The 80,804-nt window shown below is 67.9% G+C and carries 62 protein-coding genes, 1 other RNA gene and 2 pseudogenes; 26 read left to right on the top strand and 39 right to left on the bottom strand.

Annotated elements, in window-relative coordinates; genetic code table 11:
- Positions 1 to 20 precede the first annotated feature (20 nt).
- On the bottom strand, positions 21 to 1,157 hold the full coding sequence (locus tag SZ55_RS24000; RefSeq protein WP_044412809.1) for an alkane 1-monooxygenase: 1,137 nt from the start codon (positions 1,155 to 1,157) through the stop codon (positions 21 to 23).
- Between the two features lie 259 nt (positions 1,158 to 1,416).
- On the opposite strand from SZ55_RS24000, the gene SZ55_RS23995 reads away from it, so the two are divergent.
- The 4 genes from SZ55_RS23995 (at position 1,417) to ligA (ending at position 9,054) form a co-directional block, all read left to right on the top strand.
- The gene (locus SZ55_RS23995; RefSeq protein WP_044412806.1) at positions 1,417 to 2,076 is read left to right on the top strand and encodes a GntR family transcriptional regulator; all 660 of its coding nucleotides are present in this window, start codon (positions 1,417 to 1,419) and stop codon (positions 2,074 to 2,076) included.
- A gap of 24 nt (positions 2,077 to 2,100) precedes the next feature.
- Entirely contained in the window at positions 2,101 to 5,589 is a 3,489-nt protein-coding gene (smc, locus tag SZ55_RS23990) for a chromosome segregation protein SMC (protein ID WP_044412804.1), read from the top strand.
- Positions 5,590 to 5,801: 212 nt separating this feature from the next.
- A complete protein-coding gene (zipA, locus tag SZ55_RS23985) occupies positions 5,802 to 6,611 on the top strand; it encodes a cell division protein ZipA (protein ID WP_044412801.1) in 810 nt (269 codons plus the stop codon).
- 70 nt (positions 6,612 to 6,681) lie between these two features.
- Entirely contained in the window at positions 6,682 to 9,054 is a 2,373-nt protein-coding gene (gene ligA, locus SZ55_RS23980; RefSeq protein WP_044412798.1) for an NAD-dependent DNA ligase LigA, read from the top strand.
- Between the two features lie 47 nt (positions 9,055 to 9,101).
- On the opposite strand, the gene SZ55_RS23975 is transcribed toward ligA, so the two are convergent.
- Entirely contained in the window at positions 9,102 to 9,383 is a 282-nt protein-coding gene (locus tag SZ55_RS23975; protein ID WP_044412796.1) for an HU family DNA-binding protein, read from the bottom strand.
- A 134-nt stretch (positions 9,384 to 9,517) separates the two neighbouring features.
- On the opposite strand from SZ55_RS23975, the pseudogene SZ55_RS29195 reads away from it, so the two are divergent.
- The 6 genes and pseudogenes from SZ55_RS29195 to recR form a co-directional block, all read left to right on the top strand.
- Positions 9,518 to 10,294, top strand: a pseudogene (locus SZ55_RS29195) (MCP four helix bundle domain-containing protein); the annotation flags it as partial.
- 153 nt (positions 10,295 to 10,447) lie between these two features.
- Positions 10,448 to 11,152, top strand: coding sequence for a methyl-accepting chemotaxis protein (locus SZ55_RS29190; protein ID WP_373870858.1), 705 nt, complete (start codon positions 10,448 to 10,450; stop codon positions 11,150 to 11,152).
- Positions 11,153 to 11,256: 104 nt separating this feature from the next.
- Positions 11,257 to 11,353, top strand: an RNA gene (gene ffs / locus SZ55_RS27745) — signal recognition particle sRNA small type.
- Between the two features lie 205 nt (positions 11,354 to 11,558).
- On the top strand, positions 11,559 to 13,715 hold the full coding sequence (dnaX, locus tag SZ55_RS23965; RefSeq protein ID WP_044412790.1) for a DNA polymerase III subunit gamma/tau: 2,157 nt from the start codon (positions 11,559 to 11,561) through the stop codon (positions 13,713 to 13,715).
- Positions 13,716 to 13,726: 11 nt separating this feature from the next.
- On the top strand, positions 13,727 to 14,053 hold the full coding sequence (locus SZ55_RS23960; protein WP_044412787.1) for a YbaB/EbfC family nucleoid-associated protein: 327 nt from the start codon (positions 13,727 to 13,729) through the stop codon (positions 14,051 to 14,053).
- 183 nt (positions 14,054 to 14,236) lie between these two features.
- Positions 14,237 to 14,836, top strand: a complete 600-nt coding sequence (gene recR / locus SZ55_RS23955) for a recombination mediator RecR (protein ID WP_044412784.1) — start codon at positions 14,237 to 14,239, stop codon at positions 14,834 to 14,836.
- Between the two features lie 61 nt (positions 14,837 to 14,897).
- Here recR and SZ55_RS23950 read toward each other — a convergent pair whose 3' ends face one another.
- Positions 14,898 to 15,383: a GNAT family N-acetyltransferase gene (locus SZ55_RS23950; RefSeq protein WP_044412782.1), complete on the bottom strand. Its 486-nt coding sequence runs from the start codon at positions 15,381 to 15,383 to the stop codon at positions 14,898 to 14,900.
- The gene (locus tag SZ55_RS23945) at positions 15,377 to 15,814 is read right to left on the bottom strand and encodes a rhodanese-like domain-containing protein (protein ID WP_044412779.1); all 438 of its coding nucleotides are present in this window, start codon (positions 15,812 to 15,814) and stop codon (positions 15,377 to 15,379) included. Before SZ55_RS23945 ends, SZ55_RS23950 begins: the two co-directional genes overlap by 7 nt.
- Before the next feature lie 97 nt (positions 15,815 to 15,911).
- On the opposite strand from SZ55_RS23945, the gene ftrA reads away from it, so the two are divergent.
- Together ftrA and SZ55_RS23935 are read left to right on the top strand one after the other, a co-directional pair.
- Entirely contained in the window at positions 15,912 to 16,880 is a 969-nt protein-coding gene (gene ftrA, locus SZ55_RS23940) for a transcriptional regulator FtrA (protein WP_044412777.1), read from the top strand.
- A gap of 77 nt (positions 16,881 to 16,957) precedes the next feature.
- A complete protein-coding gene (locus tag SZ55_RS23935) occupies positions 16,958 to 18,106 on the top strand; it encodes an acyl-CoA dehydrogenase family protein (RefSeq protein ID WP_044412774.1) in 1,149 nt (382 codons plus the stop codon).
- Positions 18,107 to 18,167: 61 nt separating this feature from the next.
- Here SZ55_RS23935 and SZ55_RS23930 read toward each other — a convergent pair whose 3' ends face one another.
- Positions 18,168 to 19,241 (bottom strand): NAD(P)H-dependent flavin oxidoreductase, encoded by a 1,074-nt coding sequence (locus SZ55_RS23930; protein WP_044412771.1) that lies wholly within the window; start codon positions 19,239 to 19,241, stop codon positions 18,168 to 18,170.
- A 237-nt stretch (positions 19,242 to 19,478) separates the two neighbouring features.
- On the opposite strand from SZ55_RS23930, the gene SZ55_RS23925 reads away from it, so the two are divergent.
- The gene (locus SZ55_RS23925) at positions 19,479 to 22,943 is read left to right on the top strand and encodes a response regulator (RefSeq protein WP_044412768.1); all 3,465 of its coding nucleotides are present in this window, start codon (positions 19,479 to 19,481) and stop codon (positions 22,941 to 22,943) included.
- 28 nt (positions 22,944 to 22,971) lie between these two features.
- On the opposite strand, the gene SZ55_RS23920 is transcribed toward SZ55_RS23925, so the two are convergent.
- The 6 genes from SZ55_RS23920 to SZ55_RS23890 all read right to left on the bottom strand — a co-directional run bounded on the left by SZ55_RS23920 (position 22,972) and on the right by SZ55_RS23890 (position 33,363).
- Positions 22,972 to 25,893, bottom strand: a complete 2,922-nt coding sequence (locus tag SZ55_RS23920; protein ID WP_052807655.1) for a bpX6 domain-containing protein — start codon at positions 25,891 to 25,893, stop codon at positions 22,972 to 22,974.
- Positions 25,890 to 27,722, bottom strand: coding sequence for a hypothetical protein (locus SZ55_RS23910; protein WP_052807654.1), 1,833 nt, complete (start codon positions 27,720 to 27,722; stop codon positions 25,890 to 25,892). Before SZ55_RS23910 ends, SZ55_RS23920 begins: the two co-directional genes overlap by 4 nt.
- Positions 27,719 to 28,153 carry a bpX5 domain-containing protein gene (locus SZ55_RS23905; protein WP_044412764.1) on the bottom strand — a complete coding sequence of 145 codons (435 nt, stop codon included), beginning with the start codon at positions 28,151 to 28,153 and terminating at the stop codon, positions 27,719 to 27,721. The genes SZ55_RS23910 and SZ55_RS23905 overlap by 4 nt, the downstream gene beginning before the upstream one ends.
- On the bottom strand, positions 28,150 to 29,259 hold the full coding sequence (locus SZ55_RS23900; RefSeq protein ID WP_044412763.1) for an AAA family ATPase: 1,110 nt from the start codon (positions 29,257 to 29,259) through the stop codon (positions 28,150 to 28,152). Before SZ55_RS23900 ends, SZ55_RS23905 begins: the two co-directional genes overlap by 4 nt.
- Positions 29,260 to 29,373: 114 nt before the next feature.
- Positions 29,374 to 32,022: a patatin-like phospholipase family protein gene (locus SZ55_RS23895; RefSeq protein ID WP_044412760.1), complete on the bottom strand. Its 2,649-nt coding sequence runs from the start codon at positions 32,020 to 32,022 to the stop codon at positions 29,374 to 29,376.
- A gap of 78 nt (positions 32,023 to 32,100) precedes the next feature.
- A complete protein-coding gene (locus SZ55_RS23890) occupies positions 32,101 to 33,363 on the bottom strand; it encodes an MFS transporter (RefSeq protein ID WP_044412758.1) in 1,263 nt (420 codons plus the stop codon).
- A 157-nt stretch (positions 33,364 to 33,520) separates the two neighbouring features.
- Between SZ55_RS23890 and SZ55_RS23885 the strand changes: the two genes are divergently transcribed.
- The 4 genes from SZ55_RS23885 to SZ55_RS23875 all read left to right on the top strand — a co-directional run bounded on the left by SZ55_RS23885 (position 33,521) and on the right by SZ55_RS23875 (position 37,180).
- On the top strand, positions 33,521 to 34,399 hold the full coding sequence (locus SZ55_RS23885) for a LysR family transcriptional regulator (protein WP_044412756.1): 879 nt from the start codon (positions 33,521 to 33,523) through the stop codon (positions 34,397 to 34,399).
- Between the two features lie 151 nt (positions 34,400 to 34,550).
- Positions 34,551 to 34,757 (top strand): hypothetical protein, encoded by a 207-nt coding sequence (locus SZ55_RS27740; protein WP_082078328.1) that lies wholly within the window; start codon positions 34,551 to 34,553, stop codon positions 34,755 to 34,757.
- A gap of 84 nt (positions 34,758 to 34,841) precedes the next feature.
- Positions 34,842 to 35,735 carry an aminotransferase class V-fold PLP-dependent enzyme gene (locus SZ55_RS23880; RefSeq protein ID WP_236692478.1) on the top strand — a complete coding sequence of 298 codons (894 nt, stop codon included), beginning with the start codon at positions 34,842 to 34,844 and terminating at the stop codon, positions 35,733 to 35,735.
- 29 nt (positions 35,736 to 35,764) lie between these two features.
- Positions 35,765 to 37,180: an amino acid permease gene (locus tag SZ55_RS23875; RefSeq protein WP_044412742.1), complete on the top strand. Its 1,416-nt coding sequence runs from the start codon at positions 35,765 to 35,767 to the stop codon at positions 37,178 to 37,180.
- 68 nt (positions 37,181 to 37,248) lie between these two features.
- On the opposite strand, the gene SZ55_RS23870 is transcribed toward SZ55_RS23875, so the two are convergent.
- From SZ55_RS23870 to SZ55_RS23820, 11 genes are all read right to left on the bottom strand, one after another.
- Complete coding sequence (locus SZ55_RS23870; protein ID WP_044412741.1) at positions 37,249 to 38,598, bottom strand: MFS transporter; 1,350 nt, start codon at positions 38,596 to 38,598, stop codon at positions 37,249 to 37,251.
- A gap of 78 nt (positions 38,599 to 38,676) precedes the next feature.
- Positions 38,677 to 39,666, bottom strand: coding sequence for an amidohydrolase family protein (locus SZ55_RS23865; protein WP_044412736.1), 990 nt, complete (start codon positions 39,664 to 39,666; stop codon positions 38,677 to 38,679).
- Complete coding sequence (locus SZ55_RS23860; RefSeq protein WP_044412731.1) at positions 39,663 to 40,235, bottom strand: 3-hydroxyanthranilate 3,4-dioxygenase; 573 nt, start codon at positions 40,233 to 40,235, stop codon at positions 39,663 to 39,665. Before SZ55_RS23860 ends, SZ55_RS23865 begins: the two co-directional genes overlap by 4 nt.
- Positions 40,236 to 40,245: 10 nt before the next feature.
- A complete protein-coding gene (locus SZ55_RS23855; RefSeq protein ID WP_044412729.1) occupies positions 40,246 to 40,674 on the bottom strand; it encodes a RidA family protein in 429 nt (142 codons plus the stop codon).
- 28 nt (positions 40,675 to 40,702) lie between these two features.
- Complete coding sequence (locus SZ55_RS23850; RefSeq protein WP_044412726.1) at positions 40,703 to 41,473, bottom strand: 2-keto-4-pentenoate hydratase; 771 nt, start codon at positions 41,471 to 41,473, stop codon at positions 40,703 to 40,705.
- A complete protein-coding gene (gene dmpG, locus SZ55_RS23845; protein ID WP_044412723.1) occupies positions 41,470 to 42,507 on the bottom strand; it encodes a 4-hydroxy-2-oxovalerate aldolase in 1,038 nt (345 codons plus the stop codon). Before dmpG ends, SZ55_RS23850 begins: the two co-directional genes overlap by 4 nt.
- 11 nt (positions 42,508 to 42,518) lie before the next feature.
- Positions 42,519 to 43,448: an acetaldehyde dehydrogenase (acetylating) gene (locus SZ55_RS23840; RefSeq protein WP_044412720.1), complete on the bottom strand. Its 930-nt coding sequence runs from the start codon at positions 43,446 to 43,448 to the stop codon at positions 42,519 to 42,521.
- A gap of 11 nt (positions 43,449 to 43,459) precedes the next feature.
- The gene (locus tag SZ55_RS23835) at positions 43,460 to 44,272 is read right to left on the bottom strand and encodes a fumarylacetoacetate hydrolase family protein (RefSeq protein ID WP_044412718.1); all 813 of its coding nucleotides are present in this window, start codon (positions 44,270 to 44,272) and stop codon (positions 43,460 to 43,462) included.
- Positions 44,273 to 44,285: 13 nt separating this feature from the next.
- Positions 44,286 to 45,752 (bottom strand): 2-hydroxymuconic semialdehyde dehydrogenase, encoded by a 1,467-nt coding sequence (locus SZ55_RS23830; RefSeq protein ID WP_044412713.1) that lies wholly within the window; start codon positions 45,750 to 45,752, stop codon positions 44,286 to 44,288.
- Between the two features lie 86 nt (positions 45,753 to 45,838).
- A complete protein-coding gene (locus tag SZ55_RS23825; protein WP_044412711.1) occupies positions 45,839 to 46,816 on the bottom strand; it encodes a LysR substrate-binding domain-containing protein in 978 nt (325 codons plus the stop codon).
- A gap of 221 nt (positions 46,817 to 47,037) precedes the next feature.
- The gene (locus SZ55_RS23820) at positions 47,038 to 48,081 is read right to left on the bottom strand and encodes an LLM class flavin-dependent oxidoreductase (protein ID WP_044412709.1); all 1,044 of its coding nucleotides are present in this window, start codon (positions 48,079 to 48,081) and stop codon (positions 47,038 to 47,040) included.
- 182 nt (positions 48,082 to 48,263) lie between these two features.
- Between SZ55_RS23820 and SZ55_RS23815 the strand changes: the two genes are divergently transcribed.
- On the top strand, positions 48,264 to 50,210 hold the full coding sequence (locus SZ55_RS23815; protein ID WP_044412705.1) for a methyl-accepting chemotaxis protein: 1,947 nt from the start codon (positions 48,264 to 48,266) through the stop codon (positions 50,208 to 50,210).
- 202 nt (positions 50,211 to 50,412) lie between these two features.
- Here SZ55_RS23815 and putA read toward each other — a convergent pair whose 3' ends face one another.
- Together putA and SZ55_RS23805 are read right to left on the bottom strand one after the other, a co-directional pair.
- Positions 50,413 to 54,387, bottom strand: a complete 3,975-nt coding sequence (gene putA / locus SZ55_RS23810; protein ID WP_044412702.1) for a trifunctional transcriptional regulator/proline dehydrogenase/L-glutamate gamma-semialdehyde dehydrogenase — start codon at positions 54,385 to 54,387, stop codon at positions 50,413 to 50,415.
- 216 nt (positions 54,388 to 54,603) lie between these two features.
- On the bottom strand, positions 54,604 to 54,852 hold the full coding sequence (locus SZ55_RS23805; RefSeq protein ID WP_044412700.1) for a DUF3820 family protein: 249 nt from the start codon (positions 54,850 to 54,852) through the stop codon (positions 54,604 to 54,606).
- A 147-nt stretch (positions 54,853 to 54,999) separates the two neighbouring features.
- On the opposite strand from SZ55_RS23805, the gene SZ55_RS23800 reads away from it, so the two are divergent.
- Complete coding sequence (locus SZ55_RS23800; RefSeq protein ID WP_044412698.1) at positions 55,000 to 55,878, top strand: DMT family transporter; 879 nt, start codon at positions 55,000 to 55,002, stop codon at positions 55,876 to 55,878.
- Here the strand turns inward: SZ55_RS23800 and SZ55_RS23795 are convergent.
- Positions 55,853 to 56,209 (bottom strand): hypothetical protein, encoded by a 357-nt coding sequence (locus SZ55_RS23795; protein WP_044412697.1) that lies wholly within the window; start codon positions 56,207 to 56,209, stop codon positions 55,853 to 55,855. The two genes, SZ55_RS23800 and SZ55_RS23795, sit on opposite strands and share 26 nt — an antisense overlap.
- Positions 56,210 to 56,517: 308 nt before the next feature.
- On the opposite strand from SZ55_RS23795, the gene SZ55_RS23790 reads away from it, so the two are divergent.
- From SZ55_RS23790 to SZ55_RS23770, 5 genes are all read left to right on the top strand, one after another.
- Complete coding sequence (locus tag SZ55_RS23790) at positions 56,518 to 57,204, top strand: endonuclease (protein WP_044412690.1); 687 nt, start codon at positions 56,518 to 56,520, stop codon at positions 57,202 to 57,204.
- A 415-nt stretch (positions 57,205 to 57,619) separates the two neighbouring features.
- Complete coding sequence (locus tag SZ55_RS23785; protein ID WP_044412688.1) at positions 57,620 to 58,111, top strand: GNAT family N-acetyltransferase; 492 nt, start codon at positions 57,620 to 57,622, stop codon at positions 58,109 to 58,111.
- Between the two features lie 166 nt (positions 58,112 to 58,277).
- Complete coding sequence (locus SZ55_RS23780) at positions 58,278 to 58,643, top strand: c-type cytochrome (protein WP_044412685.1); 366 nt, start codon at positions 58,278 to 58,280, stop codon at positions 58,641 to 58,643.
- 76 nt (positions 58,644 to 58,719) lie between these two features.
- On the top strand, positions 58,720 to 60,051 hold the full coding sequence (locus SZ55_RS23775; RefSeq protein WP_162484945.1) for a D-arabinono-1,4-lactone oxidase: 1,332 nt from the start codon (positions 58,720 to 58,722) through the stop codon (positions 60,049 to 60,051).
- 81 nt (positions 60,052 to 60,132) lie between these two features.
- Positions 60,133 to 61,341 (top strand): DSD1 family PLP-dependent enzyme, encoded by a 1,209-nt coding sequence (locus tag SZ55_RS23770; protein WP_162484944.1) that lies wholly within the window; start codon positions 60,133 to 60,135, stop codon positions 61,339 to 61,341.
- 134 nt (positions 61,342 to 61,475) lie between these two features.
- On the opposite strand, the gene SZ55_RS23765 is transcribed toward SZ55_RS23770, so the two are convergent.
- On the bottom strand, positions 61,476 to 62,420 hold the full coding sequence (locus SZ55_RS23765) for a SphA family protein (protein WP_044412677.1): 945 nt from the start codon (positions 62,418 to 62,420) through the stop codon (positions 61,476 to 61,478).
- 244 nt (positions 62,421 to 62,664) lie between these two features.
- On the opposite strand from SZ55_RS23765, the gene SZ55_RS23760 reads away from it, so the two are divergent.
- Positions 62,665 to 63,705, top strand: a complete 1,041-nt coding sequence (locus tag SZ55_RS23760; protein WP_044412675.1) for an AraC family transcriptional regulator — start codon at positions 62,665 to 62,667, stop codon at positions 63,703 to 63,705.
- A 49-nt stretch (positions 63,706 to 63,754) separates the two neighbouring features.
- On the opposite strand, the gene SZ55_RS23755 is transcribed toward SZ55_RS23760, so the two are convergent.
- Positions 63,755 to 64,279 (bottom strand): glyoxalase superfamily protein, encoded by a 525-nt coding sequence (locus tag SZ55_RS23755; protein WP_044412673.1) that lies wholly within the window; start codon positions 64,277 to 64,279, stop codon positions 63,755 to 63,757.
- 208 nt (positions 64,280 to 64,487) lie between these two features.
- A complete protein-coding gene (locus tag SZ55_RS23750) occupies positions 64,488 to 65,150 on the bottom strand; it encodes a DUF998 domain-containing protein (RefSeq protein WP_044412818.1) in 663 nt (220 codons plus the stop codon).
- 154 nt (positions 65,151 to 65,304) lie between these two features.
- On the opposite strand from SZ55_RS23750, the gene SZ55_RS23745 reads away from it, so the two are divergent.
- On the top strand, positions 65,305 to 66,174 hold the full coding sequence (locus tag SZ55_RS23745; protein ID WP_044412671.1) for a LysR substrate-binding domain-containing protein: 870 nt from the start codon (positions 65,305 to 65,307) through the stop codon (positions 66,172 to 66,174).
- Positions 66,175 to 66,185: 11 nt separating this feature from the next.
- Here SZ55_RS23745 and SZ55_RS23740 read toward each other — a convergent pair whose 3' ends face one another.
- From SZ55_RS23740 to SZ55_RS23690, 11 genes and pseudogenes are all read right to left on the bottom strand, one after another.
- Entirely contained in the window at positions 66,186 to 68,447 is a 2,262-nt protein-coding gene (locus tag SZ55_RS23740; RefSeq protein WP_044412669.1) for an ATP-dependent DNA helicase, read from the bottom strand.
- Positions 68,444 to 70,102 (bottom strand): VRR-NUC domain-containing protein, encoded by a 1,659-nt coding sequence (locus tag SZ55_RS23735; protein ID WP_044412667.1) that lies wholly within the window; start codon positions 70,100 to 70,102, stop codon positions 68,444 to 68,446. The genes SZ55_RS23740 and SZ55_RS23735 overlap by 4 nt, the downstream gene beginning before the upstream one ends.
- Positions 70,103 to 70,208: 106 nt before the next feature.
- Positions 70,209 to 71,156: a hypothetical protein gene (locus tag SZ55_RS23730; protein ID WP_044412665.1), complete on the bottom strand. Its 948-nt coding sequence runs from the start codon at positions 71,154 to 71,156 to the stop codon at positions 70,209 to 70,211.
- A gap of 91 nt (positions 71,157 to 71,247) precedes the next feature.
- The gene (locus SZ55_RS23725; RefSeq protein WP_044412663.1) at positions 71,248 to 72,570 is read right to left on the bottom strand and encodes a sigma-54-dependent transcriptional regulator; all 1,323 of its coding nucleotides are present in this window, start codon (positions 72,568 to 72,570) and stop codon (positions 71,248 to 71,250) included.
- A pseudogene (locus SZ55_RS23720) lies at positions 72,567 to 74,460 on the bottom strand (sensor histidine kinase). Before SZ55_RS23720 ends, SZ55_RS23725 begins: the two are co-directional and overlap by 4 nt.
- Positions 74,461 to 74,520: 60 nt before the next feature.
- Positions 74,521 to 76,194 (bottom strand): gamma-glutamyltransferase, encoded by a 1,674-nt coding sequence (gene ggt, locus SZ55_RS23715; RefSeq protein ID WP_044412661.1) that lies wholly within the window; start codon positions 76,192 to 76,194, stop codon positions 74,521 to 74,523.
- Between the two features lie 65 nt (positions 76,195 to 76,259).
- A complete protein-coding gene (locus SZ55_RS23710; protein ID WP_044412655.1) occupies positions 76,260 to 76,994 on the bottom strand; it encodes an amino acid ABC transporter ATP-binding protein in 735 nt (244 codons plus the stop codon).
- Entirely contained in the window at positions 76,991 to 77,659 is a 669-nt protein-coding gene (locus SZ55_RS23705) for an amino acid ABC transporter permease (protein WP_164707494.1), read from the bottom strand. The genes SZ55_RS23710 and SZ55_RS23705 overlap by 4 nt, the downstream gene beginning before the upstream one ends.
- Complete coding sequence (locus SZ55_RS23700) at positions 77,656 to 78,402, bottom strand: amino acid ABC transporter permease (RefSeq protein WP_044412653.1); 747 nt, start codon at positions 78,400 to 78,402, stop codon at positions 77,656 to 77,658. The genes SZ55_RS23705 and SZ55_RS23700 overlap by 4 nt, the downstream gene beginning before the upstream one ends.
- A 156-nt stretch (positions 78,403 to 78,558) precedes the next feature.
- On the bottom strand, positions 78,559 to 79,467 hold the full coding sequence (locus tag SZ55_RS23695) for a glutamate/aspartate ABC transporter substrate-binding protein (RefSeq protein ID WP_044412651.1): 909 nt from the start codon (positions 79,465 to 79,467) through the stop codon (positions 78,559 to 78,561).
- Between the two features lie 375 nt (positions 79,468 to 79,842).
- Positions 79,843 to 80,804 (bottom strand): IS481 family transposase (locus SZ55_RS23690; protein WP_044412812.1); only part of this gene is annotated, 962 nt, incomplete at its 5' end.

Here is an 80,804-nt window from a genome sequence, read left to right as displayed (position 1 = left end):
ACGAGGGGGTAAGGGCGGGGTCAGGCGACCTGTTGCTGGTCGGTCAGCTGATGTTCTTCACCGGCGTAATAGGCGCGCACCCGCTTGTCCATCACGGCGCGCCACAGCGGCGGGAACAGCGCCAGGACGATCATCCCGGCATAGCCGTTGGGCAACTGCGGGCTGTCGTCGAAATGGCGCAGCACCTGGTAGCGGCGCTTGGCGTAGGCGTGGTGGTCCGAATGGCGCTGCAGGTGGAAGAGGAACAGGTTGGTGAGCAGGAAGTTGCTGTTCCAGGAATGCGCCGGACTGGTGCGTTCATAGCGGCCGTTGTCCAGTTTGCGGCGGTGCAGGCCGTAGTGCTCCACGTAGTTGACGATCTCCAGCAGTGTAAAGGCCATCGCCGCCTGCACCAGGAAGAACACCCCGCCCAGCCAACCCAGGGCGAGGGTGAAACCCACCAGCATCGCGGCGCTCAGGGCGTACCACCACACCAGCTCGTTGCGCCAGTGCAGCGCCGGCAGCCCCTTGCGCTTGAGGCGCTGGGCCTCCAGGTTCCAGGCGTTGAGGAAGTTGTGCTTATAGGCGTGGGGCAGGAACTGGTAGAGGCTCTGGCCGAAGCGGGCGGAGGAAGCATCCTCCGGGGTGGAGACGTTCACGTGGTGGCCGCGCACGTGCTCCACCTTGAAACCGGCGTAGCACACCGCCGCCAGCAGGATGCCGCCAGCGCTCTGCTCCAGTAGCGGGTCCTTGTGGATCAGTTCGTGGGAGACGGTGATGCCGATGGCGCCCATCACCGTGCCCACCGAGAGCACCCAGCCGAGCTTGCCCACCCAGTTCCAGTCCGGGTGGTGGACGAACACCCAGCCGCTCCAGGCCAGCATCAGCAGCAGCAGCGGCAGGGTCATCAGGCTGAGGAAGCGGTAGTAGCCCTGGCCCTCCATGAACGGCACGTCGTCCGACTCGTCGGGGTTGGCCGGGTCGCGGCCGACGATGAAGTCGAGGAACGGAATCACCCCGAAGACGATGGTGATCACCAGCCAGGGCCAGGCATTGGGGTGGTCGCTGCCCAGCGACCAGTAGTAGCTCATGGGAATGCCGGCCACGGGGATCAGCCAGATCCAGTAGCCGACCTTCTTCAGGGCGATCATCCAGTTGGAGGGCAGGCGTTCGAACATGGTGGGCTCCGTCCGTGCAGGTGGGTGGGTTATTCCAGGATTGTCAGACAATCCTGCGCCCCAACCCGGTGCAGGGCGACCGACCTTTAGGTCTGAATGCCCTCCGTCTGTCACCTTCGACGGGTAACACCCTGTGTTACACTTCGCCCCCTGCCGCGTCCTGCGCAGATCCCTCGTGCATGATCCCTTCCGACCAGCCCGCTGCGCCGGACCCCGAGGGCGCCTGATCGACCCCCACAGCCAAGACCGAAGGAAAACCATGACGTTCAAGGCACCGGACAGCCTCGCCGAACAGATCGCCCACCACCTCGCCGAACGCATCATCCGAGGGGACCTGAAGGCCCGCGAACGCATCCAGGAGCAGAAGGTCACCCAGGCCCTCAACGTCAGCCGCGGGTCGGTGCGCGAAGCGCTGCTGATCCTCCAGCGCCGCCACCTGATCACCATCCTGCCGCACCGTGGCGCCCAGGTGTCCGAGCTCACCCCGCACCATGTGCAGAGCCTCTACGCACTGATGATGGAGATGTACATCCTGCTGGGCTGTGCCGTTGCCCAGCGCTGGAAGAGCGAAGAGGACCTCGCGCCTTTCCTGGCCATCCAGCAGCGCCTGGAACAGAACCTGCAGGACCACGACATCAGCGGCTTCGTCGATTCCAGCTTCAGCATCATGCGCGCGGCCTATGCCTTCGCCGACAACCCCTACCTGGAGGAGACGGTGGAGAACCTGCTGCCGGCCATCAGCCGCACCTACCACCTGGCGCTGGAGCAGCGCAAAGGCGAGATGGCGCAGTTCATGGCCGCCTTCGCTGAGCTGCTCAAGGCAGTGATCGGCCGCGACCTGGCGCGCATCCGCGACGTGCTGGTGGGCTACGGCCAGCACAACTGCCAGCTGGTGCTCGCCGCCCTGGCCGGCCACTGACGCCACTGACCGGGAGAGGCGCCCATGCGGCTCAAGTGCATCAAGCTGGCCGGGTTCAAGTCCTTCGTCGACCCCACCACGGTCAACTTCCCCAGCAACATGTCGGCGGTGGTGGGCCCCAACGGCTGCGGCAAGTCCAACATCATCGACGCCGTGCGCTGGGTGATGGGCGAAAGTTCGGCCAAGAACCTGCGCGGCGAGTCGATGACCGACGTCATCTTCAACGGCTCCAACACCCGCAAGCCGGTGGCCCAGGCCAGCATCGAGCTGATCTTCGACAACTCGGACAACTCCCTGGTGGGCGAATACGCCGCCTTCGCCGAGATTTCCATTCGCCGCCGCGTCAGCCGTGACGGCCAGAACACCTACTTCCTCAACGGCACCAAGTGCCGCCGCCGGGACATCACCGACATCTTCCTCGGCACCGGCCTGGGGCCGCGCAGCTACTCCATCATCGAGCAGGGGATGATCTCCAAGCTCATCGAGGCCAAGCCCGAGGACCTGCGCAATTTCATCGAGGAAGCCGCCGGCATCTCCAAGTACAAGGAGCGCCGCCGCGAGACCGAGAACCGCATCCGTCGCACCCACGAGAACCTGGCGCGCCTGACCGACCTGCGCGAAGAGCTGGAGCGCCAGCTCGACCGCCTGCACCGGCAGGCCCAGGCAGCGGAGAAGTACCAGGAGTACAAGGCCGAGGAGCGCCAGCTCAAGGCCCAGCTGTCCGCCCTCAAGTGGCAGGCGCTGAACGAGCAGGTGGGCCAGCGCGAAGGCGTGATCGGCAGCCAGGAGGTGGCCTTCGAGGCACTGGTGGCCGAGCAGCGCAACGCCGACGCCGCCATCGAGCGCCTGCGGGACGGCCACCACGAACTGTCCGAGCGCTTCAACCTGGTGCAGGGCCGCTTCTATTCCGTGGGCGGTGACATCGCCCGGGTCGAGCAGAGCATCCAGCACGGCCAGCAGCGCCAGCGGCAACTGCAGGACGACCTGCGCGACGCCGAGCGCGCCCGCCAGGAGACCGAGTCCCACCTGGGGCATGACCGCACCCTGCTGGCGACCCTCGGTGAAGAGATGGACATGCTCATCCCCGAGCAGGAACTCAGCGCCGCCGCCGCCGAAGAGGCCAGTGCCCAGCTGGAAGAGGCCGAGGCCGGCATGCAGGGCTGGCAGGAGCGCTGGGACGGCTTCAACCAGCGCAGCGCCGAGCCCCGCCGCCAGGCCGAAGTGCAGCAGGCGCGCATCCAGCAGCTGGAGCAGAGCCTCGAACGCGTACTGGAGCGCGAACGTCGCCTGGCGGATGAGCGTACCCAACTGGCCGCCGACCCCGAGAGCGCGGCCATCCTCGAATTGAATGAACAGGCCGCCGCTGGCGAGCTGGAGCTGGAAACCCTGCAGGCCGCCGAAGAGGCCCTGGTGGAGCGCCTGGAGCAGCTGCGTGATGAGCTGCAGCGCGCCAGCCAGGCCCAGCAGCAGGCCCAGGGCGAGCTGCAGCGCCTCAACGGCCGCATCGCCTCGCTGGAAGCCCTGCAGCAGGCCGCTCTTGACCCCGGCGCCGGCACGGCGGACTGGCTGCGTGAGCATGGACTCGACCAGCGCCCGCGCCTGGCCGAAGGCCTGCGGGTGGAGGCGGGCTGGGAGCTGGCGGTGGAGACCGTCCTCGGGGCGGACCTGCAGGCCGTGCAGCTGGATGACTTCCAGGGGCTTGACCTGGCGGGCTTCAGCCAGGGTGACCTGCGCCTGGTGGCCGCCGGCCAAGGCGGTGCACGAATCGCCGGTAGCCTGCTGGACAAGGTGGAGTCACGGCTCGATCTGGCCCCCTGGCTCGGCCGTGTGCGCCCGGTGGAGAGCCTGGACGAGGCCCTGGCCGGCCGCGCCGCGCTGGCCGCCGACGAAAGCCTGATCAGCCGCGATGGCTACTGGGTCGGGCGCAACTTCCTCCGTGTCCGTCGCGCCAGCGAAGCGGAAAGCGGCCTGCTGGCCCGTGGCCAGGAGCTGGAGCGCCTGCACGCCGAGCGTGACGAGCGCGAAGCCACCCTGGAGCGCCTCGACGAGGCCCTGCAAGCCCTGCGGGACCAGCAGCGTCAGCAGGAAGAAACCCGTGAACAACAACGCCGCCAGGTGCAGGACGAGGCGCGTCGCCTGTCCGAGGTGAAGGCACGCCTGTCCGCCCAGCAGGCGCGGGTCGAGCAGCTCAATCTGCGTCGCCAGCGCCTGGAGGCGGAGCTGGCCGAACTCGATGAACAGCGTGCCCTGGAGCATGAGCAGCTGGGCGAAGCCCGCCTGGTGCTGCAGGACGCCCTGGACGCCATGGCCACCGACACCGAGCAGCGCGAACGCCTGCTGGCCGAGCGCGATGACCTGCGCGAACGCCTCGACCGCATCCGCCAGGAGGCACGCCAGCACAAGGACCAGGCCCACCAGTTGGCCGTGCGGCTGGGCTCCCTGCGGGCCCAGCATGACTCGACACGCCAGGCCCTGGAGCGACTCAGCCAGCAGTTCGAACGCCTCGAAGAGCGTCGCGAGCAGCTCAGCCTCAACCTGGAGGAGGGCGCCGCCCCGCTGGAAGAGCTGCGCATGAAGCTGGAAGGGCTGCTGGAACGGCGCATGGCGGTGGAAGACGAACTCAAGCTCGCCCGGCTCGCCCTCGAGGATGCCGACCGCGAACTGCGCGACGCCGAGAAGCGCCGCACCCAGGCCGAGCAGCAGTCGCAACTGCTGCGCGGCCAGCTGGAGCAGCAACGCATGGAGTGGCAGGCCCTGACCGTGCGCCGCAAGGCGCTGCAGGACCAGTTGCTGGAGGACGGCTACGACCTGCACGGCGTGCTCGCCACGCTGCCCGAGGGCGCCAGCGAGCCCGCCTGGGACGAGGAGCTGGAGCGACTGGCCGCGCGCATCCAGCGCCTGGGCCCGATCAACCTGGCGGCCATCGACGAATACCAGCAGCAGTCCGAGCGCAAACGCTACCTGGACGCGCAGAACGATGACCTGGTGGAGGCGCTGGACACGCTGGAGAACGTCATTCGCAAGATCGACAAGGAGACCCGCAACCGCTTCAAGGAAACCTTCGACCAGATCAACGCCGGCCTCCAGGCGCTGTTCCCGAAGGTCTTCGGGGGTGGCCACGCCTACCTGGAGCTGACCGGCGAAGACCTGCTGGACACCGGGGTCGCCATCATGGCGCGCCCGCCAGGCAAGAAGAACAGCACCATCCACCTGCTGTCCGGTGGCGAGAAGGCCCTTACCGCGCTGGCGCTGGTGTTCGCCATCTTCCAGCTCAACCCCGCGCCGTTCTGCATGCTCGACGAGGTGGATGCGCCGCTGGACGACGCGAACGTCGGCCGTTATGCACGATTGGTCAAGGAAATGTCGGAGAAGGTCCAGTTCATCTATATCACCCACAACAAGATCGCCATGGAGATGGCCGACCAATTGATGGGCGTGACCATGCACGAGCCGGGATGCTCACGGTTGGTCGCCGTGGATGTCGAGGAGGCGCTTTCCCTCGTAGAGGCCTGACACGCCCGGCCGGCAATGCCGCCCGGGTTGCCCTGCAGGCCTCGTGATCAGAGGTTTCTCTGCTGGGCTGGCCGTGCTAGCTTAATGCCCAATTTTTTTGACACGTGGAAAACGCCATTGGGAACATGGAGTTGGGCGCCACGTTTTCAGAGGACCGGATGTCCTTTCTTCATCACTATCAGAATATTTTTTGACCAGGGGACACAGGATTAATGGAAATCGGTCTGCGCGAGTGGCTGATCGTCATCGGCGTCATCGTAATCGCCGGCATTTTGTTCGATGGCTGGCGCCGCATGAGTGGCGGCAAAGGCAAGCTCAAGTTCAAGCTCGACCGCAGCTTCTCCAACCTTCCCGATGACGGGGAGGACCCCAACCTCCTCGGACCGGCCCGCGTTCGCGAACGTGGGGAGCCCTCGCTGGACGAGGAAGACCTGCCCAGCATGAGCGCCAAGGAACTGAACAAGCGCCGCAACGAGCCACGCCAGGGCGACCTGGCGCTGGACGAGCCGGTGCCGACCCTGCTGACACCCGTCGAAGAGGCCGCAGCGGCCAAGGCGGCGCGCCCGGCCAAGGTCCAGGACCTGCCGCCCGTGGAGGAAGTGCTGGTGATCAACGTGGTCGCCCGCGACGAAGGCGGCTTCAAGGGGCCCGCCCTGCTGCAGAACATCCTCGAGAGCGGCCTGCGTTTCGGCGAGATGGACATCTTCCATCGCCACGAGAGCATGGCCGGCAATGGCGAGGTGCTGTTCTCCATGGCCAACGGCGTCAAGCCCGGCACCTTCGATCTGGACGATATCGACCTGTTCAGCACCCGTGCGGTGAGCTTCTTCCTCGGTCTGCCTGGCCCGCGTCACCCGAAGCAGGCCTTCGACGTGATGGTGGCCGCAGCCCGCAAGCTCTCCCAGGAACTGAACGGCGAGTTGAAGGACGACCAGCGCAGCGTGCTGACCGCCCAGACCATCGAGCATTACCGCCAGCGCATCGTCGAGTTCGAGCGTCGCAGCCTGACCCAGAAGCGCTGAACCGGAAGATCCACCGAAACAGAGCAGCCCAGGCTGCTCTTTTCGTTTGCACGGAAAAGAGCCCCGCATCATGAACGACACCTCAGGCAATGCCGCCCAGCGCATCCAGGCACTGCGTGCCGAACTGGATGAGCACAACTACCGCTACTACGTCCTCGACGAGCCCAGCGTGCCCGACGCCGAGTACGACCGCCTGTTCCGCGAGCTGCAGGCCCTGGAAGCCGAGCACCCGGAACTGGTCACCCCCGATTCGCCCACCCAGCGTGTCGGCGGCGAGGCTCTCAGCGCCTTCGGCGAGGTGCGTCACGAAGTGCCCATGCTGAGCCTGGGCAACGCCTTCGAGGAGGAGGACCTGCTGGCCTTCGATCGCAGCGTGCAGAGCGGCCTCGGCCTGTCCGGCGGTGACCTCTTCGGCGGTGGCGCAGCCGTGGAATACAGCTGTGAACCGAAGCTCGACGGCCTGGCCGTCAGCCTGCTGTACCGCAACGGCGTGCTGGAGCGTGGCGCGACGCGTGGCGACGGCACCACCGGCGAGGACATCAGCGCCAACGTGCGCACCATCCGCAACGTACCGCTCAAGCTGAAGGGCGAGGGCTGGCCGCAGGTGCTGGAGGTACGCGGCGAGGTGTACATGCCCAAGGCCGGCTTCGAGGAGCTCAACGCCCGCCAGACCGAGAGCGGCGGCAAGACCTTCGCCAACCCGCGCAACGCCGCCGCCGGCAGCCTGCGCCAGCTGGACCCGAAGATCACCGCCAGCCGTCCGCTGGAGTTCTGCTGCTACGGCATCGGCCAGGTCAGCGCCGAACTGGCCCCCACCCAGGTGGGCATGCTGGAGCGCCTCAAGGGCTGGGGCATTCCCATCAGCCGCGAGCTGCGCCTGGCCAAGGGCGTCGAGGCCTGCCTGGACTACTACCGCGACATCGGCCAGCGGCGCATGGCGCTGCCTTACGACATCGACGGCGTGGTGTTCAAGGTCAACACCCTGGAGGACCAGCAGCAACTGGGCTTCCGCGCCCGCACCCCGCACTGGGCCATCGCCCACAAGTTCCCCGCCCAGGAGGAGCTGACCGAGCTGCTGGACGTCGAGTTCCAGGTCGGCCGTACCGGTGCGGTGACGCCCGTGGCGCGCCTCAAGCCGGTCAAGGTGGCGGGCGTCACCGTCGCCAATGCCACCCTGCACAACATGGACGAAGTCGCCCGCCTGGGCCTGATGATCGGCGACACCGTCATCATCCGCCGCGCCGGTGACGTGATCCCGCAGGTCATGCAAGTGGTAGCAGAGCGCCGCCCTGCGGATGCCCGTCCGGTGCACGTGCCGGAGCAATGCCCAGTGTGCGGTTCCGCCGTCGAGCGCACCCAACTGGTCAAGCGCGCCAAGGGCAAGGCCACCACCAGCGAAGGCTCGGTGTACCGCTGCGTCGGCCGCCTGGCCTGCGGCGCCCAGCTCAAGCAGGCGATCATCCACTTCGCCTCCCGCCGCGCCATGGACATTGACGGCCTGGGCGACAAGATCGTCGAGCAGCTGGTGGACACCGGCCTGGTGGCGTCGCCCGCCGACCTCTACACCCTCACCTACGAGCAGGTGGTGGAGCTGGAGGGCTTCGCCGACCTGTCGACCCGCAACCTGCTGGCGGCGATCCAGGACAGCGCCAAGCCGACCCTGGCGCGCTTCATCTTCGCCCTCGGCATTCCCGATGTCGGTGAAGAGACCGCCAAGCTGCTGGCTCGCGCCCTCGGCTCGCTGAAGCGCCTGGAACAGGCCCTGCCGGAAGTGCTGACCTACCTGCCCGACGTGGGGCTGGAAGTGGCGTCGGAGATCCACAACTTCTTCGGCGACGACCACAACCGCCAGGTGATTGCCGACCTGCTGGCCCGCGGCGTCGTCCTGCAGGACGAAGGCGAGGTCAGTGCCGAATTCACCGCCTGCGCCTCCCTGGGTGGCTTCCTCGACAAGCTGAACATCCCCGGTATCGCCACCACCGGCGCTGAGAAGCTGGCGGCCCGCTTCGGCAGCCTGCAGGGCGTGATCCAGGCCGATTGGCTGGACCTGCGCCAGGTGGAACGCCTCAACGAAAAGGCCGCCCGCTCCCTGCGCGACTTCTTCGACGAGCCGGCCAACCGCGAGCACGCCCTGCGCATCGAGGCGCAACTGCTGGAGTTCGGCATGCACTGGTCGTGCGAACGCAAGGTGGTGGAAGGGTTGCCCCTGGCCGGGCAGACCTGGGTGCTGACCGGCACGCTGGAGGCCATGAGCCGCGACCAGGCCAAGGACAAGCTGGAAGCCCTGGGTGCCAAGGTCGCGGGCTCAGTGTCGGCGCGTACCCACTGCGTGGTCGCCGGGCCGGGTGCTGGCTCCAAGCTGGCCAAGGCCACCGAACTGGGATTGCGGGTGCTGGACGAGGAGCAATTCCTCGCTGAACTGAAGACCCTCGGCGCCGCGTGAAGGCGCCACACATGAAAAGGCCGGGCTCGATGCCCGGCCTTTTCGTATCAGCCGTTGATGGCGTCGGTCAGGGCCTTGGCCGGCACCAACTTGACCACCTTCTTCGCGGCGATCTCGATGCTCTTGCCGGTCTGCGGGTTGCGGCCGGTGCGCGCCGGGCGTTCGCTGACCTTGAGCTTGCCGATGCCCGGCAGGGTGATCTCATCGCCGTTCTCCAGCGAGTCGCTGACGATCTCGCTCAGTTGCTCCAGCACGGCGCGCACGGTTGCGCGGGTGGCGTCTGTGGCGTCGGCGATGTCGGCGATGAGTTGGTCTTTGGTGAGTGCCATGGGGGTGCTCCGATGAAGATGAAGGCGCCCGGCTCTAAGCGGGGCGGGGGCACGCTAGCACAGATCGGTTTCCCGCGCGTTGCAGGGAGTCGGACTACGCTTGTGCGAATCGCCGCGCCCTGGGGAGAGTCGTCATGCTGCAAGCCTTCGCCGACCTGAGTTTCCGCTGGAAGATCACGTTGCCCATCCTGCTCCTGCTGGTCCTGCTCGCGCTGCTGGGCGGGCTCGGCGTGCAGGGGCTCAACCAGGTGGTCGACTCCAGTGCCCGCCTGACCAATCGCTACCTGCCCGCCGTCAGCCTGTTGCTGAACGCCGACCGCGACCTCTACCAGGCCTTCACCGCCGAGCGCAGCCTGCTGGACGAGAGCTCCGGGGACTTCGTCGCCCAGCTCAAGTCCGACCATGCCGAGAACCTCCAGCAGGCCTACGACCGGGTGCACAAGTACGCCGACCTCAAGCCCGGTGACGAGGCTCGTCAGCTGGTGGCCAGCTTCGACCGTGGGTTTGCCGAGTGGAAGGCCACCTCGCTGAAGGTGGTGGCCCTGTCCTCCAGCGAGCCCGAGGCAGCCAGCCGCCTGAGCTTCGGCGACAGCGAGAAGCAGTTCCAGGCCATGCGCGATGTCATCAACAAGCTGGGTGAACTGGAGGATGCCGAAGCCAACGCCGAGGGCCTGGCGTCGACCGCCCTGGGTCAGCAGCGCAGCCTCCAGCAGGGCGTGATCATGGCCGTTGCCTGCGGCATCTGCCTGCTGCTGGTGCTGGGGTTCCCCACCCTGGTGACCCGCCCGCTGCATCGCCTGCTGGAGCGCATCGAGCAGATCGCCGAGGGCGACGGCGACCTGCGGGTGCGGCTTGAAGTCACCTCGCGGGATGAGCTGGGCAAGCTCAGCCATGCCTTCAACCGCTTCCTCGACAAGCTCCAGCCGTTGATCCGTGAAGTCGGCCGGGTGACCGACGAAGTGGCCAACTCCGCCCGCAGCCTGGCCGGCCTGGCGGCCGCCAATGACCGCCTGATCACCAGCGAGCATGCCGCCGTCGACCAGGTGAGCACCGCTGCCACCGAGATGAGCGCCGCCGTCCACGAGGTGGCCCGCAGCGCACAGAACGCCGCCGACGCCGCCCGCCACGCCGAAAGCCAGTCCCGCGAGGGCGCCCAGGTGGTGGGGGCCACCATCCGTGCCATCCGCCAGCTCGCCCAGGAAGTGGAGAGCGCCTCCACCACCATCGAGACACTGCAGCAGGAGACCGCCAACATCGGTGCGGTGCTCGCTGTCATCAAGGGCATCGCCGACCAGACCAACCTGCTGGCACTGAACGCCGCCATTGAAGCCGCCCGGGCAGGCGAGCAGGGGAGGGGGTTCGCGGTGGTGGCCGATGAGGTCCGCGCACTGGCTGCCCGCACCCAGGACTCCACCAAGGACATCCAGGAAATGATCGCCCGCCTGCAGGTCGGCGTTGAGAATGCCGTGCGGGCCATGCAGGCCGGCAGTCATCAGGCGCGGGACAGCGTCGAGCGCGCCGCCGGGGTGGACCAGGCCCTGAGCGACACCGGCGATTCGGTGCAGCGGATCAACGACATGGCCGCGCAGATCGCCACCGCCTGCGAGGAGCAGAGCAGCGTGACCGAGGAGATCGCCCGCAACATCAGCGACATCCGCAACCTGTCCATGGAGGCCTCGCAGACCTCGGACCAGAGCACCCAGGCCAGCCGGCACCTGTCCGAGCTGTCCAGCGGCCTGGCCAGCCTGGTGGGGCGCTTCCGGGTCTGAACGCAAGTGCTTGTCAGGAAAAGTGATTTCAGCGGTTGTAAGTTTGCCAAGAGCCAGTACAATGGCGCGGCTCGCCGATCTGGCGAGTCGCGTTATGGTGGCCCTGCCGGTCCCCCCGCATTGATCAGCCGTGAACCCGGTCAGGCCCGGAAGGGAGCAGCCGCAGCGGTGACATCGAGTGCCGGGGTGTGGCTGGTGGGGTCGCCTCCTTATTTATCCCCTCGCTTCATCCCCTTCTTTCTGATTTCTCCGCCACGCATTGCGTGAGCACTGCCGTGCCACGTCCCGTCCTTATGGCGTTCCCGTGACCGAAAGAAGTTCGTCACGAGCGTGCATCTCGGGTGCAATTTGCGGGTTGCTCCGCTAGCATTAGCCCCCTCCCGATTCACTGCTGCGACGGTTTTCAATGAGTTATCAGGTTCTTGCGCGCAAATGGCGTCCCCGCTCGTTCCGGGAAATGGTCGGCCAGACCCATGTGCTGAAGGCCCTGATCAACGCCCTGGACAACCAGCGCCTGCACCACGCCTACCTCTTCACCGGTACCCGTGGCGTGGGCAAGACCACCATCGCGCGCATCCTCGCCAAGTGCCTGAACTGCGAGACCGGCATCAGCTCCACGCCCTGCGGCCAGTGCTCGGTCTGCCGTGAGATCGACGAAGGTCGCTTCGTCGACCTGATCGAAGTGGACGCCGCGAGCCGCACCAAGGTCGAGGACACCCGCGAACTGCTGGACAACGTGCAGTACGCGCCGACCCGGGGCCGCTACAAGGTCTACCTGATCGACGAAGTGCACATGCTCTCCACGCACTCGTTCAACGCGCTGCTCAAGACCCTCGAAGAGCCGCCGCCCCATGTGAAGTTCCTGCTGGCCACCACCGACCCGCAGAAGCTGCCCGTCACCATCCTCTCCCGCTGCCTGCAGTTCTCCCTGAAGAACATGCCGCCGGAGCGCGTGGTGGAGCACCTGACCCACGTCCTCACCGCCGAGAGCGTCCCCTTCGAGCCGGACGCGCTGTGGCTGCTGGGCCGCGCCGCTGATGGCTCCATGCGCGATGCCATGAGCCTCACCGACCAGGCCATCGCCTTTGGTGAAGGCAATGTCCTGGCCGCCGACGTGCGCGCCATGCTCGGCACCCTCGACCACGGCCAGGTCTACGGCGTGCTCCACGCGCTGCTGCAGGGCGATGCCCGTGGCGTGCTGGAGGCCATCCGCCACCTTGCCGAGCAGGGCCCGGACTGGAACGGCGTGCTGGCCGAAATCCTCAACGTGCTGCATCGCGTGGCCATCGCCCAGGCCCTACCCGATGCCGTCGACAACGGCCAGGGCGACCGTGACCGCGTGCTGGCACTGGCCGAGGCGCTGCCGGCGGAAGATGTGCAGTTCTACTACCAGATGGGCCTGATCGGACGTCGCGACCTGCCCCTGGCGCCGGACCCGCGCGGCGGCTTCGAGATGGTGCTGCTGCGCATGCTGGCGTTCCGCCCTGCCGATGCCGACGGCGCGCCGAGGGTGGTGCTAAAGGACCCGGGGATCAGCAAGGCCACAGCTGATTCCAGCCAGAACCCCGTGGCCGGAGCCGCCGTTGTGGCTCCGGCGGCCGTCATCCCCGCGCCCGTGCTTCAACCGCCCATGCCGGCCCCTGTCGCCGCGCCCGCTCCGGCGGTCGTGCCGGCCCTGCAGCCGGCGCCGGAACCGGTGGTCGAGGCCGCGCCTGCTGCCGTGGTGCCCGAGCCTGAACCCGAGCCTGTAGCGCCGGTAGAGCCCGGCGTGGCGAGCGAACCGGTCATCGAGCCGGCGCCGCAGCCCGCCGTGGTTGCCGAGCCCCCCGCCGAGGTGCCGGTCGACCTGCCCTGGGAAGAGCCCGCTGCAGCAGCCGCGTCCGTGCAAGTCGCGCAGCCTGCCCCCGAGCCCGAGCCCGAGCCCGAGCCCGAGCCTGTAGCCGAAGCGCCCGTACCGAACGCCGCACCGGCCCCAGACGCCGCAGCGCCGGTGCCCGTCGCCGAAGCCGTGCCGGCGTCCGAAGCGCCCTTCGACGACGAAGAGCCTCCGCCTGGGGACTATGACGACTACTATCAGGCGGACGCCGATTCCATCGCCTACCTCGACGAGCTTCCCGTCGGCGAGCCGGCCGTGGTGGCCGAGCCCGAAGTCCTGCCGGATGTGCAGCCGGCCACTGGCCTGGCCGCCGAATGGCTGGACCTGTTCCCGCGCCTCGGCATCAGCGGCATGACCGGCAACATCGCCGCCAACTGCACCCTGGTGGCCGTGGAGGGCGACACTTGGCGCCTGCACCTGGACCCGGCCCAGAGCGCCCTGTTCAACGCCACCCAGCAACGGCGCATGAACGAGGCCCTCAACCAGTACCACGGCCGCACCCTGACCCTTGAGGTGGAGATCCGCCGCCCCGAGCAGGAAACCCCGGCCCAGGCCGCCGCCCGCAAACGTGCGGCCCGCCAGCGTGACGCCGAAGACTCGATTGCCAGCGACCCGCTGGTGTTGAAGATGATCGAACAGTTCGGGGCCAGCGTGCGCCCGGACACCATTGAACCCCTTGACCGCTGAGGACAACCATCATGATGAAGGGTGGCATGGCAGGCCTGATGAAACAGGCCCAGCAAATGCAGGAAAAGATGCAGAAGATGCAGGAAGAGCTGGCCAACGCCGAAGTGACCGGTCAATCCGGTGCCGGCCTGGTGAGCGTGGTCATGAACGGCCGTCACGACGTCAAGCGCGTGAGCCTGGATGACAGCCTGATGCAGGAAGACAAGGAAATCCTTGAAGACCTGATTGCCGCCGCCGTCAACGACGCCGTGCGCAAGATCGAGCAGAACAGCCAGGAGAAGATGTCCGGCATGACGGCCGGCCTTCAACTGCCGCCCGGCTTCAAGATGCCCTTCTAAAGAGGGCATGCACCCTGACTCGTCGGGGTGCCTTCTGCTTCATACTCCGGTGCCCGTAGCCGTTCACGCCTTGTACTGCATGCCGTCTGATCGCCCCTGGCGACAGCGCGTGGAGTAGAGGTCGGAAGCGAGCAGGGCACCGGAGTCCGTTCTACCCCCCAGCCCCCATTTCCGAGACGCCCCATGAGCTTCAGTCCGCTGATCCGCCAACTGATCGACGCCCTCCGCATCCTGCCCGGTGTAGGCCAGAAGACGGCCCAGCGCATGGCGCTGCAGTTGCTGGAGCGTGACCGCAGCGGCGGCCTGCGCCTGGCCCAGGCACTTACCGCCGCAATGGAAGGCGTCGGGCATTGCAAGCAATGCCGCACCCTCAGTGAGGACGACCTCTGCCCGCAGTGCGCCGATCCGCGTCGCGACGACTCGCTGCTGTGCGTGGTGGAAGGGCCGCTGGACGTGTTCGCCGTGGAGCAGACTGGCTATCGCGGCCGTTTCTTCGTGCTCAAGGGGCACCTCTCGCCCCTGGATGGCCTGGGCCCGGAGGCCATCGGCATTCCCGAGCTGATGGAGCGGATCGAGGCCGGCGCCTTCAGCGAAGTGATCCTCGCCACCAACCCGACCGTGGAAGGGGAGGCGACCGCCCACTACATCGCCCAATTGCTGGCACCCAAGGGCCTGGTGGCCTCGCGCATCGCCCACGGCGTACCGCTGGGTGGCGAGCTGGAACTGGTGGACGGCGGCACCCTGACCCACGCCCTGGCCGGCCGCCGCCCCATCGGCCTCTGATCGCTCTTCCGTAGCCCGGGCTTCAGCCCGGGACAGCATCGGCAACGCATCGACCTACCGGCTACCCCAGCGCAGCCAAGGCTTCCAGCGCCTTGTCATCCATCCCGTAGGCAATCCACTTGCTGTCGGGGCGACCGCCCAGGCGTTGATAGAAGCGCGCGGCACCTCGGTTGCCCACCAGTACATCCCACTTCAGGCGTCCCGCGCCGCGAGTTCGCGCCCAGCGCGCCACGGCGGCCATCAGGCGCTGCCCCTGACCCTGGCCACGCGCGTCCGGCACCAGGTACAGCTCCTTGAGCCGCACCGTCGGGCGCAAGTCGTAGGTGAAGATGATCTCCTGGGCCACGGCATAGCCGAGCAGTCGGCCCGAGGTCTCCGCCACGAAGACCTGGCACTGAGGCTCCGGACCGAAGGCGCGGGCCAGCAGTTGCGCCTCGCTCACCGCGAACTCCTCCAGGTACGCCTCGAAAAACGCCAGCTCGCGCATCAGCGGGAGGAGGGCGGGCACGTCCTCGGCCCGCGCCTCGCGTACGGATGGGCTCAACATGCGCACGAGATGGCCGGGTGGGCTGCCTGCTGGCTTTGCGCGCCGCTCAGGCTCAGGCCCTCGTCCAGCCAGCCGGTGACGCCGCCGAGCATCTCCTTCACCGCGAAACCCAGCCCGGCCAGGCGCACGGCCGCGCGATGTACGCCGTTGCAGTGAGGGCCGGCGCAGTAGACGACGAACAGCGTGTCACGCGGGTAGCCGGCCATGAACTCGGCGGTCATCAGCCGATGGGGGATGTTGATCGCGCCCGGCACATGGCCGGCGGCATAGGCCGCCTCGCTGCGCACGTCGACCAGTACGTAGTCCACGTCACCGGCCTGCTGGCTGGCATGTACGTCCGAGCAATCGGTCTCGAAGGCCAGGCGTTGGGCGAAATGGGCGAGGGCGGCTTCCGGGTGGGCAGCGGGATGCTGGCGAACGAGGCTGGGCATGGTGGTTCTCCGTCGGTTAGGGGATGGCGCCACTGTATCCAGCGCGTTTTCTTCCCTAAAGTGGCGGGCGAGACAGTAACTGGTAAGTTTCCGCCAAATGCACGACGACCCCGGCCTGGTGGCCATCCTCGCCTATGACGGCCTCTGCACCTTCGAATTCGGCATTGCCGTGGAGATCTTCGGCCTGCCACGGCCTGAGTTCGATTTCCCCTGGTATCGCCACTGCATCGTCGGCCTGGACGACGGCCCCATGCGCGCCATGGGCGGCATCCAGGTGCTGGCCGATGGCGGCCTGGAGCGCCTGGCCGAGGCCCGGACCATTGTCATTCCCGGCTGGCGTGACCGCGCCGAGGTGCCCCCGGAGCGGCTGCTGGCAGCCCTGCGCGACGCCCATGCCCGTGGGGCACGGCTGGTGTCCATCTGCTCCGGCGTTTTCGTCCTCGCCGCCAGCGGCCTGCTGGACGGCCAGCGCGCCACCACCCACTGGCGCTACACCGACGAACTGGCGCAGCGCTTCTCGGCCATCGAGGTGGACCCGGACGTGCTCTACGTGGATGCCGGCCCGCTCATCACGTCGGCCGGCAGCGCCGCCGGCATCGACGCCTGCCTGCACCTGGTGGCGCGGGACTTCGGCACCCAGGTGGCCAACACTGTGGCCCGGCGCCTGGTCATGTCGCCCCAGCGGGCCGGCGGCCAGGCGCAATTCATTCCCGCCCCGGTGGCGCAGGCACCGCGCAATGACTTGTCCGCCCTGATGCAGTGGGCCCGTCAGCACCTGCACGAGCCCCTGGGGGTGAGCCAACTGGCCCGCCGCGTGGCCATGAGCGAACGCACCTTCCTGCGACGTTTCAGCGAAGCCACCGGCATGACCCCCAAGGCCTGGCTGCAGCACGAGCGCCTGGCCCGCGCCCGCGAACTGCTGGAAAGCACAGCCGACGGCAGCGAGCGCATCGCCGAACGGTGCGGCTTCCGCTCGGTGGAGAGCTTCCGCGTGGCCTTCCGCAACGCCGTCGGGCTGCCGCCTTCGGCCTACCGTGAGCGCTTCGGCGCGGCGCATACGTCCTGATCGATGGCGCAACTCCCGCCTTGAAAACCAAGCAAGCGCTCGGTAAGTTTTCCTGACTTTCGCCAGGGAGCTACGCCATGCCGGCCTGCCAGGAATACTTCGACGAATCCCATCAACTGGTGCGTGATTCGGTTCGCCGCTTCGTCGAGCGGGAAATCCTCCCCCATATCGACGACTGGGAAGAGGCCGAATCCTTCCCCCGCGAGCTCTACCTCAAGGCCGGTGCCGCCGGCATCCTCGGCATCGGCTACCCCGAGCAATACGGCGGCAGCCACGAGGGCGACCTGTTCGCCAAGGTGGCGGCCAGCGAAGAGCTGATGCGCAGCGGCTCCGGCGGCCTGGTGGCCGGGCTCGGCTCCCTCGACATCGGCCTGCCGCCCCTGGTCAAGTGGGGCCGCCCCGAGCTTCGCGAGCGCATCGCCCCGCAGGTGCTGGCCGGTGAGAAGATCATGGCGCTGGCCGTCACCGAGCCCTCCGGTGGCTCCGACGTGGCCAACCTGAAGACTCGCGCGGTGCGCGAGGGGGACTTCTACCGCGTCAACGGCAGCAAAACCTTCATCACCAGCGGCGTGCGCGCCGACTACTACACCGTGGCGGTGCGCACCGGCGGTGACGGCTTCGGCGGCGTCAGCCTGCTGCTGATCGAAAAGGGCACCCCCGGCTTCAGCGTCGGGCGCCAACTGAAGAAGATGGGCTGGTGGGCCTCCGACACCGCCGAGCTGTTCTTCGAGGACTGCCTCGTCCCGGTGGGCAACCTCATCGGCGTCGAGAACATGGGCTTCGCCTGCATCATGGCCAACTTCCAGTCCGAGCGGCTGGCCCTGGCCATCATGGCCAACATGACCGCCCAGATGGCCCTGGAAGAAGCCGAGCGCTGGGCCCGCGAGCGGCAGGCCTTCGGCAAGCCCATCGGCAAGTTCCAGGTGCTCAAGCATCGCCTGGCGGAAATGGCCACCCAGGTCGAGGTCTCCCGCGAGTTCACCTACCGCCAGGCGGCGAAGATGGCCGCCGGCAAGAGCGTGATCAAGGAAATCTCCATGGCCAAGAACTTCGCCACCGACGTGGCGGACCGGGTCACCTACGACGCCGTGCAACTGCTCGGCGGCATGGGCTACATGCGCGAGAGCCTGGTGGAGCGGCTCTACCGCGACAACCGCATCCTCTCCATCGGCGGCGGCTCGCGGGAAATCATGAACGAGATCATCAGCAAGCAGATGGGGCTCTGAACCGCCCGGTTGCCGCCAGGCACCGGGCTCCACCCTCAGGGGATGAAAGCGCAGAGGCCTTTCAGCGCCCCATGCGCTCCAGGGCTTCGTCCGCCAGCACCCGAGTCAGCTCGCCCGCCGGCAGGTGCTTCGACAGCGCCGCCGCCTGGCCCGACCACAGCGACATGAAATCATCGGCACCCGCCGCCTCGGCCTTGGCCCGTAACGGGGCCAGCGCACCGCCCGCCAGCGGAAAGGCCGGCGCCAGGTCGCTCAACGGCCCCACTTCACGCATCACCCGATTGAGAATCCCCCGCGCCGGGCGCCCGGTGAACAGGTTGGTGATGGCCGTACCGTCGTCCCGGCTCTGCGCCAGCGCTTGGCGGTGCAGGGCTGGCAGGCGCGCCTCCGGGGTGAACAGGTAGGCCGTGCCCAATTGCACCGCCGCCGCCCCCAGCGCGAAAGCTGCCGCGATGCCGCGTGCATCGGCGATTCCACCGGCCGCAATCACCGGTACCCGCACCGCATCCACCACCTGGGGCAGCAACGCGAAGGTGCCCACCTGGGTGTCCACCCGCGTATCGAGGAACAGCCCGCGATGACCGCCAGCCTCCGCGCCCTGGGCAATGATCGCGTCGCAACCCCTGGCCTCCAGCCAGCGGGCCTCGGCCACCTTGGTGGCCGACGAAATCACCTTCGCCCCGGTCGCCTTCACCCGCTCCACCAGCGCTGCCTCCGGCAGGCCGAAGTGGAAGCTCACCACCTCCGGGCGCAATGCCTCCACCAACTCGCAGAGTGCTTCATCGAACGGCGCGCGGTTGGACAGCGGCACCGGCTCGGCCGGGTCCAGGCCGAGTTCCAGGTAGTAGGGCTCCAGGCGCTGCTTCCAGGCCGCCAGGCTGACCTCGTCCGGCACCGGCGCCGAGTGGGCGAAGAAGTTCAGGTTGATCGGCGCCGCAGTCCCTTCGCGAATCCGCCCGACTTCCTGGCGGATCTGCTCGGTACTCAGCATCGCGCAGGGCAGCGAACCCAAGCCACCGGCCTGCGCCACCGCCACCACCATCTCCGCATACGACGGCCCCGCCATTGGCGCCTGGATGATGGGCAGTTCGATGCCGAACAGATCCTGGATACGGGTATCGGGCCAACGGGACATGGCAGCGCTCCTGGCAGGGGAAAGGGCGACAGGATACTGCCAAATGCAGCGCGGCAGAGCGGCTCTAGCATCGTGCGGGTGCGACAGGTGGCCACGTTTCCGGAGCTATGCAGGCATTTTGCCTACGACTGTCTACAGTCTTTCTTGGGTACCTACGCCGTATCCGACCCCAGTGCAAGGCCTCGGGATGTGCCCTTGTGCGGGGAGTTCCGCTCCACCGTTCAGCAGGGAAGGCCGATGAACAGCACGTCTTTCAGCATCGATGCAGACAGTTTCCGCCGCATTCTCACCCGCAACGTGGCATTGCCCCTGGGCGTTGGCGTCCTGGGCGTGGTGCTGTTCGTCGGGCTGATCGGCTACCTGCTGTATGTGCTCAATTGGGTCGAGCACACCGACCAGGTGATCGCCCGCAGCAACGAGAGCCTGCGCCAGTCGGTGGAGTGCGAGTCCAGCTTCAGGGGGTTCCTGCTGTCCGGGGAGGAAGAGTTCCTCGAAGGCTACCGGGAAACGGCCCCGCGTCTGCTGGCCGGGCTGCAGGCGCTGCGTGAGCTGATCCACGACAACCCCGTCCAGAGCGAGCGACTGGCGCGCATCGAGGCTGCCCAGACGCGCTGGCTGCAGATGACCGAACCTCTGATCGAAGCGCGGCGTGCCAACCAGGACATCAGCGCGTTCATCCGCGAGAAGCAGGGCAAGCGGCAGATGGACGAGGTGCGCCAGGGCTTCGTGGCCCTGGTTGCCACCGAAGAGCAACTGCGCCACGAGCGCAGCGAGCGGGCCAACCGGGCGGTGGTGCTGATCATCGGCCTGCTGGTGGTCATGCAACTGGGCGGCAGCGGAGCGCTGGCGATCTTCGGCCGGCGCGAGCTGATCGGCCTCTCGACCAACTACAACCGCATCCTCGACCAGCAGTCACGCTTCACTGAGCAGCTGCAGGCCCAGGCCTGGCTGCGGGAAGGGCAGTCGCAACTGGCCGAACAACTGATCGGCCAGCAGACCCCGGCGCTGATCGGTCGCGCCGTGCTGGATTTCCTCGCCGGTTACCTGGAGGTCGCCGTGGGTGCCCTCTATGTGCGCGAGGGCGAAGGGCGGCTGCGGCGCGTGGCTGACTATGGCTTCGCACCCGGGCAGCAGGCCCGCGACCAGGTCTTCGAGGACGGCGCCAGCCTGCTCGGCCAGGTGCTGCGGTCCCGCGAGGTGCGGGTCATGGAGGGGCTTCCCCCGTCCTACCTGCGGGTCAACTCCGGGTTGGGCGATACCGATCCGCTGACGGTGATCCTGTCGCCGACCCGAAGCGATGGGCAGGTCAACGGCGTGCTGGAACTGGCTTTCCTGCGGCCCCTGTCACCCCGCGACCGACAGTTGCTCGAAGCCGTTGCCGAGAGCCTGGGCACCTCCATCGAGGCGGCCCGCTACCGCCAGCGTCTGCACGACATGCTCACCGAGACCCAGCAGCTCAACGAAGAGTTGCAGGTGCAGCAGGAGGAGCTGCGCGTCGCCAACGAGGAGCTGGAAGACCAGGCCCGGGTGATCCGCGACTCCCAGGCCAACCTGGAGACCCAGCAGGCCGAACTGGAGCAGACCAACGAACAGTTGAGCGAGAAGACCCGCCGCCTGGAAGACCAGCGCGACCTGCTGGACGAGCGCAACCACGCCCTCGACCAGGCCCGGTGCGAGCTGGAGGCGCGTGCCGAGGAACTGCAGCGGGCCAGCCGCTACAAGTCCGAGTTCCTCGCCAACATGTCCCACGAGCTGCGCACCCCGCTGAACAGCTCGCTGATCCTCTCCAAGCTGCTGGCGGAGAACCGCAAGGGCAACCTCGACCCGCAGCAGGTGCATTACGCCGAGCTGATCAACAAGTCCGGCAACGAGTTGCTGCGGCTGATCAGCGACATCCTCGACATCTCCAAGGTGGAGGCCGGCCGCCTGGAGGTGCACCCCGAGGACACCGACGTTGCGCAACTGGTGGACGGGCTGCGCGCTCTGTTCCAGCCCCAGGCCGACGACAAGGGGCTGGCGTTCGACGTGCAGGTTGAGCCCGACGCCCCAGCACGGCTCTACACCGACGGCCAGCGAGCCGGGCAGATCCTGCGCAACCTGCTGTCCAACGCCGTCAAGTTCACCGCCAGCGGTCGCATCGGCCTCAAGGTCCGCGCCGCCAGCGGCGGCATCGCCTTCGAGGTCAGCGACTCCGGCATCGGCATCAGCGACGAGCAGATGGGCATCATCTTCGAGCCCTTCCGCCAGGTGGACGGCACCACCAACCGACGCTTCGGCGGCACCGGCCTCGGCCTGTCCATCTCCCGCAACCTCGCGGAAATGCTCGGTGGCAGCATCACCGTGCAGAGCCAGCCCGGGTGCGGCAGCTGCTTCACCCTCTGGCTGCCCAGCAACTGCCTTGCCGGGGAGCCGCTGCCGTCCATCGCCCAGGTTCAGCCCGCCGAAGGTGTGCGGGCTGTCGCGCCCGTGGCGTCCGCCAGTGGCCTTCAGGACGACCGCCAGCGGCCCGTCGATGCGCGCCACTGCGTGCTGGTGATCGAGAACGACCCGAAGTTCGCCCGTGACCTCTACGAGCTTGCCCACGAACTGGGCCACCGCTGCCTGGTGGCCGGCAACGCCGAGGAAGGCCTGCGTCTGGCACGGGAGCAGGGGCCCGATGCCGTGCTGCTGGACATGCGCCTGCCGGACGAGTCCGGCCTCGCCGTGCTGCAGACGCTCAAGGAAGATCCCGTCACCCGGCACCTCCCTGTGCACGTGCTCTCCGTCGACGACCGCACCGGTCCGGCGCTGCAGCTGGGGGCCATCGGCCACGCACGCAAGCCTGCCACCCGCGACCAACTGCGCGAAGTCTTCGCCCGCCTGGAGGACAAGCTCACCCAGAAGGTCAAGCACGTCCTGGTGGTGGAGGGCGACGCCAGCCAGCGCGACAGCATCGCCCAGTTGGTGAGCGACGAAGACATCCAGGTCAGCGCCGTCGCCAGCGGTACAGAGGCCCTGGATCGCCTGCGTGGCGGCACGTTCGACTGCATGATCATCGACCTCGCCCTGCCGGACATGCGCGGCAACGAACTGCTGGAGCGCATGGCCGCCGAGGCGCTCGGCAACTTCCCCCCGGTGATCGTCTACACCGCCCGCCAGCTCAGCCTGCGTGAAGAGGAGGAACTGCTGCGCCACTCCCGCTCCATCATCATCAAGGGCGCCTGCTCCCCCGAACGTCTGCTCGACGAGGTCACCCTGTTCCTGCACAAGGTCGAGTCCTCCCTCTCCAGCGACCGCCAGCGCATGTTGCAGAGCGCGCGCAATCGTGACCGCGTGTTCGAGGAACGCACCGTGCTGGTGGTGGACGACGACGTGCGCAACATATTCGCCCTCATCAGCGCCCTGGACGAGAAGGGCGCCCAGGTGGTGACCGCCCGCAACGGCCAGGAAGCCCTGCAGAAACTGGAGGAGAACCCGCAGATCGACCTGGTGCTGATGGACGTGATGATGCCGGTCATGGACGGCTTCGAAGCCACCCGGCGCATCCGCCAGGACCCGCGCTGGAGCCGGTTGCCGATCATCGCCGTCACCGCCAAGGCGATGAAGGACGACCAGGAGCAGTGCATGGGCGCCGGCGCCAGCGACTACCTGGCCAAGCCCATCGACCTGGAGCGGCTGTTCTCGCTGATCCGCGTGTGGCTGCCGAAGCTGGACAGGTTCTGAAGCGCGGCGTTGACCGCCGCGCGGCCGTTTACCCGCGCAGTTCGCGGAGTTCGCTGGTCAGGGTGTCCAGGCGCAGCAGGCGTCCCGTCTGGTCGAACAGACGCCAGTCGTGTGCCTGGGCGCGCACCTGCAGCGGGGCGTCCGCCGGCCAGTCCAGCACGGCGCAGGTCTGCAGCGACTGCTGGCTCACCAGGCGCCACTGCCGGGTGTTGCCCTGGGGGGCGAGGCCGATCAGCAGCCACTCCGGGAGCACCTCCAGGTCCGGCACCGCCACCTGCTCCGGCGTTATATCGGGCAGGGGAATGTCGTATCGCCCACCGGTGCTTTCCATCGTCAGGCTCATCGTGCCGTTGGTGCCGTCCTGGCAGGTGAAGGTCAGCAACCCGCCCAGGGGGTTGGGGATGATGAGTTGGCGCTCCAGGGGGGCGTCCACGGGCCTGCGCTCGGCCAGGCGCCGCGAGGGCAGGGCGTAGCGCCAGAGTACGAGCGATCCGTCTGCGCCGGACACCAGCCATTGCTCGAAGTGCTCGGTGTGGTGGAAGAGGCGGATGTCGCCCTTGAGGTCGCTGACGTGCCAGAGCACGGCGAACGAGCGGTCGACGTCCACGACACGAACGCTGTCCCGCAGGGTGACGGCCCAACTGATGCCGTCGAAGACCGGTGAGTGGGCGTGCAGCTCCAGTACACCCAGGTCCCGTGCCGTGCGCCTGACCAGGTCCAGCTTGGTGATGCGCCAGACCTGGTCGCGGCGTGCCATGGCCAGGGCAACGCGCCGGTTGTGCGCGATGACCAGGCGGTGTGCCGGCTCGGCGAAGCTGAATACTGCGCGCCCGTGGGCATCCAGTACCTGGGCACCGGCTTCCCCGAGGGCCACCAGTGTGCGTTGGTCCTCCAGGGCCACCGCGTCGAGAATCGCCTGTTGCTCGGCGGGGGGCGCCTGCCAATGCAGCGGCGAGGTGACGCGCTGCAAGGGGGTGGCACGCCCTTTGGGAAACCCGCGGGACGGCAGGTCGGCCTGCAGCAGCGTGTCCCGGCTGAGCTTGAGCAGGCTGTCCAGCTCGGACCTGGACAGGTGCGCGCGTTGGGTGGCGTGGTCATCCAGCAAGGCGGGCAGCACCATCCGGGCCAGCAGGGCCAGTGAGCGGTTGTCCCGCGTGTTCCGGTTCTTGGTGCCGACCCACAGTAGGGCGCGGGCCAGGGCCTGGCGATCCCGGAAACGTGCCGGGTCGTCGCGCAGCGCACGCAGGGGGGCGGCGTAGGCCTCCAGGGTGTCCGGCAGCAGGGCGGCGCGGGTCACCAGGGCCTCGGTGCCCAGGCTGCCGCCTGCCGCTTCGGCTTGACTCAGCCAGTGCACCGCACGATCCCGTGCCTCGGGAATCGGCCAGGCCACGTCCACGGCCTTCAACCAGTCGCCGCGCGCCACCAGCATCTCGGCCCATTCCATGCGCAGCCGGTCGGCCACTTGTGGCCACTTGGTCTGCAGCATCTGCACCGCGCTGACGAAGGCGTCGTCACGGCGTGCCACCTGCAGGGCCGTCTTCCAGTCGTCGGCCAGGCAGAAGAGGCGCACGATCCAGTCGGCCGACATGTCCCAGGCCAGTGCCAGCTCGGCGGCCTGGCGGAAGCGTTGGTGGCGCTCCAGGTAGTCCAGTGCCTCCTGCCGCACCTTGAGCAGCTCCGCGAGGATGAACACTGCTTCATCGATGCGCCCCGCACGGTCGAGTTTCTCGAAGTGCTGGCGATAGACCTTGCGCAGGTGGGCCTCCAACTCCTCACCCAGGGAAATGGAGGCCCCGGGGCCCGAGGGGCGCCCCAGGGACAGGTCGTCGCGGCGGTCCGGCGTGCCGAATGCCTGGCCCAGGCTGCCCTGCTCGCCTCCCAGGGGCAGTGCGTGGCGCAGCGCCTCGTCGATGTCGCCCTTCTCGAACAGGTTGAGCATGCGCCGCAGGTAGGCACTCTGGCGGCGGTTGAGCAGTGCACTGAAACGGGAAGTGATGGCCAGGCTGGTGAGCAGGCGACGCCAGCGGCTCGGGGTGGCCGGCGCTTGGCTCCTGCGGAGAGGGAGGGCGCGCGCACTGGCGACCGGCGTGGGGGCTGCCGTCCAGTGCTGGGGCGTGCCGGAGAAGAACCGGCGCAAGGCACCGATGAGCAGCAGGGTGATGACGATCAGCAGGGCGGCCACGAACAGGAGCGCCCCGGGGCCGGATGGATCGTCGGAGTCCTGGGCCAGCGGAGCCGTGCTGGCCGAGGGCGACACGGCGTTCTGGGCCAGGTGCACGGCGTCTGGCAGGTGGCTACCCAGGATCACCACGGCGAACAGCACGATCCAGATGAGCAGGCCCTTGCCGACGCCATCGGAGGTGGTCTGCGCAGCAGCCGGCTTGCCCGACGCACGCGCCGGGGGTTGCTTCGCCAGTGACTGGAGGAAGGCCTCGCGTTGCGGGCTGGGTGGTTTCACCTTGCCCTGGAGGATGGTGTGGATGTCCTTGGCGGGTGGCAGCTCCTCGATCACCAGTGGCGGCAGCGCGTCCCGGCAGTCATGGGTGTCCTGCCAGGGGTGGCCGTCGAGATCGAGGCAGTCCTCCAGCGCCAGGCGTTCGGCCTGATGCAGGTCCAGCGCGGCGACGCGGCCACCCTGTACTAGCCAGAGGTCGGCGGCCGGCAGGGTTGCCTGCTCTTCCTGTGTCAGCTCGGCCGAGCACAGGCCACCGGTCTCCAGGGCCAGCAGCGGCCAGCCCTCCAGCGCGTCACAGTCCTGCACAACGGTCGCGTTGAAGCGCAACAGGTCGCCCTCGGGGAAGCGCCAGGCTGCCGAGCCGGCCCGCCAATGGCGCAGCAACAGCGCCGCACGGACCTCGACCGCCAGCCAGTCGGCAGGCAGCCACAGGCCTGCGACCGGTCGGCGCCCCTTGAGCGAGGGCTGACGAACGTGGGTATCCGGTGCACTCATGGCGTGCCTCCTTGGTCATCTGCCCGGGTGCAGGAGGCTCGCAGGCGCACGACGTGGTGCCGGGTGCAATAGAGCACCAGCTCGCGAGCCTGACTGAGGACCGCCAGCAGGCCGCTGCTGGCACAGACACTCAGCCGCGCAATGGCATCGGGTGTTTCGACGATGCTCCGGAGCGCAGTGCCGTCATACAGGGCAAGGCGCTTGCGATCGCCGGACATCAGCACCAGCAGCAACCCCCTGGCGTCGGGGTCGGCCACCAGGCCCTGGGCACTCCAGCCCGGGGGCACGTCGAGTGTCCAGTTCTCTGCAGCGCCGCCTTGCCGATCCTTGGGGCGACACAGCCGCCAGCGCTCCTGGGGCGTTGCGCTCAGTAGCAGGGCGCATGCCGGGTGGGTGCTTGTGGTGCTGAACCGGGCCATGAAGGCCTTGCTGGCCTCACCCACCTCGCCAAGGCGCAGGGGCGTGCTCACGCGGTGGCCCGACAGCACCTCCTGGAGGATGAAGCGCTGGTCACGCTTGTGCAGGTAATAGAGGCGGCCATCGTCGAGGTGGCTCATGGCGAGCACATCGTCTTCGACGCGTTCCAGAAGCGGCTCCTGGCTGCGGGGGAGGCCTTTCTGGTGGTGCCAGTGCAGAAGTCGCCCCTGGGCATCCAGCAGGTAGAGGCGCTCGCCGTCATGGGCGCTGTCCACCAGGGCGAGGGGCAGCAACCTGGCGGTGCCTGGCGGAGCGCTCAGTACCTCCTGTGGCGGGCGTGTGGCGGTACTCAGGGGCGACAACTGCCAGAAGCGCAGGTTGGGGCCGGCATCCATCACGCCGGCCAGGCTCCGCCCGGTGAATGCCAGGGCCAGCGGCTGCTCCCCCGTGCTCCAGAGGAGCCGGCGGGTCCTGGGTTTCTTCTTGCTCCCCAGGGCCGGCAGCTTGAACACCAGTACGCCGGGCTGATCGAGCAGCGCCAACGCCACCATCTGCCCGGAGCGCGAAATGATCGGTGGCAAGGTCAATGCCACACGCTCCACGTTCAGGGTCTCGGCGTGCCCGGCAGGCACCTGCCCGGCGAGGGCGAACTGCCCTGAAAGCAGGCGCCTGCCAATGGCCGGGCTCGGCAAGGGCAGGCTCAAGGCACGTCGGCTGTTGCCCAGGTGCAGCTCGGCCTCCAGCGCTTCGCCATCCAGACTGGTGGACAGGTGCAGGCGGTGGCTGAAACCGTCATCCGTGGCCTGGGCGCCAATCAGCCAGCATTCGTCCGGCGTTGCGGGTAGCGCGTTGCGCAGGTCGCTCCAGGCGCGCCAGTCATCGGGCTCGGCGGCTTGCCAGCGCCGGGCTTCGAGCAGGCGGGCGAAGTCGACTGCGCCGCGCACGCCATCGATCCAGCCGGGTTGCTGGAGGATGCCCCAGCGCAACTCGCCACCCACGGCCTGGGCACGGCGCGCCAGGAGGATCAGCATCGCAATGTGGGCCAGTCGTGGGGCGCCCAGTTGCCGGGGGCCGGCATCGAACAGGGCAATGATCGTGCGGTTGCCCTGGCAGGCGCGTGCCTCCGAGGCGAGGAACAGGTGCTCGCCGCTGGCGGCACGCCGCAGGAACTCGTCGGGAAATACGTCGGCCAGTAACCACTCGCTGGGTAGCAGGCGCTCATAGGGGCCGCGACGTTGCAGGTCGCCCAGGCCGTCCGGCTCCTTCAGCTCGCCGCTCTGCCGGCGCTGAACCGGCCCCACCAGGTTGTGCAGGCGTTGCGCCAGGTCGGCCAGGGCTTCGGCCAGCTCGCTGTCCAGCTCCTGCAGAGGCTGGCCCCAGTGGGCCAGGGCGTCGGGTAGCTGCAGGCTCATCGGGCCGCCCAATGTTCGGCAATGCGCGCCAGGTGACCTTCGGAAAGCGGCAACTGACGGTCCAGCGGCACCGTCCTGGCCGGCGCGGGCCAGAGCAGCAGCGGGGTGCGGCCGTGGCGCTTGGTGAGGGCACGGGCGAGCAGGTCCAGTGGCGCATCGGGGCACAGCCGGGTTGGCAGCCAGAGTTCGGGGGCGACTTCACAGGGGGCGGCGTAGTCGATGCCATCCACCCAGGGCAGGGCGTCTGCTTCACCGATCACCACCAGCAGGTCATTGGCGGCGGTGGCCTGCAGGCCCGCCAGTTGCTCGGTGGGCAGGGCCAGCAGGCGTGCGTGAAGGCGCCGGGAGGCTTCGCCCCAGGCCACGGCAGCACGGGGTTCCAGAGCCTGGGCGCGGGGTTGCCAGCGCCAGGCCTGTTTCAGGGCGCTCATGCGGGGGTGGCGAGGCGGGCGACCAGGCGCTCGCGCAGCTCGGCCAGCTCCGGCGGCAGGGCATCAGCGAGGAAGTTGGCGTCGATCTCCCGCAGCACTGCTTCCGGGTTCGTCCCCTCGGCCTCGTCCAGGCAGGCGCGGGCTTCTTCGGCCAGGCGGCTGGCTCGCGACAGCGGTTGCAGGGTGGCTTCTTCCACCGCGCTGAAGAGGTTGTCGTTGCTGGCCTGGGCGAACAGCTCGCGCAGGACCTCGCGGGCCTGTTGCTGCATGGCCTGGGTGGGCAGGGCGTAGAGCAGCGGCCAGAGGTCCGCCTCGCTGGCCTGCTGGCGGCCGCCGAGCAGTGCGGCAGCGGCGATCAGCCGTTGCGATTTGACGATGCGCCGGTCGGAAAGCGGGATGCCGGCCTGGCGCAGGCGGCGGATGGCGTCGGCCAGGGCCGGGCGCACGCTGTCGAGGTCGACCTGGCGCAGGGCGCCGCAGAGCGTGTCCAGGTGGCCCAGGTGGTGGGCGTCCAGCACGGGTAGCTGCTCGGCCTTCCAACCCCCGGCGAGCATGGCTTCCAGTTGGTGGTCCGGCACGGTGTCGACGAACAGGTGCAGCAGGAAGCGGTCGGCGAAGGCCGCCAGGGCCTCGTCTTCCGGCAGGCCGTTGGCCGCGCCGACGCAGACCCGCAGTGGGCAGCGCAGCTCGGTGTGGCCACGGCGGAAGCGCCGTTCGTTGAGCACGCCGAGCAGGGTGTTGAGGATGGCGGTGGAGCCGAGGAACACCTCGTCGAGGAAGGCCACGTCGGCTTCCGGCAGCATGCCGCTGACATCGGTTTCCACCGTGCCTTCGCGCAGCTTGCGCAGGTCCACCGGGCCGAACAGCTCGCTGGGCTCGGTGAAGCGCCCGAGCAGGTATTCGAAGTAGCGGCCGCCCAGCACCTGGGCCACCCGCCGCACCACGGCGCTTTTTGCCGTACCGGGCGGGCCGACCACCAGCAGGTGCTCCTGGGCCACGGCGGCGAGGATGATGAGTTCGGCGAGTTGCTCACGGCCGACGAGGCCGGTGGTGGCGGTGCGAATGGCCGAGCGGAGTTCCCTGGCGGCGTGCTGGATGGCGTTCAAAGCGGCGTCTTCCCTGATGGCAAGGCGCGGATTTTGCGCAAATCGACCGGGCTGTCAATGCGCCATGACGCAACCCGTCGGACGGCTCACAAGGAACCGTCCCGGCACCTGCGTTCACTCCCCGGCGGCATCCTCCAGCACCGGCTTGGCCAGGTAGCGCGACAGGGCGTGGGCGATGTTGTTGGGGCGCTGGCCGTCGCCGAACAGCAGTTGCCCGATGCTCAGGCCCAGTTGGCGGTAGCTCTCGAACTGGGCTTCGTCGAAGAACTGGTCGCCGGTGGTCTGGTTGGGGAAGTCCGGGTTGGCGCGCACGTAGTTGAGCACGTCGGTGGGCACGCCTTCGATCAGCCGGGGCTTGATCAGCAGGATGCGGCTGGTGAGGCGGCGCGGGATGTCGGGGTTCTCCCGGTCCGGGGTGTGGAAGACGTTGAGCAGCACGGCGCAGCGGCGGTCGGTCGGCTCGGTGGAGGCGCGCAGGGACTGGGTGCTGCCGAACACCTGGGACAGCAGCGGATGGCGCAGCACGCCGGGGTCTTCCTCGATCTCCAGGTCGTGGTCGATGCGCGACAGCCGCACCAGGTTGGCCAGGTCGTCGAAGCGGTACTCCGGGTCGCAGCCGCAGTCGCACATCACCACCAGTTCGATGTCGCGGGCGGGTCGCAGCAGCTCGTAGGTGGCGGTGTTCTCGAAGTGGCCGCCGTCGGTGAGGTAGAGCTTGTCGCGGCGATGGCCGTGGAAGCGCGCGGTGAGTTCGTAGAACAGGTAGGTCTGGGTCGGCAACCAGTGGGACGACGCCTCGCCGATCCGCGACAGCGGCTTGGCGCGGCCGACGAAGTTGCTCTGCCACCAGGTGCCCAGGCGCACGTTGGCCAGCCCCAGCAGCAGCGAGAGGCCCAGGCTGGTCTGGCGGCCGAGGCCGGTGCTGGCGGCGGCGCCGGAGGTGGCCACCCACTGGCCGAGGCTCAGCGGCTGGTTGATCTCGCCGCGGCCGTTGGGTGGCTGCCGGGACTTGCGCTGGCCGTCGAGGATGAAGCTGGTGACCTGGTCCTGCTCGCCGCCGGGGGTGTAGCGGTAGGGCGCCACGCACAGCGGCTTGCCCTTGCGGTCGCGCTGCACCAGTTGCTCGGCCGGGTCCACGGTGAGGTTCATGGTGACGTTGATCAGGTGCAGCGGGCCGGCGGTGCGTTTGCCGTAGTAGTCCTTCAGGGGGATGTCGTCCCGCGAGAGGGTCTGCGCCACGCTCATGCGCCGGCGGCTCTGGGCGCAGGAGACGTCGAAGCGCTGGCCGTTGGAGGCGCCCAGGTAGGCGCGGGTGAGGCGGGCGGCGTAGAACGCCTGGAGGCTGGAGAGGTTGATGAAGCCGATGAACTGCCCGGTGACCACCGCCATCACCAGGGCGATGACCGCCAGCAGGCCGAAGCGGAAGAGCTGCGCATCGCCCGCGTGGGCGCCCGGCACCCGGCCGTTCCAGGCGAACCAGTGGGCCAGCAGGCCCCAGGCCAGGGTGACGGCCAGCAGCAGGACCAGGCCGGCGACCAGCGCCAGGGCGTCCAGGGGCAGTTTCTTCAGCAGGCCGGGGGCGGGTTTCTCGTCACGGCTGCGGGCCAGGTGGCGCACCAGCCAGATCAGCACCGGCAGCACGCTGAAGGTGAGGCTGCCCTGCCAGTGCCGGGCCAGCACCGTGTACAGCTCGAAGGTCAACTGGTGCACCAGGACCAGCACCAGGGCGACAGCCGCCCAGGTGATCGCCGTGCTCAGCGCCCGGGTGACGTTGACCCGGTAGTTGCGCACGTTGTCGGCGTCCAGTCCGCCGTCGTCGGGGCGCTGCTTCAGGCGTTGGGACGCCACCAGCGCGGCGCACCAGGCCAGCCCCAGGCCGAGCACCGTGACCACGATCCAGAGCAGGTCGCGGGCAGGCACCGGCAGCCAGTCCGCTGTGTCGGGCACCTGGCAGGTGAGCCAGCCCAGCGCCACGGCCATCGCCAGGGCGCTGCCGGTGGCCCAGTTGAGCAGCGCGGGCGGTTCGTCCTGGGTCTTGCGCGAGTAGATCAGCCAGTACGCCAGCATCAGCGGGGCTACGGCCAACAGGGCGATGCCCAGGGGAATGGCCAGGAGGTGGTCGCAGAACAGGTTCCAGCGCGAACAGGCCACGCCCTGGGTCAGGGCCAGCAGCGCGGTGACCAGCAGGATCGGCAGCCCGATCACCAGGTGCACGGCCACCCAGTTGCGCCAGGTCATCGCCAGGGCGTAGAGCAGGTCACCGGCGCCGGTGGGCGTCAGGTAGCGGCCGTTCTCCCGCAGCCAGGCGGTGGGCCCGGCGCCGACCGGGGCCGCGCGGTAGTTGGTGGAGGAGTGGATGCGCCCCGGCGGCTGGTAGCTCAGCACCCGGTAGGCGTCCTCGGCCGCCTGGCGTGCTTGGGCCTGCTCGGTGCCCGTGCCGGGGCGCAGGCGCCCGGGCTGGAACAGGCTGGAGAAGAACGAGCCCATGTAGCCGCCGCCGCTCACGGTGGAGAGGTAGTCGAAACGCGGCAGCAGGCGCTCGGCGGGGGCGTCGCCGGTACTGCCGAGGGGGCGGTTGGCGGGGGTGTAGGGCGCGCGGGCCAGGGCCTGGAGCACGCCGAAGCAGAAAGTGGCGCTGCGGATGCCGCCGCCGGAGAGGGCCAGGGCCCAGGGGCGGCGGCGCGGTTCCGCCGGGGTGTCGATGCCGAGCGTCTCGCGGCGCCAGTCGATGCGTTCCTGTTCGGCCTTGTATTGGTCTTCCACGTGCCCTCCCTGGTGCGATGTTGCCTACAGCTCCTTACTAAAGCAGGTGCCGGGCATTCCGCCAGCCAGGCGTCGGGGTCAGCGCGGGCCTCCCGGGCAGGTGCCCGCTTCGCCCAGGGGGCGCCGGGCCAGGCCGATGGCCAGTACCAGGGCCAGCACCAGCATGCCGCCGACGAACAGGCCGATGCCGTGCCAGCCGGCCTGGTGCCAGAACAGCCCGCCGAGGGTGCCGGCCACGCCGGAGCCGGTGTAGTAGAAGGCCTGGTAGAGCGACGCCGCCTGGCCCCGCGCCTGGGTGGCACGGCGGCCGACCCAGCTGCTGGCCACCGAGTGGGCGCCGAAGAAGCCGAAGGTGAACAGCAGCATGCCCAGCAGGATCAGCGGCAGCGGCGCCAGCAGGGTGAGGCCGAAGCCGACGAGCATCAGCAGGATCATCACCCACAGCACCTTCTGCCGGCCCACCCGGTCGGCCAGGGAGCCGGCCATGGCCGAGCTGTAGGTGCCGGAGAGGTACACCACCGAGAGCATGCCCACCGCCGCCTGGCTGAGGTGGTAGGGCGCCTGCAGCAGGTGGAAGCCGATGTAGTTGAAGAAGGTCACCAGGCTGCCCATCAGCAGGAAGGCTTCGACGAACAGCACCGGCAGCCGGGCATCGCGCAGGTGCAGGGCGAAGCCGCCGGCCAGGTTGCCCAGGGTGATCGGCCGGGGCCGGAAGTGCCGGGACTCCGGCAGCAGGCGCCAGAACACCAGGCCGGCGAGCAGCGCCAGCAGGCCGATGCAGGCCAGCACCCAGTGCCAGGACAGGTAGTCCACCATCACCCCGGCCACCAGGCGGCCGCACATCCCGCCGATGGCGTTGCCGCCGATGTACAGGCCCACCGCCAGGCCGGTGTGGGCCGGGTGGATCTCCTCGCTCAGGTAGGTCATGGCCACGGCGGTCAGGCCGCTGAGGGAGAGCCCCACCAGCACACGCATCAGCAGCACCAGCTCCCAGCGGGTCATGGCGGCGCTGGCGAGGGTGAACAGGGCCGCGCAGAGCAGCGAAACGCCCATTACCCGCTTGCGCCCCAGGGCGTCGGACAGCGAACCGGTGAACAGCAGGCCCACCGCCAGCGCCAGGGTGGACACCGACAGCACCAGGCTGGCCTGGGCGGCGCTGATGGCGAAGGCCTGGGCCAGCACCGGCATCATCGGCTGCACGCAGTAGAGCAGGGCGAAGGTGGCGAAGCCGCCGCAGAACAGCGCCAGGTTGGTGCGCAGGAAGGCGGCGCTGCCTTTCTCGATATGGGTGGGCGGTTCGGCGGGCGCGCCGGTGGCGGTCTGGCGCTCGGGGTGGCTCATCGGGGACCTCATCACGCGAATCAGGCAGTCGGCCCGTGGGGGCCGTGGCCCGCTGCTGGCGGGCTCTGGGGGACGGTGAAAAGCCTATCGGTGCCCAATACGCGTTTCCAATATATTGTTCGACATCTTTGATATCTGAAACCTATCAATCGCCGCCATGGAACTCCGCCACCTGCGTTACTTCATTGCCGTCGCCGACGAACTCCATTTCGGTCGCGCGGCGGAGCTGCTGGGCATATCCCAGCCACCGCTGAGCCAGCAGATCCAGGCCCTGGAGGAAGAGCTGGGGGCGCGACTGTTCGAGCGCACCAATCGCCGCGTGGCCCTCACCGAGGCCGGTCGGCTGTTCCTCGACGAGGCGCGCCAGATACTCGCCCAGGTGGACCAGGCGGCCGAGGTGGCGCGCCGAGCCCAGCGCGGCGAGCTGGGCCAGTTGAAGCTGGGGTTCACCTCCTCGGCGCCGTTCACTTCGGTGATTCCTGGCGCCATCCTGCGCTTTCGCCAGGCCTTCCCCGAGGTGCAGCTGGAACTGCACGAGCTGAACAGCCGGGAGGTGGCCGACGCGCTGCTCAACGGGCGCATCCAGGTGGGGCTGATCCGCCCGCTACCGTTGCCGGAGTCGTTGGTGGCGGTGGAGCTGTTCCGCGAGCCGCTGGTGGCGGTGCTGCCCGCCCAGCACCGGCTGGCAGGCGAGAGCGCCGGCCTGCACCTGGCGGAGCTGGCGGCCGAACCCTTCGTGTACTTCCCGCGCAATGCCGGCACCGGCCTCTACGACCAGGTGATCGCCCTGGCCCACGAGGCCGGCTTCAGCCTGCGCATCACCCAGGAATCCCACAGCGCACTGACGCTGATCGGGCTGGTGGCGGCGGGGCTCGGGGTTTCGGTGCTGCCGGCGTCCTTCACCCGCATGCACTTCGATGGCGTGGTCTACCGGCCGCTGCTGGACGCCGGCGCCACCACCGCCGTGTGGCTGGTACGCCGGGATGACGAGCGCTCACCGCTGTCGCGGGCCTTCATCGAGCTGATCGCGCCCTGATGAGCGGTGCAGGCAGCCCCGAATATTCCGCATCGGAATAAACGCGAGCCTGCTTTCTATTTTTGAGTAATGGCAACGCTGGATAGCATCCCTGGAGACCGCACGTCACACGGCCTGCGGAATTGCCCACGAGCACCCACCAGGAGATGCCATGCTGATTCCCCCTCGCTTGAGTCGTGCCGACTGCGAGCGCCTTGATCTCGATGACTCCCTCGCTGCCTGCCGGGCGCGCTTCGACCTGCCGGCCGGCGATATCTACCTCGACGGCAACTCCCTCGGGGCCATGCCGGCGCACATCCCCGAGCGCATGGAGCGGGTCCTTCGCCACGAGTGGGCCCATGGCCTGATTCGTTCCTAGAACGATGCACAGTGGTACCCGGCCCCTCAGCGCGCGGGTGCGCGCATTGCACGGCTCGTGGGGGCGCAGGATGACGAGGTGATCGTGGCCGATTCCACCTCCATCAACCTGTTCAAGGTCCTGGTGGCAGCGACCCGCATGCGCCCGGGGCGCTCGCTCATCCTCGCCGAGCAGGGCAACTTCCCCACGGATGTCTACGTGGCGTCCGGGGTGGCCCGGCTCACCGGGTGCGAGGTGCGCTGCGTCGAGCCCGACGAGGTGCTCGACGCTCTGAGCGAGGAGGTGGCGATCCTGTCGCTGACCCACGTGAACTACAAGACGGGCCGCCGCTACGACATGGCGGCCATTACCGCCCGCGCCCACGAGGTTGGTGCCCTGGTGGTCTGGGACCTCTGCCACTCGGCCGGCGCCATGCCCATCGACCTGAATGGGTGTGCAGCCGATTTCGCCGTTGGCTGTGGCTACAAGTACCTCAATGGCGGCCCCGGAGCGCCGCCCTTCGTGTACGTCGCCAGGCGCCACATCGCCCAGGTCGACCAGCCCCTCTGCGGTTGGCACGGCCATGCCCGTCCCTTCGATTTCAGCCCCGAGTACCACGCCCACCCGAGCATCGACCGGATGCTGGTGGGGACGGCTCCACAACTTGGCGTGCTGGCCCTGGAGGCCGCGCTGGAGGTGTTCGATGGCGTCGACCTGCATCGGTTGCGCAGCAAGAGCATGGCCCTGGGTGACCTGTTCATCCGTCTGTGCGACGAGCAACTCGCCGGGCTGGGGGTCGAGCTGCGCTCGCCACGGGAGGCCGAGGCGCGGGGCAGCCAGGTCTCCCTGGCCCACGGGAATGCCTATGCGGTGATGCAGGCGCTGATCGCCCGCTGTACATCCGCTTCGTCGACATCTGGGACAGCGTGCAGGCACTGCGTGAGGTCCTCGTCACCGGCGAATGGGACCAGCCGGAATTCACCACCCGCAAGTCGGTGACCTGATTCCCCACCACAGGAGTTGCGAACATGACAAGAACAACACGCACGTTCGATGACCTGGCCCAGCGCGAGCAGGGCCTCAAGCAAAGCCTGGGCAGCGGCCAGCTGTCGATGATCGCCATCGGTGGCGCCATCGGCACCGGCCTGTTCCTGGGCAGTGGTTTCGCCATCGGCTTCGCCGGCCCCAGTGTGCTGGTGAGTTATGCCATCGGCGCGGTGATCGCCCTGTTGTTGATGGGCTGCCTGGCGGAAATGACTGTCCGCCATCCCACCTCCGGGTCTTTCGGGTCGTTCGCCGAGTTCTACGTCGCGCCCTGGTTCGGCTTTCTGATCCGTTATGCCTACTGGGCCTCGATCGTCTTCGCCGTCGGCACCGAGATCACCGCCGCCGCCCTGTACATGGCCTATTGGTTCCCTGACGTGCCGGGCGGCTACTGGATGGTCACGTTCTCTGCCGCGCTGGTGGCGGTGAACCTCCTCAGCGTGCAGGCGTTCGGCAGCGTCGAATACCTGTTCTCGGTGCTCAAGCTCGGCGCCATCGTCGGGTTCATCCTGCTGGGTGCCTGGGTCGTCTTCGATGCACCGGCCGACTGCCCCATCGGCTTCGCCAACTACACCCGTGACGGCGGCTTCTTCCCCCATGGCTACTGGGGCACCTGGGTGGCGGTGATCGTGGCGTTCTTCAGCTACCTCAGCATCGAGATGATTGCCGTGGCAGCAGGGGAGGCCCGCGACCCGAAGCGCGCCGTGACCCGTGCGTTCCGCATCACCCTGGTGCGGCTGGTGCTGTTCTACCTGCTGACCCTGGCGCTGGTGCTGGCGATCCTGCCCTGGCGCCAGAACGATGGGGGCCAGAGCCCCTTCGTCCTGGTGATGCAGGCGACCGGCGTGCCGTTCGCCGGAGCCCTGTTCAACGCTGTGGTGCTGGTGGCCGCACTCTCGGCAATGAACAGCCAGCTGTACATCACCTCGCGGCTGATGTTCAGCCTGGCCCGCGCCGGCCAGGCACCGGCCCTGTTCGGACGGGTCAGCCGGCGTGGCGTCCCGCTGGCGGCCCTGCTGCTGTCTTCCCTCGGTATCGGCCTGGGCACGCTGCTCTACATCGTCGAGCCGGAGCGGGCCTTCACCCTGATGATGTCCATCGCCATGTTCGGCGCCATGTTCACCTGGGCCGGCATCTTCCTCACCCACTTGCTCTTTCGCCGGCGCCAGGCGGTCGAAACCCTGGAGTTCCGCCTCTGGGGCTACCCCTGGACCAGCCTGGCCGGCCTGCTGCTGATGCTCGCGGTGATGATCACCACGCTGTTCACCGAAGCCTTCTCGCTGACGCTGATCTGGGGCCTGCCGTTCCTGGGGGTGATGACGCTCATCTACGTCCTGCGTTTTCGCGCAGCGCGGCCGGTCGCCGGTGAGGCGCCAACCCCGCTGCCGTTGCGCCGCTGAGACGCTGCAAAGCAAAGCGGGCAGCACCGGTGGGGGCTGCCCGCTTTCTTGTGCCCGCAGCTGTCACCTTACGCGGTGGCGGCTATCGCCTCCTGGCGGTTCGCCATGCGCTGCATCAGCCCCAGGGCCAGGCTCGCCAGCAACACCGGCAGGGCGATCCAGACGAAGAACCGGCCCAGCTCGCCCGCCTCGGCGAACAGCCAGCCCCCCAGCATCGAACCGATGATGGAGCCGGCCCGGCCGGCGGCCAGGGCCCAGGCGACGCCAGTGGCGCGCGAGGTCATTGGGTAGAGGGTGGCGGCCACCACGCTGAGGTTGTTCAACGCGCCGGTCAGGCTGAAGCCGGCCAGGAACACGATGCCCAGGGTGCCCCAGGCACTGCCCAACTGGGTGCTGACCAGCACCAGGGCGAGGCTGGCCACCAGGCACAGCCAGGGCAGGATGCGCAGGGCGCCGATGCGGTCCATCAGCAAGGCCATGGCAATGCCACCCAGCACGCCACCGAACGGCATCATCGCGCTGATGTGGGCGGCTTCGGTGGTCGCGTAGCCGCTGGCGCGCAGCACGGTCGGCAGCCAGTTGGTCAGCAGGTAGAAGACGAACAGGCAGCAGAAGAAGGTCAGCCACAGCAGCAGCGTGCGCGGCAATTGGCCGGCGCTGAACAGCGCCGCGATCGATGCGCGAACCGCCGGGGCATGGGATGGGGCGGCGGCCAGGGTGTCCAGGCGGCTGGCCCAGTCACCCCGGCCGGCAATGCGCTCCAGGACGCGTACCAGGGCTGCCCGGTGACGCGCCTGGCTGGCCATGAAGCACACCGACTCCGGCAGGCCGTAGAACAGCACCGGCCACAGCAGCAGGGGTGCCAGGCCGCCGACCACCAGCAGCCCCTGCCAGCCGATCAGCGGCAGCAGCCACCCCGCCAGCCCGCCGCCCAGCGCCAGCCCCAGGGTGAAACCCGAGTAGCTGAGGGTGACCAGCAGCATGCGCCGCCGGGCTGGCGAGTACTCCGAGCAGAGGGTGATGCAGTTGGGCAGCACCCCGCCCAGGCCGATGCCGGTGGCGAAGCGCAGCGCCGCCAACACCTCGATGGACGGTGCCAGGGCGCAGGCGAGGGTGCCGCTGGCGATGATCAGCACGCAGACCAACAACACCGTCTTGCGCCCGTGCCGGTCCGCCAGCGGCCCGAAGCAGAAGCTGCCCAGCAGCATGCCGAACAGGCCCGCACCGAAGGCCGGAGCCAGGGCGGTCCGCTCGATGCCCCAGTCGCGGATCAGCTCGGGGGCGATGTAGCCGATGGCAGCGGTGTCGAAGCCGTCCAGCAGGACGATGAGAAAGCAGAGGACCAGCACCCGCACCTGCAAGGCGGAGATCGGGCTGCGGTCGATGAGTTCGGTGAGGGCGTGTACGCGCGCGTTCATGGCGGATTCCTTGTTGGAGTTGTTCTTGGAAGGGATGGGCACGGGCGTTGCGGTTCATGGACGAGGACGTCCATCGGCTCAGTCGAGGTTGAAGAAGCGCCGTGCGTTGCCGGCGACGATGCGGGCCTTGTCGGCCTCGGTCAGGTGCGGGTGTTCCAGTACGCCGGCGCCGATGCGTTGCTCGCCCAGCGGGAAGGGCGCATCGGAGCCCAGCATCACCCGGTCGGCGCCCATGACGTCCACCAGCAGTTGCAGGGCGCGCGGGTCGAACACGGCGGAGTCGACGAAGAAGCGCTTCACGTAGCTGGAGGGCAGGTTGGGGCAGTCTTCGCGGACGATGTCGCGGTGGCGCCAGGCGTTGTCCACCCGGCCCAGCAGGAAGGCGAAGGCACCGCCGCCATGGGCGAAGCACAGCCGCAGGGTGTCGGGCAGCCGCTCGAAGGCGCCGGAGAGGATCAGCGAGAGAATCCCCAGCTGGGTTTCTGCCGGCATGGCCACCAGCCAGGGCAGCATCCAGCGCTTCATGCGCTCGCGCCCCATCATGTCCCAGGGGTGCACCAGCAGCGGGATGCCCTCGGTCGCGCAGTGATGGAGGAAGGTCACCAGGCCGTCCTGGTCCAGGTCCTGGTTGCCGACGTGGTTGCCGATCTGCACGCCCACGTGCCCGGCCGCCACGGCCCGGCTGGCCTCGCGGCAGGCGGCGTCGATGTCCTGCAGCGGGACCTGGGCCAGCACCTTGAGGCGGTTCGGTGCGTGGTCGGCCATTTCCAGGGCGCGGTCGTTCATCAATTGCGCCCAGGGAAGTGCACGTTCGAGGGGCTGGTCGTAGCCGAACATCACCGGGGTCGCGCACATGACCTGGATGTCCAGGCCCTGTTCGTCCAGGTGTTCCAGGCGGCGCACCGGGTCCCACAGCGCATCGTGCACGGGGCGGAACGGCGTGGTGCCGACCATGATTTGCCCGGTGCGGCCTTCGGCGCGCAGCCAGGGCGCGCGTTCGGGGCAGAGGCGGGCAGCCTCGTCCTGGCTGATCGGCGGGAAGAAGTGGGAGTGGATGTCGATCTTCATAGGCGGTGGAACTCGTTGAGGGTCTGGTGCCAGGTCTGCCAGTCGCGACCGGGGTGGATGTCGCCGCACTCGGGGCAACGGCGGGCCTGCTCGGAGGTGGCGTAGAACTGCTCGTAGACCGGTGGCAGGTCGTTGACGATGCTTTCCAGCTGCATCTCGTAGCGTTTGACGAGGGTGCCGCAGCGTGCGCAGGTCCATTGCAGGGCGTCGCGTAGGCCGGCTGGGCGCTGGCGCTCGATGACCAGGCACAGGCTGTCCGCCTCCGGGCGTTGCGGCGAGTGGATGACGTGGGGTGCCATCAGGTAGATGTCGCCCTCGCGCAGCTCCACCCGGTCGTAGCGCCCGCGGTCCCAGATGTTCAAGTAGGCGTTGCCCTTGAACTGGTAGAAGAACTCCTCCATCGGGTCGTCGTGGAAGTCCGTGCGCTGGTTGGGCCCACCGACCACGGTGACCATGAAGTCGCTGTCCTGCCAGACCTGCCGGTTGCCGACAGGGGGCCGCAACAGGTGCGCGTTTGCCTCGATCCAGCGGTTGAAGTTGAGCGGCGGGCTGAAGTGGTTCTTGTGCATTGTTCTGTCCTCAGCGGTGGCGGGGGGCGTAGGCGATGGCCTTGATCTCGATGCGCAGGTGCGGGTGGGGCAACTGGTGGACGGCCACGGTGGTGCGGGTGGGGCCGGACTCGTCGAAGTACTCGGCGTAGACCTCGTTGTAGCCACCGAAGTCGTTCATATCGACGAGGAAGCTACTGATCTCCACCAGGTCTTCCAGGCGCGCGCCTTCGCTGGCGAGGATGTCGCGGATGTTCTCGATCACGGCCCGGGTCTGGGTGCGGATGTCCAGTTGGGTGGTGCCCAGGGCGTCCACTTCGACACCGGCGAAGCTGTTGTCCGGGCGTCGCGAACTGGTGCCGGAGACGAACAGCAGGTCGCCGGCGCGCTTGATGTGGGGGAAGCGGCCCCGGGGCTTGGCCTTGCCGGGGACGACGGTGGAGCGGTTATCGACGGTCATGGTGGCTCCTTGTGAGGGCGGCGAAGGGTCAGGGACGGACCGTGAAGTGGCTTTCCCCCAGCCCGAGGATCTCGACGCTGACGTGGGTGCCGGGGTAAAGGGCTTCGGCGGCAGTGGCGGCGCCGGCCATTACCAGGCTGCCGGCCGGTAGCACGCATTCGGCCTCATGCAGCAGGCGGGAGGCGTGCGCCAGGCTGCGCAGGGGCTGGCCGAGGATGGCTGCGGTGGAGCCGACCTGGACCGCTCGGCCGTCCAGGCGCATGACCACGCCGGCATTGGCCAGCCCGGAGACATCGCGGGACCAGGGGCCGACGGTGAGGCCGGAGGAGGAGCAGTTGTCGGCCACCACGTCTTCCAGGGTGAAGGCGAAGGCCTGGTAGCGGGAGTCGATGATCTCCAGGGCCGGCGCCACGGCTTCGATCCAGTCGGCGGCCTCCAACAGGGTCAGCGGGCGGTCGATGTCGCGGCGGGTGAGGAAGCAGACTTCCGGCTCGACGCGGGGGTGGATGTAGCGCGACAGGTCCACCAGGCCGCCGTCTTCCTCCAGCATGGCGTCGGTGAGCCAGCCCCAGATCAGGCTGTCCACGCCCATCTGGATCATCTTGGCGCGGCTGGTGAAGCCCAGCTTGATGCCGATGCTGCGCTCGCCATCGTCGTAGCGGTGCTGCATCGAGGCGCGCTGGATGCGGTAGGCGTCGTCCAGCGAAAAGGGCGTGGTGGCGCTGAACTGCGGCAGGGCTTCGGCGCGGCGCGCAGCCTGGTCCAGGGCGGCGGCGATGGGGCGGATGTCGAGGCTCATGGGCGGTTCTCCGGTTGGCGGGCCAGCAGGTCGAGGGCAACGTCTACGATCATGTCTTCCTGGCCACCGACCATGCGCCGGCGGCCCAGCTCGACGAGGATGTCGAGGGTCTTCAGGCCGTATTTCTGCGCGGCGACTTCGGCATGACGGAGGAAGCTGGAATACACGCCGGCGTAGCCCAGGCCCAGGGTCTCCCGGTCCACCCGCACGGGTCGATCCTGCAGTGGCCGCACCAGGTCGTCGGCGGCGTCCATCAGGCGGTAGAGGTCGGTGCCGTGGTTCCAGCCCAGGCGTTCGGCTGCGGCGATGAACACCTCCAGCGGTGCATTGCCGGCCCCGGCGCCCATGCCAGCGAGGCTGGCGTCGATGCGGTCGCAGCCTTCCTCCACGGCGACGATGGAGTTGGCCACCCCCAGCGACAGGTTGTGGTGTGCGTGCATGCCGGTCTGTGTCTCGGGGGCGAGCACGGCCTTGAAGGCGCGCATGCGCTCGCGCACGTCGGTCATGCTCATCGCCCCGCCGGAGTCGGCCATGTAGATGCACTGGGCGCCATAGGACTCCATCAGCTTGGCCTGACGGGCCAGCGCTTCGGGTGGAGTCATGTGGCTCATCATCAGGAAACCGACGGTGTCCATGCCCAGGTGGCGGGCGTATTCGATGTGCTGGCGGGCCACGTCCGCCTCGGTGCAGTGGGTGGCGATGCGCACACTGCGGGCACCGGCGTCGTAGGCGGCCTTGAGGTCGTGCACGGTGCCGATGCCGGGCAGCAGCAGCACGGTCAGGCGCGCGTGCTCGATCACCTCCGCTGCCGCTTCGATCCACTCCAGGTCGCTTTGGGCGCCGAAACCGTAGTTGAAGGAGGAGCCTTGCAAGCCGTCGCCGTGGGTCACTTCGACGGCGTCCACGCGGGCTGCATCCAGGGCGCGGGCGATGGTTTGCACCTGTTCGATCGAGTACTGGTGGCGAATGGCGTGGCTGCCGTCGCGCAGGGTCACGTCGGAGATGTAGAGCTTTTTGCTCGGGTCGAATGTCATGGGGCGTCTCCTCAGCCGTGGTTCATCGCCTGGGCCATGCGCTCGGCGGTGGCCAGCGCGGCGGAGGTCATGATGTCGAGGTTGCCGGCGTAGCTCGGCAGGTAGTGGGCGGCCCCTTCCACCTCCAGAAAGATGGAGGTCTTGAGCCCGCTGAAGCGGCCATGGCCGGGGATGTTCAGGTCTTGCACCCGGTCGAACTGGACCTGCTGCTTGAGCCGATAGCCGGGCACGTAGGTCTGCACGGCGGCGGCCATTTCCGCCACGCTGGCGGCTACCTGCGCCGGGTCGGCGGCGTCGCTGAGCACGAACACGGTGTCGCGCATCATCAGTGGCGGTTCGGCCGGGTTCATGATGATGATCGCCTTGCCCTTGGCCGCCCCTCCGATGACTTCGATGGCCTTCGAGGTGGTTTCGGTGAACTCGTCGATATTGGCGCGGGTGCCGGGACCGGCGGACTTGCTGGCGATGGAGGCGATGATCTCGGCGTAGTGGACCTTGGCCACCCGCGACACGGCGGCGACCATGGGGATGGTGGCCTGGCCGCCGCAGGTGACCAGGTTGAGGTTGGGCGCTGCCAGGTGCTGCTCCAGGTTGACCACTGGCACGCAGTAGGGGCCGATGGCTGCCGGGGTCAGGTCGATGAGGCGGATGCCGGGCTTCACGCTGCGCAGGTAGGCATCGTTCTGCACATGGGCGGCGGCGCTGGTGGCGTCGAAGACGAAGTCGATCTCGCTAAAGATCGGCAGGCGGGTCAACCCCTCCACGCCCTCGTGGGTGGTGGCCACGCCCAGTCGTGCTGCGCGGGCCAGACCGTCGGAGGCCGGGTCGATACCGACCATGGCGCCCATTTCCAGATGCCGCGCGTTGCGCAGGATCTTGATCATCAGGTCGGTGCCGATGTTGCCGGAGCCGACGATGGCGACTTTGCGTTTCTTCTGCATGGACGATCCCCTCAGTCCTGGCGGGCGAAGGCGGCGCTGACGCTGCCCAGGCCCTGGATATGGGCGGTGAACACATCCCCCGGCCGGGCCGTGACCATGGGGCCCAGGGCGCCGGTGAGCAGGATGTCGCCGGCGCGCAGGGGCTCGCCCAGACGGGCCATGGTGTCGGCCAGCCAGACGGCGGCGTTGAGCGGGTTGTCCAGACAGGCGGCGCCGGCACCCACGGAGACCGGCTCGCCGCGCAGGGTCATGTTCATGCCGCAGCGCACCAGGTCGAGCTGCTCCAGCCTGACCGGCCGGGTGCCGAGCACGAACAGGCCGGAGGAGGCGTTGTCGGCAATGGTGTCCACCAGGCGGATGTCCCAGTTGGCAATGCGGCTGCCGACCACCTCGATGGCCGGTAGGGCGAACGCGGTGGCGCGGATCAGGTCTGCGACGGTGTGGCGCTCATAGGGCAGGTCGTGCTCCAGGACCAGGGCGATTTCCGCCTCGACCTTGGGTTGCCGGGTGTCGCTCCAGGCAATGGGTTGGCCGTCGCCGCGCGCGTGGTCGGCGAACAGCAGGCCGAAATCTGGCTGGTCCACCCCCAGTTGCTGCTGCACGGCGCGGGAGGTCAGACCGATCTTGCGGCCCACCGGGCGCAGGCCGGCGTCACGGGCTGCCTGGGTGTTGCAGCGCTGGATGGCATAGGCCAGGGCGACCGGGTCTTGCCCGGGGTTTTCGTCCAGGGCGCGGGCGATCAGGTCGCGCACTGGGGCGCAGGGTTGGCCGCTGTGCTCGGCCTGGCGCAGGCGTTCGGCGGCTTCGAGGAGTGCTGGATGCATGGGTTGCTCCTGCTCAGGGATTGACGCAGACGGTGGTGGCTTCGGAGTAGAAGTCCAGGGAATGGCGCCCGCCTTCCCGGCCGAGCCCCGAAAGGCGGGCGCCGCCGAAGGGCGTGCGCAGGTCGCGCAGGAACCAGGTGTTCACCCACACCATGCCCACGCGCAGGCGTCGGGACACCTGGTGGGCACGCTTCAGGTCACGGGTCCAGATGGCGGCGGCAAGACCGTAGTCGGAGTCGTTGACCCGGGCGATGACCTCGTCGTCGCGGTCGAAGGGAGCAACGTGGCAGACCGGCCCGAAGACTTCCTCGCGCATGCAGCGGGCGTCGTCCGCCAGCCCGGTCCAGATGGTCGGCCGCACATAGGCGCCCTGGTCGCGGGCGTCGCCGAAGTGGGGGATGTCGCCGCCGGTCACCACGGTGGCGCCTTCCTGGCGTGCCAGTTCGAAGTAGCTGAGCACCTTGTCGCGGTGTGCGTGGGAGATCAGCGAGCCCATCTTCACGTCGGGCTCGTCGGGGTAGCCGATCTTCAGGCCCTCGGCACCGGCCTTCAGCGCGGCGACGAAGCGCTCGAAGATCGGCCGCTCGACATAGACGCGCTCCGAGCACAGGCACACCTGCCCGCTGTTGGTGAAGCTGGAGCGCAGCACGCCAGCGACGGCGGCCTCGAAGTCGCAATCGGCGAAGACCACGGCCGCATTCTTGCCACCCAGTTCGAAGGAGACTTCGCGCACGCCCTCGGCGGCCGCCTTCATGATGGTGGCGCCGGTACGCGATTCGCCGGTGAAGGTGATGGCGTCCACGCCCGGTTGGCGGGTGAGGAATTCCCCAGCGGAGTTCGGCCCGAAGCCATGTACCAGGTTGAACACCCCCGCCGGCACGCCAGCGGCCTGCATCACTTCCGCCAGCAGTGTGGCTGTGGAGGGGGTGTCTTCCGATGGCTTGACCACCACCGCGTTGCCGCAGGCCAGCGCCGGCGCCACTTTCCAGGTGAGCAGCAGCATCGGCAGGTTCCACGGCGAGATGATCGCCACCACGCCATGGGGTTTGCGCAGGGTGTAGCTGAAGACGTCATCGCCATCGGCGGTGCGCATCTCGTAGTACTCGCCTCCGGTCTGGCGGATCAGCTCGGCGAAGGTGCGGAAGTTCTGCACGCCCCGTGCGATGTCCAGGGTCCGGGCCTGGTGCACCGGGCGACCGGTGTCGGCCACCTCTGCGGCGACGAAGGCGTCGAAGCGCCGTTCGATGCCTTCGGCGATGCGAAGCAGTACGTCAGCCCGCTGGCTGGCGCTGTAGTGTGCCCATGGACCTTCCAGGGCCGACCGGGCTGCCGCCACGGCGCGGTCGACCAGTTCGGCATCGGCTTCGCAGACTTGCCCGAGCAGGCGGCCGTCGATGGGGGACACCTTGTCGAAGGTCCGGGGCGTGGTGACGAATTCGCCGTTTACGTAATTGCGCAGCAGGGCAGGGGGATTGGACACAGCAGCCTCCGACTCCAAGGGTTTCGGAGGAGTCTAGGGAGGTGTCCTATAAGCGAATAATGAAGAAACAGCTCTCTGGTATTGGTTTATGGAATATTTGCGGGTTCTGCAGGGGCAGCGTGCTGCAGCGCGCCGGCTTCCTCCAGGCAGCGCTGGAACAGCTGCACGGCTGGGCCGAGGTCCCGGTTGCCGGCGCGGAAGTAGCCGATATCACCGAACTGCAGGCGACGGCCCAGGTCGAGGATGCCCAGCAGCCCGGCCTCGGTGAACTGCCGGGCAGCTTCCAGGGGCATGACGGCGACGGTCTGTTGGTCTTGCATGAGGCTGATGTTGGTGAGGATCGACAGTGACTCCACCAGGTTGCCCGGCAGGGGCAGCTCGGCTTCGTGGAACAAGCCATCCACGGTACGGCGCAGCAGTGAGTCCTGGGTCGGCAGGACCCACGGGCAACCCAGCAGTTGGCCGAGCTGTACCCTGGGCTGCCGGAGCAAGGGGTGGCGGGCGCCGGCGACGATGGCCAGCTCCTCACCGTAGAGCACGGTGACCTCCAGTTGGGATGCCTTGCGGTGGGCGCGCCAGTCATCCGGCACGCGCCCGACCACCAGGTCCACTTCACCCACCGTGAGGGCCGGGAACAATTGGTCCATCTGCCCCACGCGCAGGGAGACGAGCACCTTCGGCGCCCGCTGCTTGAGCAATTGCAGGGCCTGGGGCAGCAAGGAGCTGGATGCGGAAATCAGCGTGCCGACCACGACGTGGCCCGAGGTGCCCTCCTGGTAGGCATTGACCTCGTCCGTCAGGGCGCGCAGCTCGGCCAGCAGCGACTTGCCCCGACGGGCCACGCGCTCGCCCAGGGGCGTGGCGCTGACACCCCGGTTGCTGCGCACCAGCAGGGGGGCGCCGAAGTAGGACTCCAGCTCATGGATGATCTTGGTCACAGCGGGCTGGGTGAGGTTGAGCGCCTGCGCCGCACGCAAGAGGGAGCCACTCTGCAGGACCTGGTCGAACGCCACCAGTTGGTAGAACTTCAGCTTCCGGGCGACGGACATGTGGGTGAAATGCATGCGGCGACCTCCTCGTCGGCGTCTTTCTTGAGGTCGCGAGCTTCTCACGATTGTTCTCGCTCCGGGCAACCTGGGGCCCACATGCGCGGGATGGAGCATGGGAGAGACAGCGGCTGGGCACTGAACCGCTACCGGGCAGTTCTATAGGCGGGATAACGCAAAACGACCCGCCATGCCTGGACGCTCGATCGGCATGGCGAGTCAGAAGGGAGAGCGGGGGATCAGCGGAACGCGGGCACCACATGCTTGATGAACAGGTCCAGGGACTTCTTCTTCTCGGCGTGGGGCAGGCTGTTGTCACACCAGAAGCTGAACTCGTCCACGCCTAGCTCCTGGTAGTAGCGGATGCGCGCGATGATCTCGTCCGGGGTGCCGATCATGGTGTTCTTGCGGATGTTCTCCAGCTCGAATTCGGGGCGGTCTTTGAACTTCTCTTCCGGGCTGGGCGGCAGGATGCCGTTGACCGGGGTCTGCTTGTTGCCGAACCAGGCGTCGAAGGTGCGGTAGAAGCGCGAGATGGCGGCGGCGCCGAGCTTCCAGCCTTCCGGGTCGTCCACGCTGTGCACGTGGGTGTGGCGCAGCACCATCAGTTGCGGGCGCGGCACCTCCGGGTTGTTGGCTAGGGCGGCCTCGAACTTGTTCTTCAGGTCCACCACTTCCTCGTCACCCTTCATCAGCGGGGTGACCATCACGTTGCAGCCGTTCTTCACTGCGAAGTTGTGGGAGTCCGGATCACGGGCGGCGATCCACATCGGCGGGTAGGGCTGCTGGATCGGACGCGGGGAGGAGGTGGAGGTGGGGAACTTCCAGATCTCGCCGTCGTGGGCGTAGTCGCCCTGCCACAGGGCTTTAACAGCCGGGACCATTTCGCGCAGGTGCTGGCCGCCGTCGGTGGCCGGCATGCCGTTGGCGAGGCGGTCGAACTCGAACTGGTAGGCGCCACGGGCCAGGCCCACTTCCATGCGGCCGTTGCTGATTACGTCCAGCAGGGCGCATTCACCGGCCGCGCGGACCGGGTTCCAGAACGGCGCGATGATGGTGCCGGCGCCCAGGCGGATGGTGGTGGTGCGGGCCGCGAGGTAGGCCAGGGTCGGCATCGGGCTGGGGGAGATGGTGTACTCCATCGAGTGGTGCTCGCCGATCCAGACGGTGCTGAAGCCGCCGGCCTCGGCCATCAGCGTCAGTTCGGTCAGGTCTTCGAACAGCTGGCGGTGGCTGATGCTCTCGTCCCAACGCTCCATGTGTACGAAGAGGGAGAATTTCATTTCGCTTACCTCGGGCTTTTTGTTGTTGGCCGATGCGATGACCCGCCTGCAGCGGGCATTGCCGGGATGTTCAGGCCGCCGGATCCGCTCGGGATACCGCTGGTCGGCTGTTGCGATATTGGTATACCATAATATGGAATATCCGCAAATACAATCTGTCGGTCTCAAGGAATCCGAGCGAGATGAACATAAAACAAAAACTCACGATGGCCTTTGCCGCCATCGCCAGCGTGCCGGTCGTCCTCGTGGCGGTGCTGATCGTCCTCAACCTGCGCGGGGAGGCGCGCGAGGACTTCCTCGACAGCAGCGGCCGCGAAATCCGCCAGGTGGAGAACGCCATGAAGCTGTTCTTCGAGGGCATCAGCCAGAACGTCGACTACCTGGCCACCCACCCGCGCCTGCAGGCGGTGGATGGCAGCCTCAAGCAGTACATCGCCGCCAACGCAGCGGACCTGCCCACCGGCCCCCAGGACGAGCAGGTATTCGAGCTGTTCAACGGCCTGGCCAAGTCCCACCCGGCCTATGCCTACCTGTCCCTCGGCACCCAGCAGGGTGGCTACGTGTTCTGGCCCGGCGACCCCAAGCTCGCCAGCTACGACCCGCGCACCCGTCCCTGGTACCAGGCCGCCATGGCCCAGCCGGGCAGGACGCTGCGCACCTCCGCCTACTACTGGGCGGCGGACGACGTGGTGCTGGTGAGCACCGTGCGCAGCTTCGCCAACCAGTTGGGCAACCCGGGCGGCGTGGTGAACATCGACGTGTCGCTCAAGCAGCTGACCGACCTGGTCAAGCAGATCCGCCTGGGCGAGAGCGGCTACCTGATGCTGCTGGAAGGCAACGACAAGGTGCTGGTGGACCCCAACGCACCGGAGCACAACTTCAAGAACCTCAGCGACCTGGGCGAGGGCTATGCGCAACTGGCCAAGGCCGGCACCGGCCTGGAAGAGGTGGTGCTGGGCGGTGAGCGCTACATGGCCAACGTCTGGACGTCCGACGCGCTGGGCTGGCGCTTCATCGGGGTGATCCGCGAGGACGAGGTGATGGCCTCGGCCACCCGCCTGAGCTGGGTGATCGCGCTCATCGCCCTGGCCTGCGGCGGCCTGTTCGCGCTGGTCGGCGGCTTCTCCGCCGGGCTCATCGTCAAGCCGATCCGTGGCGTGGCCAGCGGCCTGGAAGGCATCGCCCAGGGCGAGGGCGACCTCACGGCGCGCCTGGACGTGCGCGGCCAGGACGAAACCGCGCAGCTGGCGGGGTGGTTCAACCAGTTCCTCGAAGCCATCCGCACCCTGATCCGCCGTATCGGCGATGCCGCCGGGGAGATCCACAGCACCTCCGGCCGCTCCACCGAGACCGCCCAGGACCTGGCCGAGGTCGCCAGCCGCCAGCGCGAGGCGGTGGACATGGTCTCCACGGCCTTCCACGAGATGGTCGCCACCTCCAACGAGGTGGCGCGCTCCTGCAGCCAGGCCGCCGACTCCGCCGACAGCGGCCAGCGCCAGGCCCACGACGGCCAGCGGCAGATCGACGAAGCGGTGACCAATGTCGACCGCCTGAGCCGCGAGATCGGCCAGTCCGCCGAGGCCATGCAGCAGCTGGAGCAGGACAGCAACGACATCCAGTCCATCCTCGGCACCATCAGCTCGATTGCCGAGCAGACCAACCTGCTGGCGCTCAACGCCGCCATCGAGGCGGCCCGTGCCGGCGAGCAGGGCCGGGGCTTTGCCGTGGTGGCCGACGAGGTGCGGGCCCTGGCCAAGCGCACCGCCGATTCCACCAGCGAGATCGACACGCTGCTGGGCAACCTGGCCCGCCGCACCCACCAGATGGGCAAGCAGATGCATGCCAGCCTGGAGGTCTCCCAGGAAACGGTGGTGTCGATCAACCAGGCACGGGCGAGCTTCGAGCTGATCCGCGAGTCGGTGGACGTGATCCGCGACATGAACACCCAGATCGCCACCGCCGCCGAAGAGCAGCACCAGGTGGCCGAGGACATCAACCGTCACATCAGCCAGATCCACGGCGATGCGCAACTGGTGGCCAACCTCGCCGAATCCACCCGCGGCGATGCCCACAACCTCACCGACCTCAGCAACGAGCTGAACCAGCTGGTGCGGCGCTTCCGTACCTGATCGGCTGCAGCGGCGAGCCTGCTAAAGGCTGCCTGAACGCCAGGCAAAAAAAGAGCGACGCTTGTGGCGTCGCTCTCGTGCCCTGGGGGCGGGTGGCGGGACGGGCCGCCGGCTGGGAAGGTGCCCGGCGCAAGGCCGGGAACCGGACGGCCCGGCTTCTTGTGGAAGCGCGGGCCGTTGGGCCGCGAGGCGGCCCGGGACGTCAGCCGATGGTCATCAGGCTGGCGTTGCCGCCGGCGGCGGCGGTGTTGACGCTGAGGGAGCGTTCGATCAGCAGGCGCTCCAGCGGTACGGCGGTTTCCCCACGGGACAGGCCCTGGACGCCGATGATCGCGCCCTTGCGGGCAGCGACCTGCTGGCAGATCTCGCGCAGCTGATCGGAATCACCGTGGTGCAGCACGGCGTCGAACGCCACGTCCTCGCTCTTCCAATCGGCGACCAATTGGATGCGCGACTGAACCGCCTTCGGCAGTTTGGCGCGCAGGGCCTTGGTCACTTCGCCGTCCTGCCAGACCACGCGGTTGCCCACCGACAGCGCGCCCGCCAGCTGGACCAGCAGGTCGGCTTCGTCGTCGGCCAGGCCCAGCACGTTCTCGCGGGGCAGCAGCAGGTAGGTGTTGCGCTCGCCGGTCGGGCCGGGGAGGGTGCGGCTCAGGCCGCTCTGGGACAGCTCGGCGAAGCGGTCGCAGAGGCTGGCCAGCTCGCCACGGCCTTCCTTCGCGGCCCATTCCTTGAGGGCGGCCAGCGGTTTGCCCTGGCGCTCTTCCTGGAGCGTGCGCAGACCGGCGTCGGCCTGTTGCTCGTCGAGGCGCTGGAAGGTGCGGGTGACCGCATCGTCCGGGCGGGTGGCGAGCAGGCGGTACATGTACAGCGGGCCGCCGGCTTTCGGGCCGGTGCCGGAGAGGCCTTCACCGCCGAAGGGCTGTACGCCGACCACGGCGCCGACCATGTTGCGGTTGACGTAGAGGTTGCCGGCGTGGGCCTTGTCCACCACCTTGGCGATGGTTTCGTCGATGCGGGTGTGCACGCCCAGGGTCAGGCCGTAGCCGGTGGCGTTGATCTGGTCCAGCAGCTGGTCCAGGTTCTCGCGCTTGTAGCGCAGCACGTGCAGCACCGGGCCGAACACTTCACGCTCCAGCTCGTCCAGGCCTTCCAGTTCGATCAGGGTCGGCATGACGAAGGTGCCGCGGCTCATCACGTCGCCTTCGGTGCGGGCGACCTGGTAGACGTGGCGGCCTTTCTTGCGCATGGCTTCGATGTGGCGGTCGATGCCGGCCTTGGCTTCGGCGTCGATCACCGGGCCGATGTCGACGATGATGTTGTCCGGGTTGCCCAGGCGGCATTCGGCCATGGCGCCCTTGAGCATCTCCAGTGCGCGGTCGGCCACGTCTTCCTGCAGGCACAGCACGCGCAGGGCGGAGCAGCGCTGGCCGGCGCTGTCGAAGGCGGAGGCGACCACGTCGTTGACCACCTGCTCCAGCAGGGCGGAGGAGTCGACGATCATGGCGTTCTGGCCGCCGGTCTCGGCGATCAGCGGGATCGGGCGACCCTGGGCGTCCAGGCGGCCGGCGACGTTGCGGGCGAGGATGCCGGCGACTTCGGTGGAGCCGGTGAACATCACGCCTTTGACGCGCTCGTCGTTCACCAGGGCGGCGCCCACGGTGTGGCCTTCACCCGGCAGCAGCTGCACGGCGCCTTCGGGGATGCCGGCCTGCAGCAGGATGCGCACGGCCTGGGCGGCCACCAGCGGGGTCTGCTCGGCGGGCTTGGCCAGCACGGTGTTGCCGGCAGCCAGCGCGGCGACCACCTGGCCGGTGAAGATCGCCAGGGGGAAGTTCCACGGGCTGATGCAGACCACCGGGCCCAGCGGGCGGTGGCTGTCGTTGGCGAAGTCGTGGCGGGCCTGGGCGGCGTAGTAGCGCAGGAAGTCCACGGCCTCGCGCACTTCGGCGATGGCGTTGGCAAAGGTCTTGCCGGCCTCGCGGCACAGCAGGCCCATCAGCGGCTGGATCTCGGCCTCCATCAGGTCGGCGGCGCGGTCCAGGGCGGCGGCGCGCTCCACCGGCGGGGTGGCCTGCCAGATGGGGGCGGCGGTCAGCGAGGCGAGCACCGCGTTGCCGACGTCTTCGAGGCTGGCGTTCTGCACGTGGCCGACGACGTCGCGGCGGTCGGCCGGGTTGAGCACCGGCAGGCTCTCGCCTTCGGAGACCGGGCAGCCCAGCATCGGGCGGGCGCGCCAGTCGGCATGGCCGCTGCCGAGCAGGGCGCTGGAGAGGGAGCCCAGGCGGTGCTCGTTGGCCAGGTCGATGCCACTGGAGTTCACCCGGCCGGCGCCGTACAGGTCACGGGGCAGGGGAATGCGCGGGTGCGGCTTGCCGAGGGTGCCTTCGGCAGCGGCCATGGCTTCGATGCTGGCGACCGGGTCTTCCACCAGTTGCTTGATGGAGATGGAGCTGTCGGCGATGCGGTTGACGAACGAGGTGTTGGCGCCGTTTTCCAGCAGGCGACGCACCAGGTAGGCCAGCAGCGTTTCGTGGGTGCCCACCGGGGCGTAGATGCGGCAGGGGCGGTTCAGCTTGCCGTCGGCGATCTTGCCCACCACCTGCTCGTACAGCGGTTCGCCCATGCCGTGCAGGCACTGGAACTCGTACTGGCCCGGGTAATAGTTCTGCCCGGCGATGTGGTAGATGGCCGAGAGGGTGTGGGCGTTGTGGGTGGCGAACTGCGGGTAGATGGCGTCCGGCACGGCCAGCAGCTTGCGCGCGCAGGCCACGTAGGACACGTCGGTGTAGACCTTGCGGGTGTAGACCGGGAAGCCTTCCAGGCCGTCGACCTGGGCGCGCTTGATCTCGCTGTCCCAGTAGGCGCCCTTGACTAGGCGGATCATCAGGCGGTGGCGGCTGCGGCGGGCCAGGTCGATGACGTAGTCGATCACGTACGGGCAGCGCTTCTGGTACGCCTGGATGACGAAACCGATGCCATTCCAGCCCTTCAGGCCCGGCTCGAAGCACATGCGCTCCAGCAAGTCGAGGGAGATTTCCAGGCGGTCGGCTTCCTCGGCGTCGATGTTCAGGCCGATGTCGTACTGCTTGGCCAGCAGGGTCAGGGCCAGCACGCGCGGGTACAGCTCGTCCATCACGCGCTCGTACTGGGCGCGGCTGTAGCGGGGGTGCAGGGCGGAGAGCTTGATGGAGATGCCCGGGCCTTCGTAGATGCCGCGACCGTGGGAGGCCTTGCCGATGGAGTGGATGGCCTGCTCGTAGGAGGCGTAGTAGCGCTGGGCGTCCTCTTCGGTCAGGGCGGCTTCGCCGAGCATGTCGTAGGAGTAGCGGAAGCCCTTGGATTCGAACTTGTTGGCGTTGGCCAGGGCCTCGGCGATGGTTTCGCCGGTGACGAACTGCTCGCCCATCAGGCGCATGGCCATGTCCACGCCCTTGCGGATCAGCGGTTCGCCGCTCTTGCCGATGATGCGGTTCAGCGAGCTGGAGAGGCCGGCCTCGTTGTGGGTGGACACCAGCTTGCCGGTGATCAGCAGGCCCCAGGAGGCGGCGTTGACGAACATCGACGGGCTTTGGCCCAGGTGCTGCTGCCAGTTGCCGTTGCTGATCTTGTCGCGGATCAGGGCGTCACGGGTGCCCTTGTCCGGGATGCGCAGCAGGGCTTCGGCCAGGCACATCAGCGCCACGCCTTCCTGGGAGGACAGGGAGAACTCCTGCAGCAGGCCCTGCACCAGGCCGGCACGGCCGCCGGCGCTCTTCTGGTTGCGCAGCTTCTCGGCGATGCCGTAGGCGAGCTTGTAGGTGGCTTCGGCCATCTCGGCGGGCAGGCGGGCCTGCTCCAGCAGCATGGGCACCACTTCTTCCTCGGGGCGGCGGTAGGCGGCGGTGATCGCGGCGCGCAGGACCGACTGCGGGAGGATGCTCTCGGCGAATTCGAGGAAGGGCTGGTAGACCGGGTCGAGGAGGGCCTCCACCGCTTCACTGTCGCCCTCGGCCAGGCGCGCGGCGATGCTTTGCAGCTCCGGCAGGGTGGTGCCGCTCTCGAGGGTCTCGAGGTAGCTGTAGATCGCTTGCTTGATCAGCCAGTGGGGCGTGCGGTCGATGCGGCGGGCGGCTTCCTTGAGACGCTCGCGGGTCGCCTCATCGAGTTTCACGCCAAGGGTAGTGGTGGTGGCCATTTCTTGTCCTCGTCAGCTGCCGTGGTCGGCACGGCGGATTGCGGCGCCAAGAGTAGCTGTGCCGAAGTCGGGGTGCAACCAGGTGCAACCTTGATATTTCGCTGTCTCCAGCAAGCCTGGGAAACCCCGCACCGCCTCGGTGCGCGCGGGGTTGCGCGATGCCTGGGGAGGTGCAACCGGTCGTCGGGAAAACGCGGCGAGGGGCGCGTTTCCATACTAGTCCGAGTTGGTTGCACCTGCCTGGGGTCGGCGCCGTTTCTGGCGCAGGGGCTCCAGCAGCGGCTTTAGGCCGTTGTGGTCGATCTCCTGCATCAGGGCCAGCAGGCGGCCGATCTCGCCCTTGGGGAAGCCCTCGCGGGCGAACCAGTTGAGGTAGTGGCCGGGCAGGTCGGCGATCAGGCGGCCCTTGTATTTGCCGTAGGGCATCTCGCGGGTCACCAGCAGCAGGAGGTCTTCGGGGTTCATCGGGCCGGGCGGGGTCGGGGAGGGGCGGCTAGGATAACCCCAGACCGGTCGCGCTGAGTTGAGGTCGGTCGCTCAAGCCGCTATTTTCTGAGCCGCCTCATCATTAGTCTGCTAAACATATCGGCCGCAGACTGCCCGGAACCCCGCATGAGCCCCAGTACCCCATCGCTGCGCCGCGAGGAGCCCTTGAAGGGCATCCTGCTGATCTGCGTGGCGATCTTCCTGTTCTCCAGCCACGACGCCATCTCCAAATACCTGTCGGCCTTCTACCCGATCATCATGGTGGTGTGGGTGCGCTACCTGGTGCACACGCTGCTGTTGGCCGGCTACCTGCTGCCGCAGCAGGGCTTGCGGGTGCTGCGGGCGAAGCGCCCCGGGCTGCAGGTGGCGCGGGCGTTGTGCCTGATCGGGGTGAGCCTGCTGTTCACCACCGGGCTGCGCTACATCCCCCTGGCGGAGGCGACCTCGGTGATCTTCCTGGCGCCGCTGCTGGTCACGGCGTTGTCGGTGCCGCTGTTGAAGGAGCGCGTCACCCGCGGGCAGTGGGTGGCGGTCCTGCTGGGGCTGGGTGGGGTGCTGCTGATCGTGCGGCCGGGGGGCGCGCTGTTCACCCCGGCGGTGCTCCTGCCGGTTTCGGCGGCGGTGTGCTTCGCCTTCTACCAGTTGCTGACGCGCATCCTCTCGCGCTACGACAGCCCGGCCACCACCAACTTCATCACCGGCCTCACCAACACCCTGATCATGAGCACCCTGGTGCCGTTCTTCTGGAGCCTGCCCACCACCACCGGCCACGGCCTGCTGATGCTGGCCCTGGGCGCCTGCGGCATGGGCGGGCACATGCTGCTGACCCAGGCGTTCCGGTATGCCTCGCCGGCCTTGCTGGCACCGTTCAGCTACGGGCAGATCGTCTTCGCCGGGCTGCTCGGCTACCTGCTCTTCGACCATGCGCCGGATGCCATCGGCGTGGTCGGCATCGCCATCATCGTCGGCAGCGGCCTGTTCACGGCGTACGCCCAGCGGCGCTGAGCTCGTCGGCGGTGCGTGCCAGGGAGCGGCAGGCCTGGGCGTTCTCCACGTAGTCCTTCAGCCAGCGCAGCACCTCCACCGGCTCCCAGCGGGTCGGGTCGAACAGCGCATACACCAGCCCTTGGTAGCCCACCACGTCCAGTGGCCGGTGGTAGCCCGCCCGCTGGAACAGCGCCTCGATCTCCGCCAGGCAGGTGTTGAAGTGCACCCGGGTGAAGGGCGTCTTGCCGTCGGTCACCAGCCCCTCCAGCAGCAGCTCGTCCACCGCCTCGCGTACTTCGGACACCGCCATACGGTTGACCGTGTACTTCAACTGCATCACGTCGACCATCCCTGTTCTCCTCATCAGTGCAGGCACCGCGCCCCGTGGCGGCTTCCAGCCGGCCGGCGTGGTGCAGGGTTGTCCGGACCGCCGGCAACGCGCAGCGGCAACGGGTGTTTCCGGGAACGGATCATCCCAGGGATTTGTGACAGCGGTTTTGGCAAGGGCATGGGGGCTGAAGGCATCATCGGACGATTCTCATTGAATACTGTATGAATATACATATACTCGTTGAACTCATCCCCTGGCAACAAAACTCCGATGAAGAACCGCTGTCAGTGAGTGCCTCTCCACGCTGTACGGGAATCCCCTGATCCATGATCCGTTTCGTCCTGCTGCTCTCCCTCCTGCTGGCCGGTACCGCCCAGGCCGCCGCGCCGCGCACCTTCCAGGAAGCCAAGAAAGCCGCCTGGAAGCTCTACGCTTCCCACCCTGTCGAGTTCTATTGCGGCTGCCGCTACAGCGGCAACAAGGTGGACCTCAAGAGCTGCGGCTACGTCCCGCGGACCAATGCCAAGCGCGCCAGCCGTATCGAGTGGGAGCACATCGTCCCGGCCTGGGTCATCGGCCACCAGCGCAAGTGCTGGCAGAACGGCGGCCGCGAGAATTGTGCCCGTCACGACGACGCCTACCGCCGGGCCGAAGCCGACCTGCACAACCTGGTGCCGAGCATCGGCGAGGTGAACGGCGACCGCAGCAACTACGGTTTCGGCTGGCTGCCCCAGGCGCCCAGCCAGTACGGCGCCTGCCCGATGGTGGTGGACTTCAAGGCACGCAAGGCCATGCCGCGCCAGCAGATCCGCGGGATGATCGCGCGCACCTACTTCTACATGAGCGAACGCTACGGCCTGCGCCTGTCCAAACAGGACCGCCAGCTCTACACCGCCTGGAACAAGCAGTACCCGGTGGAAGCCTGGGAGCGGAACCGCAACCAGCGCGTGGCCTGCGTGATGGGGCACGGCAACCACTTCGTGGGAGCAGTGAATTTGAAGGCGTGCAAGTGAGGGAAGCGGGCATGCTGCGAAAGAAGGTGTCGAACCTGATCTGCGCGATGTAGGGGCGACTTCAGTCGCCCAGGGCAACGGCGTTGCCCCGGTCTTGCGGAGGGCAGCCCTGTGGGCTGCTTGGCGACTGAAGTCGCCCCTACAGGTTGTGCCGCGTCCCAACTGTGATGCCTTCCGGCACATTGCATCGCGAATGAGTTCGCTCCCACGAGACGGCAGTGAGGCTCCCTTGTGGGAGCGGCTTCAGCCGCGAAATACCCTCCGCAGGCACCCGGTTGCGAATGGCCAGTTCATGGCGCCTGACTTCGCCTCTACCTGGCAGCCCGACGCTGTATGCCGCTTTTCCCGGTGATCTGTGCCTATCGGCCGCCCTGTGGCGCGACCTAGCATCGGCCATCAATGAGAGGGTGGCGTGATGGACGAGATTCCCGGTGGTATCGAGTTTTCCGGTTTGCAGGTGCGGCGGTTGGTGCCGGACGACCTGGAGCTGATCTGCAGGCACCGCGAGGCGATGTTCCTCGAAGCCGGAGGTGATCCGGCTGCGCTGCGGGTGATGACCGAGCACTTCCGCCCCTGGCTGCGGGTGCGCCTGGAGGACGGCCGCTATTACGGCTTCATGGTGATGGACGAGGGCAGCCCGGCGGCCGGCATCGGCCTGATGAGCATCGACTGGCCACCGCACCCGGCCCACCCGACCCAGGACCAGCGCGGCTACGTGCTCAACGTGTACGTCGAGCCGGCCTACCGGCGTCGGGGTCTGGCGACGGCGCTGATGAAGCTGGCGGAAGCCGAGTTCTCCCGGCGCGGTCTGGGCTTCGCCGTGCTGCACGCCACCGAGGTCGGCCGCCCGGTGTACCAGGCCCTCGGCTGGGCAGCCACCCGCGAGATGACCAAGACCCTCGGCTGAGGCACCTCCCCACCCTGTGGTTTCCGGCGCGGTCATCGCGCTGTCCTGCCATGCCCCCTCGTTGTCCGCCAATGCCCTCAGCGCCTGGAGGCGCCTGGCGTAACGTGGCGCGCTACCCACCACAACAAGCGCCGTGCCGCCTGGCACGGTAGAAGAGGGGAGTGCGATGCCGAAACCCGCGAACCTGCTGATTCCCGCCCTGCTGGCCCTGGCCGGGCTGCTCGGCGGCTGTGGCGAGGAGGCCAAGCCGGCCGCGCCGCAGAATGCCGCCACCCTGGCACCGGCCGACCCGGCCCTGGCCAAGGTCTACGACACCAGCTGCAAGCTGTGCCACGCCAACCCCGCCTCCGGGGCGCCGCAGAGCGGTGACGCCGCCGCCTGGGCGCCGCGTGTCGCCCAGGGCACCGACAGCCTGCTGGACCACAGCATCAATGGCTTCAAGGGCATGCCGCCGATGGGCATGTGCATGCAGTGCTCGGAAGAACAGTTCCTCGCGCTGATTTCCTTCATGTCCGGTCAGCACCTCGAATAAGGCGTCCTCCATGGCTATGAACCTCACCCGACGCCAGCTGCTGCAGCGGGCCGGCGTCGCCGGCGCCTTCACCGCGCTGGCCTGCACCCCGGCGCTGGCGGAACTGGCCCGTGCGCCCCGGTTGATCCCCTGGCGCAACTGGTCCGGCGGGCAGAGCTGCCTGCCCCTGGCACGCCTCGCCCCGCAGAGCCTGGACGAACTGGTCCAGGTCATCCGCCAGGCCGAAGGCAAGGTCCGCCCGGTGGGCTCGGCCCACTCCTTCAGCGCCCTGGTGCCCACCGACGGCACCCTGGTGTCGTTGGCCTACTTCAACGGTCTGCTCGCCCACGATCCGGCCACCCTGCAGGCGGAGTTCGCCGCCGGCACGCCGATGTCCCTCATGGGGCCGGCGCTGCAGGCGGTCGGGCAGGCGCTGCCGAACATGGCCGACATCGACTACCAGACCCTGGCCGGGGCGATCGCCACCTCGACCCATGGCACCGGCGTCGGCTTCGGCTCCTACTCCTCACAGGTCACCGGCCTGCAACTGGTGACCGCCAGCGGCGAGGTGCTGGATTGCGACGCCCAGCGCCACCCCGAGGTGTTCAACGCCGCGCGGGTGTCCCTGGGTGCCCTGGGCGTGGCGACGCGGGTGCGCCTGCAGAACCGCGAGGCCTATCGCCTGCGCGAGAAGCAGTGGATCGCCAGCACCGAGGAACTGCTGGAGGACGTGGGCAACCTCACCCGCGACAACCAGCACTGGGAGATGCTGGTGATCACTCATTCCGACTACGCGCTGTCCGTCGCCCTCAACGAGACCACCGACCCGGCCACGCCGCCGCTGGACCCGGAGGAGGAGGGCGGCAACGGCTTCGTGAAGATCATCGAGAACCTCGACAAGTACGGCAGCGACTTCCCCGCCGCACGCCGCGCGCTGCTCAACAGCCTGCGCCACATCGCCAGCTTCGACGACCGGGTCGGCGACTCCCACGAGATCTACGCCAACGTGCGCAACGTGCGCTTCAACGAGATGGAGTACTCGGTGCCCGCCGAGCATGGCCCGGCCTGCCTGCGGGAGATCCTCGCGCTGATCCGCGACAAGGACCTGCGCACCTGGTTCCCCATCGAGTATCGCTACGTGAAGGCCGACGACATCCCCCTGAGCATGTTCGAGGGCCGCGACAGCTGCTCCATCTCCGTGCACCAGCACTACAGCATGGACCACCACAACTTCTTCGCCGCCGTCGAACCGATCTTCTGGAAGTACGCCGGCCGGCCGCACTGGGGCAAGCTGCACACGCTCAACGCACGTACCCTGCAGGCGATCTACCCGCGCTGGAAGGAGTTCACCGAGGTGCGCCAGGCGCTGGACCCGAGCGGCAAGTTCCTCAATGCGCACCTGTCCTCGATCCTCGGCGTGGCCGGATAACAAGGAGAAGCCATGAACCGTCGCAACTTCCTCGTCGGCACGGCCGGTGCCGGCGTACTGCTCGCCGGTGTCGGCGCCTGGCTGCGGCCGGCCGACAAGGGCGCCCCGTACAGCGATTACTTCGCTCGGCTGAACCGCGAGCTGAAGGCCCAGGGGCCGATGCACCCGGTGATGCTGATCGACCTCGACCGGCTGGACCACAACATCGACGTGGTGATGCAGTCGGTGCGCCGTGCCGGCAAGTCGCTTCGCCTGGTGGAGAAGTCCCTGCCTTCGCCGCAACTGCTGGACTACATCGCCAAGCGTGCCGGCACCCAGCGGCTGATGTCGTTCCACCAGCCCTTCCTCAACCACGACGCCGAGCGCTTCCCCGACTCGGACATCCTGCTCGGCAAGCCCCTGCCGGTGCGTGCGGCGCAGCTGTTCTACGAGGCCCATCGCGGTCCGTTCGACCCGGCACGGCAGCTGCAGTGGCTGCTCGACACCCCCGAGCGACTGGCGCAGTACCTGGCGCTGGCCAAGGCCCTGAACATCCGCATGCGCATCAACATCGAACTGGACGTGGGGCTGCACCGGGGCGGCGTGCAGGACACGGCCGGCCTCGGGCGGATGCTCGAGCTGATCGGCGCCAACCCGCAGCACCTGGAGTTCGCCGGCTTCATGGGCTACGACCCCTTCGTCGGCATGGGCGTGCCCGGCATCCTCGGCTCGCCCGAGGCCCTCTTCGCCAAGGTGATGACGCTGTACGACGGCTTCGTCGACTACGCCCGCACCCGGCACCCCACACTGTGGCGCCCGGACCTGACCCTGAACACCGCCGGCAGCCCCAGCTACCGCATGCACGAGCGCGAGCGCACCAGCAGCGAGGTCTCGGTGGGCTCGGCACTGCTCAAGCCCACCCACTACGACCTGCCCTCCCTGGAGGAGCACCAGCCGGCGGCCTACATCGCCACCCCGGTGCTCAAGAGCACCGGCGCGGTGCGCATTCCGGCGCTGGACGGCAAGTCGGCGCTGTTCTCCTGGTGGGACCCGAACCAGCGCGAGACCTTCTTCATCTACGGCGGCAACTGGATGGCCGAGCCGGAGTCGCCCAAGGGCCTGCAGTTCAACGGCCTCTACGGGCGCAGCTCCAACCAGGAGATGATCAACGGCTCCCACGCCGTCGGCCTGTCCGTGGATGACCAGGTGTTCCTGCGGCCGACCCAGTCCGAATCCATCCTCCTGCAGTTCGGCGACCTGCTGGCGGTGCGTGACGGGCGCATCGTCGAGCAGTGGCCGGTGTACAGCTGAGCGCGGGTCAGCCACCCCTGGGTGAAGCGCTTTGCGAGCAGCGCTCGCTCCTGCGGTCGGTACCACCTTGCCGAGAGAGCCCCAGGCCATTGCCTGGGGTTCTGCGTTCCGGGAAGGTTCAGAGACCGAAAGGTTCAGAGGCTGAACGGCAGGTTCAGCTTGGCCCAGAGCATCTCGCCTTCCGGGCGGTTCTCCACGGCGAACTCCTTGGCCCAGCGCATCTCCACGCTGGCGTACTTGAGGAAGGTCAGGTGCACCGCCGGGCCGATGGCGAAGACCTGTCCGCGCACGCCGTCGTCCACGTCCTCGCCCATGAAGGTCACCGTGCGGCCGAACTGCTTGTCGTCGGTGGTCTGCTTCACGTAGTAGCCGTTCAGGCCCAGGCGCAGGTTGTCGGTCACCCGGTAGCTGGTGGAGTAGTCGAAGTGGAACAGCTGGCCGGACTGGTAGTCGGTGTCCGGGTTCTCCTTGTTGAAGCTGTAGGTGGCCTTGACCGACAGCTCGGTGCGCTCGCTGGGCTGCCAGGTGGCCGAGAGCAGCGGCTTGTAGGTGACGAAGTTGTTGCCGGTGTTGGCCGGCCGCGCGGCGTCGTAGCTGCCGGTGGGCAGGGTGATCTCCAGGGCGGCGCCCAGGGTCAGGTCCTTGCCCATGTCCCAGAGAATCAGCGGCGCGATGGTGGTCTCGCCCTGGGCTTCGCGGCGGCTCTCTTGGCCGAACAGCGCCACCTGCTGGCGCATGTACGGCTGCGCCACGTAGCCACCGACCCGGCCGCCCAGCAGCCGCAGCGGGCTGAGGTAGTCCAGGCGCGGGATGATCGCGTCGGAGGTGATCTTCACCTCCGGCACCTTGCCGCCCAGGGAGCTGATGTCCAGCTTCTTAGACTCGTAGTGGTTGTAGTAGAGGTTGAAGGCGAACATGTGGTCCGGAAGGCTGTTCACGTCCAGCGGCAGGACGTAGAAGCCATCGGTGCCGGGGCCGATGTTGTCGACACCGTTCTCGGTGGCCTGGGCGGCCAGTGGCAGGGCGATGGCGAGGGCGGCTGCAGGGGGAAGCAGCCAGGTGGCACGGTTCGGGTTCATGGGGGTGCTCATTGTTATTGTGTGTGGACGCCGCCGGAGGGCCCCTCGGGCGGCGCCATAGGAATAAGCGCTGGCGGCCCGGCGGAGCAGGGCATTGCCGGACAGGCAGGGGGCATTGAAGGCCAGGCTGCAATACGCTGTTACAACCCCTCTTGGGTCGATCCCGAACGCGTTATGATGGCGCACCCTGCGCGCCTGGCCCCACAACAAGAACCCTCAGGCGCCGGCTTCGGATGTGCCTGCCATGACCCTCACGCCCCTCGACGCCCAGTACGACCTGGCCCAGGTTTCACCCTTCCTGCTGCAGACCCTGGCAGAGGTGGTGAGCGACCGGGGCATCAGCAGCGAACGCCTGTGCCGTGGCCTGGGCTTCACCCCCGATGACCTCCAGGACCCGGCCCAGCGCATCTCCTACCGCCAGGCGGCGACCCTGATCCAGCGCGCCCTCGCGGCCTTCCCGGAAGGGGGGCTGGGGCTGTGGGTGGGGCACCGCAATGTGCTCGGTACTCTCGGCCTGCTCGGCCACGTGCTGTCGCTGTGCAAGACCCTGCGCGACGCCTTCGAGGTGGGCCTGCGCTTCCAGCACACCGCTGGCAGCATGGCCGTCTACAGCCTGCACGAGGGGGCCGCCGAGAGCTTCGTGGAGGTGGCATGCCAACTGCCCTTTGCCGATGTGCAGGTGTTCGCGGTGGAAGAGTTCTTCGCCAGCCTGATGGTCTACAACCGCGCCCTGGCCAGCGCCGAATTCCAGCCCCTGCGCTTCGAGTTCACCCATGGCGCGCCGCCCTACGTCGAGCAGTACCAGCGCCTGTTGGGGCCGAACCTGCACTTCGGTTGCCTGCACAACCGCATGGTGTTCGCCAGCCACTGGCTGGACAGGACGCTGCCCGGCCACCAGCCGGTGGCCCTGCGGCAGGCCCTGCAATTGCTGGAGCTGGAAAGCGCCCAGGTGCAGCAGAAGGCCAGCCTCCTGCAGACCGTGGAGCGCGCCATCGCCCGCGACCTGCCCCAGGGCAGCCCCATCGACGCCGTGGCCCATGGGCTGAACATGAGCAGCCGGACCCTGCGCCGGCGCCTGAGCGAGCACGGCATCACCTTCGAAACCCTGCTGGAGCAGGTGCGCAGGGCGCGGGCCATGAGCCTGTTGAGCAACCCGGATATGCCCATCGAGCGCATCGCCGAAGCGCTCGGCTACAGCGACGTGCGCGGCTTTCGCCGGGCCTTCAAGCGCTGGACCGGGCAGAGCCCCTCGGCCAGCCGTGACGAGGCGATGGCCGCCGGTTGAGGCCGGACACAGATGGCCGGGCGGATCCACCACCCGACCGAAGTGCGATTCAGTACTGGCAGAAGCGGATGCGATTGCCGAACGGGTCGTGGACCTGCATCTCCTGCCCCCAGTCCTGCTCGACGATGTTTGGCCGGCCGTAGCTGTAGTGCTTGCCGATCAGTTCGTCATGCAGGGCAGCGATGTTGCGCATGGGCACGAAGATCGTGGCGCCTGGGCTGGCGTCGCCATGGTGTTCGGACAGGTGCAGCTTGAGCCCGGCGCGGTCCAGACCCAGGTACAGCGGTAGATTCGCCTCGAAGCGATGCTCGAATTCGACCGAGAAGCCGAGGAAGTCGCAGTAGAACTCGCGCGCCTTGCCTTCATCGAACATCCGCAGGATGGGAATGCTGCGCTCGAACACGATGCCCTGGGTGTCGTCTCGAAGCTGGGCCGAGGCGGTGTTCCAGTCGCGGTAGCCGAGCTGTTGGGCGACCAGTTCGAGGGCGGCGGAGTGGCTGATGTCGTGACTGCTTGTGGCTAGCAGGGCCCGCAGCCGCTTGGCCATGACTTTGGCGTTTTGGATGGTTTGCATGTTGCCTCCAGATGTCGAAGCTCATGGGGCTCGCGTTGCCGGTCTTCGACATTCAAGAGGGTGCTGAACGGGAGACGGTGGAGCGATGCATTCACCATTCCCGAAGGATGCGAGCGGCAGGCAGCATCAGCCTCGGCGGATCGTAGTCGAGGCGATTCGTTGAGGGAAGGTCCGCCGAGCCAGGTGGACTTGCCGCCCGCCCAGGGCATCAACAGCTGGTAGTAACGAGGTTGCCAACGCCATCGGTCTTCGCCTGGCGCCGTAAGGCGAGTAGCGCCAAGGATGCTACCCAGGTGACCGAGACTCCGTAGTTGAGCCGCTGGTAGAGGCCGAACAGCTGGCCATCGGCGAGGGCCCTGCCCATCAGCACTACCGTCACCAGGGCCAGCACCACGCAGAGCGCTGAAAATACCCCGAAGCCGGGGGCATCGAGTAGACGTCTGCCGAGGAACACCCACAGGGCGCTGGCCAGGGTCAGCGAGGCGAACATCAACAGCCCCGCCAGGTTGTGCACCTGCTGCGATACGGACGGCTGCGTCGGCGCGCAACCCTGGTCGCAGGCAAAGTAACCCGTGGCGAAACTGGCCAGACCGTGGAGGAGGATCAGGGAGGCACTCACCAGCGCGAGACGCGATGCCTGAAAGCGCCTCGCCACACCCACCGCGAAGAGCACGAACAGCACCCCCAACGGAAGGTTGTTCACCCAGGCGGAGAAGCCTTGTGTTGGGGCGCCTGTGGCCCCCAACTGGCTCATCGCCTGGTCGAGATGGCTATAGCCCGGATAGGCGAGCGCGGTCAGTGCGACACCCGCGAACAGCCAGAACGGAATCAGCACGCCCAGCCCCAGCAGGGCCCGGTCAATCGTCTTCACGGCAGCACTCCCAATCATCATGGATTGCGTTCCGGCTCTTGCGGAATCGCGGCCTCATGCTAGGGGCCCCCCATGCAATGAGTTACCGTTTTTTTTGCAAGGCAGCTTGCGCATGCGTCATCCTGTCGCCCCATCGATCCACGGATGGCCACCGATGACCAGACGCCTGCCCAGCACCTCTGCCTTGCTCGCCCTGGAGGCCGCCGCGCGCCACCAGAGCTTCGCCAGGGCCGCACATGAACTCTCATTGAGCGAGGGGGCTATCAGCCGGCAGATCGCCAAGCTGGAGCAGTTCCTCGGGGTGCGCCTGTTCCTCCGTGCGGGCAACCGAGTCGAGCTCTCGAGCGCCGGTGTTCGCTACGCGGCGCAGATGCGCACGGTGTTAGCGGATATGGAGCGGCATACCCGCCAGGCGATGAGTGAGACAACCACTGGCGTTGCCTTGGAGATCGGGGTCATCCCTACCTTGGCCAGCCGCTGGTTGATTCCTCGGCTCGCGCGCTTCCGTCAACGCCATCCCGATATCGAGATCAACCTGCGCGAGCGTACGCAGCCCTTCAATCTGGAGGACAGCGACCTGCATGCGGCGATCAACTACGACCATCCCATCTGGCGCTCCATGCAGGTGCAGCCGTTGTTCGAGGAGCCAATGGTCGCGGTCTGCCACCCGCACTTGGCGGGCGAGGCGCCCGCCCGCATGCCCCTCTTGCACAAGCATGGGAGCCCCAATGGCTGGCCGCGCTACGCCGAGTTGACCGGCATGGCCCTGTCCAGCGCGACTACGGGGCCGGTCTATGACCGCTACGCCTTGCTCATCGAGGCTGCCAAGGTGGGTTTCGGCATGGCGCTGGTGCCGAGACGCTACGTCGAGGGTGACCTGGATGAAGGGAGGCTGAGTGCGCCCTGGCCGACTCTGGCGCAACTCTGCGAGCGTTATGTGCTGGTGACCCGTCCCCTGGCCGAGTCACCGCCTGCACTTGTGACCTTCAGCCGCTGGCTACTCGCCGAGGGCGAAGCCTCATAGCCTGTGCGGTCTCACCCCATCTCCACCCGCCACCAGCTGGGTAGCAGCCGGCGGATCTCGGGTTGGGCGAAGCGTTCGTCCATCAGGTGCACCACGCCCCGGTCGCCCTGGGTGCGGATCACCCGGCCGGCGGCCTGCACCACTTTCTGCAGGCCCGGGTAGAGGTAGGTGTAGTCGTAGCCGGCCTGGAAGATCGCGCCCATGCGCTGCTTCAACTGCTCGTTCACCGGGTTCACCTGGGGCAGGCCGAGGGTGGCGATGAAGGCGCCGATGAGGCGTTCGCCGGGCAGGTCGATGCCTTCGCCGAAGGCCCCGCCGAGCACGGCGAAGCCGATGCCGCGCCCGCCCTCGGTGAAGCGTTCGAGAAAGGCCAGGCGCTCGGCCTCGCCCATGCTCCGCGACTGGCTCCAGGCCGGGATGAAGGGGTGGCGCTCGGCGAACAGCGTGGCCACCTGTTCCAGGTACTGGTAGCTGCTGAAGAACGCCAGGTAATGGCCGGGGCGCTGGTAGAACTGGTCGGCCATCAGCTCGACGATGGGCTCCAGGGATTGCGCCCGGTGCTGGTAGCGGGTGGAGAGGCCCCGGGCCACCCGCACCTGCAGCTGCTCGGCGGTGAAGGGCGATTGCACCTCCAGCCACGGCGTGTTGCCCGGCACCCCCAGCAGGTCGCTGTAGTAGCGGCGCGGGTTGAGGGTGGCGGAGAACAGCACGGTGGAGCGACTGGCCTCCAGGCGCGGGCCGATGAAGGGGGCCGGCACCAGGTTGCGCAGGCACAGGGTGGACTGGCGGTTGCGGCCGCTGCCGTAGGCGTTCAGGTCGAACAGCGAATGGGTGTCGAAGAGTTCGGCCATGCGGGTGAAGTGCAGGGCGTCGAAGTAGAACGCCATCAGCGCCGGGTCCAGCGGCGCGCCGGGTTGTTCCGCCAGGTGGTCGGTGATGGCGGTGACCGCGTTCTGCAGCGCGCCCAGCAGCTTCTGCGGGGGTTCGTCGTAGGCCTGGTAATCCACCAGCTGGGCCTTGTTCAGCTCGCTCCAGCTGCGCTGCACCCGCTCCAGGGGCTTCTTCAGCGGGCCGGGCACGCTGCGGACCAGGGCCTTCAGCGCGCCCTGGCGCAACTCGGCGCTGTACATGGCGCGGGCGCGCTCCACCAGGTTGTGGGCTTCGTCCACCAGCACGCCCACCTGCCACTGGTTGAGCTGGGCAAGGCCGAAGAGCAGGGCGCCGAGGTCGAAGTAGTAGTTGTAGTCCCCCACCACGACGTCGCTCCAGCGCGCCATCTCCTGGCCCAGGTAATAGGGGCAGACGTTGTGGGCCAGGGCCACCTCGCGCAGGGCGGCGCGGTCCAGCCAGCGCCGTTCCGCAGCTGCCTCGCGGGCAGCCGGCAGGCGGTCGTAGAAGCCCCGTGCCAGGGGGCAGGCGTCGCCGTGGCAGGCGCTGCCGGGGTGTTCGCAGGTCTTGTCGCGGGCGGTCAGCTCCAGCACCCGCACGGGCAACGCGTCCACGCTGTCACGCAGGGTCGCCAGGCTGTGCAGGGCCAGTTGCCGGCCGGGGGTCTTGGCGGCGAGGAAGAACAGGCGTTCCAGGCGTCCGCCGCCCAGGGCCTTGAGCTGGGGAAACAGGGTGGCCAGGGTCTTGCCGATGCCGGTGGGTGCCTGGGCCATCAGGCAGCAGCCGGTGCTGGCGGCCTTGTACACCGCCTCGGCCAGTTCCCGCTGGCCGAGGCGGAAGCTGGCATGGGGAAAGCGCAGGGCCTGCAGGGCACCGTCGCGCCGGGCCTGGTGGGCCAGCTCCTGCTCGGCCCAGGCGAGGAAGGCCTGGCACTGGGCCTCGAAGAAGGCCCGCAGTTCGGCGGCGCTGGCGCGGGTGGTGAAGGTGGTTTCATTCTGGCTGGCGACATCGAGGTAGACCAGGGCCAGCTCCACCTCGTCCAGCCCGCGTTCGGCGCACAGCAGCCAGCCGTAGACGCGCACCTGGGCCCAGTGCAGGTGACGGTGGTTGTCGGGCTGGCGGGCCAGGTCGCCGCGGTGGGTCTTCACCTCTTCCAGGCGGTTGCCTGCCGGGTCGTAGCCGTCGGCGCGGCCGCGCACCTGCAGTGGGCCGAACGCGCCGGCCAGGGGCACTTCGCGCTGGTAGCCGTCGCCCCGCCGGGCCGCCACCAGGGCGTGGCCGGCTATGCCTTCCTGGGCTGTGGGGGAGGGGGTGAAGCGCAGGTCGAGGTCGCCGCGCTTGGCGGTGAATTCGCACAGGGCCCGCACCGCCACGCGGTAGGTCATGCCGGGAGGGCCTCGGTGTCGGCCCATTGCACGTAGCACACGCTCACCGGCATGCCGTGCTCGGCGCAGAAGTCCAGCCAGCGCAGCTGGTTGTCCTGCAGGCGGTCGCCGGGGCCCTTCACTTCGATCATCTGGTAGCGCCCCTGGCCCGGCCAGAAGCGGATCAGGTCCGGCAGCCCGGCACGGTTGGCCTTGATGTTCTGCAGCAGGCGGCGGAACCAGTGCTTCAGGTGGTCGGCCGGCAGGCAATGCAGGGCCTGCTCCAGCAGGGGCTCGTCCAGCACGCCCCAGTAGACGAAGGGCGATTGCAGGCCGTGCTTGGTGCGGTAGGTGTGGCGCATGGCGTCGCGCCAGCTGCCGTCGTCCAGCCGGGCCAGGCAGGCGGCGAAGTGCTCGGCGCGGCGGGCATGGAAGTCCGGGGCCAGCAGGTCGGCCGGGCCGGCATGGAAGGGGTGGAAGAAGGCCCCGGGCAGCGGGTGGAAGATGGCCTCCCAGCACAGCAGGCCGAACAGCGAGTTGATCAGCGTGTTCTCGACGTAGTGCACCGGCCCGTCGTGGTCGCTGAGGTGGGCCAGCACGCTGTGCTCCACCGAGACGAACGGCTCGGGGCGCGGCAGGTGCAGGTCCAGACGCTCCACCGGTGCCGGCTTGCGGGCGCCGGCGCGGGGCAGGCCGAGCTTGCGCTGCAGGCGCGGGAGGATGCGCGCCAGGTGCTGGCGCTCTTCCTCGTCGCCGGGGGCGTCGGCCAGGGCCAGGGCGAGCGTATGGGCCTGCTCGAAGGCCTCCAGGCGCTCCAGCACCCGCAACTGGCGGATGCGTGCGCCGGGCCAGGGGCAGTCGCGGTAGACGGCCAGGGCCAGGTCCAGCTCGCCAAGGCGTTCGCAGTGCTGGCCGAGCTGGAACAGTAGCCGCGCGCGCCGGCCTTGCAGCCAGGGGTTGTCGTTGGCCGGGGGGATGTCCGCCAGCAGCGTGGCCGGGCAGGCGTCGCCGGCTTCCAGCCGCTCGCGGCACTGGTGCAGGCGCAGGTACAGGTCCACGTCGTCGCGGTGGCGGAAGCCGCGGGCATCGGCTTCCAGCGCCACCTGCTCGTACTGGTGGATGCCCAGGTCGGCGAGCACGAACTCGGACCAGTCCTGGGTCAGGTTGCCGAAGAACATCAGCCGCAGCCGGTCGCACAGGGGCATCAGGCGCAGCGCGTAGACGCGGTCGTCCAGCGTCGGGCACCAGGCATCGAAGGGGCGCGGTTCGGGGTACAGGGGCTGCAGCCGCGCCAGTTGTTCGGCCTTGCGTGCGTCACCCCGGCCCAGCTCGGCGCCGAAGCAGGTGGCAATCTCCGGTTTGCGCAGCAGAGCGAACAGCTGCTCCAGGTCCAGCGCGGGCGCTGCATCCACCCAGCCCAGCGCCAGCAGCGGGCGCACCGCTTCGCGGGTGGGGCCGATCTCGGCGTACACCAGCTTGCTCTCGCGGAAGCGCTCGCCCTTGCGCATCACCATGCGCACCAGCAGCGCCTGGGCCTCGCGCGGCAGCCCGGCGAAGGCGGCGAGGAAGGCGCGCTCCTCATCCAGCAGGAGGTCGTCGTAGCGCGAGCCGATCCAGTCGAGCACGGTGCGGAAGTTGTTCAGGTAATAGAACGGGTCGTCGAGGGCGCTGGGCATGGCGGAACAGGGTGGGCGAATGGCTGGCTATTTATACAGCTATCCACGCTGGCGCCCAACCGGATTTCGATCAGTGGGGTGGCCCGTGCCGCCACTCCGCCGAGCCTCAGTAGAAGACCACCGAAGCCAGCCGATCCAGCGAGTCGCCCAGCTTGTAGCTGAAGGGGCGGCCAAGGGCGCCGGCCAGGTGCTCGCATTTCACCGCCAGGTCGGTGTGGGAATAGAAATCCACCTTGGCGTTCTCGTGATTGACGGTGCCGACGGGGCCGATGATGAACTCGAACTGCTTCAGGCCGCGTTTGTTGCGGAAGGGGGTCGAGCGGTCGGTAATGGCCGAGGTGACCTGCACCTTCTGCTGGCTCACCAGGGCCTGCAGGTCCGGGTCGGCGAAACGCACCTCCACCGGGATCTCGTCGTAGGAGTAAGCGCTGGCGAGGTCCTTCACCATCAGGGTGCGGTAGGGGCCTTCCTCTTCCGGCACCTTCATGCCGATGAAGGGCAGGGCGGGTTCGAACTGCGCGGTGACGTTGCACATCACCTCGCTCTGCATGTTCATCGAGCCCTTCAGGGCTGCGTTGACCAGGTCGGTCATGCCGAACGCCACGCTGAGGGACACCGCGTCGAGGGTGAAGTGGGCGTCGTACTCGCGGGGTAGTTCGAGGGCTTTTTCCCGTGCGCGGGGGAGGCTCGGGGGCATGTCGTCGGGGTGCAGGGTCAGGCGCATGTCCAGCGGTGCTCGGCGGGCATCGACGATGGCCTTGAGGGCGGCCTGCAGGGCGGTCTTCTGGGCCGGTTCCAGGCCGCCGAAGATCGGTTCGCTGAGCACCAGCTCCGTGCCCAGGCTGTTCTTGATGCGTGGGGTGATGCGGGTCGGGTCGATGCCTTGTGCCTGCATCAGCGCCTCCAGCTGCTCGCGGTAGACCGGCAGGAGTTCGTCACCGAACGGGGCCTTGCGCACCGAGCGCTCGAAGGTGAGGGTGGCGAAATCACTGTCGCAGCCACCCAGCAGGAGCGTGGTGGCGAGCAGGGGCAGGGCGAGTATCCGTGTGGTCATCGTGCGTCCTTGTCTGACGAGGGGCGGCATTGGACCACAAAACGGTTCGGCCCTGCCGCCATCGGGTTCACACCCGATCCGCCAGGCGGATTCAGAGGCCGTACTTCTTGACCTTGTCGAACAGGGTGGTCTTGGCCATGCCGAGGCTGAGGGCGGCCTGGCTGATGTTGCCGGCGTGGCGCTCCAGGGCCTGGCCGATGAGGTTGCGCTCGAAGACTTCCACCGCCTCGGCGAAGGACGGGGCGTTGCCGTCGGGGGCCTGGCCGCTCTTCTTCAGCGCCGGCAGGCCGAGGGCGTAGCGCTCGGCGACGTTGCGCAGCTCGCGTACGTTGCCCGGCCAGTCGTGGGCCATGAGGCTGGAGGCGGTGGCGTTGTCCAGGGTGGGCGCGGGGCGGTCGAAGCGCAGGGAGGCGAGCTGCAGGAAGTGCTCGAAGAGCATGAGGATGTCTTCGCGCCGCTCGCGCAGGGGCGGCAGTTCCAGGGTCACCACGTTCAGGCGGTAGTACAGGTCGCTGCGGAAGGTGCCGGCCTTGCCGGCGTCGTCCAGGTCGGTCTTGGTGGCGGCGATCACCCGGCAGTCCACCGGGATCGGCTGGTTCGAGCCGAGGCGCTCCAGGGTCTGCTCCTGCAGCACGCGGAGGAACTTGATCTGCAGGTTGATGGGCATGCTCTCGATCTCGTCGAGGAACAGGGTGCCCTTGTTGGCGTGCTCGATCTTGCCGATGCGGCGCTTGCCGGCGCCGGTGAAGGCGTGGGCCTCGTGGCCGAAGATCTCGCTGTCGAACAGGTTTTCCGGCAGGCCGCCGCAGTTGAGGGCGACGAACTCGTGGTCGCGGCGGCGGCTGTAGTCGTGCAGGCAGCGGGCGACCAGCTCCTTGCCGGTGCCGGTCTCGCCTTCGATCAGTACGTTGGCGGCGGTGTCGGCGACGTTGGCGATCAGTTCGCGCAGGGCCTGGATCGCCGGGGAGCGGCCGATGATGCGCTGCTCCAGGGACTGGCGCCCGGCCAGTTGGCGGCGCAGGGCGCTGACCTCGCGGTCGAGGCTGCGTTTTTCCAGGGCACGGCGGGCGACCTCCACCAGGCGCTCGGGGGAGAAGGGTTTCTCCATGAAGTCGTAGGCGCCGTCGCGCATGGCGTTGACCGCCATGCTGATGTCGCCGTGACCGGTGATCAGCACCACCGGCAGGCTGCGGTCGCGGGCCTTGAGGCGGCTGAGCAGCTCCAGGCCGTCGATGCCCGGCAGGCGGATGTCGGTGATGACGATGCCGGCGAAGTCGGCGCCGACCTGGGCCAGGGCGTCCTCGGCACTGCCGACGCCGATGCAGGGAATGTCCTCGAGGATCAGCGCCTGCTGGCAGCCCAGCAGCACGTGGGGGTCGTCTTCGACGATGAGGACGGTGAGGGGCTCGGTCATGTCGGGGTCCTCGGCGCGGGCTCGCGGTGAGCGGCGTAGGGCAGGAGCAGTTCGAAGGCGGTGCCGCCGGCTTCCGGGTGGCGCACGCCGAGACTGCCGCCGGCGGCGGTGGCCAGGCTGGCGGAGAGGGTCAGCCCCAGGCCGAGGCCGTGCTCGCCGGGCTTGGTGGTGAAGAAGGGCTCGAACAGGTGCACGCGGGCGTCGGGGGCGATGCCGGGGCCGTTGTCGCGCACTTCCAGGCGGTAGCGGCCCTGTTCGTCGCGGCCTTCCAGCCAGATCTGGCCGTCGTCGTGGCCGGCAAGGGCGTCCAGGGCGTTGGCGATGAGGTTGACCAGGATCTGCTCCAGGCGCGTCTGGTCGATGGCCAGTTCGGCTTCGGCGCAGGTGCGGTGCAGGGTGATGGGGCTCTTCTCCAGGCGGGTGTGGAGGATGAACAGGGCAGCGTCCACGGCCTTGCCGAGGGAGGCCTGGCCATGGTCGTCGGCGCGGCGGGCGAAGGCGCGCAGGCTGGCGGTGATGCGGCCCATGCGGTCCACCAGTTCGTTGATGGCGGTGAGGTTGGTGCTGGCCACGTCAAGGGCGCCCCGGGCGAGGAAGCGCACGGTGTTGCCGGAGAGGGTGCGCAGGGCGGCGAGGGGCTGGTTGAGTTCGTGGGCGATGCTGGTGGACATCTGCCCGATGACCGCCAGCTTGCCGGCCTGCACCAGGCCGTCCTGGGCCTTGCGCAGGTTTTCCTCGGTCTGCTTGCGCTCGCGGATCTCGTCCATCAGGCGCTGGTTGCTGGCGATGAGGTCCTGGGTGCGCTCGCCGATCTTGCGTTCCAGTTCGTTGTTGGCGGCCAGCAGGGCTTCGCGGGCGGCGAGGCGGGTGGCGAGCACCTTGCGCCGTTCGTTCCAGGCGATGCCGAGGAAGGCCAGCAGGGCCAGCCCGGCAGCGGCGAGCAGGCCGTGGATCACCGCTTCGCGGCGCAGGTCGGCCAGGGGCGAGAGCAGGGTGAAGTGCCAGCGGGTGTCATTGAGGAGGCGCGCCTGCGAGAGGTAGGCGACGCTGCCGGTGCCTTCGCCGTTGGGGAAGCTGATGATCTCCAGGCCTTCGCCCAGGTCCTGGCGGGCGCTGGGCTGCCATTCGTCGAGGGCCGACCAGTGGTATTGCAGGCTGCGGGCCAGGCGCTCCCGGTCGTCGGCGGACAGCGGGCGGACCGCCTTCATGCGCAGGGCCGGGTCGCTGGAGAGGATGATGATGCCGTTCTCGTCGCTGACGAAGGCGTGCAGGCGGGCCTTTTCCCAGCGCTCCTGCAGGGCCTCCAGCTTCACCTTGACCACGGCGACGCCGATGATCCGCTGCTGGTAGCGCAGGCCGTGGGCCAGGTAGTAGCCGGCTTCGCCGGTGGTGCTGCCGATGCCGTAGAAGCGGCCCGGCAGGCCTTTCATGGCGTCCTGGTAGTAGGCGCGGAAGGCCAGGTCTTCACCGAGGAAGCTGTCGGCATCGCGCCAGTTGCTGGTGGCCAGCACGCGGCCTTCGGTGTCGAGCAGGAAGGTGGCACGGCTGCCGCTGCGGCGGTTGAGCCCTTCGAGGTAGTCGTTGACCAGGTTGCGCCGGTAGGGCGTGGGGTTGAGCAGCAGGTGGCTGACGCTGGACTCCAGCTCCAGCAGGCTGGGCAGGTAGGTGTAGCGGTTGATCTCGCTCTCCACGGCGCGGGCGTGGAGTTCCAGCTGGCGTTCGCCGTTGCTGGCCAGGGCGCGGATGCCGGCCTGTTCGCTGAGGTGATAGACCACCCAGCCGGCGCCCAGCATGGCCAGGAGCAGCAGGAGGGTCAGCGAGAGGTGGCGGAGCAGGCGCGGCTTCACGGTGAGGGCGGGCGGGACGGCACGGAGGCTGGTGGTGGGGCATTGCATCATAGTCATCCGGGCCGTGCCAGCCCGCCGCCCGGTCGGCGGCGGGCCGCCTGGGTCAGTGTTTCACCACCCGGCCGACACCACGGCCGCGGGGGTCGGAAGCGGTTTCCAGGGTGCTGCCATCGACGCGGATGGCCTGGATGTCGCCCATGTTCCAGCCCTGGTCCTCCAGGGTGTAGCCCATGGCCTTGAGCTGCTCGGCCACCGGCCCGGTGAGCGGGGCGTGGGCGTCGTAGTAGATCGTGTCCTTGGGCAGCAGCTGGTGATGCACGCGCTGGGCGGCCACGGCCTTCTCCAGGGGCAGCTTGAAGTCGTAGACGTTGTTCAGCACCTGGAAGATCGAGGTGAAGATGCGCGAGCCGCCGGGGGTGCCGAGCACCAGGCTGACCTTGCCGTCGCGGGTGACGATGCTCGGGCTCATGGAGGAGAGCATGCGCTTGCCGGGTTCGATGGCGTTGGCGTCGCTGCCGACCACGCCAAAGGCGTTGGCCACGCCGGGCTTGGCGCTGAAGTCGTCCATCTCGTCGTTGAGCAGGAAGCCGGCGCCCTTGACCACCACGCCGCTGCCGAAGTCCCAGTTGAGGGTGTAGGTGTTGCTGACGGCGTTGCCCTGGGCATCGACGATGGAGAAGTGGGTGGTCTGGTGCGGTTCCAGGCCGGGGCGGACCTTCTCGGTGGCGGAGATGGCGCTGGGGTTCACCTCGCGGGCGCGCTGGGCGATGTAGGCCGGGTCGGTCAGCTGCTGCACCGGCACCTTGGAGAAGTCCGGGTCGCCCAGGTAGTCGGCGCGGTCGGCGAACACGCGCTTCTCGATCTCGGCGAGCAGGTGGATGTAGCGCGCGGAGTTCAGCTCGACGCCCTTGAAGTCGGCGGCGCGGGCTTCCTTGATGCCGATCAGCTGGGCCAGGGCGATGCCGCCGGAACTGGGCAGCGGGGCGGTGTAGAGGGTGTTGCCCTGCCAGTCGATGCGCATGGGTTCGCGCCACTTGGCGCGGTAGCCGGCCAGGTCTTCGGCGCTGATCAGACCGTTGTCCTGTTTCATCTGGGCGACCAGCAGCTGGGCGGTCTTGCCCTTGTAGAACTCGTCCGGGCCGTTGGCGGCGATGCGTTCGAGGGTGCTGGCCAGCTCCGGCTGCTTGAAGGTCTGGCCGGGCTTGAGGGTGCCGAAGTAGTCGTTGAAGTTGGTCTTGCCGTTGAACAGGGCGAGGGCGTCCTCGCGGTACTGGTACTGCTGCTGGGCGACCTTGAAGCCGTTGCGGGCATAGCCGATGGCGGGGGTGATCAGCTCGCTCCAGGGCTTGCTGCCGAAGCGCTGGTGGGCCTCCCACAGGCCCATCACGGTGCCCGGTACGCCGGCGGCACGGGCGCCGACCAGGCTGAGGTTCTCGATCACTTCGCCCTTGTCGTCCAGGTACATGGTCTTGCTGGCGGCCTTGGGGGCGATCTCGCGGTAGTCGAGGAAGTAGGGCTTGCCGTCCATGTACAGCGTCATGAAGCCGCCGCCGCCGATGTTGCCGGCCTCGGGGTAGGTGACGGCGAGGGTGAAGGCGGTGGCGACGGCGGCGTCCACGGCGTTGCCGCCGGCCTTGAGGACGTCGGCGGCGACCTGGGCGCCGTAGCTGTCCGGTGCGGCGACGGCACCGCCTTCAAGGGGCGCGGCGAGGACGCTGCCGTGGGCGGCGGCCAGGAGCAGGCCGAGGGCGAGGGGGCTGAGGCGCTTCGAGTGCATGACGGGTTCCCTGTTGTTGTTGTGAAGAGGGGAAAGGCCCCCGGCAGGCCGGGGGCGGTGAGGCGTCAGTGTTGCAGGATCTTGGCGAGGAACTGCTGGGCGCGGTCGGAACGCTGGCTGACGTCGCCGAAGAACTCGTCCTTGGCGCAGTCTTCGACGATCTGCCCGCGGTCCATGAAGATGACCCGGTCGGCGACCTTGCGGGCGAAGCCCATTTCGTGGGTCACGCACATCATGGTCATGCCTTCCTGGGCCAGCTCGACCATCACGTCGAGCACTTCGTTGACCATCTCCGGGTCCAGCGCGGAGGTGGGTTCGTCGAACAGCATCACCACCGGGTCCATGGCCAGGGCGCGGGCGATGGCGACGCGCTGCTGCTGGCCGCCGGAGAGCTGGCCGGGGTGCTTGTGGGCGTGGGCCTTGAGGCCGACGCGGTCGAGCAGCTTGAGGCCCTTGTCCAGCGCTTCGGCCTTGCCCCGGCCGAGGACCTTGACCTGGGCGATGGTGAGGTTCTCGGTGATGGACAGGTGCGGGAACAGCTCGAAGTGCTGGAACACCATGCCGACGCGGGAGCGCAGCTTGGGCAGGTCGGTGTTCTTGTCGGCGATGGAGGTGCCGTCGACGATGATGTCGCCCTTCTGGAAGGGCTCCAGGGCGTTGACGCACTTGATCAGGGTGGACTTGCCGGAGCCGGACGGGCCGCAGACCACGACCACCTCGCCCTTCTTCACCTCGGTGCTGCAGTCGGTCAGCACCTGGAAGTCCCCGTACCACTTGTTGACGTTCTTGATGGAAATCATACGGCTAACCTTTTCTGCAGGAGTTTGACCAGCTGGGAGGCGATGAAGCTGATGCTGAAGTAGACCAGGCCGGCGAAGATGAGGAACTCATGGGGCTGGCCGATGATGTCGCCACGGGAGCGGGCGGCATTGAGGAAGTCCATCAGGCCGACGGTGTACACCAGCGAGGTGTCCTGGAACAGGATGATGCTCTGCTGCAGCAGCAGCGGGGTCATCTTGCGGAAGGCCTGGGGCAGGATGATCAGCCGCATGCACTGGCCGTAGGTCATGCCCAGGGCCTGTGCCGCGCCCATCTGGCCCTTGGGGATGGCCTGGATGCCGGCACGGACGATCTCGCAGAAGTAGGCGGCCTCGAACATCATGAAGGCCACCAGGCACGAGGTGAACGCGCCGACCGGGGTGTCCTCGCCGGTGATCCAGCGCAGGATGAAGGGCACCGCGAAGTAGAACCAGGTGATCACCAGCAGCAGCGGGATCGAGCGGAAGTAGTTCACGTACAGCCCGGCGATCTTCGACAGCAGCGGGTTGTGGGACAGGCGCATCAGGGCCAGCAGGGTGCCCAGGGCGACGCCGCCCAGCACGCCCAGCACCATCAGCTGCAGGGTCATCAGCAGCCCGTCGGCAAGGCCGGGAAGGGCGGGAATGATCGCGGAGAAATCCATCATTTACCCCCTACGGCGATCAGGCCGGGCACGGCGACCTTCCGCTCCACCAGGCGCATGAGCAGCATCAGGCTCATGTTCAGGGTGAAGTAGATGAGGGTGGCCAGGGTGAAGGCTTCGAACAGGTTGGCGGAGAACTCGGCGGTCTGCTTGGTCTGCGCCAGCAGCTCCATCAGGCCGATGAGCGAGGCCACCGAGGAGTTCTTGAAGATGTTGAGGAACTCGCTGGTCAGCGGCGGAATGATGATGCGGAAGGCCTGCGGCAGCAGCACGTAGCGGTAGATGGCCGGCAGGCCGAAGCCCAGGGCACGGGCGGCGCCGAGCTGGCCCTTGGGCAGGGCCTGGATGCCGGTGCGCACCTGCTCGCAGACGCGGGCGGCGGTGAACAGGCCGAGGCACACGACCACGCTGAGGTAGGCGGAGGTGGCCGGGTTGAGGTCCTGCTTGAACCAGATTTCCAGCGGTTTGGGCAGAAGGTCCGGTACCAGGAAGTACCAGAGGAACAGCTGCACCAGCAGCGGTACGTTGCGGAAGATCTCCACGTAGGTGGTGGCAATGCCGGACACCAGGCGGTTCGGCACGGTGCGCATCACGCCGAGCAGCGAGCCCAGCAGCAAGGCGACGATCCAGGCCACCAGGGCGATGGCAATGGTCCAGCCCAGGCCGGTGACGAACCAGTCCAGGTAGATTTCATCGCCGATGCCGGTGGACTTGAAGAATACGCCCCAGTCCCAGTTGTAATTCATCAGGGTGGTCCCCTCAGGGTCTTTGTCGGTCTGCGGTTGACGGCAGCGGAAAGGGGCGCCCCCTGCCGCTGGCAGGGGGACGGGACGAAGGCGGCGTGGTACGCCCGTTCGCCCTCACGCCCGGCCCGCCTCCTTGTGGGAGGCGGGCGCAACAGGTCAGATTTCTTCGGCCGACTTGTCGGTGGGGGTGGCGATCAGCTTCTTCAGCTCGTCGCTCATGGGGAAGTTCAGGTTCAGGTTCTTCGGCGGGATGGGCTGGGTGAACCACTTGTCGTAGATGCCGTTGATCTCGCCGGAGGCGAAGACGTCGGCGATGGCCTTGTCGACCACCTTCTTGAAGGCTTCGTCGCCCTTGCGAACCATGCAGCCGTAGATCTCGTAGGACTGCGGCTTGCCGGTGACGACCCAGTCGTCGGGCTTCTTGGCCTTGGCCATCTCACCGTAGAGCAGGGCGTCGTCCATCATGAAGGCGACGGCGCGGCCGGACTCGAGCATCAGGAAGGACTCGCCGTGGTCCTTGGCGGAGATGATGTTCATGCCCATCTGCTTCTCGGCATTCATGGACTTGAGCAGGCGCTCGGAGGTGGTGCCGGCGGTGGTCACCACGTTCTTGCCCTTGAGGTCGGCGAAGTCGTTGATGCCGGCGGTCTTCTTCGACAGCAGGCGGGTGCCGACTTCGAAGATGCCGACGGAGAAGTCGACCTGCTTCTGGCGCTCGAGGTTGTTGGTGGTGGAGCCGCACTCGATGTCCACGGTGCCGTTCTGCACCAGCGGGATGCGGGTCTGGGAGGTGACCAGGTTGTAGCGGACCTTCAGGTCCGGCAGGGCCAGTTCCTTCTTCACGGCTTCGACGACCTTCAGTTGCAGGTCATGGGAGTAGCCGATGGGCTTGCCCGGCTCGGTGCCGAGGTAGGAGAACGGGATGGAGGCGTCACGGTGACCGAGGACGATGGTGCCGCTGTCCTTGATCTTCTTCAGGGTGCCGGTCAGTTCGTCGGCGATGGCGGGAGCGGAAATCAGGGTCGCAGCGATGGCGGCGGCCAGAACCTTGGGAAGGGTACGCATGTGTTTCAGTCCTCGACTTTGTTTGTTCTTATCGGCGCGATGCGGTTTTCGGCGCCGTCGGGGATCTGTAATGGCAGGATGCGTGCCATCTGTATGGTGTTGGGATTTGTTTATAAGTAATTGAATTTATTGGTTTTTATTTTTGTGGGTGGTTGGGCTCGGAAGGGCTTTGTTCGGTGGTTCGGATATTGGAGGTAAAGGCGTTCGGCTATCCGAACGTAGAGGGCGGTGTTTTCAGGGCCACATTTCGAGAACAAGCTGATTATCGAGTTCTGCTGGTGTTTTCTGTTTCGCCCTCCCGGGCGAGTCCCTTTTCCAGTCGTTTGTACGGACCGGAGACATGGTGGACACATGTACGGGGACATGGTTGACGCATTATGGACTGCACTCAGGGTCATTCAGGTCAATGGTCCGCAGTAGCTGGTGGCAGAAGTACACATCGAACAAATGTTCGGCATCTGAGTGCGGACGTATTGCTATCACTTTCCCAGCCAATCCCTTGGCAATGCGGAAGTAGCGTTTTCTGAAGCGGAAACGGCTGTGGTAGACCTTCGCCAGCACATCATCCAGACCGTACTCGAACTCTGTTGGTTGTTCGGGATACTTCCAGGGGCTCGTCCGATAGCGGCTGATAGGAACCTGATAAGACAGGGCCTCATGCGGGCGCTGCTGGTTGTAGATCTCCCGCCAGCGATCAAAGGCTGATTGGGCTTCAGCCAGATCATGGAAATGCCGACCCTTGAGAACTTCCAGCTTGAGGGATCGGTGGAAACGCTCATCCTTGCCATTGGTTTGCGGATGGTAGGGACGGCTGAAGCTCAGTCGAATTCCCAGGCTGACCAACCAGACACCAAGCTCCGAAAGCTCGCCAGGGTTACGCGGGGAGCCCCAAGGCGCGCCATTGTCGGTGTTGATTCTTTCTGGCAAGCCGTATCGCCTGAACACTTCTATCAGGCGTTCCTGGACTGTCTGTCGTCTCTCATTGGCACACGCCTGAATGGCGAGGCTGAAACGAGAGTGGTCGTCGATCAGCGTCAGGGGATGGCATTGGCCTTGTTGGGTTTGGAAGTGCCCTTTGAAGTCCATTTGCCAAAGGTCGTTAGGCGCTTCGTGCTCAAAGCGTTGCCAGGGCTTCTTCGCTTCCGATGCAGGCGATTCGACCAAATTGTTGCGATGCAGGATGTTCGTCACCGTACTGGGCGCAACACAACAGCCCAGAGCATGACTGATCTTGCGCCCACCCCAGGCTGGATGTGCTCGTCGAAGGGCCACCACTTGCGCCTCGATCTCTGCAGACGCTTGCCGAGGGCTACTGCGCGGTCGCCGGGATTGCTCCT

It is taken from the genome of Pseudomonas sp. FeS53a (assembly GCF_000931385.1).
Taxonomy (GTDB): domain Bacteria; phylum Pseudomonadota; class Gammaproteobacteria; order Pseudomonadales; family Pseudomonadaceae; genus Metapseudomonas; species Metapseudomonas otitidis.
This window is presented reverse-complemented; position numbering and strand designations above follow the sequence as displayed.

Bases quoted from the DNA above. Each gene is read 5' to 3' on its own strand.
- SZ55_RS24000 (WP_044412809.1), bottom strand. From the start codon at position 1,157: ATGTTCGAACGCCTGCCCTCCAACTGGATGATCGCCCTGAAGAAGGTC.
- SZ55_RS23995 (WP_044412806.1), top strand. From the start codon at position 1,417: ATGACGTTCAAGGCACCGGACAGCCTCGCCGAACAGATCGCCCACCAC.
- smc (WP_044412804.1), top strand. From the start codon at position 2,101: ATGCGGCTCAAGTGCATCAAGCTGGCCGGGTTCAAGTCCTTCGTCGAC.
- zipA (WP_044412801.1), top strand. From the start codon at position 5,802: ATGGAAATCGGTCTGCGCGAGTGGCTGATCGTCATCGGCGTCATCGTA.
- ligA (WP_044412798.1), top strand. From the start codon at position 6,682: ATGAACGACACCTCAGGCAATGCCGCCCAGCGCATCCAGGCACTGCGT.
- SZ55_RS23975 (WP_044412796.1), bottom strand. From the start codon at position 9,383: ATGGCACTCACCAAAGACCAACTCATCGCCGACATCGCCGACGCCACA.
- SZ55_RS29190 (WP_373870858.1), top strand. From the start codon at position 10,448: ATGAGCGCCGCCGTCCACGAGGTGGCCCGCAGCGCACAGAACGCCGCC.
- dnaX (WP_044412790.1), top strand. From the start codon at position 11,559: ATGAGTTATCAGGTTCTTGCGCGCAAATGGCGTCCCCGCTCGTTCCGG.
- SZ55_RS23960 (WP_044412787.1), top strand. From the start codon at position 13,727: ATGATGAAGGGTGGCATGGCAGGCCTGATGAAACAGGCCCAGCAAATG.
- recR (WP_044412784.1), top strand. From the start codon at position 14,237: ATGAGCTTCAGTCCGCTGATCCGCCAACTGATCGACGCCCTCCGCATC.
- SZ55_RS23950 (WP_044412782.1), bottom strand. From the start codon at position 15,383: ATGTTGAGCCCATCCGTACGCGAGGCGCGGGCCGAGGACGTGCCCGCC.
- SZ55_RS23945 (WP_044412779.1), bottom strand. From the start codon at position 15,814: ATGCCCAGCCTCGTTCGCCAGCATCCCGCTGCCCACCCGGAAGCCGCC.
- ftrA (WP_044412777.1), top strand. From the start codon at position 15,912: ATGCACGACGACCCCGGCCTGGTGGCCATCCTCGCCTATGACGGCCTC.
- SZ55_RS23935 (WP_044412774.1), top strand. From the start codon at position 16,958: ATGCCGGCCTGCCAGGAATACTTCGACGAATCCCATCAACTGGTGCGT.
- SZ55_RS23930 (WP_044412771.1), bottom strand. From the start codon at position 19,241: ATGTCCCGTTGGCCCGATACCCGTATCCAGGATCTGTTCGGCATCGAA.
- SZ55_RS23925 (WP_044412768.1), top strand. From the start codon at position 19,479: ATGAACAGCACGTCTTTCAGCATCGATGCAGACAGTTTCCGCCGCATT.
- SZ55_RS23920 (WP_052807655.1), bottom strand. From the start codon at position 25,893: ATGAGTGCACCGGATACCCACGTTCGTCAGCCCTCGCTCAAGGGGCGC.
- SZ55_RS23910 (WP_052807654.1), bottom strand. From the start codon at position 27,722: ATGAGCCTGCAGCTACCCGACGCCCTGGCCCACTGGGGCCAGCCTCTG.
- SZ55_RS23905 (WP_044412764.1), bottom strand. From the start codon at position 28,153: ATGAGCGCCCTGAAACAGGCCTGGCGCTGGCAACCCCGCGCCCAGGCT.
- SZ55_RS23890 (WP_044412758.1), bottom strand. From the start codon at position 33,363: ATGAGCCACCCCGAGCGCCAGACCGCCACCGGCGCGCCCGCCGAACCG.
- SZ55_RS23885 (WP_044412756.1), top strand. From the start codon at position 33,521: ATGGAACTCCGCCACCTGCGTTACTTCATTGCCGTCGCCGACGAACTC.
- SZ55_RS27740 (WP_082078328.1), top strand. From the start codon at position 34,551: ATGCTGATTCCCCCTCGCTTGAGTCGTGCCGACTGCGAGCGCCTTGAT.
- SZ55_RS23875 (WP_044412742.1), top strand. From the start codon at position 35,765: ATGACAAGAACAACACGCACGTTCGATGACCTGGCCCAGCGCGAGCAG.
- SZ55_RS23870 (WP_044412741.1), bottom strand. From the start codon at position 38,598: ATGAACGCGCGCGTACACGCCCTCACCGAACTCATCGACCGCAGCCCG.
- SZ55_RS23865 (WP_044412736.1), bottom strand. From the start codon at position 39,666: ATGAAGATCGACATCCACTCCCACTTCTTCCCGCCGATCAGCCAGGAC.
- SZ55_RS23860 (WP_044412731.1), bottom strand. From the start codon at position 40,235: ATGCACAAGAACCACTTCAGCCCGCCGCTCAACTTCAACCGCTGGATC.
- SZ55_RS23855 (WP_044412729.1), bottom strand. From the start codon at position 40,674: ATGACCGTCGATAACCGCTCCACCGTCGTCCCCGGCAAGGCCAAGCCC.
- SZ55_RS23850 (WP_044412726.1), bottom strand. From the start codon at position 41,473: ATGAGCCTCGACATCCGCCCCATCGCCGCCGCCCTGGACCAGGCTGCG.
- dmpG (WP_044412723.1), bottom strand. From the start codon at position 42,507: ATGACATTCGACCCGAGCAAAAAGCTCTACATCTCCGACGTGACCCTG.
- SZ55_RS23840 (WP_044412720.1), bottom strand. From the start codon at position 43,448: ATGCAGAAGAAACGCAAAGTCGCCATCGTCGGCTCCGGCAACATCGGC.
- SZ55_RS23835 (WP_044412718.1), bottom strand. From the start codon at position 44,272: ATGCATCCAGCACTCCTCGAAGCCGCCGAACGCCTGCGCCAGGCCGAG.
- SZ55_RS23825 (WP_044412711.1), bottom strand. From the start codon at position 46,816: ATGCATTTCACCCACATGTCCGTCGCCCGGAAGCTGAAGTTCTACCAA.
- SZ55_RS23820 (WP_044412709.1), bottom strand. From the start codon at position 48,081: ATGAAATTCTCCCTCTTCGTACACATGGAGCGTTGGGACGAGAGCATC.
- SZ55_RS23815 (WP_044412705.1), top strand. From the start codon at position 48,264: ATGAACATAAAACAAAAACTCACGATGGCCTTTGCCGCCATCGCCAGC.
- putA (WP_044412702.1), bottom strand. From the start codon at position 54,387: ATGGCCACCACCACTACCCTTGGCGTGAAACTCGATGAGGCGACCCGC.
- SZ55_RS23805 (WP_044412700.1), bottom strand. From the start codon at position 54,852: ATGAACCCCGAAGACCTCCTGCTGCTGGTGACCCGCGAGATGCCCTAC.
- SZ55_RS23800 (WP_044412698.1), top strand. From the start codon at position 55,000: ATGAGCCCCAGTACCCCATCGCTGCGCCGCGAGGAGCCCTTGAAGGGC.
- SZ55_RS23795 (WP_044412697.1), bottom strand. From the start codon at position 56,209: ATGGTCGACGTGATGCAGTTGAAGTACACGGTCAACCGTATGGCGGTG.
- SZ55_RS23790 (WP_044412690.1), top strand. From the start codon at position 56,518: ATGATCCGTTTCGTCCTGCTGCTCTCCCTCCTGCTGGCCGGTACCGCC.
- SZ55_RS23785 (WP_044412688.1), top strand. From the start codon at position 57,620: ATGGACGAGATTCCCGGTGGTATCGAGTTTTCCGGTTTGCAGGTGCGG.
- SZ55_RS23780 (WP_044412685.1), top strand. From the start codon at position 58,278: ATGCCGAAACCCGCGAACCTGCTGATTCCCGCCCTGCTGGCCCTGGCC.
- SZ55_RS23765 (WP_044412677.1), bottom strand. From the start codon at position 62,420: ATGAACCCGAACCGTGCCACCTGGCTGCTTCCCCCTGCAGCCGCCCTC.
- SZ55_RS23760 (WP_044412675.1), top strand. From the start codon at position 62,665: ATGACCCTCACGCCCCTCGACGCCCAGTACGACCTGGCCCAGGTTTCA.
- SZ55_RS23755 (WP_044412673.1), bottom strand. From the start codon at position 64,279: ATGCAAACCATCCAAAACGCCAAAGTCATGGCCAAGCGGCTGCGGGCC.
- SZ55_RS23745 (WP_044412671.1), top strand. From the start codon at position 65,305: ATGACCAGACGCCTGCCCAGCACCTCTGCCTTGCTCGCCCTGGAGGCC.
- SZ55_RS23740 (WP_044412669.1), bottom strand. From the start codon at position 68,447: ATGACCTACCGCGTGGCGGTGCGGGCCCTGTGCGAATTCACCGCCAAG.
- SZ55_RS23735 (WP_044412667.1), bottom strand. From the start codon at position 70,102: ATGCCCAGCGCCCTCGACGACCCGTTCTATTACCTGAACAACTTCCGC.
- SZ55_RS23730 (WP_044412665.1), bottom strand. From the start codon at position 71,156: ATGACCACACGGATACTCGCCCTGCCCCTGCTCGCCACCACGCTCCTG.
- SZ55_RS23725 (WP_044412663.1), bottom strand. From the start codon at position 72,570: ATGACCGAGCCCCTCACCGTCCTCATCGTCGAAGACGACCCCCACGTG.
- ggt (WP_044412661.1), bottom strand. From the start codon at position 76,194: ATGCACTCGAAGCGCCTCAGCCCCCTCGCCCTCGGCCTGCTCCTGGCC.
- SZ55_RS23710 (WP_044412655.1), bottom strand. From the start codon at position 76,994: ATGATTTCCATCAAGAACGTCAACAAGTGGTACGGGGACTTCCAGGTG.
- SZ55_RS23705 (WP_164707494.1), bottom strand. From the start codon at position 77,659: ATGATGGATTTCTCCGCGATCATTCCCGCCCTTCCCGGCCTTGCCGAC.
- SZ55_RS23700 (WP_044412653.1), bottom strand. From the start codon at position 78,402: ATGAATTACAACTGGGACTGGGGCGTATTCTTCAAGTCCACCGGCATC.
- SZ55_RS23695 (WP_044412651.1), bottom strand. From the start codon at position 79,467: ATGCGTACCCTTCCCAAGGTTCTGGCCGCCGCCATCGCTGCGACCCTG.